108 protein-coding genes, 3 tRNA genes, 1 rRNA gene, 3 riboswitches and 1 other annotated feature (1 of these 116 running past the window's edge) are annotated in these 115,343 nt (G+C 53.2%); of the genes, 30 read left to right on the top strand and 82 right to left on the bottom strand.

Annotation, left to right across the window (positions count from 1 at the left end; all coding sequences use genetic code 11):
• From KNO58_RS11565 to KNO58_RS11535, 7 genes are all read right to left on the bottom strand, one after another.
• Positions 1-1,029 carry the 5' portion of a M48 family metallopeptidase gene (locus KNO58_RS11565; protein WP_214754037.1) on the bottom strand. It extends 246 nt beyond the left edge of the window, so only the first 1,029 of its 1,275 coding nucleotides appear in the window; its start codon is at positions 1,027-1,029; its stop codon lies off the left edge, out of view.
• 95 nt (positions 1,030-1,124) lie between these two features.
• On the bottom strand, positions 1,125-2,234 hold the full coding sequence (locus KNO58_RS11560) for a PQQ-dependent sugar dehydrogenase (protein WP_251026225.1): 1,110 nt from the start codon (positions 2,232-2,234) through the stop codon (positions 1,125-1,127).
• Between the two features lie 32 nt (positions 2,235-2,266).
• Entirely contained in the window at positions 2,267-3,727 is a 1,461-nt protein-coding gene (locus KNO58_RS11555; protein WP_214754035.1) for an MDR family MFS transporter, read from the bottom strand.
• Between the two features lie 171 nt (positions 3,728-3,898).
• Positions 3,899-5,194 carry an ABC transporter substrate-binding protein gene (locus KNO58_RS11550; RefSeq protein ID WP_214754033.1) on the bottom strand — a complete coding sequence of 432 codons (1,296 nt, stop codon included), beginning with the start codon at positions 5,192-5,194 and terminating at the stop codon, positions 3,899-3,901.
• A 179-nt stretch (positions 5,195-5,373) separates the two neighbouring features.
• Positions 5,374-6,357 carry an aspartate--ammonia ligase gene (gene asnA / locus KNO58_RS11545; protein ID WP_214754031.1) on the bottom strand — a complete coding sequence of 328 codons (984 nt, stop codon included), beginning with the start codon at positions 6,355-6,357 and terminating at the stop codon, positions 5,374-5,376.
• Positions 6,358-6,423: 66 nt separating this feature from the next.
• Positions 6,424-6,666: a binding site (T-box leader), on the bottom strand.
• Between the two features lie 105 nt (positions 6,667-6,771).
• Positions 6,772-7,677 carry a carbohydrate ABC transporter permease gene (locus tag KNO58_RS11540; RefSeq protein WP_251026224.1) on the bottom strand — a complete coding sequence of 302 codons (906 nt, stop codon included), beginning with the start codon at positions 7,675-7,677 and terminating at the stop codon, positions 6,772-6,774.
• Positions 7,674-8,579, bottom strand: coding sequence for a carbohydrate ABC transporter permease (locus KNO58_RS11535; RefSeq protein WP_251026223.1), 906 nt, complete (start codon positions 8,577-8,579; stop codon positions 7,674-7,676). Before KNO58_RS11535 ends, KNO58_RS11540 begins: the two co-directional genes overlap by 4 nt.
• 242 nt (positions 8,580-8,821) lie before the next feature.
• On the opposite strand from KNO58_RS11535, the gene KNO58_RS11530 reads away from it, so the two are divergent.
• The 3 genes from KNO58_RS11530 (at position 8,822) to KNO58_RS11520 (ending at position 14,771) form a co-directional block, all read left to right on the top strand.
• Entirely contained in the window at positions 8,822-10,507 is a 1,686-nt protein-coding gene (locus tag KNO58_RS11530; protein ID WP_214754029.1) for a formate--tetrahydrofolate ligase, read from the top strand.
• Between the two features lie 20 nt (positions 10,508-10,527).
• The gene (locus KNO58_RS11525) at positions 10,528-11,457 is read left to right on the top strand and encodes an alpha/beta fold hydrolase (RefSeq protein WP_214754027.1); all 930 of its coding nucleotides are present in this window, start codon (positions 10,528-10,530) and stop codon (positions 11,455-11,457) included.
• 161 nt (positions 11,458-11,618) lie between these two features.
• Complete coding sequence (locus KNO58_RS11520; RefSeq protein WP_214754025.1) at positions 11,619-14,771, top strand: SH3 domain-containing protein; 3,153 nt, start codon at positions 11,619-11,621, stop codon at positions 14,769-14,771.
• Between the two features lie 42 nt (positions 14,772-14,813).
• Here the strand turns inward: KNO58_RS11520 and KNO58_RS11515 are convergent, their stop codons facing one another.
• The 3 genes from KNO58_RS11515 to KNO58_RS11505 are packed head-to-tail and all read right to left on the bottom strand — an operon-like array spanning position 14,814 to position 16,140.
• Positions 14,814-15,227, bottom strand: a complete 414-nt coding sequence (locus KNO58_RS11515) for a hypothetical protein (RefSeq protein WP_214754023.1) — start codon at positions 15,225-15,227, stop codon at positions 14,814-14,816.
• Positions 15,224-15,778, bottom strand: coding sequence for a hypothetical protein (locus KNO58_RS11510; protein WP_021067839.1), 555 nt, complete (start codon positions 15,776-15,778; stop codon positions 15,224-15,226). Before KNO58_RS11510 ends, KNO58_RS11515 begins: the two co-directional genes overlap by 4 nt.
• 2 nt (positions 15,779-15,780) lie before the next feature.
• Positions 15,781-16,140, bottom strand: coding sequence for a hypothetical protein (locus tag KNO58_RS11505; protein WP_214719845.1), 360 nt, complete (start codon positions 16,138-16,140; stop codon positions 15,781-15,783).
• Between the two features lie 128 nt (positions 16,141-16,268).
• On the opposite strand from KNO58_RS11505, the gene KNO58_RS11500 reads away from it, so the two are divergent.
• The 4 genes from KNO58_RS11500 to KNO58_RS11485 all read left to right on the top strand — a co-directional run bounded on the left by KNO58_RS11500 (position 16,269) and on the right by KNO58_RS11485 (position 18,017).
• Positions 16,269-16,342 (top strand) — tRNA-Gly (locus KNO58_RS11500).
• Between the two features lie 16 nt (positions 16,343-16,358).
• Positions 16,359-16,432: transfer RNA gene (locus KNO58_RS11495), tRNA-Gly, on the top strand.
• 179 nt (positions 16,433-16,611) lie between these two features.
• The gene (locus tag KNO58_RS11490) at positions 16,612-17,412 is read left to right on the top strand and encodes an MBL fold metallo-hydrolase (RefSeq protein ID WP_214754021.1); all 801 of its coding nucleotides are present in this window, start codon (positions 16,612-16,614) and stop codon (positions 17,410-17,412) included.
• 398 nt (positions 17,413-17,810) lie between these two features.
• Positions 17,811-18,017 carry a DUF3006 domain-containing protein gene (locus KNO58_RS11485; RefSeq protein ID WP_016508383.1) on the top strand — a complete coding sequence of 69 codons (207 nt, stop codon included), beginning with the start codon at positions 17,811-17,813 and terminating at the stop codon, positions 18,015-18,017.
• Positions 18,018-18,058: 41 nt separating this feature from the next.
• Here the strand turns inward: KNO58_RS11485 and KNO58_RS11480 are convergent, their stop codons facing one another.
• A complete protein-coding gene (locus KNO58_RS11480) occupies positions 18,059-18,613 on the bottom strand; it encodes a TlpA disulfide reductase family protein (protein WP_214754019.1) in 555 nt (184 codons plus the stop codon).
• Between the two features lie 74 nt (positions 18,614-18,687).
• Here KNO58_RS11480 and KNO58_RS11475 point away from each other — a divergent pair, with 74 nt between their 5' ends.
• Positions 18,688-19,539 (top strand): aldose 1-epimerase family protein, encoded by an 852-nt coding sequence (locus KNO58_RS11475; RefSeq protein ID WP_251026222.1) that lies wholly within the window; start codon positions 18,688-18,690, stop codon positions 19,537-19,539.
• Positions 19,540-19,573: 34 nt separating this feature from the next.
• On the opposite strand, the gene KNO58_RS11470 is transcribed toward KNO58_RS11475, so the two are convergent.
• The 3 genes from KNO58_RS11470 to KNO58_RS11460 form a co-directional block, all read right to left on the bottom strand.
• Entirely contained in the window at positions 19,574-19,792 is a 219-nt protein-coding gene (locus KNO58_RS11470) for a PspC domain-containing protein (protein ID WP_021065279.1), read from the bottom strand.
• A 27-nt stretch (positions 19,793-19,819) separates the two neighbouring features.
• A complete protein-coding gene (locus KNO58_RS11465) occupies positions 19,820-20,524 on the bottom strand; it encodes an NAD(P)H-binding protein (RefSeq protein WP_214754017.1) in 705 nt (234 codons plus the stop codon).
• A gap of 79 nt (positions 20,525-20,603) precedes the next feature.
• Positions 20,604-21,845, bottom strand: a complete 1,242-nt coding sequence (locus tag KNO58_RS11460) for an LCP family protein (protein WP_214754015.1) — start codon at positions 21,843-21,845, stop codon at positions 20,604-20,606.
• Between the two features lie 202 nt (positions 21,846-22,047).
• On the opposite strand from KNO58_RS11460, the gene KNO58_RS11455 reads away from it, so the two are divergent.
• Positions 22,048-22,962: a hypothetical protein gene (locus tag KNO58_RS11455; protein ID WP_214754013.1), complete on the top strand. Its 915-nt coding sequence runs from the start codon at positions 22,048-22,050 to the stop codon at positions 22,960-22,962.
• Between the two features lie 190 nt (positions 22,963-23,152).
• Here the strand turns inward: KNO58_RS11455 and KNO58_RS11450 are convergent, their stop codons facing one another.
• Positions 23,153-23,377 (bottom strand): hypothetical protein, encoded by a 225-nt coding sequence (locus tag KNO58_RS11450; RefSeq protein WP_251026221.1) that lies wholly within the window; start codon positions 23,375-23,377, stop codon positions 23,153-23,155.
• Between the two features lie 331 nt (positions 23,378-23,708).
• Between KNO58_RS11450 and KNO58_RS11445 the strand changes: the two genes are divergently transcribed.
• Complete coding sequence (locus KNO58_RS11445) at positions 23,709-24,578, top strand: hypothetical protein (RefSeq protein ID WP_214754011.1); 870 nt, start codon at positions 23,709-23,711, stop codon at positions 24,576-24,578.
• Between the two features lie 54 nt (positions 24,579-24,632).
• Here the strand turns inward: KNO58_RS11445 and KNO58_RS11440 are convergent, their stop codons facing one another.
• A complete protein-coding gene (locus KNO58_RS11440; protein ID WP_214754009.1) occupies positions 24,633-25,004 on the bottom strand; it encodes a hypothetical protein in 372 nt (123 codons plus the stop codon).
• A gap of 103 nt (positions 25,005-25,107) precedes the next feature.
• Here KNO58_RS11440 and KNO58_RS11435 point away from each other — a divergent pair, with 103 nt between their 5' ends.
• A complete protein-coding gene (locus KNO58_RS11435) occupies positions 25,108-25,521 on the top strand; it encodes a VOC family protein (protein ID WP_214754007.1) in 414 nt (137 codons plus the stop codon).
• Between the two features lie 10 nt (positions 25,522-25,531).
• On the opposite strand, the gene KNO58_RS11430 is transcribed toward KNO58_RS11435, so the two are convergent.
• Entirely contained in the window at positions 25,532-26,581 is a 1,050-nt protein-coding gene (locus KNO58_RS11430; RefSeq protein WP_214754005.1) for an NAD(P)/FAD-dependent oxidoreductase, read from the bottom strand.
• A 189-nt stretch (positions 26,582-26,770) separates the two neighbouring features.
• Here KNO58_RS11430 and KNO58_RS11425 point away from each other — a divergent pair, with 189 nt between their 5' ends.
• Together KNO58_RS11425 and KNO58_RS11420 are read left to right on the top strand one after the other, a co-directional pair.
• Positions 26,771-27,619: an ABC transporter ATP-binding protein gene (locus KNO58_RS11425; protein ID WP_214754003.1), complete on the top strand. Its 849-nt coding sequence runs from the start codon at positions 26,771-26,773 to the stop codon at positions 27,617-27,619.
• A 107-nt stretch (positions 27,620-27,726) separates the two neighbouring features.
• Positions 27,727-28,281, top strand: coding sequence for a methyltransferase family protein (locus tag KNO58_RS11420; RefSeq protein WP_214754000.1), 555 nt, complete (start codon positions 27,727-27,729; stop codon positions 28,279-28,281).
• 52 nt (positions 28,282-28,333) lie between these two features.
• On the opposite strand, the gene KNO58_RS11415 is transcribed toward KNO58_RS11420, so the two are convergent.
• Positions 28,334-29,143 carry a DUF368 domain-containing protein gene (locus KNO58_RS11415; protein ID WP_214753998.1) on the bottom strand — a complete coding sequence of 270 codons (810 nt, stop codon included), beginning with the start codon at positions 29,141-29,143 and terminating at the stop codon, positions 28,334-28,336.
• 85 nt (positions 29,144-29,228) lie between these two features.
• On the bottom strand, positions 29,229-29,795 hold the full coding sequence (locus KNO58_RS11410; protein WP_214753996.1) for a GNAT family N-acetyltransferase: 567 nt from the start codon (positions 29,793-29,795) through the stop codon (positions 29,229-29,231).
• Between the two features lie 97 nt (positions 29,796-29,892).
• On the opposite strand from KNO58_RS11410, the gene KNO58_RS11405 reads away from it, so the two are divergent.
• Positions 29,893-30,645, top strand: a complete 753-nt coding sequence (locus tag KNO58_RS11405) for a sugar nucleotide-binding protein (protein ID WP_251026220.1) — start codon at positions 29,893-29,895, stop codon at positions 30,643-30,645.
• 20 nt (positions 30,646-30,665) lie between these two features.
• Here KNO58_RS11405 and cypC read toward each other — a convergent pair whose 3' ends face one another.
• The gene (cypC, locus tag KNO58_RS11400) at positions 30,666-31,913 is read right to left on the bottom strand and encodes a CYP152 family fatty-acid peroxygenase CypC (protein WP_312845876.1); all 1,248 of its coding nucleotides are present in this window, start codon (positions 31,911-31,913) and stop codon (positions 30,666-30,668) included.
• A gap of 79 nt (positions 31,914-31,992) precedes the next feature.
• Between cypC and KNO58_RS11395 the strand changes: the two genes are divergently transcribed.
• The gene (locus KNO58_RS11395; protein WP_021065264.1) at positions 31,993-32,352 is read left to right on the top strand and encodes a potassium channel family protein; all 360 of its coding nucleotides are present in this window, start codon (positions 31,993-31,995) and stop codon (positions 32,350-32,352) included.
• Positions 32,353-32,370: 18 nt separating this feature from the next.
• On the opposite strand, the gene KNO58_RS11390 is transcribed toward KNO58_RS11395, so the two are convergent.
• Complete coding sequence (locus KNO58_RS11390) at positions 32,371-33,729, bottom strand: alanine/glycine:cation symporter family protein (protein WP_214753994.1); 1,359 nt, start codon at positions 33,727-33,729, stop codon at positions 32,371-32,373.
• Positions 33,730-33,858: 129 nt separating this feature from the next.
• Entirely contained in the window at positions 33,859-34,134 is a 276-nt protein-coding gene (gene yidD / locus KNO58_RS11385) for a membrane protein insertion efficiency factor YidD (RefSeq protein WP_251026219.1), read from the bottom strand.
• Between the two features lie 198 nt (positions 34,135-34,332).
• Here yidD and KNO58_RS11380 point away from each other — a divergent pair, with 198 nt between their 5' ends.
• Positions 34,333-35,115 (top strand): pyrroline-5-carboxylate reductase family protein, encoded by a 783-nt coding sequence (locus KNO58_RS11380; protein ID WP_214753990.1) that lies wholly within the window; start codon positions 34,333-34,335, stop codon positions 35,113-35,115.
• A 37-nt stretch (positions 35,116-35,152) separates the two neighbouring features.
• On the opposite strand, the gene KNO58_RS11375 is transcribed toward KNO58_RS11380, so the two are convergent.
• The 6 genes from KNO58_RS11375 to KNO58_RS11350 all read right to left on the bottom strand — a co-directional run bounded on the left by KNO58_RS11375 (position 35,153) and on the right by KNO58_RS11350 (position 38,031).
• The gene (locus KNO58_RS11375) at positions 35,153-35,857 is read right to left on the bottom strand and encodes a DUF554 domain-containing protein (RefSeq protein WP_021065260.1); all 705 of its coding nucleotides are present in this window, start codon (positions 35,855-35,857) and stop codon (positions 35,153-35,155) included.
• Positions 35,858-36,015: 158 nt separating this feature from the next.
• Positions 36,016-36,088, bottom strand: a tRNA-Val gene (locus KNO58_RS11370).
• Between the two features lie 87 nt (positions 36,089-36,175).
• Positions 36,176-36,733 (bottom strand): GNAT family N-acetyltransferase, encoded by a 558-nt coding sequence (locus KNO58_RS11365; protein WP_214753988.1) that lies wholly within the window; start codon positions 36,731-36,733, stop codon positions 36,176-36,178.
• A 67-nt stretch (positions 36,734-36,800) separates the two neighbouring features.
• Complete coding sequence (locus tag KNO58_RS11360; protein ID WP_214753986.1) at positions 36,801-37,115, bottom strand: DMT family transporter; 315 nt, start codon at positions 37,113-37,115, stop codon at positions 36,801-36,803.
• Complete coding sequence (locus tag KNO58_RS11355; RefSeq protein ID WP_214753984.1) at positions 37,112-37,462, bottom strand: DMT family transporter; 351 nt, start codon at positions 37,460-37,462, stop codon at positions 37,112-37,114. Before KNO58_RS11355 ends, KNO58_RS11360 begins: the two co-directional genes overlap by 4 nt.
• Positions 37,453-38,031 carry a TetR/AcrR family transcriptional regulator gene (locus KNO58_RS11350; RefSeq protein WP_214753982.1) on the bottom strand — a complete coding sequence of 193 codons (579 nt, stop codon included), beginning with the start codon at positions 38,029-38,031 and terminating at the stop codon, positions 37,453-37,455. The genes KNO58_RS11355 and KNO58_RS11350 overlap by 10 nt, the downstream gene beginning before the upstream one ends.
• A gap of 127 nt (positions 38,032-38,158) precedes the next feature.
• Between KNO58_RS11350 and KNO58_RS11345 the strand changes: the two genes are divergently transcribed.
• Positions 38,159-38,941, top strand: coding sequence for an alpha/beta hydrolase (locus KNO58_RS11345; RefSeq protein WP_214753980.1), 783 nt, complete (start codon positions 38,159-38,161; stop codon positions 38,939-38,941).
• A gap of 42 nt (positions 38,942-38,983) precedes the next feature.
• Here KNO58_RS11345 and KNO58_RS11340 read toward each other — a convergent pair whose 3' ends face one another.
• On the bottom strand, positions 38,984-40,222 hold the full coding sequence (locus KNO58_RS11340; RefSeq protein WP_214753978.1) for an aminopeptidase: 1,239 nt from the start codon (positions 40,220-40,222) through the stop codon (positions 38,984-38,986).
• Positions 40,223-40,335: 113 nt separating this feature from the next.
• On the opposite strand from KNO58_RS11340, the gene KNO58_RS11335 reads away from it, so the two are divergent.
• From KNO58_RS11335 to KNO58_RS11325, 3 genes are all read left to right on the top strand, one after another.
• The gene (locus tag KNO58_RS11335) at positions 40,336-40,743 is read left to right on the top strand and encodes a YkvA family protein (protein ID WP_214753976.1); all 408 of its coding nucleotides are present in this window, start codon (positions 40,336-40,338) and stop codon (positions 40,741-40,743) included.
• Between the two features lie 87 nt (positions 40,744-40,830).
• Positions 40,831-41,697 (top strand): YitT family protein, encoded by an 867-nt coding sequence (locus KNO58_RS11330; protein WP_214753974.1) that lies wholly within the window; start codon positions 40,831-40,833, stop codon positions 41,695-41,697.
• Positions 41,698-41,797: 100 nt separating this feature from the next.
• Positions 41,798-44,401: a putative bifunctional diguanylate cyclase/phosphodiesterase gene (locus KNO58_RS11325; protein ID WP_251026217.1), complete on the top strand. Its 2,604-nt coding sequence runs from the start codon at positions 41,798-41,800 to the stop codon at positions 44,399-44,401.
• 41 nt (positions 44,402-44,442) lie between these two features.
• On the opposite strand, the gene KNO58_RS11320 is transcribed toward KNO58_RS11325, so the two are convergent.
• The gene (locus KNO58_RS11320; protein ID WP_251026216.1) at positions 44,443-46,512 is read right to left on the bottom strand and encodes an alpha-amylase family protein; all 2,070 of its coding nucleotides are present in this window, start codon (positions 46,510-46,512) and stop codon (positions 44,443-44,445) included.
• A gap of 166 nt (positions 46,513-46,678) precedes the next feature.
• On the opposite strand from KNO58_RS11320, the gene KNO58_RS11315 reads away from it, so the two are divergent.
• Positions 46,679-47,299, top strand: coding sequence for a CHASE3 domain-containing protein (locus KNO58_RS11315; protein WP_251026215.1), 621 nt, complete (start codon positions 46,679-46,681; stop codon positions 47,297-47,299).
• A 35-nt stretch (positions 47,300-47,334) separates the two neighbouring features.
• Here KNO58_RS11315 and KNO58_RS11310 read toward each other — a convergent pair whose 3' ends face one another.
• Complete coding sequence (locus tag KNO58_RS11310) at positions 47,335-49,368, bottom strand: heavy metal translocating P-type ATPase (RefSeq protein ID WP_214753969.1); 2,034 nt, start codon at positions 49,366-49,368, stop codon at positions 47,335-47,337.
• Positions 49,369-49,470: 102 nt separating this feature from the next.
• Positions 49,471-49,845 carry an ArsR/SmtB family transcription factor gene (locus KNO58_RS11305; RefSeq protein WP_214753967.1) on the bottom strand — a complete coding sequence of 125 codons (375 nt, stop codon included), beginning with the start codon at positions 49,843-49,845 and terminating at the stop codon, positions 49,471-49,473.
• Between the two features lie 146 nt (positions 49,846-49,991).
• Here KNO58_RS11305 and yhfH point away from each other — a divergent pair, with 146 nt between their 5' ends.
• Entirely contained in the window at positions 49,992-50,150 is a 159-nt protein-coding gene (gene yhfH / locus KNO58_RS11300; protein ID WP_021065246.1) for a protein YhfH, read from the top strand.
• Positions 50,151-50,184: 34 nt separating this feature from the next.
• On the opposite strand, the gene KNO58_RS11295 is transcribed toward yhfH, so the two are convergent.
• The 3 genes from KNO58_RS11295 to KNO58_RS11285 form a co-directional block, all read right to left on the bottom strand.
• Positions 50,185-50,529 (bottom strand): fluoride efflux transporter FluC, encoded by a 345-nt coding sequence (locus tag KNO58_RS11295; RefSeq protein ID WP_214753965.1) that lies wholly within the window; start codon positions 50,527-50,529, stop codon positions 50,185-50,187.
• Positions 50,526-50,921 carry a fluoride efflux transporter CrcB gene (gene crcB / locus KNO58_RS11290; protein WP_214753963.1) on the bottom strand — a complete coding sequence of 132 codons (396 nt, stop codon included), beginning with the start codon at positions 50,919-50,921 and terminating at the stop codon, positions 50,526-50,528. Before crcB ends, KNO58_RS11295 begins: the two co-directional genes overlap by 4 nt.
• Positions 50,922-51,010: 89 nt before the next feature.
• On the bottom strand, positions 51,011-52,213 hold the full coding sequence (locus KNO58_RS11285) for an ornithine--oxo-acid transaminase (RefSeq protein ID WP_214753961.1): 1,203 nt from the start codon (positions 52,211-52,213) through the stop codon (positions 51,011-51,013).
• A gap of 156 nt (positions 52,214-52,369) precedes the next feature.
• On the opposite strand from KNO58_RS11285, the gene KNO58_RS11280 reads away from it, so the two are divergent.
• The gene (locus tag KNO58_RS11280) at positions 52,370-54,412 is read left to right on the top strand and encodes a sensor domain-containing protein (RefSeq protein WP_214753960.1); all 2,043 of its coding nucleotides are present in this window, start codon (positions 52,370-52,372) and stop codon (positions 54,410-54,412) included.
• Between the two features lie 40 nt (positions 54,413-54,452).
• Here KNO58_RS11280 and KNO58_RS11275 read toward each other — a convergent pair whose 3' ends face one another.
• Positions 54,453-55,856 carry a basic amino acid/polyamine antiporter gene (locus tag KNO58_RS11275; protein WP_214753958.1) on the bottom strand — a complete coding sequence of 468 codons (1,404 nt, stop codon included), beginning with the start codon at positions 55,854-55,856 and terminating at the stop codon, positions 54,453-54,455.
• 225 nt (positions 55,857-56,081) lie between these two features.
• Here KNO58_RS11275 and KNO58_RS11270 point away from each other — a divergent pair, with 225 nt between their 5' ends.
• On the top strand, positions 56,082-57,710 hold the full coding sequence (locus KNO58_RS11270) for a peptide ABC transporter substrate-binding protein (protein ID WP_214753956.1): 1,629 nt from the start codon (positions 56,082-56,084) through the stop codon (positions 57,708-57,710).
• Between the two features lie 110 nt (positions 57,711-57,820).
• Here KNO58_RS11270 and KNO58_RS11265 read toward each other — a convergent pair whose 3' ends face one another.
• The 3 genes from KNO58_RS11265 to ade form a co-directional block, all read right to left on the bottom strand.
• Complete coding sequence (locus KNO58_RS11265; protein WP_214753954.1) at positions 57,821-59,413, bottom strand: Na+/H+ antiporter NhaC family protein; 1,593 nt, start codon at positions 59,411-59,413, stop codon at positions 57,821-57,823.
• 112 nt (positions 59,414-59,525) lie between these two features.
• A riboswitch (Lysine riboswitch) is annotated at positions 59,526-59,700 on the bottom strand.
• Between the two features lie 57 nt (positions 59,701-59,757).
• The gene (locus KNO58_RS11260) at positions 59,758-60,042 is read right to left on the bottom strand and encodes a hypothetical protein (protein ID WP_214753952.1); all 285 of its coding nucleotides are present in this window, start codon (positions 60,040-60,042) and stop codon (positions 59,758-59,760) included.
• Positions 60,043-60,159: 117 nt separating this feature from the next.
• Entirely contained in the window at positions 60,160-61,869 is a 1,710-nt protein-coding gene (gene ade, locus KNO58_RS11255; RefSeq protein WP_214753950.1) for an adenine deaminase, read from the bottom strand.
• Positions 61,870-61,989: 120 nt separating this feature from the next.
• On the opposite strand from ade, the gene KNO58_RS11250 reads away from it, so the two are divergent.
• Positions 61,990-62,526, top strand: a complete 537-nt coding sequence (locus KNO58_RS11250) for a gamma carbonic anhydrase family protein (RefSeq protein ID WP_214753948.1) — start codon at positions 61,990-61,992, stop codon at positions 62,524-62,526.
• Between the two features lie 110 nt (positions 62,527-62,636).
• A complete protein-coding gene (locus KNO58_RS11245) occupies positions 62,637-62,801 on the top strand; it encodes a hypothetical protein (RefSeq protein ID WP_214753946.1) in 165 nt (54 codons plus the stop codon).
• A gap of 158 nt (positions 62,802-62,959) precedes the next feature.
• On the opposite strand, the gene KNO58_RS11240 is transcribed toward KNO58_RS11245, so the two are convergent.
• The 11 genes from KNO58_RS11240 to KNO58_RS11190 form a co-directional block, all read right to left on the bottom strand.
• The gene (locus tag KNO58_RS11240; protein ID WP_214753944.1) at positions 62,960-63,508 is read right to left on the bottom strand and encodes a nitroreductase family protein; all 549 of its coding nucleotides are present in this window, start codon (positions 63,506-63,508) and stop codon (positions 62,960-62,962) included.
• Positions 63,509-63,623: 115 nt separating this feature from the next.
• Positions 63,624-64,916, bottom strand: coding sequence for a diaminopimelate decarboxylase (gene lysA / locus KNO58_RS11235; RefSeq protein ID WP_251026214.1), 1,293 nt, complete (start codon positions 64,914-64,916; stop codon positions 63,624-63,626).
• Complete coding sequence (alr, locus tag KNO58_RS11230; protein WP_214753942.1) at positions 64,886-65,974, bottom strand: alanine racemase; 1,089 nt, start codon at positions 65,972-65,974, stop codon at positions 64,886-64,888. The genes lysA and alr overlap by 31 nt, the downstream gene beginning before the upstream one ends.
• Before the next feature lie 13 nt (positions 65,975-65,987).
• On the bottom strand, positions 65,988-66,914 hold the full coding sequence (locus tag KNO58_RS11225) for a branched-chain amino acid transaminase (protein WP_021065231.1): 927 nt from the start codon (positions 66,912-66,914) through the stop codon (positions 65,988-65,990).
• Between the two features lie 46 nt (positions 66,915-66,960).
• On the bottom strand, positions 66,961-67,668 hold the full coding sequence (gene dapD, locus KNO58_RS11220; protein ID WP_021065230.1) for a 2,3,4,5-tetrahydropyridine-2,6-dicarboxylate N-acetyltransferase: 708 nt from the start codon (positions 67,666-67,668) through the stop codon (positions 66,961-66,963).
• A complete protein-coding gene (gene dapB, locus KNO58_RS11215) occupies positions 67,646-68,395 on the bottom strand; it encodes a 4-hydroxy-tetrahydrodipicolinate reductase (RefSeq protein ID WP_214753940.1) in 750 nt (249 codons plus the stop codon). Before dapB ends, dapD begins: the two co-directional genes overlap by 23 nt.
• On the bottom strand, positions 68,392-69,273 hold the full coding sequence (gene dapA / locus KNO58_RS11210; RefSeq protein ID WP_214753938.1) for a 4-hydroxy-tetrahydrodipicolinate synthase: 882 nt from the start codon (positions 69,271-69,273) through the stop codon (positions 68,392-68,394). Before dapA ends, dapB begins: the two co-directional genes overlap by 4 nt.
• Before the next feature lie 12 nt (positions 69,274-69,285).
• Positions 69,286-70,281 (bottom strand): aspartate-semialdehyde dehydrogenase, encoded by a 996-nt coding sequence (locus KNO58_RS11205; RefSeq protein WP_214753936.1) that lies wholly within the window; start codon positions 70,279-70,281, stop codon positions 69,286-69,288.
• Positions 70,282-70,293: 12 nt separating this feature from the next.
• A complete protein-coding gene (locus KNO58_RS11200; protein ID WP_214753934.1) occupies positions 70,294-71,493 on the bottom strand; it encodes an aspartate kinase in 1,200 nt (399 codons plus the stop codon).
• Positions 71,494-71,607: 114 nt separating this feature from the next.
• Positions 71,608-71,787: riboswitch (Lysine riboswitch) on the bottom strand.
• A gap of 77 nt (positions 71,788-71,864) precedes the next feature.
• Positions 71,865-72,293: a GNAT family N-acetyltransferase gene (locus tag KNO58_RS11195; protein WP_214753932.1), complete on the bottom strand. Its 429-nt coding sequence runs from the start codon at positions 72,291-72,293 to the stop codon at positions 71,865-71,867.
• Complete coding sequence (locus tag KNO58_RS11190; protein ID WP_214753930.1) at positions 72,287-73,447, bottom strand: alanyl-tRNA editing protein; 1,161 nt, start codon at positions 73,445-73,447, stop codon at positions 72,287-72,289. The genes KNO58_RS11195 and KNO58_RS11190 overlap by 7 nt, the downstream gene beginning before the upstream one ends.
• 96 nt (positions 73,448-73,543) lie before the next feature.
• On the opposite strand from KNO58_RS11190, the gene KNO58_RS11185 reads away from it, so the two are divergent.
• Positions 73,544-74,272, top strand: a complete 729-nt coding sequence (locus KNO58_RS11185; protein ID WP_214753928.1) for a GntR family transcriptional regulator — start codon at positions 73,544-73,546, stop codon at positions 74,270-74,272.
• A gap of 32 nt (positions 74,273-74,304) precedes the next feature.
• Here the strand turns inward: KNO58_RS11185 and KNO58_RS11180 are convergent, their stop codons facing one another.
• From KNO58_RS11180 to KNO58_RS11165, 4 genes are all read right to left on the bottom strand, one after another.
• Positions 74,305-75,408, bottom strand: a complete 1,104-nt coding sequence (locus KNO58_RS11180; RefSeq protein ID WP_021065222.1) for an LCP family protein — start codon at positions 75,406-75,408, stop codon at positions 74,305-74,307.
• 151 nt (positions 75,409-75,559) lie between these two features.
• Positions 75,560-76,324 (bottom strand): glucosamine-6-phosphate deaminase, encoded by a 765-nt coding sequence (nagB, locus tag KNO58_RS11175; protein ID WP_214753926.1) that lies wholly within the window; start codon positions 76,322-76,324, stop codon positions 75,560-75,562.
• Positions 76,321-77,469: an N-acetylglucosamine-6-phosphate deacetylase gene (gene nagA / locus KNO58_RS11170; protein WP_214753924.1), complete on the bottom strand. Its 1,149-nt coding sequence runs from the start codon at positions 77,467-77,469 to the stop codon at positions 76,321-76,323. Before nagA ends, nagB begins: the two co-directional genes overlap by 4 nt.
• Before the next feature lie 169 nt (positions 77,470-77,638).
• Positions 77,639-79,009, bottom strand: coding sequence for an MATE family efflux transporter (locus KNO58_RS11165; RefSeq protein ID WP_214753922.1), 1,371 nt, complete (start codon positions 79,007-79,009; stop codon positions 77,639-77,641).
• A 37-nt stretch (positions 79,010-79,046) separates the two neighbouring features.
• Here KNO58_RS11165 and KNO58_RS11160 point away from each other — a divergent pair, with 37 nt between their 5' ends.
• Positions 79,047-79,820 (top strand): CHAD domain-containing protein, encoded by a 774-nt coding sequence (locus KNO58_RS11160; protein WP_214753920.1) that lies wholly within the window; start codon positions 79,047-79,049, stop codon positions 79,818-79,820.
• On the opposite strand, the gene glsA is transcribed toward KNO58_RS11160, so the two are convergent.
• Together glsA and KNO58_RS11150 are read right to left on the bottom strand one after the other, a co-directional pair.
• Positions 79,817-80,758: a glutaminase A gene (glsA, locus tag KNO58_RS11155; protein WP_214753917.1), complete on the bottom strand. Its 942-nt coding sequence runs from the start codon at positions 80,756-80,758 to the stop codon at positions 79,817-79,819. The two genes, KNO58_RS11160 and glsA, sit on opposite strands and share 4 nt — an antisense overlap.
• Positions 80,759-80,816: 58 nt before the next feature.
• On the bottom strand, positions 80,817-80,990 hold the full coding sequence (locus KNO58_RS11150; protein ID WP_214719800.1) for a hypothetical protein: 174 nt from the start codon (positions 80,988-80,990) through the stop codon (positions 80,817-80,819).
• A 110-nt stretch (positions 80,991-81,100) separates the two neighbouring features.
• On the opposite strand from KNO58_RS11150, the gene hemG reads away from it, so the two are divergent.
• Positions 81,101-82,465, top strand: a complete 1,365-nt coding sequence (gene hemG / locus KNO58_RS11145; protein ID WP_214753914.1) for a protoporphyrinogen oxidase — start codon at positions 81,101-81,103, stop codon at positions 82,463-82,465.
• Positions 82,462-83,535, top strand: a complete 1,074-nt coding sequence (locus KNO58_RS11140) for a TIGR04053 family radical SAM/SPASM domain-containing protein (protein ID WP_214753912.1) — start codon at positions 82,462-82,464, stop codon at positions 83,533-83,535. The genes hemG and KNO58_RS11140 overlap by 4 nt, the downstream gene beginning before the upstream one ends.
• A gap of 38 nt (positions 83,536-83,573) precedes the next feature.
• Here the strand turns inward: KNO58_RS11140 and clpB are convergent, their stop codons facing one another.
• The 26 genes from clpB to rrf form a co-directional block, all read right to left on the bottom strand.
• Entirely contained in the window at positions 83,574-86,165 is a 2,592-nt protein-coding gene (gene clpB, locus KNO58_RS11135) for an ATP-dependent chaperone ClpB (RefSeq protein WP_021065213.1), read from the bottom strand.
• Positions 86,166-86,183: 18 nt separating this feature from the next.
• Positions 86,184-87,050: a DnaJ C-terminal domain-containing protein gene (locus KNO58_RS11130; protein ID WP_214753910.1), complete on the bottom strand. Its 867-nt coding sequence runs from the start codon at positions 87,048-87,050 to the stop codon at positions 86,184-86,186.
• A 140-nt stretch (positions 87,051-87,190) separates the two neighbouring features.
• Complete coding sequence (locus KNO58_RS11125) at positions 87,191-88,363, bottom strand: CamS family sex pheromone protein (protein WP_214753908.1); 1,173 nt, start codon at positions 88,361-88,363, stop codon at positions 87,191-87,193.
• 142 nt (positions 88,364-88,505) lie between these two features.
• Positions 88,506-90,371 (bottom strand): LPXTG cell wall anchor domain-containing protein, encoded by a 1,866-nt coding sequence (locus KNO58_RS11120; protein ID WP_214753906.1) that lies wholly within the window; start codon positions 90,369-90,371, stop codon positions 88,506-88,508.
• A gap of 227 nt (positions 90,372-90,598) precedes the next feature.
• Positions 90,599-92,593 (bottom strand): NAD-dependent DNA ligase LigA, encoded by a 1,995-nt coding sequence (gene ligA / locus KNO58_RS11115; protein WP_214753904.1) that lies wholly within the window; start codon positions 92,591-92,593, stop codon positions 90,599-90,601.
• Between the two features lie 9 nt (positions 92,594-92,602).
• On the bottom strand, positions 92,603-94,819 hold the full coding sequence (gene pcrA / locus KNO58_RS11110) for a DNA helicase PcrA (protein ID WP_214753902.1): 2,217 nt from the start codon (positions 94,817-94,819) through the stop codon (positions 92,603-92,605).
• 38 nt (positions 94,820-94,857) lie between these two features.
• Positions 94,858-95,535 carry a heptaprenylglyceryl phosphate synthase gene (pcrB, locus tag KNO58_RS11105; protein ID WP_214753900.1) on the bottom strand — a complete coding sequence of 226 codons (678 nt, stop codon included), beginning with the start codon at positions 95,533-95,535 and terminating at the stop codon, positions 94,858-94,860.
• A 93-nt stretch (positions 95,536-95,628) separates the two neighbouring features.
• On the bottom strand, positions 95,629-95,865 hold the full coding sequence (locus KNO58_RS11100) for a hypothetical protein (RefSeq protein WP_021065206.1): 237 nt from the start codon (positions 95,863-95,865) through the stop codon (positions 95,629-95,631).
• A 12-nt stretch (positions 95,866-95,877) separates the two neighbouring features.
• On the bottom strand, positions 95,878-97,260 hold the full coding sequence (locus KNO58_RS11095) for a TrkH family potassium uptake protein (RefSeq protein ID WP_214753899.1): 1,383 nt from the start codon (positions 97,258-97,260) through the stop codon (positions 95,878-95,880).
• Positions 97,261-97,296: 36 nt separating this feature from the next.
• Positions 97,297-97,602 carry a YerC/YecD family TrpR-related protein gene (locus KNO58_RS11090; protein WP_034781303.1) on the bottom strand — a complete coding sequence of 102 codons (306 nt, stop codon included), beginning with the start codon at positions 97,600-97,602 and terminating at the stop codon, positions 97,297-97,299.
• A gap of 67 nt (positions 97,603-97,669) precedes the next feature.
• Entirely contained in the window at positions 97,670-99,412 is a 1,743-nt protein-coding gene (locus KNO58_RS11085; protein ID WP_214753898.1) for an adenine deaminase C-terminal domain-containing protein, read from the bottom strand.
• 179 nt (positions 99,413-99,591) lie between these two features.
• Positions 99,592-101,877, bottom strand: a complete 2,286-nt coding sequence (locus KNO58_RS11080; RefSeq protein ID WP_260570817.1) for a bifunctional diguanylate cyclase/phosphodiesterase — start codon at positions 101,875-101,877, stop codon at positions 99,592-99,594.
• Between the two features lie 99 nt (positions 101,878-101,976).
• Entirely contained in the window at positions 101,977-103,230 is a 1,254-nt protein-coding gene (purD, locus tag KNO58_RS11075; protein ID WP_214753896.1) for a phosphoribosylamine--glycine ligase, read from the bottom strand.
• Positions 103,231-103,243: 13 nt separating this feature from the next.
• Positions 103,244-104,764: a bifunctional phosphoribosylaminoimidazolecarboxamide formyltransferase/IMP cyclohydrolase gene (gene purH / locus KNO58_RS11070; RefSeq protein ID WP_214753895.1), complete on the bottom strand. Its 1,521-nt coding sequence runs from the start codon at positions 104,762-104,764 to the stop codon at positions 103,244-103,246.
• Complete coding sequence (gene purN / locus KNO58_RS11065) at positions 104,761-105,339, bottom strand: phosphoribosylglycinamide formyltransferase (protein ID WP_214753893.1); 579 nt, start codon at positions 105,337-105,339, stop codon at positions 104,761-104,763. The genes purH and purN overlap by 4 nt, the downstream gene beginning before the upstream one ends.
• Positions 105,336-106,370 carry a phosphoribosylformylglycinamidine cyclo-ligase gene (purM, locus tag KNO58_RS11060; protein ID WP_214753892.1) on the bottom strand — a complete coding sequence of 345 codons (1,035 nt, stop codon included), beginning with the start codon at positions 106,368-106,370 and terminating at the stop codon, positions 105,336-105,338. Before purM ends, purN begins: the two co-directional genes overlap by 4 nt.
• A 12-nt stretch (positions 106,371-106,382) precedes the next feature.
• Entirely contained in the window at positions 106,383-107,792 is a 1,410-nt protein-coding gene (gene purF / locus KNO58_RS11055) for an amidophosphoribosyltransferase (protein ID WP_021065197.1), read from the bottom strand.
• Positions 107,768-109,987: a phosphoribosylformylglycinamidine synthase subunit PurL gene (gene purL, locus KNO58_RS11050; RefSeq protein ID WP_214753890.1), complete on the bottom strand. Its 2,220-nt coding sequence runs from the start codon at positions 109,985-109,987 to the stop codon at positions 107,768-107,770. The genes purF and purL overlap by 25 nt, the downstream gene beginning before the upstream one ends.
• Entirely contained in the window at positions 109,971-110,651 is a 681-nt protein-coding gene (purQ, locus tag KNO58_RS11045) for a phosphoribosylformylglycinamidine synthase subunit PurQ (protein WP_214753887.1), read from the bottom strand. The genes purL and purQ overlap by 17 nt, the downstream gene beginning before the upstream one ends.
• A complete protein-coding gene (gene purS / locus KNO58_RS11040) occupies positions 110,648-110,890 on the bottom strand; it encodes a phosphoribosylformylglycinamidine synthase subunit PurS (RefSeq protein ID WP_021065194.1) in 243 nt (80 codons plus the stop codon). The genes purQ and purS overlap by 4 nt, the downstream gene beginning before the upstream one ends.
• Positions 110,887-111,591 carry a phosphoribosylaminoimidazolesuccinocarboxamide synthase gene (purC, locus tag KNO58_RS11035; RefSeq protein WP_214753885.1) on the bottom strand — a complete coding sequence of 235 codons (705 nt, stop codon included), beginning with the start codon at positions 111,589-111,591 and terminating at the stop codon, positions 110,887-110,889. The genes purS and purC overlap by 4 nt, the downstream gene beginning before the upstream one ends.
• A 48-nt stretch (positions 111,592-111,639) precedes the next feature.
• The gene (gene purB, locus KNO58_RS11030) at positions 111,640-112,932 is read right to left on the bottom strand and encodes an adenylosuccinate lyase (protein WP_214753883.1); all 1,293 of its coding nucleotides are present in this window, start codon (positions 112,930-112,932) and stop codon (positions 111,640-111,642) included.
• On the bottom strand, positions 112,929-114,023 hold the full coding sequence (gene purK, locus KNO58_RS11025; RefSeq protein WP_214753881.1) for a 5-(carboxyamino)imidazole ribonucleotide synthase: 1,095 nt from the start codon (positions 114,021-114,023) through the stop codon (positions 112,929-112,931). The genes purB and purK overlap by 4 nt, the downstream gene beginning before the upstream one ends.
• Positions 114,023-114,511 carry a 5-(carboxyamino)imidazole ribonucleotide mutase gene (gene purE / locus KNO58_RS11020; protein WP_214753880.1) on the bottom strand — a complete coding sequence of 163 codons (489 nt, stop codon included), beginning with the start codon at positions 114,509-114,511 and terminating at the stop codon, positions 114,023-114,025. The genes purK and purE overlap by 1 nt, the downstream gene beginning before the upstream one ends.
• A gap of 69 nt (positions 114,512-114,580) precedes the next feature.
• Positions 114,581-114,682, bottom strand: a riboswitch (purine riboswitch).
• 140 nt (positions 114,683-114,822) lie between these two features.
• Positions 114,823-115,014, bottom strand: coding sequence for an NETI motif-containing protein (locus KNO58_RS11015; RefSeq protein ID WP_114167258.1), 192 nt, complete (start codon positions 115,012-115,014; stop codon positions 114,823-114,825).
• A gap of 83 nt (positions 115,015-115,097) precedes the next feature.
• A 5S ribosomal RNA gene (rrf, locus tag KNO58_RS11010) occupies positions 115,098-115,213 on the bottom strand.
• Positions 115,214-115,343 lie beyond the last annotated feature (130 nt).

The raw sequence follows: 115,343 nt of genomic DNA, 5'->3' as shown, positions 1-115,343 counted from the left end.
CGCGTCCTCGTAAGCGAGCTGTTGAATCGGCTCATCCGCCATGACGTCGAGCGAGCTGAATCCTTCCGAGAAACCAGTTAACCCATCACTCGTGAATAACCAGGCGACGATGGCCACGTTGACGATGACGCTCAATACGATTGTCCCGATAATTGACCCTTTGACATATCCGGCCATCTTAAATGATGGAACGTTCACCTCGCCAGCGGTCGTTGCAATCGCCGCGATTCGTTTCGGGAGCGGTGGATGCGTCGAAATGAGTTCGCTATATTTGGCGATAAATCCGTTCTCGCGACTCGCTTCGTACAAGTAATCGAACTCGCTCACTTCTTTGGCGAGCTTGCCGCCGACAGCAAGAATCGTCAGCGCCCGTTTACTGGCCGCCTGGTCTTGGATATAATGAGCCGCCATCCGGTCACACGTATACTCACAGGCGCGAGAATAGGCCGACCCTAAAAACGGAATCCATCCACCGAGTAGCATGACCCATTGTTTTTGGACATGGTTGCGGCGAATGTGCGCGAGTTCGTGTGCCAAGACAAATTCCACTTCTTTCGAGTACCCGTCCCGAGACAACTCAACGATGTCCGAATACAAGACGACCATGTTCTTTTGGAAAAAGCGGGTCGCGAAGGCGTTTAAAATCCCGCCGGCTTGAAGAATATAGACGTCTGGTAACAGGCGAATCCCCATCTCCTGTCCGACACGTTGATACGTCGCATGCAAATCAGCGAACTGCCGCTCCGTTACTTTGACACCGTTCGTACGGATGTAACCAAGCTGAAGCCAATGTGCGAATAAGGACAACGCAATAAACGAGCCGAGAATCGTCAAGAAGATACCAAGCGAGGCAATCGTGAAGACAATCCCTAAAATCACCGTGAACACGCTGGCGACAATTAGCACGTTAAAATATAACGTTTCGTGCTTATGTACCATGCTCGCTTGTATCTGATCGGATTGTTTCTTGCCGGATTGTTTCTTGTCCGGTGGTATCACTTCTGATTGTTTAATATCTGATTGATTCATGTAATAATCCCCTTCATTTTCCATATGAGAACCATTATACAAGATTTAAGGTTGAATAATCCATAAAAAATAGAAACTGACAATGTCGTCAGTTTCTATTGAAGGGATACTCGCATCAACTGGTCGTCCCCACTGGTAGGGTTACCGCGTCCGTCCGTATTGTTCGTGATGAAGTAAAGCACTTCGTCCTCTAACCAGACGTCACGGATACGACCTCTGTCTTCGACGAGCGGGATGACCTCACGTGATTCCCGATCGATGGCAACAAGGCGATTCCCACGCAGCGTCGCCATATACACGTAACGGTCATCGGCAACGATTCCCGATGGTGCCCACGACGTCTCCCCGACCTCGAACCATGGTGTCTCGAGCCCGTCTCGTGCTTGATCCGCCTCGATGAGCGGCCAGCCGTAATTGTTGCCCTCTTCGAGGATATTCACTTCATCATGCCCCGAAGCTCCGTGCTCACTCGCGTAAAGCGTATCTTCAATCTTCGTCAAGCCTTGAGGATTGCGGTGACCGGACGAATAAATCCAATCGGTCGGTTCGCCCTCTCCGGATAAGGGCACTCGTAACACTTTTCCAGCAATCGATGTTTCGTCTTGTGCCAGTTCCGGCACGAGCGCATCTCCGGTCGTGACCCACAGCACGTCCCCATCGAGCAACAATCGGCCACCGTTATGGAACTGGGCCCCCGGAATCTCATCGAGCAGGACCGCCGTCTCTTCGAACCGCTCACCGTCCCACGTCAACTCGACGACCCGGTTCTGGACGTTTCCAGGTGTTCCATACGTATGATAGGCGTACAGTTGGCGTGACGTCGCAAAATCCGCGGTCAACGCAAGGCCCAGGAGACCGCCTTCCCCGATTTCAAGCACGTCTTCTTCCAAGACGACCGGTTGTCGGTCGAGATTCCCGTCCGCGTCGATAACCGCAATCGTGCCGCCACGTTCTGAGATGAGCCATCCATCATCGGTTTGTGCGATTGACCACGGGGCCGCTAACTGCTCGACAATCGATTCGGTTGCGTCGATCGACACGTCGCCTTCCGGCTCAGCGGGTTCCGGATCAGGTGCCGGGTCAGACGGTACTTCTTCGGCCGACTCTTCGACTGGTGCCTGTTCAGGTTCGGGCGCCTCGGTCGATTCCGAGGCACAACCGGCAACAAATACGAGCGACAAAATAAACATCCATCGTCTCAACATGATCGCCTCCTTTTCACCATCATACCGTGTCTTTAGTTGTCGCGTGAAGGTTCGGGTGGGCTAACCGGTAATCGTAGCGCAATCAACAGTGCGATGAACGCAGCGAGTGCCGCCCCGATGAACACGGTGTTCAAACCACTGGCGATAAGTTGCTCGCCTTGGAGCCGGACTGTCGCGTTTAGCGCCTCGGTCATACTCCGATTGAAGAACGATTCGAGTGATACACCGCTTAACCCGGCCTCCTCCCGGAAGCCTTTAAGGACGATGAAGTTAAAGACGGCACCGAATACGGCGACACCGAGCGTCTGACCGACGGTACTCAAGAAGGAGTTTGCCGCCGTCGCGGTCCCCCGCTGACGATATGATACGACCGTCTGTAAGACGACGATGAACATCGGCTGCGACAAGCCGAACCCGACGCCGATAATGGCGACAGCGAGGTAGACGAACAAGTCCGGACTCGATTGCGTGAGCAGCGTCAAAATGATTGTCCCGATCAACAAGAGACTCATCCCCGTCACGGCCCGACGCCGTGGAGAGGCCGCGCCAAGTGTGCGACCGCCGATAATCGACGTGAACGTCCAAGCGACCGAGAGCGGCATCAGCATGAATCCAGCTTCCGTCGCTGATTTACCGAGTACAGCTTGGGCCCAAATCGGAATGTAGGCCGACATCGAGACGAGCACCCATGCTGCGAAGAAGACGGCGCCATTGATGGACGCGATAATCGGTTGTTTCAACAGGTCGAGCGGCAACAGTGGTGTTTTCGCACGCCGTTCTGATAAAAAGAAACTGGTGAGCAACACCACGCTGAACACGGCACTGGCGATAATCGATGGCGTCCAGACGTTCGTCTCGCTGAACGTGATCAATCCATATAAGAACGCCGTCGTCCCGAACGCGAACAACAGCGCCCCTTTGACGTCTATCCGCTCCGTCGTCTCGGTGACCGTCTCTTTATAGAAGACAATGATCATGATGAACGATAACAGTGCGAACGGGACGTTCAAGAGGAAGACGTAGCGCCAAGACAATGTCTCGACCAAGAACCCGCCGATGACCGGCCCGAGCACGCCTGAGACACCCCAAACCGCGCTTAAAATACCTTGAATCTTGCCACGTTCTTCATACTTATACAAATCGCCGATGATGGTCATCGAAATCGGCAATACTGCCCCAGCGCCAAGCCCTTGAAGCGCTCGGAAGATAATCAATTGCTCCATCGATGTGGCAAGGCCGCATAAGAGCGAGGCAAGTGTGAACAAACCGATCCCGAACAATAGGACCCGCTTGCGACCGAACAAATCGGCCACTTTTCCATAAATCGGTGTCGACACTGCCGTGAACAGCAAGAAGGCGGCGAACACCCAACTCACGAGGGCGGCCCCGTTCAATTCGCTCGCGATGACCGGTGTCGCGACCGAGACGACCGTCCCTTCAATCGCCGCTAAAAAAGTCGCCAATAACAATGCGACCGTGACATTCTTTCTCATATCTGTCATCTCCCCAATAAAATAGTGGTGCCGGAAGGTTCCGAGCACCACTTCAACTGTCTATTATTTTGTGCGAGCGACGCCCGTTTGACAAGCCTCAACTTCTGACCGGCTTTGCCCGCACTAAAAAATACAAGCGGCGAAGGGGTCGTTTCGCCGCTTGTATTGCTGTTATTTTGCCTTATCGGCCCATACTTTCGTGAAGTCTTGGAGCATCTCGTCTCCGGTCTTTTGACCGCCGACGTATGCTTGCATCAATGCGCCGTACTCATTGACCGCGCCATCCGGATACTTGAACCAGTTCCATGAAATCGTCTTGCCTTCGTTCGAATAGGCTAAGATGTCGTCAGCAAGCGGACCGAGATCGTTCGCTTCAATCGACTTGAACGCCGGAATGAATTTGAACTTGTTGACCATATAGTCTTTACCTGTGTCGGAGGTCGCCATCCATTCGAGGAAGTCTTTTGCTTCTTCTTTATACTTCGAGTTTTTATTGACGACCCAGTTGTTCGGGACGCCGACCGGGAGACGGTCCATCTTCTCTTTGTCATCGTTGATTGGGATTGGCACGAAGCCCATCTCAATGTCAGGATTCACGTCAAGAATCATCTGTTGCGCCCAGTTTCCTTGTTGCAGCATCGCCGTCTCACCTTGAGCGAACTGTGTGACTTGCGTGTTATAGTCCGTCGTGAGCGGGTTTTTATTACCGTATTTGATGGTGAGGTCGAACAGTTTCAAGAATTGTTGGAACTGCTCATTGTCTTCGAACTTTTCTTTATTCTCGTTGAGCGCCTGGATGAACGCATCCGGGTCGTCTTGCTGTGCCATCGGGATGTTAAGCAAGTGGATCCCGAGAATCCAGAATTCGGCATAACCGACCGAGAACGGCGTGATGCCTGCTTTATCCAACTTCTCCGCCGCATCCGTCAACTCAGACAACGTCTTCGGCAACTCACTGATACCCGCCTTCTCGAACAGCTCCTTGTTATAGATGAAGCCGTATCCTTCCAAGTTCATCGGCATGCCGTACAGTTTGCCGTCCATGGTCATCGGTTCCTTCGCCACTTCCGTCAAATCACCGACCCACTTCTCGCCTGACAAATCTTCCAATTTGTCTTTCCATGTCTGCGCTTCGGTGAAACCACCGTTATTGAAGATGTCCGGCTCGTTGCCCGACGCGAACTGCGACTTGAGCGCGGCCCCGTAATCGGCTCCGCCGCCGACCGTTTGAACGGTCACTTTGACGCCGGTCTCTTCCTCATATTCTTTCGCCATCGCTTCAAGGTCTTTGGCGATTTCCGCTTTGAACTGGAAGACGTTTAACGTGACGTCTTGCTTGTCACCGTTATCCGCATTCGCATCGGTCGAACCTTCTTCTTCCGTAAGCGACCCGCCGCCACAGGCCGCAAGTGTCAATACCATCCCCGCCGTCATGACGGCGGTTGATAATCTCCATTTACGTTTCATTACGCTTCCTCCTAAGTATAGAGTCGACAATCCTTCAACATTCGGTACACCCTAACTTTAGATGAAAACGCTTCCATTATGTAGGTGTCAAAATTGACGTGTAGGGTGGAAAATGTTGCACAGAAAACCAGGACTTTCTTATTGAAAGAAAGTCCTGGTTTTAAGTTTCTTCTATATAATTACAACAGGCTGATTCCAGCTTCTTCGCAAGCTGCGACCATCTCACTCGGCCAGACCGACGATTGGACTTCACCGATATGGCGAGCACGTAGCAAATACATGGCGACACGTGATTGCCCGATACCGCCCCCGATTGTAAGCGGGAGACGTCCTTCAAGGACCGCTTGATGGAACGGGAACTTACGTTTGTCTTCAGCTCCGGCTGTCACCAATTGCTCGGCAAGCGCTGTCTCGTCGACACGGATTCCCATCGACGACAGTTCGAACGCCGATTCGAGTTCTGGGTGCCAGACGAGGATATCGCCGTTGAGCGACCAGTCGTCATAGTCTGCCGCGCGGCCGTCGTGCTTGTCGCCCGAAGCGAGTGCACCGCCGATTTGCGATAGGAAGACTGCGCCGTACGCTTTACAAATCGCGTGCTCCCGTTCTTTTGGCGTGAGGTCCGGGTAAAGGTCTTCTAACTCTTGGCTCGTCAAGAAGTGAATCGACTCTGGCAAGATTGCCTCAATCCCGTACATCGATTCGACCGCCTGTTCCGTCTCGCGGAGCGCCGCATAAATCGATTCGACCGTCGCTTTCAAATACTCCGTCGTCCGGTGTTCCCGGGCGATGACACGTTCCCAGTCCCATTGATCGACGTGGAGTGAGTGTGTCGCGTCGAGTTCTTCATCACGACGGATGGCGCGCATCTGTGTGTACAAACCTTCACCGACCTCAAACCCGTAGCGGCCGAGCGCTTCGCGTTTCCACTTTGCGAGCGACTGAACGATTTCGAGTTCATGCCCTGGATACTGCGTATCGAACTGGATGATGCGTTCGACACCGTTCAAGTGATCGTTGACACCGCTCGCCGATGTGACGAACAGCGGGGCCTGAACTTGTGTGAGTCCGAGCGCCGTGCTGAACTTGTCTTCGAATGTCGCCTTCACTACTGTAATCGCCTGTTGTTTTTCCTTCATCTTGCTCATTGCTGTTGTTGTCATGTTTTCTTCCTCCAATTGTGGGATTTCGGGATGGAGCAATAGAAAAAAGCCCTCCAATCCCATGGACTATGGGACGGAAGGCTTCAAGCTCCGCGGTGCCACCCAAATTAGTAGACGAATCTACTCACTTTTTCGAGACGAACATCTCGTAGTTCCGATAACGGGGAACGGGTCCGGCTACGTCTACTTGCAAAGCGTTCGGGTAGCGACTCCAGGAGGTTCTTCGACAGAGATTTCAGTCCGGGCTCTCACCTTCCCCGGCTCGCTTTGCTTACGTCTTCTGTGTACTCGTCCTTTCAATGTCGTTCACAATTGAATTGACCCAATTATTATCAATATTCAGACGAATGTCAACCACTTTTTCAAAAAAAATTCTCCCCCGTGTAGCGGACGGGGGAGATCCCTTGGGAAGGGTTATTTGATCGAGCCACTCGTAATCCCTTTGATAATATGCTTTTGCATACCGAAGAAAAAGACGAGGAGCGGAACGATCCCAAGGACTAAACCAGCAAGTGCCAAATCCCATTGTTTTGTATATTGTCCGAAGAAATAGAACGTCGCGAGCGGAATCGTCCGCAGCTCGATGTCTCGGAGGACAAGTGAAGGTAAGAGAAAGTCGTTCCAAATCCAAAGGCTGTTCAAGATGACGATCGTCACCGTGATTGGCTTGAGCAGCGGGAAGACGATGCGCCAAAACACGCCCCATGTCGAACAGCCGTCAATGATGGCCGCTTCTTCAATCTCTTCCGGAATCGACTTCATGAAGCCGTGATATAAGAATACCGAGATGCCAGACCCGAAGCCGAGATACATGACCATCAGTCCCCAATGGCTGTTCAACAGACCGAGGATGCTCGACACTTTGACGAGCGGAATCATGATGGATTGGAACGGGATAACCATCGCCGCGACGAACAGGAAGAAGATGACAGTCGAGATCCAATGTTTCGTCCGGACGAGCTTCCACGCCGCCATCGAAGTGAACAATACGATGAGAAGGTTCGCCCCCGCCGTGATGAGAAGCGAGTTCAAGAAGACGCGTCCGTAATTCATCGCCTCCCACGCCTCTGTATAGTTCGACGCGAGCCAGACGTTCGGCAAGGCGGACGTGTTCGTGTAAATCTCCGCAATCGATTTGAACGAGTTGACGATGACGTAATAGAACGGGACGAGATATAACAGCCCGAGCAGAATCGCCACCAGTTCGACGAGACCGAGGCCGGCCGTATATCCACCCGCCCGCAGCGGTCTTTGCGGTCGCAATCGCCGTGGGGACGAATCGACCTTTGCTTCGATGCGTTCAATCTTTTCTGTCGTCATGCCTCCACCTCCCGCTTTTTCGTCAAGTAGACTTGAGTGACGGTAATCGCCGCGACGACAAGGAAGAAGATGACCGCTTTCGCCGAGCCGAGCCCGTAATTATTATTCACGAACGATTCTGTATAGATGTTCAAAGCGAGCATCTCTGTCGATTTGAACGGACCTCCGTTTGTGAGCGATAAGTTCGTGTCGAACACTTTGAACGACCAGGAAATCGTCAAAAACAGACAGATGGTGATGGACGGCATAATCATCGGCAACGTGATGTGACGCAACATCTTCAAGCGGTTCGCCCCATCGATTTTGGCCGCCTCCAGCAAATCCGTCGGCACGTTTTGGAGCGCTGCAATATAGATGACCATGACGTAGCCTCCGCCTTGCCAAATAGCGACGATGACGATGCCCCAGAACGCCGTCTGGGCGTCACCGAGCCACGGCAGTTCGAATAAACTCCATCCGGTCAATGTCCCGATCGATTCAAAGCCCTTCACATAGATGAACTGCCAAATGAACCCGAGAATGAGTCCGCCAATCAAGTTCGGCATGAAAAAGACGGTGCGCAGTATATTGCGCGTCTTAATGTTCATCGTCAACAGCAAAGCCAACAAGAAACCGACGATGTTCGTCAAGATGACGGCCACAATCGTGTATTTCGTCGTAATCCAGAACGAGGCGCGGAACTGTTCATCCTCGAATAAAATACGCTGATAGTTGTCCCATCCGACCACGTTCAACTGACCCGTCACACCGTTCCAATCCGTGAAGCTGTAATAAATCCCGTTAACGAACGGTATGAGCACAATCGCCACAAACGCCAGAAAGGCTGGACCGACAAATGCGATAAAACTCGCCGGTTTCTTCCAATTCCGTCTTCGCTTGTGTTGTTTTGGTGTTTCTGTCATGTTCATCGCCTCCACTATCAACTTACCTCCCTCAAGACAAAATGAAAACGGATACATTTGACGGAAAGGGTGGAATATATTGCACTCAATGGGTGAATTATACGAGGCGATGCGTTATGATAAACTCAATGACAACACGAACGAGTCTTCCCGAATGAAGAATTAAACCTTGATTCAAAGTCGATTCACGAATGAAATGAACGAAAACGATTACAATGTTCGAAAGTGGAGGGATTTTATACATGACGACGATTAAACCGTTATCCGACCTAACGATTGCCCAACAAGCCGAGATGTTGCCCGTCAAACAGATAGCAGAAAAACTCGGCTTACAAGAAGATGACCTCGACCTATACGGGAAATACAAAGCCAAGTTATCATTTGATGTCATTGATCGGATGGCGACTCGTGAAGACGGGAAACTCATCCTCGTCACAGCGATCAACCCGACTCCGGCCGGCGAAGGAAAGTCGACCGTGACCGTCGGGCTCGGCCAAGCGCTCAACCAACTCGACAAACAAGCGATTGTCTGTCTGCGTGAACCGTCGCTCGGTCCGACGATGGGCTTAAAAGGCGGTGCAGCCGGCGGAGGGTTCAGCCAAGTGTTGCCGATGGAAGACATCAACCTTCACTTCACAGGCGATATGCACGCCATCACCGCGGCCCACAACACGATTAGCGCCATGCTCGACAATCATCTCCATCAAGGGAACGACCTTGGCATCGACGTCCGGAAAATCGTCTGGAAACGCGTGCTCGACTTGAATGACCGGGCGCTCCGTCACGTGACGATCGGCCTTGGCGGCAGTGCCCATGGCGTACCCCGTGAAGACGGGTTTGATATCACGGTCGCATCTGAAATCATGGCCATCCTCTGTCTCGCCGATTCGTTGACCGACCTCGAGGCACGCATCAAGCGAATCGTCGTCGCGTACGATCGGGACAACGAGCCAATCACAGCCGAACAAATCGGTGCAGCCGGCGCCGCGACACTGTTGTTGAAAGAGGCATTCAAGCCGAACTTGGTGCAGACACTCGAACAGACGCCAGCACTCGTTCACGGTGGTCCGTTCGCCAATATCGCGCACGGATGCAACTCGTTGATCGCGACGAAAACGGCGCTCAAACTCGGCGACTACGTTGTCACCGAAGCTGGTTTCGGAGCCGATCTTGGGGCCGAAAAATTCTGTCATATCAAATCACGCATCGGAAAATTGAACCCGGACGCCGTCGTTCTCGTGGCGACGGTCCGTGCTTTGAAAATGCACGGTGGTGTCGCCAAGGACCAACTCCACGTCGAGAACGTCGGAGCTGTCGGCAACGGGTTAAAACTTCTCGCCAAACATGTCGAGACGATGGGTAAACTCGGCTTGCCGACCGTCGTCGCCCTCAACCGCTTCAATTCGGATACAGCCGAAGAGTTGGCCGCCGTCCTCGATTGGTGTGAAGCCAACAACATTCGAGTGGCGCTCAGTGAAGTGTGGTCGAACGGTGGACAAGGCGGTCGTGCCCTCGCCGAGGCTGTCATCGATACAATCGAGTCGAACGAGAGTGCGTTCACCCCGCTCTATGCGTTGACCGATACAATCGAACAGAAGATTTTGACAATCGCCCGGGAAGTGTATGGGGCGGCCGACGTCACGTTTACCGCGACCGCGAAAAAACAGATGGCACAAATCGAGGCGAACGGTTGGCAGCACTTGCCGATTTGTATGGCGAAGACGCCGTTCTCACTCTCCGATGACCCGACAAAACTCGGATATCAACACGGCTTCACCGTGACGGTACGAGAATTGAAGCCGTCGGTCGGTGCTGGTTTCCTCGTCGCCTTGACTGGTAACGTCTTGACGATGCCAGGTCTGCCGAAACAACCGGCCGCCTTGAATATGGGGATTGACGAGACCGGGAAAGCGATCGGTTTATTCTAAACGATAACGGAGGGATCGAGATGGACGTCACGGAACATACGTATGCGGACGGATATCGGACGCAGTTACTGCACATCAAGGCCAGACAACCGATTGGAAATTGTTTTATTTTCCATGGGATGCTCGAACATCATCGACGTTATGTCGAATTCGCTGATTTTTTGTCAGAAATTGGCTTCAATGTGTTTCTGTGCGACCTTCGTGGCGCAGGCTCCTTGGCCCGGACCCAGTCCACTTACGCCCACCTGTCGCCCCATGAAGGGTTTGAGCAAATGGTCAACGACGCCATCTCGCTCCTTGACCATTATCAAGATGAATTGCCAACCATCGTTCTCGGTCATAGTTTTGGCTCGCTGCTCGCACGTCGACTCGGCCAACAACTAGGTCATCGCTTGACCGGCGTCATCGCCGTCTCCCCGCCTCCACATTCCGGATTGATTGGACGGGCCGGACTGTACGCGATTGATTTGGCCATCCGGTTCAAAGGGAGCACCCATGAATCGCGCTTGTTCGAACGCTTGTTGTTCGGACGGTACAACTTGAAATTCTTACCGGCCACGACCGAGAGTGATTGGATTTCGAGTGTTCCGGAGGAAGTAGCCGCCTATGTAAATGATCCGGACTGTGGCGGGATTCCGACGCTCGGCTACTTACATGAGGTAGCAAAAGCGTCACTCGATGTGACCTCGGCCGCCCGGATTCAAGAACATCCGAAAACACTCCCAATCTTATTCGTCGTAGGTGCCGATGACCCTGTCGTCCATGACGGAGAAGGACTCTCCGGAATCGTCCGCAAACATCAGGCCGCCGACATCGAATTGACCGTGCTGTCTTATGATCAGGCACGTCATGAAGTGCTCCGCGAGCGCCAACGTCAAGACATCTGGACCGACATCGGCGACTGGATGCATCATACGGTACGCATCGCAAAAAGAACCTCCATTTCCTAGGAGGTTCTTTTTGTTTACCAAAATAATACAATGGGATTCTAATTCATTTACCTTTTTTGTAATTTAGATTCTTCTTTCCAATTTTTAAGTGCGCTATACTTAGACCGCACACTAAAAGAATACACATATTTCGATACGTATTCACCGAAAGGGGTAACACATTGAAGCCAACGATCACACGATTGAGCACGGCCGTCCTCATCTCTAGCACAGTGTTGAGTACGCTCGTCCCCGCTCACTCATATGCAGCAACATACGAAGGAACAGTGAATACATCCATTTTAAATGTTCGTTCCGCCACATCTACCACTTCGGATATTGTCGGTAAATTGACACAAGGTGAAACCGTTCAAGTGTATACGACGAACGACACCTGGGCTCAAATCGAATTCGAGGGCGAAAAGCGTTACGTATCAGCGACTTATTTAACCTTAAAATCGACAATGACGACAGCATCAACAACGTCGACGACCTCAGCTTCTGCTTACAAGGCCGATGCGAACGTCAACTTGCGCTCATCGACATCGACGTCTGCTACCGTCTTGACGACCATCCCGAAAGGCGCGACCGTCACGTATATCTCTTCGCACGGTGCCACCGGTTCGTGGATGAAAGTGACGTACGGCAAGTACACCGGTTACGTCGTAGCACGTTACTTCACGCCGTCAGTCCCGGTTGAAACACCATATTATGCAAACAAGACAGCGGTGCTATACAACTCGACCGGTTCGGGCGCAACGAAACTCGCGACGATTCCGGCTGGTGCCAAAGTGACGCATCTCGCCTCGCTCGGCGCGACCGGCTCATGGTTTAAAATCCAATATGGCACGATTGTCGGCTACGCTCCAGCCCGCAACTTCTCGACATCCGTGTTGACGCCAGAAACGACAGCACCGGAAGTGACGACACCTTATTTTTCAATCACAAACGTCGCCCTGTATAACAGTTCAGCTTCAGGGGCGACAAAAATCGCGACCATCCCTTCGGGTGCCCAAGTCGAACAAATCGCCATGGCTGGCCTCAGTTCGTCATGGTTCAAGATTCGTTACAATGGCGTCACCGGCTATGCCGCCGCCCGTAACTTCTCGAAGACGAAACCGGAAGTCATCGTCCGGACGCCTTATTACGCCGCTCGCGATCTCGTCTTGTATAAATCGTCTGCCTCGGGTGCAGATCGTCTCCGGACCATCCGCGCCGGCAGTAAAGTGACACAAGTATCGGAATCTGGACTCGCAAGCTCATGGTTTAAAATCGAGTATGATGGGGTCACCGGCTATGCCGCTGCCCGCAACTTCTCGACGACTCCACCAGAAGTGATCGTCATCAAACCTTATTACGCAACTCGGAATGTGGCGATGTACAATTCGTCTGCCTCGGGCGCGACGAAAATCGATACTATTCCATTCGGTGCAAAAATCGAACAAATCTCTCAAAGCGGCCTATCGAGCTCATGGTTCAAAGTCCGCTATGACGGGAAAACCGGTTATGCCGCTTCACGTCACTTCTCAGTCGACAAACCGGAGGTGATCGTCGTGACAGATTACTACACGACGCAACGAGTCGTTCTTTACGACAAGTCCGTTTCGCCGAAATCAAAAATTGCCGTCATTCCGACAGGGACAAAAGTACAACAAATCTCGGAAAGCGGATTGACGAGTTCCATGTATAAAATCAAGTACGGCTCGCTAACGGGCTATGCGACCGCCAGTTATTTCGCGGACAAACCGCCAGTGCCAGAAGAACAGCTTGAGGCCGAACGTGAAGTCGAGGTCGTCGTCGCAAACAACGGGACGCTGAACGTGCGCAATAAAGCAGTCGATGGCGCCGTCATCGGAAAGCTCGCGAACGGGACGGTCGTCAAAGTGAAGCCGATTGTCGGCAGCGACTGGGGTGTCATCTCGTATCTCGTCAACGGCTCGCTCGTGAAAGGGTATATCTCCCTCACATATACGAAACCGTATACACCGCCTGTCGCCGGCAGCAAGGAAATGGTCATCACCGAGACACCTTACACATACACACTCGCCTCGATGATTACGACCCAGCGCAACGTGTTCTCTCAATCGGACGCTTTTCGTAACGAGGACGCTTACGTGCATAAATCATTCATTACAAAGAGTACGACGGGCGAACTGTTCACGACGAAACTTCAATACTTGAAATCGACAGCTTCGTCATCTGCCACGACGCTTGCGACGTTACCAAACCATGCGAAACTCGCATACCTCGGTGCTCAGCAGGTCGGGACCGTAACATGGTATAAAGTTAAGTATGGTTCGCTTACAGGTTATGTCTTGGCGACCGCGACCGCACCGGCTGGAAAAGTCTCAGCAACCGAACTATTCGCGACTCGATTCCAATATTTGAAGTCGACCGCATCGGCAACGTCTACAAACGTGACGAGCGTATCAACCAACACCAAACTTGAGTACTTAGGGACACAAAAGGTCGGATCGACAACTTGGTATAAAGTAAAATACGGCGTATACACCGGTTATATTAACGCCATTTACGCCGTTGGAAGCACCAACGTTTTGAAGGACGCCTCGATGACTTCCCACTCATTTGGAGTCATCAATCCGGGTGAAGAAGTCGCAATCACAGGGGAAACGGATCAGTACTACACAATCACTTATTATCGCCCTAGCGGTTATGATATTCGTGTGTATGATCGCTCTTGGCGCCGGGCGACAAACGAAGAAATCACACGTCACGTGTCTCCGTCTTCATTTGCGACGACGTCACGCGAATATTTCCAGTTCCTCGATTTGTCGAAGGGGGCCGATTTAACGGCAACCGTTTTGAACAAATCACTCGTAGGCAAAGGGATTTTAGCCGGCCGCGGTCAAGCGTTCATCGACGCCTCTCGCACACACAATGTCAACGAGATTTATCTGTTGTCACATGCGTTGCTTGAAACCGGGCACGGCACGTCCGCACTCGCCACCGGGATACTCGTCTCAAGCGTCGACGGCAAGGCCGTCACACCGAAGACCGTTTACAATATGTACGGCATCGGTGCGATTGATGGGAACGCCCATGTCAAAGGTGCTGAGCGCGCTTATAAGGAAGGGTGGTTCACACCGGAAGCCGCCATCATCGGTGGTGCTAAATTTATCGGAGATGAATATATCAACAACTTGGACCTCAAACAAAACACGCTCTATAAGATGCGGTTCAACCCAAGCAATCCAGGAACGAATCAATACGCCTCAGACATCGCTTGGGCGACGAAACAGACCACTAACATTTACAACATGTACCAACAGCTCGAATCCTATACACTTTACTTCGACGTTCCAAAATTCCAGTAAGACACAAAGAGACACGCAGCCGACGATGGCGCGTGTCTCTTGTTATGTCCATTCGATTGAGTCGACGATTGCTTCAATCTCTACTTTCTCATTCGTCACTTCATCGGCGACGTACGTCAAAAATAAAAGTCGTTTCCCGTCTGTAAGTGACCAGACGTCAAGATGCATCCCATCTTCGATTCCGCTCGCATAGGCCGTCGTCATACCACCTGCGTCTGTCGTGACACTCGGTGCGACTTTGACGTCAATCGGGAACTCGCCTAAAAACGTGTTCAACTCTTGGAGAGCCGCGTCGCTCGGCGCTTGTGCTTCCTCGGCTTCATAGATGGACATCTGAAGCGTCCCTTGGGCGTCGGCCTCTACCGAATAAAAGCTGACATGGTCTTCTTCTTCATTGTATTCAAAGTGTTCTGGGTAGGATAGACGGATCCAACCGTCAATCTCGTATTCCTTCATGCTGTTTGCTCCTTCGTCTTCTTAAATGCTAAACCTGTCACCATCTTCGCTTGAAGCGCGTATTTGAGGCGCTCGGTCACGTAAAGGCGTTGACTGTTTTGGTCTTGGGCAATCATGTGCCCGAATAAGTTCAATCGTACGGTTTGATGTGATAAAAAATAGAGTCGGTCGGGGTCTAACGGTCGATATTCGCCCGAATCTTCAAGATGCTCAATCTCGAAGCGACGCAATACGTTGAGTGCGCAATATTGATCCGTCTTCCCAGTGCTCGTGTGCAACTCGACTCGAACGAGTTGAATATCATATGGGCATAGGTTCATAAAGATCGGGCCGATTCGCTCATGGATGAGCAACACACCCATATCCGTCTCAATCAAATCGGGGAGTGCCTGTTTGTCTTGTGAGATGCTCAAGACGACATAAGGACGTTCAGTCGGAGCGAGCAATTCCCCTTTAAAAAAGCGGAATCGTTGGATGCCGGTCAATACACGGGCCCGCCAGGCACTGCCCCGGGCTTCCGCTTCAATCCGATATAGCCTTTCTCGACTCACGACTACTCCCCCTTCAATTGTTTGAGCGATGCGACGAATCGTTCCCACTCTTGGTCGTCACAGACGACCTTACTTTCAATTCCCCATTCTTCCTCGATCTTCAAACGTACTTCGTTCGTCTCGAGATGACGCGTGAGCTGTAGCGGCCCGATTTGAACGGTCAGCGGTTCGACGATGAACTCGTTCGTCGCCGGGCCGACCCATTTCAAACGTTCCGTTCGAAGAATCACTTGCCAGTCCGACTCGTGGCGAATCGAGAACGTCCATTGACGGAGCTTCGTCTCCTGGTCGATCTGTTTGGCTTGTTTCATCATCCGAAACCCTTCGCTCATCATCCGTAAATAGGATTTACGCTCACTCATGCCCCATCCACTCCTCTCCTCTATTATCTTAGCAAGACAACCTAGCCGCAACAACCAATGTTTTTTCAAAAAAGGGTTTGCAAAGCTAAAATCCTGTGCTATTATATTACCGTAACGTTAAGCGTTTCGCGGGTGTAGTTTAATGGTAAAACCTCAGCCTTCCAAGCTGATGACGAGAGTTCGATTCTCTTCACCCGCTCCATTTTAAAATTTCATATGCGGGTGTAGTTTAATGGTAAAACCTCAGCCTTCCAAGCTGATGACGAGAGTTCGATTCTCTTCACCCGCTCCAATTACCGACATATACGCGAGAATTTGCTCGCACACATAACCGCACGGTGTCCCGTGCACCAAGCAGAACGTCATTCGACGTTCTGCTTTTTTGTTTTTCAGCATAATAGCACCGATTTCGACAACGCTTAAATGACGGTAATTCGGGAAAAGGATGGGAGATAAGAAGGAGGGATTCCTGTGATTCAAGTACGTCTTCAACCGTTCACCGTCTACGAGAGTGCTTTGATGCGCACGACTTCAACATTGATTGAAACGAACGAGAGCTTGATTGTGATCGATCCGACCTGGTTGCCCGAAGAAATCGCCACGATTCGCCGGGATGTCGAATTGCGACGCCGGGGGAAAAAGCTGTATGTCATCTATACGCATCAGCACTACGACCATATCATCGGTGCTTATGCATTTCCTGATGCCACCGTCATCGCGTCTCAAGCGTTCGTCGAGACCGATGCGAGTTCACAGCTCGAGGAGATACAATCGTTTTACGAGCAGTACTACATCGATCGCCCCATCGTCAAACCGGCTGTTGATATTATGATTTCGGAAGATGGTACCCTCGCCCTAGGCTCTACGCCCATAACGTTTTTATTGACGCCTGGACATGAGTCGACCCACATGTCTTTAATCGTCGAACCGTTACGTCTGCTCGTATGTGGCGATTATGCCTCCAACATCGAGCCGCCGTTCATCGAACACGATGCCGAGGCATATTTGACGTCGTTGCAGAAACTCCAAGCAGCCATTTACGAGTATGAGATTCGGTGGCTCATTCCTGGCCATGGCGATTTGTGTGACGATCGCAGCAAAATGATGGAGCGACTGAGCGCCGCCGAAGAATATATCCTCGCCTTGCCAGAAGAACGCGTCTGGTCTCCGCATTGGCCCGAACATGCTTTCTTCCAGCGCGTCCATGAACGTAATCGGAAGCACGTCGAGCAAAAAGCGAAAGACCGCGAGTCGCGGCAACAAGATTACTGACGCATAAAAAAATCGCAACGTCTCCCCAAGACGTTGCGATTCCCCCCTATTATGTAGACCTATTTCTTTGTGACGCGTTCTGAACGGACCGTGAACATACGGTCAATCCCATAAATGGTCACGCCGGTGACAGCGAGCAATCCAATCATAGCTGATGAAAACATTGACCATACCCCCATTGTTCACAAATTCGTCATAATCACCCCGTGCCTTCATTATAGAAGAAAATAAATCAAAAAGAAAGCGTTTTCTTCTAACTTTCTTCACAATTCGTCACGCCTCTGTTTTTACTTTTGCTTGTCTAGCCTTGCGCAAATATGTGTAGGTTTTGTGGAATGTGGGAATACACTCTATAAGAATAAAAGAGACAGAAAGCTGTTCGTTGAGGAGGAAGAGGCATGATCAAGTATGGCACGTTGGTGCGGGTCGAAGGGAAGTACGCCGTGTTACGTTGGAACAACGGCTCAAGTTTTATCCCAAGACGATTCTTGCCATCAGAAGCACGTGTTGGCGATACCATCATTCGAGATAACCACCATTACTATCTCGAAGAAGACATGACACCCAATTTCGATGCGCTGATTAAACAACATTATAAAAAGTAGACAAAGACAGACCGGTCCCTTTCCAGTCTGTCTTTGTCCGTTCATTTCGTTCGGTCATGCAGCCAATCGAAATCGACCGGTCCGACTTGTTTGGCCGTGATGATGCCATCCGGACCAATCACGTAAGTGGTCGGGAGCGCAACGACACGATACGTCTTTTCCACCGTCCCCGTCTCGTCCAATAAAATCGGGAAACTGACCGGCACTTCCTGTAAAAACGCATCGACGTCTCGCTTCCCGAGCCGCTCGTTTTTCGTCGCATTCACCCCGAGCACAGGGATGCCTGTATCTTCGCCGAACTCAATCAACTCTGGCAACTCTTCGCGGCACGGTGGACACCACGTCGCCCAAAAGTTCAAGATAACTTGTTGCCCTGCATAATCGGCGAGCGACACCGGTTGCCCTTCCGTCGTCTCGAGCTCGAACTGCGGCGCCCGCTGCCCGACTTCCAGACCGCCGAGCACGCCGTCATCCGTAGCGACTTCGACCGTCGGTTCACTCGCTTGACTCGTCTTATACTCGTCGTATCCTTTATAGGCCAAGCCTGCGATGAGGCCGGCCATGATGAGACTGATCGCTAGTTTATGAAATCGCATGATTTACCCCTTGTTCTATGAACTGTTCACTCCTAAACTTAACTTATCATATCATTCAAAGGAGAGTAACTATCTTGCAACTTCACAATGAGAAAGTTAGCGTCACCCTAAAAGCGCACGGCGCCGAAATGACGAGTTGGAAAGTCGACGGAACGGAGCTCCTTTGGCAAGGCGACCCGACGTATTGGGGGCGCCAAGCCCCAATCCTGTTCCCTTTCGTCGGAAGACTGCTTGACGACCGCTACTTATATGACGGACTGACATATACGATGAGCCAACACGGATTTGCACGAGACGAACTGTTCGAGGTCGCCGAGGCTTCGGACACACACGTCCGCTTCATTCTTCGTGATTCGATCGAGACACGTAAACACTATCCGTTCTCATTCGAACTGAATGTCATCTATCGCTTAATCGGCGAAGAGTTGAGCGTGACATACCACGTCATCAATCGAGACGATATCGTGCTCCCATTCAGCATCGGCGGACATCCGGCCTTCAACATTCCGTTTGCCGGGGGCACGTTCGAAGACTACACGATCGACTTTGGCGAGACGCGGATGCTCGACCGCTTGTTGCTCGACGGACCTTATTTGACCGGCGCCTATCAACCGCTCGGGGAACGTCGTTACATCCCGTTGACACATCATTTATTCGACCAGGACGCCCTCATCTTTGAGCAAATCGAATACGCAGCGCTCCGGCATCAGCCGAGCGGTCGGGCCATCGTCATGGAGTCCCCTCAGTTCACCCACTTCGGCATTTGGTCGCCACCGCATTCTGACGCCCCGTTCGCCTGTCTCGAACCTTGGTTCGGACATGCCGACTATAAAGGGCATCGGAAAGATATCCGTCATAAAGAAGACATGCAACTGCTCGATCCAGGCGAGTCGTTCGAGGCGACTTATACGTTGTATATGGAATAAAAAACGTGCTGACCGGAATGGTCAGCACGTTTAGTTAAAAGCGACTGTCTTGCTCCGCCTCATATTCTGAAGGCGGTTTTTTCATGACGATGGCGAGGACGATATAAATCAGAAGACCTGGACCACCAAATAGGGCGAGGACGACGAAGATGATTCGCATCAACGTCACATCGACACCTAAATAGTTCCCGAGTCCCGAACAGACACCAGCAATCATTTGATTAGACGGATCTTTATACAGTTTTCGTTCCATCAAGACACCTTCTTCTCCAGTTTTTCGTTAACGCTGTGGTCGACGGAGCGTCGTTCTGCCACCTGTCGCCACTTCTCCGCGACTGTCGAAATCAAGCGCATCATTGATTGGGGTACTGCCTGATTTGACTTCAATCCGACGTCCATACAAACCTCGATTATCGAGCGAGGCGGCGATGATGGTCGCAACATCCGTTTCAGAAATCGTGGCGCCACTCGCATCACTCAAATCTTCCGATGCCTCAATCGAGCCTTTCCCTGGACCATCTACGATTGTCACTGGGCAAATGATCGTGTAGTTCAAACCGCTATGTTCGATATACTCGTCGGCCGCATTATTAGCAGACAAGAAGTTGAAATGTTCTTTTGGTGCAGCGTCCGGTTGATCGGCGCCATATGCACTGAGTAAGACGACGTGACGGACCCGTTCTTTTTTCGCAGCGTCAATCGCCTTCATGGCGACGTTGCGGTCCAGCAGTTCGATTTCTTTGCTCGATCCATCTGCTCCCGCCGTTGCTGCGATGATGACGGCGTCCTGTCCGGCCGTCGCCTCATGAATCCCTTTATCCAATTCTTTTTCGACGTCGACGGTGAGCACACGCGCACCCATTTTTTCATACTCTGCCTGCAGTTCAGGATAACGAATTAAAGCGGTCACTTGATGCGTTTTCGCTAAACTTTTTAATACACGTCTACCGATCTTTCCTGTTGCTCCAATGACTAAAACTTTCATTCAAATTTCCCTCCTCAAAAGAGTAGTTCATTTGATTAAATTTCCTCTTTCAGGATGGAATCAAACCCTTTTCGCAAAATTATCTCACAGTTCCCCACATCGTTAAGTCTAGGGCGTCGCGAACGGCTTGAACACTCGCTTCGGTCGGTTGATAGTAATAGACATTATCGATGTAGGCGTCTTCTCCTTCGATTTGAAGTTTATCCACCTGTGGTTGTAGCGCCATCGTCATTCCGATGGAAGCCATCTGGAGCGGGTTCATCTCAAGCCCCATCTCGTCTTTCATAAAGCGATACGTGGCCGGTATTTTTGTCCACCCTGTTGGACTGGCCAATTTATCAGCGACGGCTGACATGACCTCGGTCTGTCGGTTCGATCGCGCCCCGTCCGTATCTGTTTTCCGATGACGGGCATAGGCGAGCGCCATATCCCCGTCCATAGCGTAAGAGACACCTTCTGTATACTCATACGTCTGATTGAAACCTTTCTCGCTGAACGAGTGGGTTGCAGTCACGTTGACGCCACCAACCAAATCAATCAGTTCCATGAACGTTTCGAACGTGATGACGACTTGACCGTCGACAGACGCCTCGGTCAATCCCTCCACGGCTCCAACGGTACAGTCGGCGCCGCCATAGGCGAACGCATGGGTGATTTTATCGCCTTCCCGCTCTGGCTCACAAGGAATCGCCGTATACGTGTCACGTGGAATCGAGACGTTTTGGACCGTGCGGGAACGCGGCACGAACTCCATCAACTGTAACGAGTCGGTCCGTGAGCCTGATAACGATTCTCCGACCCGGGCATCGCTGCCCATGACGAGGAACGTGACCGGACGTGTCGCCATAAAGCCGGCCCCGATGACCAGGAGCAACAGCACGAGGAGCAATTTGCCTTTCCACTTGCGACGGCGTGGTTTGTCCTTTGGAGCGGCGGTCTCCCGCTTGGTATGTGTCCGTTCTGGCTCTCGAGTTTTCTGTCTAGGCTCACGTCGTTCGTCTCGGCGCGGCTTCGACTTGCGCTTCTTAGCGAACGGCAGACCCAGTTTCGGTTTTCTGACGTTGAGCGATTTTTTCTTTCGTTCCGACGAGGGTTCGTCCGAACGATTTAAAAACGGATGCTCGCCTTGTCCTGGATCTGTCGGCCGATTCGAATCATTGTTTAACTTGTCTGCTTCATGCCCTTGGTGCTGATGCGTCTCGTGTCGAGCCTCTTCATCTAATCGGGCTTGTTCGTCTAGCCGGGCTTGTTCGGTTAATCGTTCGCGTTCAAGCTCCCGTCTCCGTCGTTCGACACGTGATAAGTGTTGATCGTCATTCATATGCTGTACCTCTAGTATGGTTAGATTTTTCTACATTATCATCGACAAACGCTATTCTGACAACGGTTAGCGCAAAAATCCGTCTTAAGCATGAGACGGAAGGGTTGTTTTGAATCGAAACCGGGAAAGGAATAATAATTGGTGTCTGCCCATCTGTGGATGGATAGATTGTTCGACGTCCTCTCGAAAGGAGGGAGAGCTAATGCGTATCGGGAAGTTACGGATGTTGTTGGAACAATACGGGGAAGCCACGCTTCGCGATGTGATTGTCGAGATGTATCGCAACATCCCAAAAACCGTGATTGAAGAGAAAGACATCGACTTTATGGTCAGCCAGTTCACGCGCTATAAAGAACAAAAGTCGTCAGACGAACGGCATTCGCTCTCGCAAACCATCATCCTCGCTGAGCGCTTTGTCGAATTGGCATATGACCATTTATATTTAGTGCCCAATCAAGTGATGAGTGAACGGGATCAAAAAAATTGGTACATTCACGCCAAAAAAATCATTCGCGACCTCGTGCATTATGCTGACGAGGAGCCCGAGGCTCGGACGATGTATGAAGAGATGTTTTTGTTGCTGTCATCTTCAGCTGGAGAAGAGCCTCTATTCACGACGAGTGACCCGTTTCGATTATTAAAGTTGTCCCAGACCTCGATGTTATCCCAGTTGATTCAGTATTATCAACTCGATGCCCCTTCCCCTGCCGTTTGGATCGACCGTTCCTTGTATACCGCACTCCACGTCCCAAAAGATGTCGATTCCACCCGGGTCGATTTACTCTCGACCCTCCTCGAGCAATCGTATAGCATCGCTGAATGGAACTTGCTCCACGAACGTCTCACCACGTTGTGTGACCGGACGTTAGCCAAAGCCCAGACAGACGACAATGCGCTCGCCGATTATCAAGCCTTAAAAATGCTTGAACTGGAGTTACTCGTCGAACGTGGCTTTTTATCCGAAGCCGAACAAAAACTGTTCGCCGAATATATCCCTTTCTTCTCGCATCGTTCCGAACCGTTCAAAGTGTACGTCAATATGCTCGAAAGTCATGGACATACGAATGAAACGAAACGACTGCGACGTCTCGCCAAAGAAAAGCGTATCCAGTTGTAACCTTATGCTGCATACAAAAAAAGGGAGTCAATCGACATCGTCGATTGACTCCAATACATGATATGAACGAGGGGTGTTCATCTGAAAAGGAGGGGAAGTTGGTGCAGAACTTCCTTCCTACACGTTTAGTATAAATCAGATTTGAAACCGCTTCCGTGTCAGATATTGCATTTTTGTGAACGTTTTCACGTTATTCGATGGCATTAATGATGCCTAGGCCGATGACTGACAATAATACGATTAATACAAAAATAAAGACCATCTCATTCGGGGATCGAAACCCCTCATATAGTTCTACCGTTTCGTCGACGATGACATTCTCATGGACCACAATCGGTTCTGTATCCGCTTGCGCCACGAGCGGTGTGCCCGCCAACAACACTACTATCAACCACAATCCCGTGAAATATCGCATAGTCATCTCCTCGGTTCGTTTCTTTACGTCCAGTATAGCATGTCTGTTTCAGAGCCATGACGCGGTTTTTTCTTCGTTTTTTCACCTGTAAAATAATTCTCACACCCTGTCCCACTTCGAAGACGCGCTTTTGTTTCTTTCGCTCCGCTTTTCCACAAACCCATTCCTGAAGCCATTTCTGTGCTTATTTCGAACGAACCGTTCAGGAAAACACCATAAAACTATCCCTATTTCAACCAAAAAATGTTCATCATATTAATACAAGTATTTTTAGTTGGTAACGCTTACAATTTAAGGGTGTTCCAATACTTGTAGAAAGTAGGTTGCTTTCGTGAAGCACACCTTTATCGTCAAAGAAAGCCGACAACTCGAGTCCCATGAACGGTCCATGCTCCATTCTTTTTATCCAATGGGTCAAATCCCACATCTCTTTTGTCTACCTGATGACTGTTATCACTACACTGGATGGTTCCGTAATGAGCCAGTCGCCGCCGTCAACGTAGACTGCACCGATTTCAAAGCCGCGCATGTGATTCGCTTGAGCGACACCACTGGGAAAAATCGCAAGATGTTAAGCGGTTTAATCGATCGGGTCCTTTTCCAACTTCAATCAAAGGTTTGTCACCGCACACTGGTTTCACTAAAGCTCCCAAGTGACGCGCCGGACGATTTGTTGAACGGGGTCCAGGACATTGGATTTCTTTTTCATCATGAAGCGACGCCATATGAGTTCCTTTGCGTGCCGTACACAAAAACAACGTTTGAACATTGGCAATTTTGTATAGAGTATCCGGAGACACATCATGATTGGTTACGAAACCGTAATCAATTTTTCGGACTCTTACCCGGAGCCACCCCTTTTACGGATCGGAAACTTGATTTGCTCCATCGAAGGCAAACCATCTTTTATTCGTTAAAATGGAAAGGCACCGTGGTCGGTACGATGTACGGCGAGATTAAGCAAGGTCGATTGTACCTCCACGAGTTGCATATCGTTGGCCCAAAAGAATTTACTCAAGAAGGCATCTCATTTTTTCAGCAATCATACTATGATAAATTTAAAAAGACAGAATTGATGAGTGTCACTGCCACTTCGATGCAGACACACATCCTGCACGCTTTATACGAGCAAGGTGCCCGTCCGACACCATCATCCACTTATACATTATTGAAGTACTTGACCCCTTCCACAACGACCTAATAAAAAACACGAAACGCCCGCGGTCCGTCAATCAGACTCGTTCGTTTCGTGCTTTTATTCGGCAGCGTTTGTCGAGTCCATCGCGAGCGGTGGCATCTTTTCAAAGAGAGCGGTCCGAAGACCTGTATCACGCCGGTCCAACGATTCAATTCGGTCGAACTGAATTTCACGATCCGTCACACTGAACCAGTACGTGATGTGAGGTTCGTCTGTAAACCGCAAGGCGTAATTCGAACCGTTCAAGTGAAAATCCACTTCTGTGGATAGAAGTTCAGATGGACCAATTTTTTTATGGGTCGTCAAGCGTTCCAGAACGACTTGCTCTTCATTGATCCGATAATCGACAAACGTCGCAAGTGAGAGTCCAAACACAAATGACACCAGCGCGAACGCGCTGATCAATCCAAGAGTGATCTTTCCGTTCATTTCGCCGTCCCTCCCTCCTTTAGTATATCGGATTCCGACAAAACGTTGTGAAGTGACATTTTGTTCAAGTTTCGTCAAACTAGAGCGAGAGGAGGGAACAACCATGCATATTGACCATACCGGAATCGCCGTCCGTGACTTAGACGAGGCGATTGCATTTTACACGACCGTTCTACAAGGGAAGTTGGTCGACCGTTATACGAACACGGCCGTCGGCGTCGAGACGGAGATTGCCGTCATCCACGTTGGTGACGACGTGATTGAACTGTTATTGCCGACGAGCCCGACCAGTCCAATCGCCCGCTTTATGAAAGCACGGGGTAAAGGCGTTCACCATATCGCCTATCGCGTCGAGGATTTGGACGAATCGATTACGTCGCTCAAACGGGACGGTGTGACTTTTTTAGAGGACACGTTGCGGACGACGGCTAAAGGCCGGCGCCTCATCTATATGGACCCCCGCCATTCCGGCGGCGTCATCGTCGAACTGTGCGATTATCCAACAATAAAGCAGTGAGGGGCTTCCCTCACTGCTTTTGTAATGCTTGCTGGATGATATCTCGGTTCTTCGTTTTCAATCGTTCGTTATGGGAAGACACCATCGCCGTTTTCGTCGCGCCCGGATCAATGAATGTTTTCGCCCGATTAACAGCGTTGGCCGCATCTTGAAAAGCGCCGGCAATCAGATGAACTTTCCCTTCATGCATCAAGATGTCGCCCGCTGCATATAACCCCGGCACCGACGACTCACTGCCTGCATTGCCTTTCACGTAAAAATCGTTCACCATCTCGACTTGAAGCTCACATTCCCCGAGAAGCGCCGTATCCTGCTCATATCCATGATTGATGACGACCTCGTCCACTTCCACAATCTCGCGTGCACCTGTCCCGCAATCGACAAGAGCAACAGCGTGAATCGTCGTCCCGTCCCGGGAAATCAAATCATCGATTTGCGTATGCAATCGACAGTCGACCCGTCCACAGAGGAGTTTCTCGACTTGCGACTCATGTCCTTTGAGCGCCTCTTTCCGATACGTCAAAATGACACGTTCGGCAATCGGTTCAAGTTCGTTGGCCCAGTCGATCGCACTGTTGCCGCCACCCGAGATTAACACCGTCTTCCCTTTGAACGCCATGAGCGATTTGACCGTATAGTGCAAGTTGGAGACCTCGAAGCGCTCCGCCCCACTAATATCAATTTTCTGCGGTTGCAGAATCCCACTTCCCGTCGCGACAATGACCGTTTTCGATCGATGTTGCCCTTGCGTCGTATCCAATACGAAATTGCCATCGTGATCTTTCGTCATCGATTCGACCTTTTCTCCGAGCACGACGGTCGGGTCAAACGTCAATCCTTGTTCTACCAATTGTTCGATGAGTCGAGCCCCGGACGTCGGCGTGACACCGCCAACGTCCCAAATCATCTTCTCTGGATAGACATGGATTTTGCCGCCGAGATGCGGTTGAAACTCAATCAATTTCGTTTTCATTCCCCGCAATCCGCTGTAAAACGTCGCATATAACCCGGCCGGTCCGCCTCCAATAATCGTTACATCATATAGGTCCTGTTCGCTCATCGTCCTCACCCTTCCTCCAAACTCCAACGCCACTGATTCTCATTCTCATTCACTATACCGCGAATTCGACCGCTCGACAATGTATTTTGACTTCAAACCAACATTGACACGATGTGCCATGCTTGCTATAGTAAACTCGATATTGAGAATCATTATCATGGGCGTCATCTACGGAAAGGGGAATCCATCATGTCACGGATACATACGACGGATATCGAGGTCGGATATGGGGACAAGACGATTGTAAAACAATTGAGCTTGTCGATTCCCGACCATAAAATTACAACGATTATCGGACCGAACGGTTGTGGAAAATCGACGCTCTTAAAAGCGATGACCCGGATTCTTCCTCCATCAGCCGGCGCGGTGCATTTGGACGGGGCCGACATCGCGAAATGCAACACGAAAGAGATTGCCCGTAAAATGGCCATCTTGCCGCAAACGCCGGAAGGTGCCGGCGGCTTGACGGTGGGCGAACTCGTTTCTTACGGTCGATTCCCGTATCAATCCGGATTTGGACGCCTCTCGAAACACGACCACGAAGTCATCGATTGGGCACTCGATGTGACCGGGACGCTCGCTTATAAAGACCGCAGCGTCGATGCCCTCTCAGGCGGGCAACGTCAACGCGTATGGATTGCGATGGCGCTCGCCCAAGAGACCGATTTAATCTTCTTGGATGAACCGACGACGTATCTCGATTTGGCCCATCAGCTCGAAGTGCTCGAACTGCTCGAAACGCTCAATCGCGAACAAGGACGGACCATCGTCATGGTGCTCCACGATTTGAACCAGGCCGCACGCTTTGCCGATCACATCGTTGCGATGAAAGATGGCGAGGTGCTCGCGACCGGTTCGGCCGAGGAAGTCATTTGCCCGCTCGTGCTCAGACAAGTGTTCCATATCGATGCCATCATCGGTCGCGACCCGCGGACCGAAAAACCGATGTGTCTCACGTACCACTTGATTAAAGATGAGCCGAAAGAAGCGCCCCCTGCCCAGCAGGCTGCCGCAACCTTGCTTGCCAACGCCCGTTAATCTTTCTTGACGTCCCGCACATCGCGAGACGTTTTTTCGTCTCCTGCACGTTAATGAGGAGGAAGACACGGGTAATACATCGAAGGTATTGAAAAAGGAGGCACGTTATGGATTGGCTCGATGGATTATTTATTCTCACCTCGGTCGCTTGGCTATATGAAATGTGGCGATACCGAAACCGGTCCGAACCGACCGATGGCAACAGTGAGCACGCCAGTTTTTATATCGTCTCCTTGATGATGGTCGCCGTATTCGCCGTCTCAATCGGACTTTCTGCTTGGACCGATACACGTCAGGCCACACTGCAACGTCTGCTCGGCCTTAGCGGTTTCATCACCGGTGTCTCACTTCGCTATTGGGGCATCCGACAATTACGACATCAGTTCACCCGCCACGTCGTCGTCCGCCCCGCGGATGAACTCGTCAGTTCAGGACCGTATCGTTATTTACGTCACCCGCTATACACAGGGCTTTTGTTTATTACATTCGGCTTTTCACTCTTTTTCGCGCATTGGATGATTGCGCTCGTCGGAACATGTTTGATGAGTCTCGCCCTTCTATGGCGCATCCATATCGAGGAGAAGATGTTGACGTCTCACTTCGGTACGACGTATCAGACGTGGGCCAAGTCGCGTAAACGGTTAATTCCGTTCATTTATTAAACAACAGCAAAAACAAGCACGCTCGTCTTTACAGACGGGCGTGCTTGTTTAGTTAAACAGAGAAGCGTCCAAGTAGACGGACAATCATGAATCCAGCGAAGAATGAGAGGATACTGAGTACCCACATGATCGTCGTCTCCGGCAGACCGGGGAACACGACTGCGAGTGAGCCGATAACGAGCCCGATGATAACCGAAAACGTCATGCCCGGAAAATGACCGAGCAAATAGCGAATCACTTTGCTGCTGACGATAAAACCAACGGCCACTCCAAGACCGACGATGCCGATAATGAGCAGGTTCAAGTTCGATAACGCGCTGATGACGGTCGGGTACACTCCAATCAAAAGCAATACGAATGACCCGCTGATTCCTGGCAACAACATCGCCATACTACCGAGCCAGCCAGAGAAGAACAACAGAATCGTCGTCCCAGTCGAAAGTTCCGTGATGATGGCTGTATCCACCGGTTTGATGATTGCCATGCTGGCCACGAGAATCGCCCCGATGACCATTGCGACGATGTGCACCGGACGCATGACCGCTCTCGTTCGAAATTCAAAGAAAAGCATCGGGATGATCCCGAGAATCAATCCGATGAAGAAGAACTGGGTCGGTTCATAATATTCGAGCAAGAGGAACTCAATCACACGGCTGAGTCCTAAAATCGCCCCTGCCATCCCAATCCCGAGCGGAATCAAGAACAAGAGGTGCTGTTTCCAATGCCGACTGAAAATACCGCTGATCGCTTCAATCAAACGGTCATAAATTCCTAAAATGACTGCAATCGTCCCGCCGCTGACGCCTGGAATCAAATCACTCGTTCCCATCGCGATGCCACGCAACATATTCTTCCACTCCATACACAATCTCCTTTTTCTCTCTCAATGTTATCAAGCCTATAGTATAGCCGAGTCCCGATCGGTTTGCATCGGTTTCGTGACGTGTTCAGACGTTTCCGTTTACCGCGAGCGTCATATAGTCGAACCGTCCCCCGGATATCACAATCTCCTTCTCTTTCATAAAGCCGAGACGTTCATACAATCGACCCGCTGCCGGGTTCGTCTGATCGACGTTGAGCGTGACATGGGGAATGTTCATATCACGCGCATGAGCAATCGCCTGTCGAATCAAGCTCGTCCCGATGCCGCGTCCGCCAAACGCCGCGTCGACGGCGACCGAGTCGATGTAAAGGACGTCGCCTTCCGTTTCGACATCCAACTCGTCTGGCTGACCGTTCGCCCGAAGCCAATCTTTAATCGGTTCATCGAGCATTGCCGCCTGCTCGCCGTGATACGCAATCAAGATACCTGCAATCGCCGCATCGGATTCGGCCACCCATATGTTCTCGTAGCTCAAGCGGTTGCCAGGCTGACCAATCCACATCGCGAGCCGATCGAGCACGCGCGCTTGATCGGATGTGCCGGTCAATGAATAGGCGATTTCATGAATCGCCGTATAGACGAGCGGTGCAATCTGCAACTGATCGTCCGGTGTCGCTTTTCGAATATTCATCCTTATCGCCTCCACTCAACAGTCTAGCATAAAGCTGTCAACAAATGGTTTGTCAGTTCGTAAAGTGTGGGATGATAGAAACAAAAGGGAGGAGTGCATGATGAAAGCAATTTTGACTGGTATGAACGGGACCGTCGCCCCCGTCGTCGCAGAGACGTTAACGCGACATGGCATCGAGCCCGTGGCGTGGGACCGAACAAAAGTGTCAACCACAGATGAGGCCGAGATGCGACGTTTCATCGAATCGGTACGTCCGAACTACTTTCTCCATATCGGGATGGGTGCCGTCGAATGGGCCGATACGCTCGCTCGTCTGTGCGGAGAATATAACATTCCGTTTCTCTTCACGAGCACCGTCTCGGTGTTCTCTGACAACGTGACAGGGCCGATCACACCGGACACGCCCCCTGACGCGACCGATGAATACGGGGCTTATAAGCGTGCCTGCGAAGAGACGATTGCGCGGACCAATCCCGGCGCTCAAATCGTACGACTCGGTTGGCAAATCGGGAATCGTGCCGGTTCGAATAACATGATGGATTATTTTGAGAACGAGATGAAGCGACATGGCGTCATCGTCGCGAGTGCCCATTGGTATCCATCCTCTTCATTTTTAGAAGATACGGCCGATGCCTTGTTCGAGATTATGACGAAGCGCGGGCCAGGGCTGTATCAATTGAATGGCAATTCGAGCCATTCCTTGTATGATATCGCTTTGGCGCTCAAAGAGCTGCATGATACGTCGTGGCAAATCGAACAGGCAGATGAGCCGAAACGTGACAATCGAATGGTCGATACGACCATCACGGTTCAACCGATTACAAAACGGCTAGCGTTACACACGAAATGAGTCGCCCGCGGGCGACTCATTTATTTGTTCTTTTGAATCTGATTAAGCACGAGCCGGCTCTTCGGTAAACTCGGCAAATCGACAAAGCTATAACTGAGGTCTTGCGGCGGTACCTCGTAACGGTAACGTGTTAGGAATACGTCGATCGTCTCACGCATGATTGCAATCGTCACATGCTCTCCCGCACAGCGGTGTCCGAAATCGACATCCCCGCCGCCTTGCGGAATGAACGTGAACGGACTTTCCGTCCAGTCTTTGAACCGATCGGGGTTGAATGTATCCGGTTCCGTCCACAAGGAAGGGTCATGATTCGTCCCATATAAATCGAGCAAGACGAGCGTCCCTTCTTCGAACGTAAATCCGTTCCACTCGAAATCTTGCTTGACCCTCGCAGCGGTCACGGGGAAAAATGGATAAAAGCGTCTCACTTCTTGGACGAACCATGTCGGTTCGGTCTCACCACGCACCAATCGATCCCGCGCTTCCGGAAATTGGTGGAGCGCCAATACAGTGAACAACACATAAATCGAGACGGCCACGGTCGGGCGCAATATATTGATTACTTCGACAGCAACGACGTCGGCCGGAAGCAGATGACCCGCTTCATCCCGATGCCAAGAAAATTCGTATAACGCCGTTTGTTCGTTTGGGAGAAGCCGGTTCGTCCGCACTTCTTCGACCATGCCACGCACCCACGCTTCGGCCGAGGAGCGGGCCGCACGCCCCCGAACATGTTTTGGTCCGAGCGCAGTCCCAGATTCAAATAGCAATCGCATCTCGTCCGTCCGGCGCGCTACTTCGCTTTCACGGAGCGGGACCCCGGCCCATTCACAGACGGCCCGCATGAGAACTTCTTGCGCCGTGTCATAGAGCACCGTCTCGTCAGCCGACGCGTCGAGCGCCCGTTCCCACTCCCGGCTGACGAGCTTCGTTAACCGCTTGATATTTTGGGGAGACATGAGCGCCATGAACATCTGTTTGCGATGTGTATGGGCCGAGCCGTCTAACGTCTGCACACCATCCTCACCGAATAGTGTTTTCAGCAACCGTTTCGGTGCCGCATCTTTGCGCACGAACTTGTCCGCGTCATAAAACAAGGCTGCCGCCTCGCCGCCTCCGAGACAGATGACGCGTTCGCCGAGCAAGCGTGTTTCAAACAGAGTGGATTGAAAGCTCTTCCGACGGTTCGGGACGTATAAATATCCTTCCCGTAGGAACGCCAGGCTATGATCGAGCCCTTCTTCTTTTGGAATCAGTCGTGTCATCATGATCATCCTCTCCAGTTTCGCTATAAAGGATGTTCCCCTGTTCCTAGCGAACAAACCTATAGGGAAAGGAGGAAATGAAATGCTATCTTTCATCTTGACGTTCCGGCGCATGTTCCGCGGAATTTGGCGTGGCTTGAAGGATGCGGAGTTTCAAGTCTTGTTCAGTCTCGCCTTCCTGACCATCCTCTCCGGAACGCTGTTCTACTCACGCTTCGAAGACATGCGTTGGCTCGATGCCCTGTATTTCAGTGTCGTCACACTCACGACGATCGGCTATGGGGATTTTGTCCCGACGACCGATATCGGCAAAGTGTTCACAATCGGCTATGTCATCACCGGTGTCGGCATCATGGTCGGTTTCATCACGAAAGTGTTCGACCATCTTCAGCAAGCACGGCTCGAAGAGGTTCGCAAACGAAATACGCCACCGTCCCCGTGAGGATGGTGGCGTATTGGTTTAAGAAGCTTTTCGATTTCGATTTTCGAGTTCGAGCTGTTGATTGAATCGCTTCGTCTCGGCAATGACGACACCCGACAAGAACAGTAAGCCAATCAAGTTCGGGATGGCCATCAAGCCGTTGAAGACGTCCGAGAGCGCCCAAACCAAATTGAGGTTCGTCGTCATCGCACCGAGACCGGCAACAAGGACGAACGCGATCCGATACGGAAGAATCGACTTTTGACCGAACAAGTAATGAATCGACCGCTCCCCGTAATACGACCATCCGAGCACCGTCGAATAAGCGAACATGACGAGTCCGATCGTCACGATATAACCGCCGGCTGGTCCAAGGAATTGTTCGAATGTCGCCGTTGTCAATGCGACTCCCTCTAATCCTGAACCGATTTGGCCGCCCATGACGAGCGTGATTCCCGTGACCGAACAGACGATGAGCGTATCGAGGAATACTTGCGTCATCGAGACGAGTGCCTGACGTCCCGGCATATCCGTCTTCGCGGCTGCCGCTGCAATCGGTGCCGAACCGAGACCGGCCTCGTTCGAGAAGACGCCTCGCGCCACCCCATAACGAATGGCCGCCCCAATGGCTCCGCCGCCGATCGCCTCGGCACTGAACGTGCTACTGAAGATGAGGGCGATCGCATCCGGGATGAGCGTAAAGTTCATCACCATGATCAATAAGCCGCTACCGAGATAAAACACGATCATGACCGGTACGAAGTAACTGACGACACGACCGATTGATTTGACACCGCCTAAGATGACCGCACCTGTGAAAATCATAATCAAGATACCAGAAACGTACAATGGCACGTCAAATGTCGTCTTGAGCGCCATCGCGACCGAGTTCGTCTGCACCCCGTTCCCGATCCCGAATGCAGCGAGCGCGGCGAAACCTGCAAATGCGACGGCGAGCCAGCGTTGCTTCAAGCCACGTTCTAAATAATACATCGGCCCCCCGGCCATTTGTCCGCGTTCATCGGTCACCCGATATTTCACGGCGAGCACGGCTTCAGCGTATTTCGTCGCCATGCCGAAGAATCCCGATACCCACATCCAGACGATCGCTCCCGGTCCACCGAGCACGACCGCGGTCGCGACCCCGACGATATTCCCCGTACCGACGGTTGCTGCTAGCGCCGTCATGAGCGCTTGGAAGTGACTGATATCCCCTTTCGACGATTGGTCTTGGTTTTTAGAAAACGCGAGCTTCAATGCGTACGGTAACTTCGTGACTTGAAGTCCCCCGAGCCTTACCGTCAAATAGATGCCTGTCCCCACAAGCAAAATCAATAACGGCGGTCCCCACACAAAGTCCGAAATCGTACCGATGAGTTCACTGAACGATTGACTCATATTGAATTCCCCTTCCCCTTATGTAATCGTACATCTCTATTTTTTCAGAATACTTGGAAGATTGTCAAAAGTATTGTAATAAAACAACCACTCAGTTTGTAAGCTGTATCTAAAACAGCGAGCCGCCGCTTAGACGTCTCGCTGAGAAGGGGGTTTTTCACGTTGTAAGGGAGCGCGCCAATCGAATTCATCCGGCACGTAGTCGAGTCCACCCGCATGGAACGGTTGGCACCGCAATAGACGGCGTGTCGTCAAATATCCACCTTTAAGGGCGCCATGCTTTTCAATCGCCTCGATTCCATAGTGCGAACACGTCGGATAAAAGCGACAAGTCGGCGGTTTCAACGGCGAGATGAACCGCTGATACCCTTGAATTCCCCGCACTAACACTCGTTTCACTCTCATCGCCTCCAGTTTGATTACTGCCATAATAGCTTGCCCGAGCCAGCTTGTCATCTATGGCGGATGCGACAATCGAATGACAAACCGCTCATCTTTTTTTCCTTTGTTTTACAATTTGAGCACGATGGGCGCTATTTGCCTCATCATTTGTTATGATAAGCAACATGTATACGACCGAATCTATATGAAGAGGTGACGAGAATGAATATTTTAATGGTAGGTGCAGGATCGATGAGTGAGTCACTCGTGCGCGGATGGCTTGCCTCAGGTGTGGCGCCTGAACAAATCACGATGACGAACCGGAGTGACCGGACACGTTTGACAGCGCTCCAAGCCGAGCTCGGCGTGCAGATTGTCGACGAAGAGGATGTCAACGCGTATGACATCGTCGTCCTCGCGATGCAACCGGACGGAGTCATTCCTTACGTGCAATCGAAAACGTGGAGCACACCGCTCCTCGTCTCCGTAGCAGCTCATATCGAACCGAGCGAGATTGAAGAGGCGTCAGGTCTCCCTGCCGTCTGCGCGATGCCGAATACCCCAGTCGCTTATCGGAGCGGGATGACCGGACTCTGGTTTGGCCCAGAGACCGATGATATGGTCCGTGAAACCGCGACGGCGCTGTTTGAACGCGTCGGACGGACGGCCGTGACGGATGCGAAGACGATGTCCGCCTTCATGGCTGCCGCTGGATGCAGTCCCGCTTTCTTTTATGAGATTGTCGGTTCAATGACGCCCGTCTTGACCGATGCCGGTTTCGATGAAGCGACGGCGCGCCAAATCGTGGCCCAGGCGATGAAAGGATCGGCTGAACTGTTGCTTCACGAGACACGGCCGACGAATGACTTGATTGCGGACGTGGCCGCACCAGACGGTCCGACCGACCGCGGTGTTGGCGTGCTCCGATCGCGCGATTTAGCGGACGTCATGGCGTCGGCCCTTCGCGAAAGTGCGAGAGAAGAAGTCGAACAACCGAAGAAATAAAAAAATCCGAGAGACGCATCGCGTTTCTCGGATTTTTTCATTGGACGATATGTAAGATGGAGACGATGACCGCGACCATCAAGATTCCCGGCAATAAGTTCGCGACGCGAATCCGCGTGATGCCGACCAAGTTCAACCCGATTGCGACAATCATGACACCACCGGTCGCCGTCATCTCTAAAATGAAATCATCCATGAGCGACTCCGGGATGAACTTCATGATTTGAATGGCGAGCAAGGCGATTGCTCCTTGATATAAGAGCACAGGCACGGCCGAGAACATGACCCCGATGCCGAGCGTCGAGCTGAGCACGAGTGCCGTAAAGCCATCAATCAACCCTTTCGTGTACAGGACGTCATGATCTCCACGCAACCCGCTGTCGAGCGCGCCGATGACGGCCATTGCCCCAATGACGAAGATGAGCGTCGCCGTGATGAAGCCTTCGGCGATACTTGACTTGCTCTTGCCGCCGAGGCGGCGTTCCAATTGATAGCCGACCTCGTTCAATTTCTCATCGAGCTTCCACCATTCCCCGAGGGCGGCCCCGATGACGAGACTGCCGATGACGATTAAAAAGTTCTCACTCTTCATCCCCATTTGAACGCCAAGCAAGACGACGGCGAGACCGATGGCTGCGGTGACCGTCTCTTTCATTCGTTCGGGGATGCGGTGAAACAAGAGTCCAAGTAATGTGCCAATCACGATCAACGCCGCGTTGACGATTGTTCCGGTTAAGACCATTGGATTATTCCCCGTTTCTGTATGTATTGAGAGGAATATACCAACTGTTTATGTGGGCTGTCAATTGAAAGAAAAACAAAAAAAAGCCACTTCTCGCAAGAAGTGGCATCGCGGAAACCCACGTTCCTATGGGTTTCGCATCGGGTTTGGCACCCAAGTGATTCTGACTGGGCTCGAACCAGCGACCTCTACCCTGTCAAGGTAGCGCTCTCCCAGCTGAGCTACAGAATCAGGTCGTGTCCTCTCTTAAGGACACTATTAATATATCAAGAAACTAATGCCTTGGCAACTGTTTTTTAAAACTTTTTTTAGTTTTTTTTAGCGCGTCATTTCTTCCCGTTTCATATGGCGGCATAATCGCTCTAAATCACCGGCATATACCGAGACGAGCATGCCTTGATATTCGGTATCCCGATCCCAATGCAGCCCATTCGCTTTCGCGACCCGCTGCGACGGGACGTTGTCCGGATGGATCAAGGAGATGATGTCCTTTTCTCCGGTTTCAAACGCGTAACGCATGAGACGGGCCGCCGCCTCGCGTCCATAGCCCATGTGCCAATGCTTCGGCGCCAACCAATATCCGACCTCAAGTTCAATCGTCCCATCGAGTTCGTGGAGCAACGTACCGGCATGTCCAATCGGCTCATCACTCTCATGCGTCATCAATTTGAGCAATCCGGTTTGGCGACCCGTCTGATAGCGGGCCAACTGGCGCTCGAACCATTCAATCGTCTGCTCGTCCGTATATGGCTTACCATCCTGGCTGATGAAGCGCATCACCCGCGGATCTTGGAGTAACGATTTCACGAAATAAAAATCGGCAATCGTGTAAGGTTCAAGTCGCAGACGTTCGGATTGCAGTTTGACAAGATTCATCGTCCCCGCCCCTTTCGTTCACAGTCTGAACTATTCAATTCCCGTTTTTATTCCGGTTCAATCCTGTTTAGGCGACAACTTTCAATCCGATGACGCTCCCGATAATGAGTAACAGAAAAAAGATACGCCAGCGATCTCGCGATTCGTTCAAATATAGCATACCGAGCACGACGCCACCGGCCGCCCCGATCCCGACCCAAATCGAATACGCCAGCCCGAGCGGGAGCGTCTCGAGGGAACGCGACAATAAATAAAAACTTAAGGCAAACGTTCCGACGGATAGAACAGTCCATTTAAAAATTTGATAACCTTTCGATTTTCCCATCCAAAAGACGGCCATCATCTCGGCAAGACCCGCGCCAATCAAAAATACCCAACTCATGCCGATTCCCCTCCCGTCACTTGTTTCAATCCAATTACACCGATGAGGAGCGTCGCGATAAAGACGAGCTTCATCCCGGTCAGTGCCTCATCGAACAAGACCGCCCCGACGATGACCGTTCCGACGGCCCCGATTCCAGTAAACACGGCATAACCGGTCCCGGCCGGTAACGTCCGGAACGACATCGCCAACAATCCAAAGCTCACAATTAATAGGAAAACGGTCACCACACTCGGACCGAGCACCGTGAATCCGTTCGACAGTTTCATCGTCGTGGCCCAGACGATTTCAAGTAGACCGGCGAGAATGAGCCAGATCCAGGCCGTTTGATTTTGTTTCATGTCCATCCGACTCCTTTCTTATAGATGGTAAATGCGGCTTGTTGCCGCTTGACGCGATTCGTCTCGAGCGTGAAGAGCGAGATGAGCGCGCCATCGAGAAAACAATAGTAGGCATCGTAGACGTCCTCGAGCGACTGTTCCGGTAACGCGCCTTGCTCCATCGCCAATCGAAACTGTTCTTTTTCAAACGCTTGTAAATCTGTTTCGACCGATCCGAGCGTCGTCTCGATGAACGAACGCAATTCTGGCGGCGGGACGAGCAGCATCCGCTTCGTCAGCATCCACGTTTCCTCTTCCTCAAAGAAGCGAATCAACGTCTTGACGATGGCCTCGATCCGTTCGAGCGGCGCCGCGCCCTCCGTGGCGTCCCGTACTTCTCGCCAGACGCGATCGTAACGATTTGCCATGTCCTCGACGACCTGTTTGAACAGCTGTTCTTTTCCTTCGATATGAGCGTATAACGATGCTTTCTTAATGCCGACATCCTCGGCTAGTGCCGCTAATGATAGTCCTTCATACCCTTCAAGCGCAAAGCGCCGTCGTGCCGCGAGTTCAATCCGTTGTTTCGTGTTCATGCTCTGTCGTCCCCTTTCTTCTCTCATTACTTTACCTAACGAACGGTAGGTAGTCAAGTGTCGTGATTGCATTCTGCTGCCACACCCGGCAAACTAAAACCAGTTGACTGCGAAAGGAGCGCCTTACATGCTTGAGCAATTCAGTTTCACCTTACCTACAGAGACGATACGTGGTCGGAAGCGGATCGTCCGCGTCTATCGTCCCGACTTCGTTTCCCCTGACGAACGGATCCCGGTGCTCTATATGCACGACGGTCAAAACGTGTTCGACGGCAAGACCGCCACGATCGGCGAAGGTTGGTCGATTGACCGCCACATCGAAGACTTACAATTGCCGCTCATGGTCGTCGCCATCACGAGCGCCCCGGACTGGCTCGACCGCTACGATGAGTATTCGTTTTATGAGGATGAGATGCTGTATCGCCGAATCGGGCCAGAACTCGCCAAGACACGGCCCACGCTCGGCGGGAGAGGTCGGGCTTATGCCGACTGGCTCATGCAAGAGTTGAAGCCATGGATTGACGACCGCTACGCGACCGACCCGGACGACGTCGGCGTGATGGGCAGCTCGATGGGCGGTGTCATCTCGCTCTATATGATGACGGCCTATCCGTCCATCCGGCGCGTCGGCTCGCTCTCGACGGCCGCCTGGGCCAATCTCGACTCGCTCATTCGGGAAGTGAAGCAGGCCGAATTGACGGCCCGCTTATATATGGATATCGGGACGAACGAGACGAGCGGACCGATCACGCCCGAAGATTACTTATATACGAATGCGAAACTCGTCGAGACGGTCGCGCGAACAGGAATCGCCTTCCGATATGAGGTCGAGCCCGGTGCCGTCCATAATGAAATCGCGTGGCGGCGACGGCTACCGAACGCCCTCGCCTTTCTCTATGAATTAACGTAAAAAAAGAGACGAATTCCACGAAGGGATTCGTCTCTTGCTTGATTAGATGACCCAGTTACCGTCACGCATAATGGCTTCGCGTGAACCGTCTTCGAGTTCGCCGTCGATGTTCATCTCGGCCGAACCAATCATGAAGTCGACGTGTGTCATCGAGTCGTTCGCACCGTTCTCGGCGAGCTCTTCGGCTGACATTTGCGGTCCGCCTTCGAGACATGTCGAGTAGGCGCGTCCGAGCGCCAAATGACACGATGCGTTCTCATCGAACAACGTGTTATAGAAGAGGAGACCCGAGTTCGAGATGGGTGAGTCGTCCGGCACGAGCGCGACTTCTCCGATGCGGCGCGCCCCTTCGTCGAGATTCAACAGCTCGTCGAGTGCCTGTTGGCCTTGTTTCGCTTCCGCCTTCACGACTTTCCCGCCTTCGAACCAGAGCGTGAACCCATCGATCAAGTTGCCGCTATAGCTGAGCGGTTTCGTGCTCGACACATGTCCTTCGACCGAGTCTTTATCGGCGAGTGTGAACACTTCTTCCGTCGGCATGTTGGCGATAAAATCGACACCATCGATGTTCGGACCGCCGCCACCAAGGAAGACGTGCTTCTTCGGCAAGCCGATCGTCAATTCCGTGCCCGGTGCCTTGTAGTGGAGCTTCGTGTACTTCTTGTTCGTAAGTAACGTCGCCCGTTCACGGAGCGATGTGTCATGCGCATCCCACGCCGCGACGACATCCGGTTGATCCATACGCGTCGCTTCGAAAATCGCTTTCCAAAGGGCCGGTACAGCGTCTTCACGGTCTGGGAATACTTTCTTCGCCCACGCTTCCGAAGCGCCAGCTACGATTGACCAGCTCACGTTGTCGCTCATGACGTATTTACGCCATTTGGCGAGTGCCACGCCGGCAGCACGGTTCGAGTCCGCGATGCGTGACGACTCGACGCCGTTCAGTGCGTCCGGGTCGTCGCTGACGATTGATAGGAAGGCCGTCTTCTCTTCTGCCAAATGCTCAAAGCGTGCCTTGAGCCATTCCGGGTATTCTTTGAAAGCATCGGCCGGGGCGTTGAAGTAACGGACTTTCGTCGTCTCTTCGTCGCTCCAGTTGACATACACTTGTTTCGCGCCAGCCGCGTAAGCTGCTTTCACGATTTGACGGACGAGTGGTGCCTGGCTAATATCAGCTCGGACTTCGAGCTGTTGGCCCGGCTGAATGTTGACGCCTTTTTTGACGGCAAGCTCAGCGTAGCGGGCAAATTCTGCCTCGGTCGGCATGGTTACAGTAGACATATGTACAGTTCCTCCTTTTTCACTTATTTCTATTTTCTTAAATTTTCGGAAAAGTTGCAACCAAATCGCAAAAACGGGCATATTAGTAGATGAAGACAGAAGGAGGAATATACATGTCAGATTGGAAAACGACGTACACACACTTTTTAACAAGCGCGACCGAGGACTATCGCGAGAAGGAAAAACTGGGTGATCTCTTGGTCCAAGGTGAACTCGCTCTCGCTAAAGTGACGGTCGACGTCGCGTCAAGCGAGATTAGCAATATCGAGCGGGAAGAAGAACTGACGCTCTACTTCCAAATGAAACAGTTGCTCAATATGTTGCGCGCCGTCTATAACAATCAGTTCGAGATGCAGGCGGACAAACAACACGCTCTTGTCGCTGCGATTCTATATTTCGTGTCCCCATTCGACGCGATTCCGGACGACGCGCCGCTCGGCTTATTTGATGACGCCCAAGTCATCGATTACGTCCACGAGCAGCTCGCGAGCGATATCGACCGCTTTCATAACGAATTGTAATCGGTCAACGCTTGATATTCCGACATCGTCGGAGTACGCTTGAGTGAGTTTAAGTCAAAGGGGGCGTATGGCACCTAGCCATCATCTATGTACGCAAAATCAAGAAAACGGATTGCCGTCGAGACGACGCTGTTCATCATCGCCGGAACGATTCTGCAATCAATCTTTGTCGGATTACTGCTCAAGCCAAACGAAATCGGATCCGGCGGCATCGTCGGAATCACGCTCATTATCAATGAACTGTTCGGCACGCCGATCGGGTTCAGCCAACTTCTATTAAATATCCCCCTTTTCATTATCGGGATTAAATATTTAGGCAAACGGTTCATTCTCATGACCGGACTCGTCGTCGTCTTATCATCCATTTTGATTGACACGTTGCCCGTACTCATCCCGCCGACACCGCTCGATGACCCACTCGTCGCCTCGGTGTTCAGTGGCATCGTCTCCGGACTCGGCCTCGCCCTGCTCTTGTTCGCAGGCGCTTCGACCGGCGGACTCGACATTCTCGGGAAAGTCATTTATACGAACAACCGGAACTTATCACTCCCAAAAATCTTTTTGACACAAGATATCATCGTCTATATCCTCGTGTTCATCACGTTCGATATTAAAGCCGTCATGTATGCGCTCGTGCTCAGCTTCGTCCGGTCGCGGACGTTGTTGACGATTCACCGGTTCTTCTCGGCACAAAAGCAGTGCTTCATCATCTGTAAGAAAGCCGACGAAATCAACCTCGTCATCAAGCAGAACTTGAAGCGCGGTGTCACGATCATGGACGCGACGGGCGGTTATTCGAACGATTCGAAGAAGATGTTATATGTCGTCGTTCAGAACAACGAGATTCCAAAACTGCGTCAAATCGTCTCTGAGATTGATTCGGAAGCGTTCGTCACCGTCTCGGAAATCGATTCGGTCGTCGGTAACTTTAAAGAACATTCGTATACACTTTAATCGACAGCAACTCGCTGTCGATTTTTTTGTGTAACAAACGCATGAACAATCCGATAATAATGGTGAGCCTCTTAGACATATACAGAAGGAGGTGCATGAGTTGACCAACCACTCGTTGCGCCAAACAGTCCCCGCTTTGCTCGTCGGGACGTTTTTTCTCGGACTTTTATTGATTCTGTTCACCCCTTATGCCTTGAGAGAGACGAGTTTATTCGTCTATTTCACGGCGGTCACACTCATCGCGACCGTCTTCAGTGTGACGGCCGTGTTTCAAAATCACGGGATGCGACGCTATATACATTTATTGATTAGCGCCGGCAATGTCTGCTTCATCGTCTATTTGGCCGGACACCATTTCGGCGCATCGACAGCAATCAACCACATGCCGTTTATTCAGAATTTCTTTTATTTGATTATGTCGCTAATCGTCATCACGCAGTCGATTGAGATCCGGACATTGAAACTGCGAACGTTCGACATCTTCGCGTTGTTCAGCTTTCTCTTGATTGGGGCGTTGCATCTGTTCATTTATGCGAACGATGGCGGACGCTATGCGGCTCAATTGAACGGCTTTGAGGAACAGATGGTGTTGATCAGCCTCTACATGATGCTTGGTTTTCTGTACTTGAATCGCATCACCTCGGTCGGCCAAACGTTCCGTGTGCTCTTGTTGATCGGGATTCTCGGCTTTACGACCGCCTCGATTATGAACCAACTGTTCGTGTTCGCCGGCATAGGCCATGAGTTGGTGCACTTGCTTCAAGTGAGCAGCATCTTCATCATATCAATCAGTTATGTGTTCGATGAATCGCGGGAGGATGCCCTCGTCCACGATTCCGTGTTCGACTATGTCGTCTATAGCGCGATTGTCATGCTGTTCATGCTCGCCTCGGACCGTTTGCTCGGTACGTCTGTGCTCGACTCGATGACGGCGAACGCCGTGTTGTTGTTGCTCATCCGTCAATTCGTCGTTGCCAAGCAGAACGCGTTAATCAGCCACCGTTTACATACCGTCAATACCGACCTCGAAGTGGCGGTGACGACGAAAGCGCACGAACTTGAAGTTCGGGAGCAACAGTACCGCTCGCTATTCGCCTATCATGCCGAACCGATATTCTTGTTCGACCTACATGGCGAAGTGTTGTCCGTCAACGAGGCCGGCAGCTCGGTACTCGGTCATGATACGGAGACACTGATCGGCTCCAACATCTTGGACATCATCGAACAAAAAGACCGGGCTGCCTATGCGACCGTGTTACACGATTTGACGAACGGTCGCCCCCGGACGCTTGATGTCGATATCGTCACCGAAGACGGGGCGAAACGGGTGTGGCAGTTGATGAACATTCCGATGATTATCGACGGTGAAGTCGAAGGCATTTATGCAATCGTCAAAGACATCACGCAAATGATCGTCCAACAAGAACAGATTTACTATCAAGCGAACCATGACAGTCTGACCGGGCTTCACAACCGCTACGCCCTGCAAGAACAGATCGAACGGCTGATTATGGAAGGGCGACCGTTCTCGCTCATGTTCTCCGACCTCGACGGCTTTAAAGAAATCAATGATCAGTTCGGTCATCATATGGGTGACGAGTTGTTGCAACATATCGGCAAACGCCTGCGCGGGGCCTTGTTGCCGAACGAGTATGCGGGCCGGCTCGGCGGGGACGAATTTATCGTTGTCGCTGAACACGACGACGATGAGATGCTCGTCGAACGGCTACGACGCTCCGTCTATCGTCCGCCATACTTTATGGGCGGGACGCTCGTCGAGATTCACGCGTCCATCGGCATCGTCCGCTATCCGGATCACGGCTCGACGCTCAAACATTTGCTGTCGAACGCCGACCTTGCCATGTATAAGGCGAAAGAAAAGGGGCGGAACGAGACCGTATTGTTCGCCCCTGAATTACGGGCGCACAAAGAAGAACGCAAACTGTTGATGGAAGGGCTCGATACCGCCCTCGAGAAAGGCGAGATTTCGCTCTATCTTCAGCCACAAGTCGACGCCTCGACGAAAGCCATCATCGGGGCCGAGGCGCTCATGCGCTGGCAACGGGACGGCGTCTTTATCCCGCCAAGCCAGTTCATCCCGATTGCTGAAGAGACAGGCCATATCCATGACCTCGGCCGCTGGATGATTCATGAGACGTTCCAATTGATGTACGCCTTCGAGCAAGGCGACATCGATTTGCCAAAACTGTCGGTCAACCTATCCGTCCGCCAACTGTTCGACGAGCACTTAATCGAGTATTTGACGACGTTGTTCGAACGGTTCCCAATCGAACCCGGCCGACTCAACTTCGAGTTGACCGAGACGGTCGCGGCGCATCAGTCCGATCGCGTGTTGACTCGGATTCTCGAGTTGAAGGCACTTGGCATCAAACTGTCAATCGACGATTTCGGGACCGGATACAGCTCGCTCGCCTACCTCGTCCGCTATCCGATTGATGAGTTGAAAATCCCGCGCGAGTTCACGATGCAACTCGAAGAAAACCGAGAGTATCAGACCGTCACCGCGACCATCGTCGCGATGGCCCGGCAACTCGGGATGGCGCTCGTCGCCGAAGGTGTCGAGACCGAGTATCAAGAGAATTTCTTACGAAAAATCGGCTGTGATTCGATGCAAGGCTATCGCTATGCGAAACCGATGCCACTCGATGAATTTGTCATCTACTACATGAAGCAGACGATGTAACGAACATGCCCCGAACCGGTAAACCGGTTCGGGGCATTTGCTTATTTCATCTCATAAATCTTTACTTCGCCTGGCTTCAAATCGACCCACAGGTCCCAATTCTCATCAAACGAATGCTCGGCGTACGGCCATGAGGTCGGTGAGTACACCATCTCGGCGAAACGGCTCGCGTTCCAGTTGCGGCGGCGCACCCCATCGAGGGGGACTTTCCCTTGCAGCGGTTGATGCATATCCGTATTGGCGACGACGAGAAGCGTCTCGTTCGTATCCGGACGCAACCATGCGAGTCCGATGAACGGCGCATCCATGTGTGCCATGGCGAGCGGTTCGAAATGACTCGGGTTGACGAGGACGTCCAACCAACGACGACGTACCTCGGCGACTTGATGCATCAGTTCGATCATCTCGTCTCGCTCCGGGTGATCCCAATGGAACTGGTACGCATCGAAGAACGCGAGCTTTCCAAAGTATGGATCGGTCGGAAACAGTTGATACGCTTCTTCCGGTCGGCAGTCGAGCCCTGTATTCATCGGTTGTGTCTCGTACAGTTCGAGTCCCGAGTTCGTCATCGGCACACCGTTCGGTACGAAACCGTTCAAAACGGTGAGCAGGCGACTCGCCTGTCGTCCCCCGTCTCGTGTCGCGATACGGCGCGTGTCAGCCGTCTCCCCGGCCGCAAACACCGGTAACGGTAAGAAGCGCGAGTCATATACGAACTGGTGCGTCTCATGTGTATCAAAGCGCGGCTCTTTATAGAAGCCGTACCCGATAATCATGTTATAGCCGGCTTCTTTCGCCGCCCACGCCCCGATTTCAATCAATTCTTCAGCGATGAAACTGAAGTTGGCGTCGAGTTCACGCGGTTGTTGTAAAATTCGCTGTGCCAAATCGACCGGCAAGGCGTGCCCCATGTCGATGCGAGCCCCATCAATACCATATTCACGTTGGTAGTGCGGAATGATGTCGGCGAGCATCGCCCAGAGCGGCTCGTTGATTTGATCACCTCGGAATTGATTCGATTTGATTGAGTCGAACAAGATATAAGGTGCCAAGTTCGCTTCGCTCACGTAAGGTGATGCCGCTGTCGGGTGGTCCAAGAACAGACGGAAATACGTCACATCCGACCATGGTGGCTGCGGATCATTGATGCAATCGGAGAAGGCTGGAGCGGTCGTCAAGCCGAACTCGCGCTCGATGACGGCAAGCAAGTTCTCTTCCGGATGCTCAAGCAAGTACGCTCTCACCGTCTCCCACTTGTCCGCATCGACGAGGTTCGGCGCCATCGAGAAGCGACGTAAGTGCGCCCAGACGTCTTCTGACCCATAAATCATAGGCAAGAAAGCATGCTCTGGTTTCACGTTCTCACCAATCCCTGGTACGTGCGGCGGATGATAGTAATCGAGTTCGGTCAACGGAATCCAATAAAACCATTCCGGATTTTCGAGAATGAGTCGGTTGTCACGGGCACACGTACGCGGAATCACATCGATGACGACGCGAATCCCGACCATATGACATGCTTCGACGAACGCCGCGAACTCTTCTTCGACGGTCAAGCCGTCTCCGGTCAACGTCTCTTTCAGTTCCTCATCGATTCCGAAAAAATCTTGCACGGCATAAGGAGAACCAAATTCGCCTTTTTTGTTTTTATGACTGTGTTGTGAGATTGGCAATAAGAACAACGTATCGATTCCCATGTAAAGGAGATGCGGAATCAATGCGAGCGTTTTGACGAACGTCCCCGTGTCTTTCATGCCAATCGAGTTCTCCATCTCAACATAGCCTGATCCATCATGATCCCATGACGTCGACGTCCGGACTTGCATCGAGTAGACCGAGGCCCGCTTAATCCAATCGCCGCCAGTTTGCAAATATCCGTCCGCTTGGGCGACCGATTGATGATAACCCCGTCCGTCGACCGCATGGGGGAGAATTGCTTTTTCAATCGTTTCGATCAAGAAATCATACGGATTGACCCGTTCGACCCCATCACGTACAGGCTCTGAAGCGAATTGCAGCCGGTTCCATAACGTCGGAATTTCGTAATGGACGTTCGTTCGTTTTTCTTTCAAGACTTGGTGCAACTTGATTAACGATGAGTTCTCTGGCATGTGTATTCTCCTTATGAATAAAATCGTTCCTCTATCATTGTAAACGATATCAAGAAACGCATTACTATATATTTATACCTTTACCCGAATTTTTCCTTTTCCAAAAAAATATTTTGCGGTGAAAACATGAAGTATTGTACGATGGTTTACAGAAGGAGGGATGACGATGTCCCAACGAAAATGGCTGACCGTACTCATCTCGTTATCCGTCTTATCCATCCTCGTCCTTGCCAGTTTCGCGTTTCAACTGCGCGACACGACGCGGCAAGTCGAATCGATTCACAGTCAACGTCTCGACTCGTATGACGCCATCGAGGAAATCATGTATTTCAATATCGAACGAGCCAACGCCATCCGTGGTCTTCTCGCTTATAAAGACCAGCGCTTTTTAGAATCGTATTACAGTATGTCCCAGCAAGCAGAAGAATTGAAAACGTCCATCGCGAACGACCCGAGCACGCCGAGCTCACTTCTCGATTTGCTCCATCGCGACGGGATTTGGGAACAAGGAGCCGATCAAGTGCTCGTCCTCTATGAAGGGGGCGACATCGAAGCTGCGACTGACCTCGCTGAAACGATGACCGATCAACGTCAGACGATTCTTGAAGATTTGCGTGCCTTAAAAAAGATGCAGTATGACGACATCCGCAAACAATTGATTGCGACGGAGAATCAAATCGATGTGCTGATGCAAGCGCTCACGTCCATCGCCATCCTTCTCAGCGCCGCCATCCTCGTCATTTTATTTTTGATTTTCAAAACACGAAAAAAGAACCGACCCCAATGAGTCGGTTCCCGACCTCGAGCCTGCTCGAGGTTTTTTTATTTAGCGCGAATCAATCGGGCGGCGTTCCCGATGGCGAGTAAGGCGACCCCGACATCGGCAAACACGGCTTCCCACATCGAGGCGAGTCCGAATGCACCGAGCAAGAGGAAGAGCGCCTTCATCCCGAACGCGAACGTGATGTTTTGCCAGACGATTCGTCGCGTCCGTTTGCTCAAATCAATCGCCGCCACAACATCGTGTGGAGCATCATTCATAAGTACAAGGTCAGCTGCAGCGACCGCAGTATCACTTCCGACACCACCCATCACGAGTCCGACATCAGCACGCGCCAGTGCAGCCGCATCATTCAAGCCGTCACCGACAAAAGCGACCTTACCGGTTGTCGCCAACCGCTCGACCTCCGTTACTTTTTGATGCGGAAGCAACTCGCTATGCACCTCATCGATGCCAACCGCCAAACCGACGGCATTTGCGACTTCGTGCCGATCACCCGTAAGCATGACTGTCCGATACCCGTACTGTTTCAACGCACGAACCGCCTGTTCCGCATCCACCTTCACTTCGTCTCTCAACTCGATTCGTCCGAGCCAACAATCATTTTTCACGACATGTACCACCGTCCCCGATGTCTCTCCAGGGACCGAGAAATTCAACTTTTTCATATAGCGGGCACTACCGACGTAAATGCGGTTTTCACCGTCTACAGCCATCAGTCCGTAACCTGGCTCTTCTTGGATTGTTGAGAACGGTACGACCGGCCCGGCTTGCTCGACGATTGCTTTTGCAAGCGGATGCGTCGAAGCCATTTCGACTCGGCCCGCAAGTTGGAGCAACTCGTCCGTCGACAGTTCACCGTTCGTCACGAGATCCGTCACTTCAAACCGCCCCGTCGTGAGCGTGCCGGTCTTATCAAAGATGACCGTCTTGACTTCAGCGAGGACGTCCAAATACTCGCCGCCTTTCACTAAAATGCCACGGCGCGAGCCCGCACCGATTCCACCGAAATAACCGAGCGGAATTGAGATCACTAAGGCACACGGACAACTAATGACGAGGAAGATTAAAGCCCGGTACACCCACTCCTCCAAATTCCCGACAACCAGCGGCGGAACAAACGCGACCGCAGCCGCTAAGATGACGACGACCGGCGTGTACACTTTGGCCAATCGCGTAATCATCTGTTCCGTCTTCGCCTTATTCAAACTCGCTTGTTCAACGAGGGCAATCATCTTTTGAAGACTCGACTCTGCTGCCGGTCGCTCGACCCGAACTTCGAGCCGTCCGTCGAGATTGATCATGCCGGCCAATACGTCTTCACCAGGCCCGACTTGGCGCGGCAATGACTCTCCTGTCAGCGAAGCCGTATCCAGCGAGCTGTCCCCTTGTAACACCTGACCATCCATTGGCACTTGTTCACCAGCCCGCACGATGATGACGGAGCCGACCGCCACATCCTCAGGTCGTTGCTCAACTTCTCGCCCTTCAACTAGGACGCGTGCGAGGGTCGGTTTCAAATTCAATAGCGATTGAATCGACCGGCGTGAAGCGTGGACCGCTTTCGCTTGGAAATACTCACCGAGTTGATAAAACAGCATGACGGCAACGGCTTCCGGATACTCCGAAATCGCAATCGCTCCAACCGTCGCAATCGTCATTAAAAATTTTTCATCAAACCATTCCCGATGCCAAATATTTCGTATGGCGGCGTACAAGACGTCATAACCTGCAAACGCGTAGGCAATCCCGTACATGACGAGCGAATCGGTATACAAACCGATGAGCAGGAATATGAATGCAATCCCGAACCGCCATAACAAGCGATTCGACATCGGCGCTTCCGTCTCGTCTTTCACAAAATGAGCACCCGGTTCAATCCGTCCCATCGTTGCCTCAATCGAACGGAGCGTCGCTGTGTGATCGATTGACTCGTTCCAATCAATCATCATTCGACTCGTCGCAAAGTCGATTTGACAAGCAGCGACACCATCCTCTTCACTGACACGCTTCTCGATTTTGGCGGCACAATTCGTGCATGTGATTCCTTTGACGGGTAACACATCTCGTTGCATCTCGTTCACCTCTTTTATATTCAAACGTTCATTTGAATATATCGTAACGCGATTGATTCACAATTACAACCGGAAAAAAGTCGACTGGAATTCCAGTCGACCTCATGTGTCTGATGCAGTCTCATCTTGCTCGGCACTGTGGGCCATCGCAATCTCGACGAGCAACCGGACGTGGTCGTCATCGAGCGAATAATAGACGACCTTTCCTTCTTTTCGATATTTGACGAGCCCTTGCTCAAGCAATGTTCGTAAGTGATGGGACGCCGTGGCATTCGAATGTTGAATCACGGCCGCCACGTCACAGACGCACAGTTCCGCTTCGAGCGTGAGCACGTAAAGCACTTTCAGTCGGGTCGGATCGGCGAACGCTTTAAACAATCGGCTGACCCGTGTCGCATCAAGATCGGTCAACGCTCGTTGCAATACCGCGACGTCCTCGTTCTGAATGGCAATCGTTTCGCATTGGGGTGCCTTCATCCATCTCACCTCATTTTCTATACTCTCATTCTAGCAAAATCTGATTTATAAATCTGTTATATATTATTATTGACTTATTGGACACTGTTATAATACAATCAAAACAACATAACAGCTACGTTACTTAATTAAAGGGGGCAGTTACAATGAATGAATGGGCAAGCCGACTTGAATCTTCCGTCGAGTTTTATCGGAAGTTACCGGACAAGACGTGTCAAGAGTGTGGGAAGCAGATGGATGAGCAGTGCGAGTCTTATGAGAACACGTGCCCATCTTGTGCTGAAAAACTCCAACTTAGCGAATAAAACAATCCCTCGGAAACGTGTTCCGAGGGATTTGTCATGGCAAGTGATAACCGAGATAGGCCGCAACCAGACCGAGTACGTAGGTCGCAAGCAAATACACCCCGAAGCGAATCCAGTCTTTGGCGACGAATCGCATCACTTCAAGCTTAAACGTCGAGAACGTCGTGAACGAGCCGAGAAAGCCGACACCGATCCCGAGCATGAGCGATGGTCCGGCACTCGACGCATACAAATAGCCGAGGAGAAACGAACCGCTCACATTGACGAACAGCGTTGCCCACGGGAACGTGGAGGCTGTCCATATTTTGACGAGCTGACCGATGCCAAACCGTGCCATCGCTCCGAAGAACGCCCCTACCATAATGACGAGAATCGTCATCGCGCCACCCCTTCCCGCCTGAACCGACGCCGACCTAACCAAAATCCGAGCCACGAACTGAACAGACCAAGGACGAGGCTGAGCGTCACATAGAGCAAGGCCATGCCGAGCGCGCCGGACTCTAGCAATTCAATCGTCTCTATGCTGAACGTCGAAAATGTCGTAAACGAGCCAATGAACCCTGTCCCGACCGCCGTCACGATGCTAGGCGAGAGACGGCCGGACCGAAACAGGAAGTGTGTCAGCCAACCGAGTACAAAGCTGCCCGATAAATTGATGAGCAGCGTCCCGAGTGGAAACATACCGATCCAAAACGTCTCGATGCCCGTCCCGACCCCATAACGCGCCAAGGCACCTAGCGCTCCTGCCAAACCGACATATACATATAGCATCGCCAGGCCTCCCTTCAAAAAAACACCTGCCGCGAGCACGTCGCGAGACAGGTGTTACGTCTGTAATCATTATACCAAGCGATGCTTGATCACGAAATAGCTGCTGGTGCGAACACGGCCGAGATGGCCTCGAACGCCTCATCGAGCTCCTCTTTCGTGATGACGAGCGGTGGCGCCAATCGAATTACCGTCTCGTGTGTCTCTTTGCAGAGCAAGCCACGTTCTTTGAGCGCCTCACAATAAGGCCGGGCTGCTTCCGTCAATTCGATCCCGATGAACAGACCGCGACCGCGCACATCTTTAATGAGCGGATTGTCGATCGATTTCAAACGGTCCATGAAATACGTCCCGAGCTCGAGGGAACGCTGTGGCAACTGCTCTTCTTCCAACACTTCGAGCGAGGCAATCGACACGGCCGCCGCGAGCGGGTTCCCCCCGAACGTCGAACCGTGTGAGCCTGGATTGAAGACGCTCAAGACGTTCTCATTGGCCGCCACACATGATACCGGGAACACGCCGCCCCCGAGCGCTTTTCCGAGAATATACATATCCGGTTCCACATCTTCCCATTCGATGGCGAACCATTTGCCCGAGCGACCGAGCCCTGATTGAATCTCATCGGCCACAAACAACACGTTATGCTGCTCGCACAGTTCACTGGCTCGTTTCAAGTACCCAGCCGGTGGGATGATGATTCCGGCCTCACCTTGAATCGGTTCGACGATGAACGCCGCTGTATTTTCAGTGATGGCCGCCTCGAACGCATCGATGTCGCCGTACGGCACGACTTTGAATCCTGGCAGTAATGGCCCGAATCCACGTTGATATTCCGCTTCCGTCGACATCGATACCGCCGCCATCGTCCGGCCGTGGAAGTTGCCCGAACAGACGATGATTTCCGCCTGACCTGGAATTTGTTTCACTTCATACGCCCAACGACGCGACGCTTTGACAGCCGTCTCGACCGCTTCCGCGCCTGTGTTCATCGGCAACACCATCTCTTTGTTTGTAAGCGTTGCCACTTTCTTGTAGAAACGACCGAGTTGATCATTGTAAAACGCACGTGACGTCAGCGTGATTTTATCGGCTTGGTCCTTGAGCGCTTGAATGATTTTCGGATGGCAATGGCCTTGGTTGACAGCCGAATACGCGCTCAACATATCCATGTAGCGGTTCCCCTCTGGGTCTGTCACCCAGATCCCCTTCGCTTCCGAGATGACGATTGGAAGTGGATGATAGTTGTGCGCCCCGAATTTCTCTGTCAATTCAATCACGTCTTGTGTCTTTGACATTTGATTTCCCCCTTATCAAAAAACTATCTTACACCTTCAGTATATGATGACCGTCTTTCTTTTGACAACGACCAACTTGCCCATTCCTCGGTTTGGCAAAATAAGGTACACTGAACGTAGAATATGATTCATTTGATGTAGATTGGAGGAAACGATGTGGCTTCATTGCGTGATTTGCCGATTGACGAGTTTATCGATGCTTTATCTGTCCCATGCTGTTACATCAATCTCGATGGCAACGTCCTGCTGTGGAACGAATATGCGGAAACGCTGTTCGGATGGGAACGGGACGAAGTGCTTCACCATCCACTCCCTGTTGTCCAACACTTACAGGATGCGCTCGAATCCTGGTCACCGATGCTCCTTCAATATCCGTTCTCGACGACGGCGATGACGCCGTTCAAACATAAAAACGGATCAGTCGTCTATGCGACTGCCTATTTGCAATCGTTCTCCATCAATGACTATGCGGGCTACTTCCTTGCGTTCCTGCCGAAAGGGTTCGGGCCGCTCATCAGTACGGAACAGTTCAATCTGCTTCATCATTTCCAAGCGATGATTGAAAAATCGACATACTATCTGGCTACCAACGCCTACGGCGAGATTACCGAGATCAATCCATTGCTCTGCGGATTAATCGGCGCACCCGATCATCAATTCATCGGTCGTAACTGGTTCGAGCTCATCCATCCGTCATTTGAGAATCACCCGCTTGCCGAGGACGTGCTTCAAGCACTTACGACCGACCGCATATGGAACGGTGAAATGCCTGTCCGTTCCGAGCGGCATGTCCGGAACATGTGTTGGCTCAACTTGACGGTCGTCCCGATTTTGAGTGAAGAAGGCGACGTCGTGCAGTATACCGCCTTCGGCTTCGACGTCTCGGATAAAAAACGGCTCGAGCAAGAGGTCAATTACCTGGCGTACCATAACGATTTGACCGGACTCTTGAACAAAAAAGGCTGGCTCCGTCAGTACGGCCACGTGTTGACGGACGTCGATTTAGGAGACGGCTTGGTGCACGTCGCCTTGTTCGATATCGATCGCTTTAAAATTATCAATGAATCGTTCGGTTCACGCGTCGGCAACGAGTTGCTCCTTCAAATCAAGGACCGCGCCGCACAGTTCATGCCGGAGACGAGCGTCATGTTCCATCCGTCGGGCGGTTTGTTCGGATTGATTTTCTTTGAGGAATCGAAAGAAGAAGTGTTCCAGTTGCTACGTCAATTACAACATGAACTGCAGCGTCCGTTCCGGATTTATCATCACTCCATCATGGTGTCGATTTCCATCGGGTGCGTCTTCTATCCGTCCGCGACGTCTTCCTTAGAAGAACTATATACACGCGCCGAGAGCGCCCTGTTCAAAGGCAAACGAATCGGTGTCGGGACGATTCAGTTCGTCACGAAAGATATGGATGATGCGTTCTCACGTCAAATCCATATCGAGAAGGCACTTTATCAAGCGCTTGAAGAAAAACATTTTTATTTAGAATATCAACCTAAGTATGAATTGAAGACCGACACGCTCATCGGCTTCGAGGCACTCCTCCGTTGGCACCATGAAGAGCTCGGCCAAATCCCGCCGTCGGAGTTCATCCCGCTCGCCGAGGAGATGGCGCTCATCGTCCCAATCAACAATTGGGTCATTCTCGAGGCCGCCAAACAGTTGAAAGCCTGGCAACAACTCGTCAATCACCCGTTATCGATGGCCGTCAACATTTCGCCGAACCAATTCCGGAGCGACAGCTTCATCAATACGCTTCGCAACATCAAGCAACAGCTCAATTTGAATCCGTCCGATATCATCCTCGAGATTACCGAGAGTCTCGTCATGCAACAGACAGACGAAATCATCGCCAGGATGGATCAAATCAAACGTCTCGATTATCGCTTATCCATCGACGACTTCGGGACCGGCTTCTCGTCCCTGCAATACTTGAAGTCGTTCCCGGTCGACGAGCTAAAAATCGATAAAGTCTTCCTCGATGATTGGTTGGCGTCGAAGTCACACTTGCTCGATGTCATCGTCCACCTCGGCAAGAGCCTGAACTTGCACGTCGTGGCCGAGGGCGTCGAGGATCAGGAGATGCTCGATCACTTGAAACAAACCGCTTGCGACTCGTTCCAAGGGTTCCTGTACGCCAAGCCGCTGCCTCCGATTGAAGTCGTCCGCTTGTTATCCGAAAAGAACCACTAAAAAAGTCATCGCGCGTCTCACGACGTGCGATGACTTTTTATTATAGGCTGATTGTCGCCGTCCATAATCCATAGACGCCGTACGTGGCTGCCAACAGGATGACGACCGCAATCATATATTGCAACCGGCTGAGGTACGGTCGGCCCTGTTCACGCTCGGCGAGCATGAAGACGAACACACCCGGCGCGTACAAAATCATGGCGATGAGCATGTACTCGACTCCTGACGCATAAAGAAGCCAAGCGGCATACACGGTCGCAATCCCCGACATGACGAGCATCGAATGCGCCCCGGTCCGTCGTGCCTCTTTCCAACCGAATAAGGCGGAAAATAAGTATGGGACGAGCGCTGCGATCCCGGCGATGCTCGACAGCACCAAGTATGTCTGTTCCGAGAACAGGGCGATGATTGTGACGAGTTGCGTAAAGACTTGCGTAACGAACAACGCGCTCACCGGCGTCTCATTTCGATTGAGCCGATTGAACAGTTTCGGGAACACCCCATCGCGACTTGCCACATAAGAGATCTCCGTCGCGAGAATCGTCCATCCGAGCAACGCACCCGAGAGCGAGATGAGGAGCCCGATATTGATGATCGTCGCTCCGACCGGCCCGACGACGGCCTCGAGCACGTACGCCATCGATGGTTCCGAAAGCGCCGCGAGTTGTTCTTGGGTCATGACCCCGAACGATAAAATCGAGATCATCATGTAAATGACGAGCGTTCCGACGAGTCCGATCACCGTCGCACGACCGACATCCCGTTTGTGGCGGGCACGTGATGACAAGACGACCGCCCCTTCAATCCCGACGAACGCCCAAAGCGTCACGAGCATCGTCGACTTCACTTGCGGAAACACTTGTGACCAACTGAATCCAGATTGACCCCAAAAGTCGATTTGGAACGTATCGATTCGAAACGCAAACAAGATGAGGACAATAAACAAAAAGATGGGGACGAGTTTGGCGATCGTCGTGACGATATTGAGCAGCGCCGCTTCTCTCATCCCGCGCGAGATAATCCAGAACAGCCCCCAAATGACGACCGCACTCATAAGTAAGCGGAACGTCCGGTGTTCGGCCGAAAAAATCGGGAAGAAGTAGCTGAGCGTGCTGAAGATTAACGTGATGTTGGCGACCGTCCCGATCCACGCCGACATCCAGTAGCCCCACCCACTATTGAATCCGACAAACTTGCCGAACCCTTCTTTCGCATAGGCGTATATGCCGCCCTCGAGTTCAGGACGTGTATTGGCTAGAAATTGAAACACGAACGCGAGCATGACCATCCCGATGCCGGTAATCGTCCAACCGATTAACACCGATCCGACCCCGGCACCTTGCGCCATCGCTCCCGGTAAATTAAATGCCCCTCCGCCAATCATCGTTCCGATGACCATGGCAGCGAGTCCAAAAAAGCCGATTCCGGCTGACTGTGACTTCATTCAAAAACCCTCCAAAGCAAGTTGACGTCTGACGAATAACTATTCATCAATAATGTATAATCATTCGACGATTTCCTTATTCTACTGAAACCAAAGGCGTTTAGATAGGTGTTTCACTAATGTTTATATTTTCGAATAATTAAAAAAATTTTATTGCCTATTCATCTTGTTTGTAGTTTAATTGCAATATATTCGAAACAATCAGAATTTTCGGGAGGTAACACAATGCGCAACAAGAAATGGTTAGCTTTATCGGGTGTCGCTTTACTTGCGACAGCAGCATGTGGCGGCGGCGAAGACGCAACGGATTCATCTGACGGCTCTTCATCAAGTGATGCGAAAAAGGAAATCACGCTCGTCTCGGCGACGGATTTGCCACAGCTCGATCCAACGCTCACAACGGACTCGACGTCAATCATCGTAACGAACAACGTCTTTGAGGGACTGTATCGTCTCGACGAGAACAACCAACCGGTACCGGGAATTGCTGAAGACGTAGAAATTTCAGAAGACGGACTTACATATACCTTCAAATTGCGTGACGCGAACTGGTCAGACGGTTCACCGGTCACCGCTGAAGATTTCGTCTACTCATGGAAACGCGCCCTCAACCCTGAGACAGGTGCCGAGTATGCGTATATCCTTCAAGATTTGAAAAACGCCAACAAGATTCTTGCAGGAGAAGAAGAACTGGATACACTCGGTGCGAAAGCGCTCGATGAGAAGACACTCGAAGTTCAATTGGAGGCACCAGCTCCTTACTTCCTCGGGTTGACAGGCTTCCCGACGTACATGCCACAAAAGCAAGAGTTCGTCGAAGAGCAAGGCGAGTCGTTCGCGACAGCCGTCGATAAGACACTCTACAACGGACCATACGTGTTAGATAGCTGGCAAGACAATGAAGGCTGGGTCTATAAAAAGAACCCGGACTACTGGGATGCTGAAAACGTCAAGATGGAGACGATTAACGTCAAGGTCGTCAAAGAAGTCGCGACAGGCGTCAACTTGTTCGAATCGGGCGAAGTCGATTACACACTCTTGTCATCTGAATTCGTGCCACAATTCCAAGACAGTGATGAATTCAAGACACGTGCCGACGCACGAATCAACTTCCTTCGTTTCAACCAGAAAAACGAATCACTCCAAAACGTCAACATTCGTGAGGCACTCGCAAAAGGCTTCGATAAGCAAGGTGTGACGGACGTCATCTTGACAGACGGTTCACAACCGGCCAACTTCATCGTCGCGAAAGACTTCACGTTCACAGAAGATGGCGCTGACTTCCGCGAGAAGTATCCGGACCTTCAAAGCTATAACGTCGACGAGGCGAAAGCTGCATGGGAGAAAGGTCTTGCCGAACTCGGTGTCGAGACGATCGAGCTCGAGTTCCTCTCACGTGACGAAGAAGCGTTCAAGAAAGTCAACGAGTACATCAAAGGTGAGCTCGAGAAGAACCTTCCTGGCCTCACACTTAACATCAAGCAACAGCCGTTCAAAAACTTCCTTGAACTTGAAGGCGCTGGCGACTATGACGTCTCGGCTGCCGGTTGGGGTCCTGACTATCAAGATCCAATGACGTACCTCGACATGTGGGTCACAGACGGTCCGTTCAACCGGATGGCTTACTCAAACGATGAGTACGATAAGTTGATTCAAGACGCGAAACAAGAAGCTGACCAAATGAAACGTTGGGAAGCGATGCAAGAAGCAGAACGCATCTTGCTCGAAGATGATTTCGCGATTGCACCGATCTACCAAAAAGGTGAAGCTTACCTTGAACGTTCAAACATCGAAAACATGTACCGCCATCCGTTCGGAGCCGACGCTAGCTTCAAATGGTTGGACGTCAACTAATCCATAAACCCTGCCGCTTCCTTGCGGCAGGGTTTGTTTGTTGGGGCTATGGCATTGTGACGCAAAAAAGGGGACGTCCCACGTAGTTGTGGGACGTCCCTTAGAAATGATTACGCTTCACGTTCAGCTCGCATATCGGCTGGTACGCGTCCGCGTTTTGAAATGATTTGCGCGATGACGAGCAAGACGACAAATGTCGCAAGTGCCGCGAAGAATCCGACCCACATCGAGCCTGTGATCCCGAGCACCAAATATCCGACCGCCGACACACCAGCCGCAATCAATGCGTATGGCAACTGTGTCAACACGTGGTCGATATGGTGCGATCCAGCACCCGTCGAACTGAGAATCGTCGTATCCGAGATTGGTGAACAGTGGTCTCCGAACACCGCTCCGGCGAGAACCGCGGCAAGTGTCGGGAGCAAGAGTTCCGGCTCAACCGCCATAATCAAATCGGCTCCGATTGGAAGCATGAGACCGAACGTCCCCCAGCTCGTCCCTGTCGAGAACGCCATCAGACCGGCGATCACAAACAAGATGAGCGGCAAGTAAGAGGCAGCAATCGAATCTGTGACGAAACTTGCCAAGTAGTCACCAGTCTTCATATCACCGATGACGGCGATAATCGTCCAAGCAAACAACAAGATGAGCACAGCTGGCCACATGGCGCGAATGCCAGCCCATGTCGCATGACCGTAGTCTTTCGCAGGAATCTTGCGACCAATTAACAATAAGAGTGCGACAATCAAGCTGATGACAGCACCCGTTACGAGGGAACGCGTCACGTCCGTCGATTCGAACGCACCAATCAATGAGAAGCTTTGGCCATCGGCTGCGAGTGCCTGACCGCCCGTGTAGAGCATGGCCGAAACTGTCGCGATGATTAGAACGATAATCGGCACAATCAAGTCACGTACTTTTCCACCGTCATGTTCTTTAATGTCTTCACTCATCCCCATCGGCGCACCTTTCGATGAATCGTAGAGCTCGCCTTGAAGGGCACGTAACTCATGCGTACGCATCGGTCCGATGGCGAGTCCCGTGTAGGCGACGTACGCCGTCAAGAGAAGCGCGAAGATGGCATAGAAGTTCATCGGGATGATTTGAATGAACGCCGAGAACGATGAATAGCTGTCAATCGAATACTTCGCAAGGATCCCTGCGATGATGGCGATGATGTATGCTCCCCAACTTGAGAGCGGGCTGATGACACAGACTGGTGCGGCTGTCGAATCGATTGTGTATGCGAGTTTCGCACGCGATACTTTCTTCCGGTCCGTGAGCGGTCGGCTGATGTTCCCGACGGCCAAACTGTTGAAGTAATCGTCGATGAAAATTAAAATCCCAAGTCCGAACGAGACAAGGCGGGCACCACGGGCCGTCTTGACGTTAGAAGCGGCCCATTCTCCGAACGCGCGGGCGCCGCCCGACGTTTGGATGATGGACGATAAAATCCCGAGCAAGAGCAGGAACGCAATCAAGAGCACGTTCCACTCGTTAATGGCCCCGTCAGCCCAGAACAAGGCGATGACGTTCGACCACAAGTATTGAATCGATTCGAGCGGGTTGAAATTGTGAAGCAATAACACCCCTGCAATAATCCCGACACCGAGTGACGGAATGACTTTCCGTGTTGTGATGGCCATGATGATGGCCAATAAAGCCGGTACGAGCGAAAGTACCGAAGTTGAATAATCTACCATGTGATTTCCTCCTCTTTTGTTAGAGATGAGGCCCCTCTATGCTTAAAAAAACGCAAAGCGAGGGCATCGGCAACAAAGCCGACACCCTCGCTGGATGTTCCGTCTTTCTTAGCCGACTTGGAGCGCTCCATACGTAAATATGTATGGCAGTCTGACGGGTATTTCCCGTCAGCCCAGCACAAAGTCAGAGACATGACTTTACACTTCGGCGATCTTGCCTTTCTGTAGTCTTCACCGTTGTCATCCTCGGACTACTTACTCATCAGCATCGCACCTCTACCTCATCGATAGCACGAATATTCATTTAAAGTTACGTCTAAATTATCATAGGTCATAGTGACTAATCAATAGTTTTTTTCATCTCGGATGATTTGTTTCAATACCGCGAGTGCGGCTTGGTCATCTGACTCGACCGCTTTAAAGAAATCACTAAAGAAATGGTATAAGACAAAACGCTCGGCGTGTGACGTCGTATGTTCTTTAATCGTTAAGAAGATAAGGTGACGCAATCGCCGTTTCGTCCGCGTCTCGTCGGGCAATTCTTGACATCGATCTTGGAAGGTACGATATACAGAATTGATCAAATCCCCATGTTCATCATACGACCGGTTGTAAGCAACTTGTTCCATCTGTGATATCCCCCCTTTCCATATTTACCGATGAAACTTGTCGTAACTATACCAACTTAAGCCGAGCCATTCAATCGTTTCGGGTCGTTCTTAACAAAAATCATACGTTAGACTGACTTACGACTCGATGAATGAGAACGTCGTCACGTCGAATAGTCCCATATCGGTCAATTTCAAATCCGGGATGACCGGAAGCGCCAGGAACGACATCGTCAAATACGGATTGAAGTGACGATGGGCCCCGACGACGTCGAGCGCATCGTTCAACTGTTCGAGCACGTCCGCCACTTCCGCATACGGACGTTTCGTCATAAGTCCACCAATTTCAAGCGGTAAGACGGCCAGCACCTTGCCTTCTGACACCGCGACGACCCCGCCGCCCACTTTTTCAAGCGTCTCGGCAGCAAGCAACATATCGTCCGGGCTCACTCCGGCGATGACGAGGTTATGGCTGTCATGCGCGACCGTGGCTGCGAGCGCCCCTCGCTTCAAGCCGAAACCAGTCACCGGTGCGAGCGCCATATGCCCCGTCCCGTGATGGCGTTCGATGACGGCGAGCGTGGCGATATCTTGCGTGAGATCAGCACCCGAGGCGTCCGGTTGAAAGACGAGCCGCTCCCGTTTCGTCAAGAGACTGTTCGGCAGCACTTGAATCACATCGACCGCTTCTTCCTTCACGGCCAAGCGGAACGACTCCGCAGTCAAATCGGGTAGTTTGAGCTCACCTTTCATCGGTTTCGGCACTTCAATCCCATCAGCCTCGAACGTCGCCTTGCCTGCCTTGGCGACGACTTCCCCGTTCACGTAGACGGTTTCGATTTTTACCGATTGGACGTCTGACAAGATGACAAAGTTCGCTCTCTTGCCGGGTGCGATAGCTCCTACTTCTTTCAACCCGTACGCCTCGGCCGCGTGCAGGCTGGCGACAGCGTAAGCTGTTTCTGGCTTGACGCCTTGTTTGATGGCCATGCGAATGTTGTAGTCGATGCCACCCTCGGCGACGAGATCGTCCAAATGCTTATCGTCCGTACAGAACAAGAACCGGTGGGCGTTGCTTTCGGTGATCGCCAAACTGACCTGCTCGACGTTACGGGCGACCGACCCTTCTCGAATCTGAACATAAAAACCGCGGCGCACCCGTTCGAGCGCTTCTTCAGCCGTCGTGCACTCATGATCGGTCATGATACCGGCCGTGCGATACACGTTCAACTGATCCGGACCGAGACCCGAGGCATGGCCGTCGACGACTTTTCCGGCGAGTTCTGTCTGGGCGATTTTTTGAAGCATATCTGGGCTTCCCGACTCGACGGACGGATAGTCCATCACTTCACCGAGACCGTGCACCCCAGGATCTCCTAAGAATGGTGCCAAGTCCTCGGCGTATAGCTTCGCTCCTGCGTGCTCGAACGGCGTCGCTGGCACACAGCTCGGGAGCATCATGCGCACGTCGAGCGGCAACCCTTCAGCATCCGCCAACATATACTCGATGCCGAGCGCCCCGTTGACGTTCGCGATCTCGTGCGGATCGGCGATGACCGTCGTCACGCCGAGCGGCAGGACCGCTTTGGCGAACTCGTGAGGCGGAACCATCGATGACTCGATATGGACGTGGGAATCGATGAAGGATGGTGCCAGCGTCCAAGACGGGTCGTGGTATTCCGTCTCCCCTTCGTAGCCGTCCCCGATGGCCACGATATATCCCGCATCGATGGCGACATCGGTGCGAATCGTCTCGCGACTGTAGACGTCGATGACCGCCACATCTTTAAAGACGACCGCTGCTTTCTTTTTCTTCGCCGCGATGTCAATCAAATGTTGTTTCTCCATCTGTGTGTCTCCTTTTTTCTACGTATTTTTACTATCTTAACAAGAATAATCTTTCAGGCGCAATTTCTTTTTCAACTTATGCGACAATGAAAGCATATCGGTTTGAGAGGGGTTACACATATGCAGTACAAATTAGGCGAATTGACGCCGCAAGTTGACGAGACCGTATTTCTCGCACCCGGGTCCCATGTCATCGGGGATGTCACGATCGGCGCCCATTCCGGTGTCTGGTTCAATACGGTCATTCGAGGTGATGAAGGACCGATTCGCATCGGCTCTTACGTGAACATCCAAGACGGCTCGATGGTGCACCAATATGAAGGTTCTCCGACAATCATTCATGACCGTGTCTCGATCGGACACATGGCGATGATTCATGGGTGTGAAATCGAGGAAGGCTGTCTCATCGGCATGCATGCGACCGTCCTCGACGGCGCCAAAATCGGGAAAGGCTCGTTCATCGCCGCCGGGGCGCTCGTCACGCCGAACATGCAAATCCCGGAAGGTGTCATGGTCATGGGCGTTCCGGCCAAAGTCGTCCGTCCGCTAAACGACGAGGATCGCTTCATCATGGAACGGACCGTCAACAAATATGCGAAGCGGGCCGAGCAGTATAAACAGACGTGTCAACCACTGACATCCACACAAAGTTTGTGAAAGCGTTTACAAGATTCATAAAATGTTAACGATTCACCCGATTTTTCTTTATGTTTCCTTTGTATACTGAGGATGTAGTCAAGCCGACGTGTCGAAAGGGGCCAATTTGTATGTATCCAAACCATGCCGAACTCATGTTAGACTTGTACGCCTCGTCCGTGAACCCTAGCCATGGCCTGCATATCGAGGATTCCATCGATGATTCATTGCAAGGTACACATCGCGAGGTTTGGGAACGACTGCAATTGGATAATAACAAAGAGGAAGAAAATTAATCTGGGGGAACGTGAACACAATGATTCCAACGAATGTCATTCAAGATTGGCTTGCAGGCAAGCTAAAAAAATAAACTGAGCGCTCTTATGAACCGCTCAGTCTCATTGACCTATAAATATAGGCCCGTTCGTAGTCACCTACGCCCGGGCCTTTTTGTTCACTCAAAAATCGTGAGGCAGCTGTCAATCGACTGACGACGCTTGTTCGGTGGCACGTCTTCGAACCGTCCGAGTTGGAGCAACCCGACGAACGTCTCCCCTTCCGCCCCAATCATGTCCTGTAGACGCGCATCCTCAAAGATGCCCCCGGTCCGCCAGACGAGACCGATGTCCCGCTCACTACACAGCAAGTGGAAGTTTTGAATGAACGTCGCTGTCGCAAGTAACGCATCCTTCCGATCTTTCTCCGTCTCGAACGCCTTCGTCGTCACATAGACACATGCGGCCGCGTTACGGATCCGCCCGGCGATCTTTTCACGTTTCGATTCCGGTCCATCTTGAAACGCCGGCTCTAGCGCGGACAATAACACATCTTTTCCGTCTCCGTTGAACAAGTAAACGTTCCATGGTTCTACCTTATTGTGAAACGGCGCTTGGTGCGCCGAGGTGAGTAACGTATATAATTCTGACGTGTCAAGCGCACCTTCCGTGAACATGCGAATCGTCCGCCGCGATTCAATCAATTGTTGTCCTGCTGTCTTTTCCATTGAAGTCACTTCCCCCTCTATTTTCTCTTTTATCATAATTGAAAACGTTTCTCATTTGAAGAAGAACGACTCCCTAAAAAAAACGCATCCCCGATTCAGGAATGCGCTCCTTGTATTACGTCGATTGTCCGACAATCTCACAGGCGACCAAATCTTCGAGCGTCTGTCTGCGGACGACGAGACGATGTGTCCCGTCTTTCACGAAGACGACGGCTGGACGGAGCATCTGGTTATAGTTGCTCGCCATCGAGAAATTATAGGCCCCTGTCGCTTTGACGAGCAAGAGATCCCCGGCTTCGACCGGCGGGATGAGCGAACGGTTCGAGATGATGTCTCCCGACTCACAGCACGCCCCGACGATTTTCGCCTCGAGTGTCTTCGCCTCATCCATCCGGGTCGCCGCGATGACGTCATACTCGGCGTCATAGAGGGCGGGACGTATGTTATCCGTCATCCCTCCGTCGACCGAGACGTACGTGCGGACACCGCTCACTTCTTTCACCGTCCCGACTTCATACAGCGTCGCACCCGCGTTGGCGACGAGCCAGCGGCCCGGCTCGATGCCGATTTTCGGGAGCGGCAAGCCAAAGCGTTCCACTTCCGCGACGAGCGTGTCCATCACTTGTGTCATCGTGTCGGCGAAGTCGAGCGGGTCGTCCGATTCGAGATAGGCGACACCGAAGCCGCCGCCGATATTCAAGACGTCGGCCGTATACCCCGTCTCTTGACGAATCGTCTCGATGAAGTTGACCATCGTCTTGACCGTGTTGATGAACAGCGTCGGCTCTTGAATCTGCGAACCGACGTGACAATGGATGCCTCGCAGTTGCAGTCGTTCTGCCGCGAGCGTCGCCTTGATCGCTTCAAGATACGTGTCGTCATGGGTCGGGAAGCCGAACTTCGTATCGACCCCGCCCGTCTGAATTGCCTCGTGGGCGCCTCCGACGACTTGTGGGACGATGCGGAGCAAGACATCGACGTCTACCCCTTGCGCAGCGGCCAGACCCGACAACAACCCGATCTCACGCATATTGTCGATGGTGAAGTGGGTGATGCCGTTCTCGAGCGCGAACGTGATGTCCTGCACCGTCTTGTTCGAGCCGTGGACGTGAATCCGGTCGGCCGGGACACCGGCGTGAAGCGCGACGAACATCTCGCCGCGCGAGACGACGTCGATGCTTAGACCCGCTGCGATCACTTTATCGTATACGGCCGCAATCGACATCGCTTTCGATGCGTACAGCGCGTATGTGTTCGGATACTTGTCGAGGAACGCGTTCCGGACAAGGTCGAGGCGACGTTCGAGTTCCGGCTCGCTCATGATGTAGAGCGGTGTCCCGTACGTCGCTTGAAGTTCACGGACGGACACGCCTTCGATCATACAAACTGATTGGTTGGTGGTGTACATACATTGCCTCCTTCAAAGCGATGCGGGACACGCCATGAGCGTGCGCATAATTGTTCTGAGTTATTGGCGTGACCGGTGCGGGTCACGTCATCGATTTTTGTAAGATGGCCATATAGCTCCACACGATCTCCGACTTGTACGGTGTCATCGACGCGTAAAAAACTGTGGCTCATGAAGATGTTACTGATGAACGGATAGGCCCGTCCTTCGATGTGGGCAGGTAAGAAGCGCCGGGCTCGCATGAGTCCGTCACCATAGCCGACCGAGAGCACGGCGATACGTTCTTTCGTCTCGGCCGTGTAACCCGTCCCATAACCGACGTGGGCACCGGCTTCGATGTCGTGCACGGCGACGACTTCTGTCTCCCAGCGAAACGCCGGGATGAGCCAATCGACCGGTTCGACCGACGAGTAGCCGTAGAGAAAGATGCCGACACGGACGTGCGTGCAATGCCCGAGACGCGGATCCGCTTGAAGCGTCGCCGCACTGTTGGCCGCATGCACGATATCAAACGTATGCCGCTCCATGAGACGATTCGACCAGTCGGCGAACCGTTCCACGTGCACACTGTGCTCGATTTCGGCGTTGTCCGCGTCCGCGAGTGGGAAGTGTGTACATAACCCGACAAGGTCGAGCCCTTCGTCCTGGCAAAAGGCGACGATGGCCAAGGCTTCTTGGAACGTCTTCGCACCGAAACGGTTCATGCCGACGTCAAGCTTCAAGTGAAGCCGGACCCCGTCGAGCCGGTCCCGTTGCGAGACGAGCCAGTCATAGGAACCGATGGCGACGTCAAGGTGGTCACGATGGACGGCTGTCCACTCGTATACCGGGTTCATGACAAGGACGCGCGCTTCCGGAGCTGATGCCCGGACCTCGCTCGCCTCATCAAGCGTCGTCACCATGAAGTGACGCACCCCTTCTTCGTACAGTGTCGTCACAACTGGCTCCATCCCTAAATTATAGGCGTTGTTTTTTACGACGGCGAACACTGGTCGGCCAAGCGCTTCAATCCGACGTTTGTTTTCGCGAATCGCATTCAAGTCAATTGTGACTCCCATACAAAAAACTCCTTTATTCTTTGACTCCGGCTTTGACGAACGTGACCCAATCACGGTGGCCCGCGATTTGTCCCGTCACGGCCTCACGGTAACGCGAGAGCATGTTCGTCGCGACCGTTTGGACGCCGCCACCAATCGAAATGTTGTCGATTTCGATGACGCTCGTCACTTCAGCCGCCGTTCCTGTTAAGAAAATCTCATCTGCGACATATAGTTCGTCACGACCGATGTGGCGTTCGATGACCTCGAACCCTTCCTCACGGGCAAGTTCGATCACCGTTTGACGCGTGATGCCGTCGAGCACCGAGCAATCGAGTGACGGTGTGAAAATTTTGTTTCCTTTGACGAGGAAGATGTTGGCGACGCTCGCCTCGCTGACGTTTCCGTTCATGTCGAGGGCGATCGCTTCGTCATACCCGTCGCGGACCGCTTCTCCTTTCAAGAGTTGCGAGTTCATATAGTTCGCTGCCGCTTTCGCCTGCATCGGCATCATCGTCGAAGAGACGCGACGATACGAGGCGACTTTCGCGCGGATCCCGACCGTCTTGCTGAAATATTCACCGAGCGGCCAGCATGAGATGGCAACGTGTACTTTCGTTTCCTGCGTCGGCATGAGTGCCTGCCAAGGTGTGCCGAGGAAAACGAATGGGCGGATGTAACAGGCTTCGAAGCCGTTGCGTTCAATCAATTCGATCGTCGCTTGTTCGAGCTCATCGACCGTGTACGGCAAGTCGACGTGATAGTATGCACACGAACGAACGAGTCGCTCCAAATGTTCACGGAGTCGGAAGATGGCCGGGCCTTCCTCTGTGTGGTATGCCCGAATCCCTTCAAAGAACCCGCTACCGTAGTGAATCGCGTGTGTCATGATACTCGTGTTCGCGTCACTCGGCTCGATCCAAGCCCCGTCTTGCCACATCCATTGTCCATACTGTTCCATTGTTCAACTCTCCCATTCATTTTTGATATTTTCTGTCTATTATACGTTACAGGGAGCGTAAGTCATCAACAAGTTGTGTTTTTTCTGCGGTTTTTTCATCTTTTTGCTTAATGACGCGAGCTGGTGTACCTGCGACGACGACGCCTGGCGGTACGTCTTGTGTGACGACACTTCCTGCTGCGACGACGGCATTTTCACCGATACGGACGCCTTCCAAGATGACGGCGTTCGCACCGACCATGACCCCATCTTCGATGATGACCGGGTCTTTTGAAGGTGGCTCAAGGACACCCGCCACGACAGCGCCAGCGCCAAGGTGGACGTTTTTCCCGAGCGTCCCGCGGGCACCGATGACCGCGTTCATGTCGACCATTGACCCGTCACCGATGACGGCACCGATATTGATGACAGCACCCATCATGACGACGACGTTATTCCCGATTTGAACGTGGTCGCGAATGAACGAACCTGGTTCGATGCGGGCGTTCAACTGTGTCGTATCGAGCATCGGTACGGCACTGTTGCGGCGGTCGTATTCGAGGTGCGTGTCCGTGATGACGGCAGCATTCGCTTCTAGGAAAGCAGCCGCACGTTCAGCCGTCGTGAGGAAAAGTTTCGACTCGTCCGTTCCGAAGGCTTTGGCATCTTCAATCGTCAGGCCGGCCAATTGACCGTTGACGTACAATTTGACTGGCGTTTCTTTCTTGGCATCTTTAATGTATTGCGCGATTTCATAAGCGTTTGTGAGTAACATGAGTGGCCTCCTCGTATAGGTTCGTTAAATTGTATAATCCGGCTGGGCGGTCAAGAATCGTCGCCGCCGCAGCGAGTGCCCCGTTCGCGAAGACGCGTTTGGACAGGGCTGTGTGTTTCAACTCAAGCATTTCGTCGTCTCCGGCAAACAGAACGGTATGTTCACCGAAAATCGTCCCTCCGCGTACCGAGTGCATGCCGAGTTCATCGGCTGCGCGCGCTTCACGACGCGGTGTCCGGTCATATACCGGTGTCACATCGCGTTTCGCCTCGATGGCACGAGCGAGCAATTCCGCCGTCCCGCTCGGTGCGTCGACTTTTTTACGGTGGTGCGCCTCAATCACTTCGATGTCATAACCGAGCGTGAGCGGGACGAGTTGGTCGAGTAACTGTTTCAAGAGCGCGATCCCATAAGACGTATTATACGACTGGAAAATCGGAATCTCCTGAGACGCCGCCTCAATTTTGGCGAGCTCTGCTTCCGAGAAGCCCGTCGTCGCGATGACGAGCGGAATCTGTTTGGCTTTCCCGAACGCGAGCACGTCATCCAACAGTGCTGGGTTCGAGAAGTCGATGACGACATCGACCTCGGCCTCGACGTCTTGAAGCGAGACGGGATGATCCCCTCCGGCTGGCGAGACGATGGCCGCGACGTTCAAGTTTTGGGTCCGGGCGACTTCCTCGACGATTTGTCCCATCGCCCCATATCCGTGGATGAGTAAGTTCACTGTCTCACCTCATTGAACTGCTCCATTGCCGACAAGAGGCGGGCCTCGGCCGTCGCGCTCATCGGGACGAGTGGGAGACGTGGTGCCCCGAATTCAAAGCCGCGTGCATTGAGTGCTGCTTTGACCGGAATCGGGTTCACTTCGGCAAACAATTCGTCGATGACCGGAAGCAATCGGAGCTGCCAGCGGCGCGCCGTCTCCAAATCTCCGGCGAGGAGCGCTTCAGCTAAAGCGACCGTCGCACCTGGATAGACGTTCGAGAGGACCGAGACGACACCTTGGGCGCCCCAAGCCATATAAGGAAGGATTTGATCATCGTTCCCACAATACACCGGGAACCCTTCCGGTACGTGCGCCATCATTTGGGCCATCACCGAGATATCCCCGCTCGCTTCCTTGAGCGCTGCGATGCGTGGATGGTCGGCGAGTTCCCCGACCGTTGCCGGATCAAGGGCGACGCCCGTCCGTGACGGCACGTTGTAGAGCATGAGTGGAATCGGTGACGCGTCGGCGATTGCTGTAAAATGGGCGATCAGACCCGCTTGCGTCGACTTGTTGTAATAAGGCGTGACGACCATCGCCATCTCGGCTCCGAGTTCGGCGGCCCGTTTCGTCTTTTGAATGCTGAGCGCCGTATTGTTCGACCCGGTCCCGGCAATGATGACGGCACGCCCGGCAGCGACTTCAATCGCTTTGACGAGAAGCGTCTCGAACTCGTCGTCCGTGATGGTCATGCCTTCACCAGTCGTTCCCCCGATGACGAGACCGCTGACACCTTCTTTAATTTGATCTTCAATCAACGCTTCCCATGCTGTGAGATTTAACTGACCGTCTGCTTGAAACGGTGTAGCGAGTGCGGTTGCGACTCCTGTGAACATATAATCTCCCCCTTATTTCGTAGCAGTCTGCCCAATCATGCATTGAGCGATTTGGACGGCGTTCGCCGCCGCGCCTTTGCGAACATTATCAGCGACACACCAGAGATGGAACGTGTTCGGCTGTGACTCATCGACACGGATCCGACCGACGTAGACGTCGTCTGTCCCGTTCGCATCGAGCGGTGTCGGATAGACGAGTTCCCCCGGGTTATCCATCAAGACGACTCCCGGCGCGTCCGCGAGCACGGCTTTCACTTCGGCTAGCGTCGCGTCGCGGTCGAGTGTGACCGTGATGGAGACGGCGTGGCTGTTACGGACTGGGACACGGACACAAGTCGCCGTGACACCGAGGTTCGGCGCGTTTAAAATCTTGCGTGTCTCTTCAATCATTTTCTGTTCTTCTTTCGTATAACCGTTCTCTAAGAACACATCAATGTGTGGCAAGACGTTATCGAAAATCGGATACGGATAGTTCTTCGGCTCTTCGCCTCGTGCTCCGCGTTCCAAGTCCTCAATCCCTTTTTGGCCCGAGCCGGAGACGGCTTGATACGACGTATAGGCAACACGCGTCAATCCGTATACTTCCACGAGTGGTGCGAGCGCGACGACCGATTGAATCGTCGAACAGTTCGGGTTGGCGATGAGCGTCTTGTCCGGGCTCAGTTCGACACGGTTCACTTCCGGTACGATGAGCGGGATGTCCGCCTGCATCCGGAATGCACTCGAGTTGTCGATGACGATGACACCTTGTTCGCTCAGGCGAGGCGCATATTGTTCACTGATGCTCCCACCGGCTGAGAAGAGCGCGATATCGATCGGATCGGCATAAATCGCATCTGATAGTTCCCGGATGACGACGTCCTTGCCGTTCACGTTCACGGTCTTCCCGGCTGAACGGGCCGATGCGTACAGCATCAATTCGTTGATTGGAAATTCATACTCGGTCAATACGTCAATCATCTTTTGGCCGACGGCACCGGTCGCACCGACGACGGCTACGTTATACATGTGGCGTCCTCCTTATAACTTGAAGCGTGTCGCGATGGCCGCGACGGCTGCTTCGACGTCTTGTTCGTTAATCGTATACGAGATGCTAATCTCAGATGTCGTGACTTGATAGAATGGAATCCCGCTCTCACGGAACGTGGCGAACAGCTCGGCGGCGACGCCCGTTGCGTCGCGCATGCCGATTCCGACGACCGAGATTTTGGCATGCTCGGTATGACGGTCGATTTTGATTTGCGGGAACGTCTCAGTCAGTTCCGCGAGCGCTTCTTCAAGAAACGCCTCTTCATCGAGCGGACAGGTGAACGACAAGAACACTTCTCCATCGAACGCCGTCTGACTGATCATGTCGATATTGACATGACGCTGTGACAACTTCTCGAAAATGTCGGCGACTCCTGCCACCGAGTGTGGAATATGTTTGATTGAGACGCTGAGCACGTTCTTCACGACGCTCACGCTCGTCACCGCTTTTTGTTCCATCGCCTGTGTCATATCCATGATCCATGTTCCTCCTTCGCTCGCAAGCGTCTTTCCTACAAAGATGTTCACATCAAATTTTTTAGCGAGTTCGACGCTGCGCATCTCCATCACTTTCGATCCGAGCGCGCTCATCTCCATCATCTCATCGTATGAGACGGTATCTAACCGGCGTGCTTCTTTATGGATGCGCGGGTCAGCCGTATAGACGCCGGCCACGTCCGTGTAAATTTCACAACGTTTGCTGAGGACGGCGGCTAAGGCGACAGCGGTCGTATCTGACCCGCCTCGTCCGAGCGTCGTTACATCACCGAACTCGTTGACGCCTTGGAAGCCGGCGACGATGACGACATCATACGTCCGGAGCTTCTCTTCGAGTACTTCTTTGCGAATTGCCTTGATTTTACTTTTCGTGTGAATGCCCATCGTGTCAATCCCAGCTTGTTGGCCGGTGAGCGAGATGGCGGCGACGCCTCGAGAGTTCAAGGCGATACTGAGCAGACTGATCGTCTGCTCCTCACCGACCGCGAGTAAGCGGTCGAGTTCACGGATCATCGGGCGTTCCGTGATTTGTTTGGCGAGTGACAAGAGTGAGTCAGTCGTTTTCCCCATCGCGGAGACGACGACGACGAGCTTTTCTCCGGCCGCGGCCCGAGTCTGTAAATATTCGGAAATGGCCTGGATTTGTTCAATCGTGGCAACGGAGCTGCCTCCAAATTTCAATACGGTTGTCATCAGGTTCCCTACTTTCATGATGTCCACCAACAGAAAAAGCGGCAGACCGGTAGGAAGCACTCTCCCTACGGTCTGCCGCTTGTACGCGCAGTTGAAAAACGATTAAAGAATCGTTCCGTAGATAGCGCTCCATGGCATTTCATCCATGGCAGTGTAGGCGTTATTCACGACTACCCCAGCCTTCGTTCGTACGCATGCGAACGTCGACTTCGGCGAAATTCCCCTTTCGGCTCGATCCGGAATGCGTCCGTTCGATCAAGCGTACTCATGTCATTCGCAACCTCTATCTGTCAGTTGTTAGTTTTAGTTATAACAAAAGCATCCCGGCTTGCCAACCTTTTTTTAGAAAAAAGGAAAATTTCTAAAAACAGTCACCACGGCTTCTTCATCATCCGATGCGGGATATCCGCGTCTAAAAATTCGTCCCCGTACGCCTCGTATCCAAGACGCTCATAGAACGGGAGCGCCGTCAGTTGGGCGCCAAGTTTGAGCTCGTGTAACCCGCTTGCCCGGGCGACGGATTCAATGGCGAGCATGATTTCCTTCGCATACCCGTTGCCGCGCGCCATCGCGAGCGTGGCGACGCGTTCGACTTTTCCGACCCCGTCGCCGATTGGGCGCAGGCGCGCCGTCGTCACCGGCTCACCTCCCACCGTCCCGACGAAATGGATGCAGTCTGGGTCGAGCTCATCATACTCGAGTTCGGGGTCGATGCCTTGTTCGTGAATAAACACCGTCGCACGCACGACCCGTGCCTGTTCTATCAGTTCGGCATCTGTGCCGTGTTCAATCTTCAACATGAGACCATTCCTTCCTGAAGCCGTTTCACAATCTCTGCCGTAGCGCGTTCCAACTCGACGACCGATTCGAAGCGGGCCTGGGCTTGTTTATGACTGCCGCCGCCACGACCGATGCCGAGGTCGTCGAGCGTCCGTTTTAAAAATTTGCCGATGGCGATGTCATGCGTCCCGTCGTGCATGAGCCATAGCTTTTGACCCGTGTGATTGGCACCGACGGCGATGCGGCCCGTCGCAGCGATGCGTTCGACGATTGTCGTCGTCAACGTCTCCGCTTCCGTCTTGCCGATATGGGCGATGACGTAATTGTCTTCCTGCAAAAAGGCAGCGACTTTCGCTTTCGCGACGCGAGCCTCGAGCGCCTTCACTTCTTTGTCCCGCTCGAGGCGAAGGTTTCGTTCCTCGAGGACACGGGCCGCGACCGTCTCGTTCGTCGTCGATAACGTTTGGTGAATCGTCCGTAGCGCCGTCCGTGACGAATGGATGGCGGACAAGGCCCGGTGACCAGCAACATATGTCAGGCGGACGTTCCCGCGGACTTTCTTCATCGAGGTCACATGAACGATTCCAAGTTGACCGGTCGCCTCGACATGTGTCCCACCACACGCATTGTAATCGAGACCGTCGATGTCGACGATCCGGATCATCCCGGTGCGGTCGGTCGGTTTGCGTAGCCGAGCGACCTCAACCTCTGAGGATGCGAGTTCGTACGTGGAGACGGGACGGTTCTCGAAGATGATGCGTTGCACGTCTCGTTCCAACACCTCGATTTGAGTCCAATCGAACGTCTCCGTCCCGATTTCAAGCGACGACTCCTCTTGTCCGATGCCGAAACTGAGGGTCTGAATGCCGTATTCGTCTTCCAATAAAGCCGTCAACACGTGCTGGGCCGTATGTTGAATCGAATGGTCGCGACGGACCGCTTCATCGACAATACCTGTCACGATTGTCCCACGTTCGAGCCCTTGTTGGACTAAATGCCAGACATCCTCCTCGACCCGTTGCACATCGAGAACCGGTTGTCCGTCGAGTGTGCCGACGTCCGGAGGTTGGCCCCCGCCTTCCGCATAAAACAATGTGGATTCAAGCGCGACCCACGTCCCGCGTGCATCGGTGCGAACGTCGGTCACCGTCGTTTCAAATTGCCATGGCTTCATCTTGATCGCCGCCTTTTCTGTAGGATATGTTCAGACAACTAGTCTAATTTGGTCTATAATAAGAAACACTTACTTTAGCAGTCAGGAGCGATATGCATGTTACAGATTGATAAACAATCACCGCTACCTATTTATTATCAAATTGAAGCCTATTTAAAGCAACAAATAGATGCCGGCATTCTTCAACCGGGTGAATCGATCCCATCCGAACGGGAGTTTTCCGAGCGCTATAACGTCAGTCGGATGACGGTGCGCCAGGCCATCACGAACTTGGTCAACGCCGGTTATTTGAGCCGCCAAAAAGGCCGAGGCACGTTCGTCGCTAACAAGAAAATCACGATGGCCTTGTCCGGATTGACAAGTTTCTCGGAAGAAATCAAACATCGGGGCATGCGTCCGTTCAGCCGCCTGTTGTCGTTCCAAACGATTCCGGCCCCGGCCAAAATCGCTCAAAAATTGAGCGTCGCGCTCGACACACCCGTCTATGAGATGCGACGGCTACGCCTCGCCGATGAGCAAGTGCTCGCCCTCGAGACAGCATACATCCCGGTCGCCTTACTCCCGAACTTGACCGAGACAGATGCCATCGGTTCGATTTACGAGTTCGCCGAGCAGTCCGGGCTTCGACTAAAAAACGCGACCCAGACGCTCGAGGCGCGGAGCGCAGGGCCGGAGGAAGCGAAGCTGTTGACGATTTCTCCGAACGCCCCTGTGCTCTTGATCGACCAACGGACGTATCTCGAGAACGGGGACATGTTCGAGTATAGCCGTTCCTTGTTCCGCGGTGATGCCTACTCGTTCACCGTCGCCATGGACCGCACATAAAAAATGGTTTGCCGCGGACGGCAAACCATTTTTTATTGTGCTTCATACGTGATTCCGGCTGGGTCGTACATATACGTCTCAAGCTCGGTATCGGTCATCGGCTCGACTTCATTCCCGGCATCGGCCTGTTGGACGCGATAACGGACTTCTTCGAGCAACGGCTCGTTCAAGAAGTAATAGAAATGACCGTCGACACCGCGTGCCCCTTCACCGGTCAACTGATATTGGACCGTGTTGTTGAGGGCGCCGACGTCCTCGATTAAACGCATATAGTCGTTCGGACCGAGCGTCGTCTGCATGTTGTCCCCGACCGCCTTCAACACTTTGTCGTAGTTGTTGATGAGCGACGTGCCGAGCGCTTGGTCAAGGACGGCATTGATGACTTCCATCTGACGCTGTCCGCGACCGATGTCTCCGCGTGGGTCGTCATAGCGGTTACGGACGTAAGCGAGTGCCTCTTCGCCCGATAACTGCTGAAGCCCTGCTTCGACTTGGACAACTTCGCGTGAAGCGTCGTAACTCTTCTGTTCAGACGAGAACGGGACGTCGATTTCGACCCCGCCGACGGCATCGATGAAGTCGACGAACCCTTGGAAGTTGAGGGAGACGACGTGGTCGATGTCGATGCCGACCAAGTCTTCAATCGTGTTCGTCGCCATCCGCATACCGTTGTTCGGGTTCGATTCATCCATCGATCCGAAGTAATAGGCGTGCGTGATTTTGTCTTGATCGAGACCCGTCTTACCGTACGGGATATTGAAGCCCGTATAGTCGATGTTGACGTACGAGTCACGCGGGATGCTGAGCATCGTCGTCTGTTTGTTTTTCTTGTTCAGAATGACGACAATCATGACGTCAGACCGACCATACTCGCCGCGCGCTTTCTTCTGCGGGGACAAGTCCGTCCCGAGCACGAGGAAGCTCTCGGTATCCTCTTTATCAAATCGAGTCGGTTCGATAGTCGGATCATCCTCAAGCGTCACTTGAGTACCTGACAGCATGTTATGCGCTTTATAAAAAGCTGTTCCATACATGCTTGAGCCAACGATGACGGCAATCAATACAAGGGCGCTGAACAGCTTATAAAACGCAGACGGGCCTTTGCGCCGTCTACGAGCTTGGGTTCTTGAATTCATGAGTTTCTCCTTCGCGATCGAATGATATGAGCTTCACCTATTATAGAGGAAACCTCGACTTTTGTCGAAAACGTTTTGATTACAAATCCATTTCCATACAATTTCCCACAGTTAACGAGAAAAAAACCTGGAGACACTTGTCTCCAGGTCGTCAAGCTCGGATGGAAAAGAATCGTTCGGCCGCTTCACTGCCACGTGCCTGTAACACACCGCTACAAGCCGAGGCCGCCTCGGCATCGAGCACGATGGTCACACTCGGATGCGCCTGTAAGATGGAGGCCGGCCAGTCAATCGTCGGCACGCTCTCAATCATATGATGGACCGCTTCGGCTTTACGCTTGCCCGTGGCGACGAGGACGATTTCACGTGCGTTCATGATCGTGTCGAGGCCCATCGTGATGGCCTGCGTCGGTACGTCTTCAATCGAATCGAAGAAACGGCGGTTCGCTTCACGCGTCGACTCGGTCAGTTCGGTCACATGCGTCTTCGCATCGAGCGCCGTTCCCGGTTCATTGAACGCGATATGTCCGTTCTCCCCGATACCGAGCAATTGCAGGTCGACACCAATCGAGCGGACGAGCTGTTCATAGCGGGCCGCTTCCGCTTCCGGGTCGGCCGCGTCGCCATGAGGCAGATGGCTCTGTTTGAATGGGATGTCATTGAACAGCTTCTCTTCCATGAAGTGATGATAGCTTTGCGGATGGCTCGGTGCGAGCCCGATATACTCATCTAGATTGACGCTCGTCACGTGACTGCAGTCGAGTTGATCTCGTTTGAACATCTGATACATCCCGACCGGTGTACTGCCCGTCGCGAGTCCGAGCACGAAATCGCGCTTCCCGGCGACCCGCTCTTTGATGAGTGTATAGGCGATTTCTTCCGCATCCGTTGGTGTGTTCGCTACTAATATGTTCATTGCATGCCCTCCTTCGAATAACTGACCTGCCCTTGATGAATCGTCGTCACGACCGTCATCGCGTCATCCCAAATGACGAGATCGGCGTCGAAGCCCGGCGCGATGGCCCCTTTGTTCGTCAAGCCGAACTCACGCGCTTGGTTCAAAGACGTCATCTTCACCGCTTCTTGCACGGTACATCCCGTGAACGCGAGCACGTTTCGGAACGCTTCGTCCATCGTCAAGACGCTGCCTGCCAAGTTCCCGGCTTCGAGCCGGGCCGCCCCGCCTTCGACGATGACCGGTTGACCCCCGAGTTCATATCGGCCGTCCGGAAGACCTTTGGCACGCATCGCATCTGTGATGACGACGAGACCGTCCCCCCCTTTCATCCGATAGGCGAAATCGACCATCTCGCGCCGGCTGTGAATCCCGTCCGGAATGATTTCGACCATGACGTCCCGCTCCAGTAGACAATAGCCGACCGTTCCCGGCTCGCGATGATGAATCCCCCGCATCTGATTGTATAAGTGCGTGCCGTGCTTGACGTTCGCTTCCTTGTTCTCGGCAAACGTGGCGTTCGTGTGTCCGGTCGACCCGATCGCCCCGGTCTCCCGCATCGCCTGTTCGAACTCACGTGCGCCTGGACGTTCCGGGGCATACGTGACGAGGCGAATGTGACCGCCCGCTTCTTGTTGCCACGTGCGGAACTGATTGGCATCAGGATCGACAATATATTCGGCCGGTTGCGCCCCCGCATTGTCGACGTTGACGAACGGTCCCTCTAAATGGATGCCGACGAGTGATGTGTCCCCCGCCTCGATAACGGTCCGGGCGGATTGCAGCGCCTTCGTAATAGCAGCCGGTGACTGCGTGATCGTCGTCGCAAAATAAGACGTCACGCCTTCGGCGAACATGGAGTGGCCAAGGTAACGTAAGCGGTCCACCTCCGCATCCATCGTATCGACGTCATAACCACCGTGGATGTGGACGTCAATCATTCCTGGCGTCACGAGCGCCCCCCGCACGTCGATCTCTGAATCTGTCCCTGCCTGATAGTCCTCCATCGCACCGACGTTCACAATCGTCGTGCCCTCGAACCGGATATAGCCTCGGTCCCACGTGTTTTCCCCCGAAACGATATATGCATTGATGATCACCATCATCGGTCATCCACCTTTCTTCAAGTAGCTTCATCGTTATCATATCAAAAACCAGTATAGTTGTATAGACCAATTTTACTAACTAACAAACTCCATTTTCCCAGTTCTTTGCCCATCCTGTTTCTGCCTCAAACAACAAACAGGCTGACGCCGTAGCGTCAACCTGTCTCAGTTAAGATGTTTCGTTCGTAATCGGTTGAGCCTCATACCGTTTGACGATATGGATGAGACGCATGACCAGCAACACGGCTCCAGCCGCTAGACCCGCAATCAAACCGATCCAATAGCCGTCCGGTCCGAACCCGAACTGTTCGGCAAGCGCATAGCCGAGCGGGAGGCCGATGACCCAATAGGCGATGAGCGACAAGATGAGCGTCACGTTGACGTCCTTGAAGCCGCGTAAAATCCCTTGAATCGGGGCGGCGACCGCATCCGATAATTGGAAGAAGACCGCAAAAATCATGAAGTGGGCCGCGAGTTCCACGACGGCCGCATCGTTCGTATAGATGGCCGCAACCCGTTCATTTTGCCAAAACAGAAGCGCTCCCGAGAACGATGACACACCGAGACAAAGGACGATGCCGATTTTGGCATAGCGTACGGCATCCTTCAGCCGCCGGGCCCCGAGCTCATAGCCGACGACAATCGTCAGCGCGCTCGACGCGGACAACGGCAACATGTAGACGAATGATGCGAAGTTGATGGCCGCTTGGTGGGCCGCGACGATATTGTCGCCGTATTCACTCAAGAGCAACGTCACCGCGGCAAAGATGCTCACTTCTGCAAAGATGGCGAGACCGATCGGCGTCCCGAGCTTGAGCAGTTCTTTTTGTCTTGGCCAGAAGACCTGTTCCACCGAGCGCAAGAAGCGATATTCAAGGAACGGCTTGCCGTTCCGGACGAACGCGAACGCCATAAAGAAGAGCAACCAATATGTGATGGCCGAGGCGATTCCCGCCCCGACACCGCCATAGGCCGGGACGCCGAGTTTTCCAAAGATGAAGATGTAATTTAATCCGACGTTAATGGGTAACCCTAATAGTATAAGTAGCATCGAGATTCGCGTTTTGCCGAGTGAGTCCATGAGCGTGCGTAGCACGTTGAACAAGAACATCGGCAACACCCCGAATCCGAGGGCGAGCAAATACCCTTTGGCAATCCGTTTCCCTTCCTCACTCAGTCCCATGCCGTCGACAGCCGTCGGGACGAGCCAAAAGCCGAGCACGAGCGTCGCGATGCTCAGACCGATTGCTAAGTATACGCCTTGGTACAGCGTCCGTTGAATCTGCTGGATATTACGGGCCCCGAGCGCCTGGGCGACGATCGGTGCAACAGCGAGCAGAATCCCGCTCAACCCCGTATAGACCGGCATCCATAAACTCGACCCGACCCCGACACCCGCCAAATCGACGGCGCCGGCCCGGCCCGACATGACCGTGTCAAAAAAGCTGATTAAGTAAAACGACACTTGTGTCACCAAAATCGGGAAGAAGATGGTGAAGAACAGTTTGATTTTTTCATTTAGTGAATGTGTTTGATACATGGACAACCTCATCTCATTTCAGAAAGGAAAAATTAGAATGAATCAACGGAATGCGGAAAAATTAAAATATGAGCTATTAGAGACGTGGAACACGTTCAATCATTATATGACCGAGGCGCTCACGTTTCAAAACAGTGAAGATATCCACCAAGCCCGGGTCCATCTGCGCAAGCTATTGACGTTCATGCAACTGTACGACACGAAGCCTTCGACGTATCGTCAATTAAAGCAGTTGATGGAGGCGCTCGGTGCGGTGCGTGACGGAGACGTCCTGCTTGAAGGGCTCGCCGTCGAGACCGAGCTCGATCAAGCTTTTGTTGAGCATGTCGAAACACAACGGGCCAAGGACCGCACGCTGTTGAAAGCGCGTGTGACCGAAAAAATGACGCCTTCGCTCGACCAGCAAGTCCGTCGCTTCATTGGCGGGCAGCTGTTCCGCGCCTTTCGCAAACAAGACGCGGCGGTGTTTCTCGATAAAGCCAAAGCCGACCGCAAGCGGCGCATCGCGACCCATCACGCAGCGACGAAACGGAACGACCGGCTCGATACCCTCCACAAAGTCCGGCTCGCCGTGAAGCGGGAGCGCTATTTGAATGAGTACTTATTGAACTATGAGCCGAGCGCCTCAAAAGACCAAGTTCAAAACCTGAAGCGGCTCCAGACCGAACTTGGTGATATGAATGACCGGCATCAGCTGTTGTTGCGCTGGACCGATTTCACGCCGCCAGCCGCCTTGACCGACGACTATGAACAAGTCGTCCAGCAATTGCACACCCGGCTCGACGAATCGGTCGACGCCATCAAGCTTTAGCGCGACGTGTAGCGTTCGACGAGCAGTTCGAGCAACTTCATCCCAGCAATCGAGTTCCCTTTTGAATCGAGGGCAGGCCCAAAAATACCAAAGCCGACATCACTCAATCCGAGCTCGTGTTTACCGGTCGCGAGAATCGCACCCGACACCCCGCTCTTTCCGGGCAGGCCGACACGGACGGCAAACTCACCCGATGCATCGTACATGCCGCACGTCGTCATGATGGCTTTGACGATACGGACGACACGACGTGGAATCAACTCTTCGCCGGTGACTGGGTCTTCGCCGTTACCGGATAGAATCCGGCCGATGCGAGCTAAGTCAAAACAATCGATTTCGATGGCACACTGTTTCGTGTACACATCGATAATCTCATCGACATCGCCCTCGACGATTCCGTGATGACGCATGAAATAGAGCAAGGCCCGGTTCAAGTCGGTCGTCTCGTATTCCGAGCGGGCGACTTTTTCGTTATACGTGACTTCCTCGACCGAGACATCGAGCAACGTCGCCAAAAATTGACGGAACTGATAGATTTTCAGCTCCGCCGTGTCCCCTAAAATCATGCTCGTGACCGCGAGCGCCCCGGCGTTAATCATCGGATTGAGCGGTTTCGATGGCACCGTCTCTTCAAGTTTGGCAATCGAATTGAACGCATCCCCCGTCGGTTCCATACCGACTTTCGAGAACACGTAATCTTCTCCGAACTCCATCAAGACGTAACAGAGCGTCAACGCCTTCGAGACGCTTTGAATCGTGAACTTATGATGGACGTCCCCCGCATGAATATAAGAACCATCAGGTAGGCAAATCGCCACGCCGAGCAAATCATCTTGTACATGCGCGAGCTCCGGAATATAGTCGGCGACTTTTCCTTGTGCTGTGTACGGACGACACTCGTCGACCAAATGCGCCAACTGCTGTTCCAATACGTTCATCCAATCACCTCATGTCCGATAGTTTTTACCCGGGTCATCTTAACATATTTGAAGACGGTTAACCATCAAGTGGACCGTCTTCCTTGTCCGGCTTATACCATTCCTCGTCGGCCCATATGACCGGCGGGCTGTCCTCGTCACCTTCGAGCTTCTCGCCATGCCGATTCATCGAGACGATGAACGCGATGATGCCGACGACGACAACCGCCGCCGTTATCCCGAACCAAACCATAGGTGGTCCTCCTTCCAATCGTGACGAATTTGTCTAGAACCGTGTGAGACTTATCCTATGTCTACGTCAACATTCTCGGTACCGTTAGTAGGAATACTACATAGAAATGGGTGAATGGATTGAACAAGATTGCAATCATCGGTGGAGGGATTACTGGCATGGCTGCCGCGTATTATGCGAAACAGGCGGGAGCGCATGTCACATTGTATGAAGCAAGTGACCGGATTGGCGGAAAAATCAAGACCATTTATCGAGACGGCTTCGTCTTAGAATGTGGGCCGGACGGATATATGGCCCGTAAGCCGACATTGACCGAGCTGATTACCGAACTTGGGCTTGACGACGATCTCGTCCGGTCGATGACCGGGACCTCGTTCATTTACGTCCGAAACCGACTGCGACAGATGCCCGCAGGTTCGGTCATGGGCATCCCGACCAAGTTCTGGCCGATGGTCAAAACGGATCTGTTCACGTGGCGCGGCAAGTTTCGGGCCGGTATGGACCTCGTGTTGCCCCGCGTCTATGCGGGATCAGATATCTCGCTCGATACGTTTTTCCGGGCCCGGCTCGGGTCGGAAATCGTCGAGGCGATGATCGAACCGCTCCTGTCCGGGATTTACAATGGCACGCTCGACGATATGAGCATCGAGTCTACTTTCCCTCAGTTTATCACGATTGAACAGAAAACACGCAGCCTGATTCTCGGTATGAAAGCATTGACACCTCCTGTCCAAGCCGGTGTCAAATCGCGCGAGGCCGGGAAATTTCTAGCGCTCGGCCAAGGGCTCGGTGTCTTGATTGAGGCGCTCCGTCCATCGATTGACCGCCTCTGTCTCGGGACACGGGTCGCGGCCGTCCGTCCCCATGAAGTGGTGCTCGAGGACGGAACGGTCGAGTCGTTTGACGGCATCGTGTTAGCGACCTCGCCGAACGCACTCGGCCCGCTCCTTGGTCTCCCGGAAGCGGAACGATTGTCGTCATTGAAACGCACGTCTTCCATCACTGTGCTCGCAGCGTTCGAGGCAACAGACGTCGAGGCACTCGACGGGACGGGCTACGTCATCGCCAAAGGCGAAGGCAACGCCTTGACCGCTTGTAGCTGGATGCATAAGAAATGGCCGCATATAGCACCCGAAAATAAGGCGCTGTTACGCGTCTACATCGGCTCCGCGTTCGTTCGCGACCTGTTGACAGAATCCGACGACACGATTGCCGACTTCGCGCTCCGTGAGCTTCGGAAAATTCAACACGTCGGTACCCCGATCTTTACGAGAGTCGAGCGTCACGTCGACACGATGCCGCAGTATGAGGTCGGTCATAAACAATACGTGCGCGCGTTCGAGGAGACGATGTCCTCACTCGACGGCGTCGAAGCTTGCGGGGCGATTTTACACGGCGTCGGTCTCCCCGACTGCGTCGACTCGGCCAAACAAGCCGTCACACGCATCATGGCAAGACAGGCGGTGTCCGTATGAAACGAATCGACTACAACGAGAATCCGTTCATCGTCATTTGGGAAGTGACACGCGCCTGTGCGCTTTCCTGCGTCCATTGCCGGGCCGAGGCCCAGTTCCATCGTTATCCGGATGAACTCGACACCGCCCAAGGTAAGGCGCTCATCCGCGACATACATGCGATGGACAATCCGATTCTCGTCTTCACCGGGGGCGACCCGCTCATGCGCGAAGACTTGTTCGAGTTGACGGCATACGCCGCCTCGCTCGGCATGCGCGTATCGATGACCCCATCGGCAACGCCACGCGTGACCCATGACGCCGTCAAACGGGCGAAAGATGCCGGATTGACGCGCTGGGCGTTCTCGCTCGACGGTCCGGACGCCAAGTCGCACGACTATTTTCGGGGTACCCGCGGCAGTTTCGAACGGACGTTGCGCGGTATCTCTTACTTCCGGGAAGAAGGCATGTCATTCCAAATCAATACGACGGTCACGGAATATAACGTCGATCAACTCCCGGAAATCGCCAAACTCGTCGGTGAGCTCGGGGTGTCGGTGTGGACGCTGTTCTTCCTCGTTCCGACCGGCCGCGGGTCGCTCCTGCAGCCCATCTCCCCGGAACGGCATGAAGATGTGCTCCGCTGGGCGTTCGCCTTGCAAGAACACGTCCCATTCATCATCTCGACGACCGAAGCCCAGTTTTATCGGCGCATCGCCCGGCAAGAAAACTTGAACCGAAAACAAGTTGGATTGTCACCCATCGGCCATCCGCATGACGATCTCGCCAAAGCACCCCGCGGCACGAATGACGGGAACGGTTTCGTGTTTATCTCGCATACGGGCGACGTGCAGCCGTCCGGCTTTTTACCAATCACGTGCGGCAACGTGAAACAGACACCGCTCGCCGATATTTATCGGCACCACCCGGTTTTTAAATCACTACGCGATCCCGATACTCATCACGGAAAATGCGGCTACTGCGAGTATCGTTACGTCTGCGGCGGCTCGCGGGCCCGAGCTTATGCCGTCACCGGCGACTATAAGGCCGAAGAACCATACTGCATCTATCAACCCTCACCCGTCTCCTAAACAAAGAGCGCCGGCATCAGCCAGCGCTCTTTCAATGTTTAATGCGTCACCGTCGCGGGACGAAGCGTCAACTCGTCGTTCTCGACATCGATGACGACCGTCTGGCCGTCCTCGATGTCTCCGGCGAGGATGCTACGGGCGAGTTTCGTCTCAATCGTCCGTTGTACGTACCGGTTGATTGGACGGGCCCCGAACTGTGGCTCATACGCCTCGTCGGCGATGAACACTTTCGCGGCATCCGTGATCTCGATTTGAATCGAGCGCGCCGTCAAGCGACTACCCATGCGCGCGACTGCTTTTTCGACAATTTGGCCGATTTGAGCCCGGGTGAGCGGATGGAACAAAATCGTCTCATCGACCCGGTTCAAAAACTCGGGACGGAAGTGACGGCGCAGCCGCTCGATGACTTGGCGTTCTTCCGCCTCATCGATGACACCATCTTTTGCCGCTTCGAGCAAGATGTCGGCCCCGATGTTCGATGTCATGATGACGATTGTGTTTTTGAAGTCGACGACGCGGCCGTGCGAATCGGTCAAACGCCCGTCATCGAGTAGTTGCAGCAAGATGTTGAACACATCGGCGTGTGCTTTCTCGACCTCATCGAGCAGGAGCACCGAGTACGGGTTGCGGCGGACTGCTTCCGTCAACTGGCCACCCTCTTCATAGCCGATATAACCTGGAGGCGCCCCGACGAGACGCGACACGGCGTGTTTTTCCATATACTCGCTCATGTCGAGACGGACGATATGGTCTTCCGAGTCGAACATCGCCTCGGCGAGTGCTTTCCCGAGCTCGGTCTTCCCGACACCGGTCGGCCCGAGGAAGAGGAACGATCCAATCGGACGGTTCGGATCTTTAATGCCGGCCCGGGCCCGAATGACGGCATCACTGACGAGGCGAATCGCATCGTCTTGTCCGAAGACACGTTGATGGAGCACCGTCTCGAGGTTGAGCAACTTATCTCGTTCTCCTTCGGTCAATTTTGTCACGGGGATGCCCGTCCATTTCGAGACGACCTCGGCAATCTCTTCCTCGGTCACTTCTTCGCGGACGAGTTCACGTGTCACCGAACCGGCGAGCCGTTCCGCTTCCGCAAGTTCACGCTCGAGTTCCGGGATACGGCCATATTTGAGCTCGGAGGCCCGGTTCAAATCGTAGCGACTCTCAGCTTCTTGCAGTTCGAGCTTCACTTTTTCCAAGTCACCACGGATGTGTTGCACGCGGTGCGTCGACTCTTTCTCGTTCTCCCAGCGGAGTCGGAGCGCGTCCGACTGTTCACGAATCGAGGCGAGTTCTTGTTGCAGCGCATCGAGTCGTTTCTTCGAGGCGTCATCACTTTCTTTTTTCAAGGCCGCCTCCTCGATCTCGAGTTGCATGACGCGGCGCACGAGTTCATCGAGTTCGGCCGGCATCGACTCCATCTCCGTCCGAATCATCGCACACGACTCGTCGACGAGGTCAATCGCCTTGTCCGGCATGAATCGGTCGGTGATATAGCGGTTCGATAAGACGGCGGCTGCGACGAGCGCGTTGTCGTGAATGCGGACACCGTGGTGAATCTCGAAGCGTTCTTTCAACCCACGCAAAATCGACACCGTGTCCTCGACGTCCGGTTCGTCGACGAGCACTTGTTGGAAGCGGCGCTCAAGTGCCGGGTCCTTCTCGATATATTGGCGATACTCATCGAGTGTCGTCGCGCCGATGCAGTGGAGTTCGCCGCGTGCGAGCATCGGTTTGAGCATGTTCCCGGCATCCATCGCCCCTTCGGACTTACCGGCCCCGACAATCGTATGCAGTTCATCGATGAAGAGGATGATTTTCCCTTCCGCTTCTTTCACTTCGTTCAAGACAGCTTGCAGTCGCTCTTCGAACTCGCCACGATATTTGGCCCCGGCGACGAGCGAACTCATATCGAGGCTGAAAATCGTCTTATCTTTCAAGCTTTCCGGGACGTCACCGCGAACGATGCGTTGGGCGAGCCCTTCGACGATCGCCGTCTTCCCGACTCCCGGCTCCCCGATCAAAACCGGATTGTTTTTCGTCTTCCGGCTCAAGATGCGGATGACGCGCCGAATCTCGCTATCACGCCCGATGACGGGATCGATTTTGCCGGTCTTCACTTCTTGAATCAAGTCGCGGCCATACTTCGTCAAGACGTCATACGTCGCTTCCGGCGACTTCGACGTGATGCGCCGATTTCCGCGGACGGCGACGAGCGCCTCGCGTAGTTTCTCTTCGGTCACACCTTTGCGCTCGAGCATGCTTTGCGCTTGGCTCTTATTCATAATGATGCCGAGCAGGACGTGCTCGACCGAGACGTACTCGTCACTCATACCGGTCGCTTCCCGTTCCGCCGTCGTCAACACGTTCAACAGCGAAGCCGAAATCATTGGTGTCGTCGGTGTCTGAAGCTTCGGTGCGTTCTTGAGTGCCATCGCGACCTCAGCCTCGATATCGGCGACGCTCAACTCCATTTTTTGCAGTAGGAGCGGCGCGATGCCATCTGTTTGTGAAATCATCGATGCCAAGACGTGCCATTCGTTCATCTCGCTATGGTGATACTGTTTCGCAAGTGCCTGCGAACTGACGATGCCTTCATGTGCTTTATCAGTAAATCGATTGAAATCCATTGTGCTTCCTCCTTAGACTCAGCGTTCAAGTTGTTCGTAAACCGATCGGTGGGCGGCGTCTAGTGGCAAATCGACTTCGAGTTGCACAAAGAGATCTGACCGGACTTTCGAGGCGGTCATGAACCCACGGCCCGGGATGCGCATCCGTTGACCTGGGCGTGACCCCGGTTTCACTTTCAGTTTGACCCGGCCGCCATCGAGTGTCGCCACGACGACTTCGGTGCCATCAAGGAAAGCGAGCGGGCGCAACCGTTTGACGGTGATGACGTTCGTTCCTTCCCGACGGTACGTCTCATCATCGGTGAAATGGAGCTCGACGTACACGTCGCCGCGGTCACCCGCTTGTCCGACCTTGCTGCTCTTGCCTTTAAGCCGTAACTTTTGTCCTTCGTGGGCGCCTTGCGGGATTTTCACGTTGACCGTTCCCGTCTGGAGACGCAGACTCACTTTGGAATCAGACGTCAATTGACTGAGGGGGACGTTGACACGGACCGTCTCATCGAGGTCCTCTTCGACCGCTTGGTTGAAGAAACTACCAAACATGTCCTCGAACCCGAACGTCCGCGACGTCGTCCGTGACCCGCCGCCGAATTGGCGGAACAAGTCTTCGAACTGGGCCGATCCTTCCCCGTAGCCATCGCCGCCGTAAGATCCTCCGCCGAACGTCGGTCCTTCTGGACTGCCATAGCGATCATAGTTCGCTTTCTTATCGGGATCGCTCAGCACGTCGAACGCTTCTTGGATCGCTTTGAACTTGTCCTGTGCGCCCGGATCTTTGTTCACGTCCGGATGGTATTGTTTTGCCAGTTTTCGATATGCTCGTTTAATGTCTTGGTCGGACGCCTGTTTCGGCACGCCAAGGACGTCATAATAGTTTTTTGCCATCTCGTTTCACCTCACCTATTTCTTTCCCGATTCTGTTAAGTCTATTCTACCGATTTGGTCAAAGAAGGTCAAAGAATTTCCTCGTTACTTCACATACGAAAAAAAGAAGGCATTCGTTTCATCACGATGCCTTCTTACGATTAGAAATATACTCTCGGACTGTCCATGCCTTCTTCGAACACGATTGTCACTTCTTGTTGGCCACCGAGCGAGGTGACGTTGATGCGGACCGGTACGTTCCGGTTGTACTCCCACCGATTCTCGAGCAGACCGACGACGTGCTGAGTGAACCCGACGAGCTCGGCCCGGCTATAAAACTGGATCGGGATGTCGATTTCGATTCGTGACAACTCGCCGTTTTGATAGAAGCCTTTCCCGATCATCCCGCTGAAATCCGGGAACACATCGGCGATGCGGTCGCTGAAGAGGGAGAACTTTTGGGCATCGTCGCGGACTTCGGTCGTCGCCGTGGCGGACGGGAAGTAATAATACGTCTCATCGATGGCAGTCCAATCGTTCGCCGCCACTTCATTGGCTGAGCCGACGAATGCCGATTTGATATAGTTCCCTGGTGTCGGTGAACCTTGCGGCGCTTTCATATACAAGGCGACGTTAATATCGAGGTCTTTAAAGTCTTCACGTTTCCGCAACTGGGCGACGAGTTCATTCGCCATCCGTTCTCCTTCAGCGATGACTTTCTTTTCGTCCAACTTTTCCGTATAGGTCGGACCGAAGTTCGGCGCTTGGAACACGTACTCTTGATTCAAAATCAAGGCGAACGATACACCGCCGAGTTGATACCCACTATCCGTTTTCGTCATATAGTTTTGTTCGACGAGCGACGCCAAATAAAGCGGTGATTGTTTATTCGCCTCGACGAACTGCTCCTCGGCCACCTCGGCCGTCCCGTTCGCATACGCCGGGTTGAGCGGGACGAGACCTTCCGACGCCTTGTCTTTACGGCCAAGCAGACGTGATACATCTTCACTCGTCAATAGCTGCCCTTCTTGATAGGCGTATTTCTCGGGATCGAACGCGCCGGTCGAATGGCGCATGAGGCCGAGCTCCACTTCTTCGAGCTCGAGCGATGAGCTGACTTGACGTTGCGCCAATCCTCGGGCCGCAGCCGGTTTAAATGGAATGACCATCTGGTAATACGAATCACGCGCTTGAATCGCTTGCGTGACCCCTTCGGCTGCCGTCTCTTCGCCTGTCGGTGTGGCCTCTTCTTCCCCCATCGGGATTTTCATAGAGCAACCGCCGAGAAAAACCGTCGCGGCGAGAGCTGGGATGAGTATCTGTTTCCATTTCATCTATGTCTGAACTCCTTTAATGATTCGTTTCGTTGCACTTCGTCCATTATAACAAAATCACCCGTTGAAAAAAGTGTCGAAGCGGAATCAGTGCCAATTCACAGCAAAACACCCTTCAACGCCCGGTTGAAGGGTGTCCGTGTCACGCTTTCGTGGATGGGCGGCGGCGATGCGTCAAGAACAAGAGGCCGAATACAATCAAGACGAGTCCGAGTACCGTTCCCCACGTTTTGGTCGTGCCGGTCATCGGGAGGGTCGCCTGGTCTGGCGTCACCGGCGTCGTCGGTTCAGGCACATAGACCGATTCATCTTGGTCATCTCGGTCATCGTTGTCCGGTTTCGGGATGTTTTGTTTCACATGCACGGTCGCCTCGACCGTCCGCGACACGCGCGCCTCACGATTGACTTCGAACGTGAACGTCGTCCGGTTCGTAAGCACCGCACCGGCCCGTACATCATAAGATGGCAAGAGTACTTTCTCCATCTCGAGAACGACTTCTTCGCCGGGGACGAGCCCGTTCTCGACTTCAGCCAAGGCACGCATGCCGTCTCGGAGCGTCTCGGTCGTCTCGCGCTGTTCTTTCGTCGTCAACGCCCCGCTCGTCCATTCGTCGAGGACGTCGACGAAGTACAAGGTGACGTTCGACGTGTTCGTGATTGTATACGTATAGCGAATCGTCTCACCAGGGTGCACCGTCTCGGGACGTGCCGTCTTCGTGACGGTGAAGTCGGCTTGATTCAATAAGACGATTTGTTGGCTCTCGGCATCGATGACCCGACCGTACGCATCGGTCGCCGCGACGCGGAACACGTTCCCGATTTCAGGGGCGTTCGTCCAATCGTAATCGCTTGGAATCGCTAAGTTGACGGTCGTCTCGACCCGTTCCCCGGCGAGCAGCCCGTCATCGCCGACGAGTGCCAATAAGCGCTCGCGGACGTTAGCGTTGAACGTTTCGACCGCCTTGGCATCGATATCGCCGCTAAAGAACTCATCTTCAATCGATGTGATGGTGAGCGCCGTCTCGCCTGTGTTCTCGATGACGAACGTATATGGAATCATCCCACCGACGACGGCTTGGTCGATGTTTGCCTCTTTTCCGACCTCAAGGCCAATCGTCTCGTTCGGTACGACCGTGACGGTCGCCTCCGTACAGGCTGGCGGAACGGTCTCATCTTCGACGCCGATACAGAACGTATTCGTCACGACCGTCTCACTTGTCACGTCTGGTGCGAACGTGTCGAACTGAATCGTCGTCGTCCCGACCGCCATCGTCGGGAACGTCCAATTGAACGCTGGTGGTCCGCTCACGGTCGTCGGAGCGACCGAACCTTCCGGACCGAGCACCTCGACCGAATCGGCGACGACGGTCAACGCTTCGGGCACGGTATCGGTCACCGACAAGTTCTCAATCGGAGCGCCCGTCACATCGATGATGAGCCGATACGTCACTAAATCCCCGCCTAACACACGCTCGATCGGTCCGTCGGCACCGAGCACCAATTGGTCGATGGCAACTGCTGGAGTGGCGGAGGGTGCGTTCACTTCTTCTGTGACAGGTTGTTCTGGTGATGGCTCCGGTTCAACGAGCGGAGGCTCGACCGGTATGTCGACGTCCGGAACGATCTCCGTCCCGTCATCACCCGGTTCGCTCGACTCGCCTGTAAGTTCCTCTAGCTGGAACGCATAGACGGCGCCCGGAAATGAATAAGGAACACCGGCACTGTCATACAAGGTGACTTGATCGATTGTCGTCACGTCGACCTCGGTCGCGTCAATCATGAACCGCCAAATCGTTGACGTCTCACGTGCCCCGTAATATGTGACGTCCGCGTAGATGAGGCTCGCGTCATCGTACGCTTCGATTTCTTCGGGGCTCAAATCAATTAGTGCATAAATTGGCGTTGGTGTCACCGTCGTGTTCGCGTAACTTCCATGCGGTGCCCACATGCCAATCAATACGAGGACGAATGTGATGAATGCGATGAAACGTCGGTTGGTGCGTAGCATGATGGTCCCCTCCTCTAAGGTGTGACGAACGTCTGCGATGACACGCTCCGGCACGGGAGAGGGATGGAGGATGAGTGTGCGCGAGTCGTGGTGTAGGATCTTGGTGTCGAAAAGTATTTGTAGATACTAATCATTACCCGTCCGTTGACGGTGCGAACCTGCCCACGACCGGAAACGTTTAAAAATCAGGTCAATGAAAAAAAGGCCCTCCCTCAGGAGGACCGCATTCACGATTGGTCGGCTAAGAAGGCGAGCAATGCCGCCTCATCCCACACTTCGATGCCGAGCGACTCGGCTTTCGTCAGTTTCGAGCCTGCCTTCTCGCCAGCGACGAGGAGGTCGGTGTTCTTGCTGACGCTGCCCGTGACGCTCGCACCGAGCAGTTCGAGTTGCTTCCCGGCTTCGCCACGCGTCATCTCATGCAGTTTCCCGGTCAAGACGACCGTCTTTCCGGCGAGTGGCGCATCGGCGTCGACCGGTCGTTTCGCACCTTTGAACGTCAAATTGACACCTGCCGCTCCGAGGTCACGGACGAGGTCACGCGCTTCCGGCTTCTCGAAGTATAAGACGATCGATTCAGCCATCTTCGTACCGATGCCATCGATGGACGTCAATTCGTCGACCGATGCCTCCATGACCGCTTCCATCGTCTCGAACCGTTCCGCAATCAACACGGCCGCTTTTTGGCCGACGAGGCGGATACCGAGCGCGAACAAGACACGCTCGAGCGAATTCTGTTTCGATTGTTCAATCGCCGCGAGCAGATTCGTCACCGACGTCTCGCCCATCCGGTCGAGCGCGAGCAACGCATCCCGGTCGAGACGATACAGGTCGGCCACGTTATGGACGAGGTCAGACGCATGAAGTTGCGTAATCACTTTCTCGCCGAGCCCATCGATATTCATCGCCGGGCGCGATACGAAATGAATCAGCCCTTCGAGCAGTTGAGCCGGGCATTCTGGATTGACGCAGCGATGGTCCGCCTCGCCTTCTAACCGGACGAGTTCAGATTCACAAGCTGGACAATGCGTCGGGAAGACGATTTCCGTCTCCTCCCCGGTCCGCTCACTGACGAGCGCCGAGACGACGGCCGGGATGACGTCCCCGGCTTTCTTGATGACGACGCGGTCTCCGATGTGAAGGTCCTTCTCTACAATGAAGTCCTCATTATGGAGCGTCGCATATGTCACGGTCGAACCGGCGACCGAGACTGGTGCAAAGCGCGCGCGCGGCGTGACTTTCCCGGTCCGTCCGACACTGAAGTCGACGTCTTCAATCGTCGTCACGACTTCCTCGGCCGGGAACTTATAGGCGACGGCCCAACGCGGACTCTTCGCCGTGAAGCCGAGCTGTTCTTGCTCTTCGTAAGCTGCGACTTTGATGACGATGCCGTCAATCTCGTACGGCAATTCGGACCGCTTCGTCACATACGTTTCAATATAGTCCCATAACTCATCAGCCGTATGACACGTCGTGTATTCTTGGCTGACGGCAATCCCGAGACGGCGCAAATATTCGAGCGACTCGTCATGCGAAGCGACGAGATCGTCCGTCGAGACGAGCCCATAGGCGAAGAACGCCAAGTTCCGCGACGCCGCGATTTTCGAGTCGAGCTGCCGGAGCGAACCTGCCGCCGCATTGCGTGGGTTGGCGAATAGCGGTTCGCCGAGGCGTTCCCGCTCGTCGTTCAAATGTTCGAACGACCGTTTCGGCATGTACGCCTCACCGCGCACCTCGAACGTGACGTCCTCATTCAACCGGAGCGGAATCGAGCGAATCGTCTTCAAGTTTTGCGTGATGTCCTCCCCGGTCGTCCCATCCCCGCGCGTCGCGCCACGGACGAACCGTCCCTCTTCGTATTTCAGCGACACGGCGAGTCCGTCAAACTTAAGCTCGGCGACGAACAGCGGACTGTAGCCGAGATCTTTCTCAATCCGTTCGACCCATTCGACGAGTTCTTCTTTGGAGAAGACGTTCCCGAGCGACAGCATCGGTGTGTCGTGCGTCACTTTGACGAACGCATCGAGCGGGACGCCGCCGACCCGTTGCGTCGGGGAGTCCGGACTCCGGAGTTCCGGATAGTCCGTCTCGATTTCAATCAATTCGTTCATGAGACGGTCGTATTCCGCATCCGGGACACTCGGTCGGTCGAGCACATAATATTCATACCCGTATTGATTTAACTTTTGACGAATCGCTTCAACGCGTTCTGCCATCTCCATATGATCACCTCACGCTTTTTCAATTGGGGCAAACTTGGCGAGCAGGCGCTTGATGCCGACGGCCGGGAAAGCGATATCGAGTTCGAGCTGATCGCCTTCACCACGCGTCTGAACGACCGTGCCTTGTCCCCACTTTTTATGATTGGCCTTGTCCCCGACATTCCAACCGATCGATTCGGCGCCGGACGACTGGGCGAGTTTCGGTTTAGGTTTCGAACTGAAGCCGTTCACGGGAAGTTTCCCTGGTGACTCGACCGGATTCCATGGCATCGGCTTCTTCGCTTTGCCTGAGCGCTCCAAGAGCGTCTCTGGCAACTCGTGCAAGAAGCGCGACTCCGGGTTGTTTTGGAAACGTCCATACAACATGCGCGACTGGGCCCGCGTCAAATAGAGACGTTTTTCGGCCCGCGTGATGCCGACGTAGGCGAGACGGCGTTCTTCTTCCATCTCCTCCGGGTCGTTCAACGCGCGGCTGTGCGGGAACAACCCTTCTTCCATCCCAATCAAGAAGACGACCGGGAACTCGAGTCCTTTGGCCGAGTGCAGCGTCATGAGCGTGACTTGGTGCAACTCGTCGACTTCTTCGAGCGAATCGAGATCCGAGACGAGCGTCAAATCGGTGAGGAAGGCGACGAGCGTCTGCTCGTCACTCTCTTTCTCGAAGTTTTGGGCGACCGAGAGGAATTCTTGCAAGTTCTCGAGGCGGCTCTCGGCTTCGAGCGTCTTCTCGATTTTGAGCATCTCTTCGTAGCCTGACTTCTTCAACACTTCTTCAATCAACTCCGAGATGGACAAGTAGTCAGCCATTTGACGCAAGTCGACCATCAATTGTCGGAACTCGGCGAGCTTCGTCGCTGTGCGCGGCGCAATGCCCGACAGCTCGATGTCGCGAATCGCTTCCATGAGCGACACGCCTTGCATCCCGGCGAAGTCGCCGAGTTTGTCGACCGTCGCGGCACCGATGCCGCGTTTCGGTTCGTTGACGACACGGACGAACGAGATGTCCTCGTCCGGGTTGGCGATTAAGCGCAAATACGCCAAGACGTCCTTGATTTCTTTTCGCTCATAGAACTTCGTCCCGCCGACCATCTTATACGGGATGTTCGACTTGAGCAGCATTTCCTCGAGTCCGCGTGATTGGGCATTCGTCCGGTACAGGACGGCCATCTCGCCGTAATCGATGCCTTCTTGGCGAAGCTCTTTCATCTGATTGATGATGAAGAACGCTTCATCCCGGTCGTCCGAGGCGACGTGAAGGAGGAGCTTCTCGCCTTCAACGTTCTCGGTCCAGAGCTGCTTGTCTTTTCGACCCGAGTTGTTTTGAATGACGCCGTTCGCCGCTTCCAAAATCCGTTTCGTCGACCGATAGTTTTGTTCGAGCAAGATGACGTGCGCGCTCGGATAATCTTTCTCGAACGTCAAGATGTTGGCGATATCGGCGCCGCGCCAGCGATAAATCGACTGATCCGAGTCACCGACGACACACAAGTTCTCATGCGCCTGCGCAAGTAACTTGACGAGCGTGTATTGGGCCCGGTTCGTATCTTGATACTCGTCGACGTGGATGTATTGGAATTTCTTCTGGTAGAATGCGAGCACGTCCGGCGCTTCTTGGAACAACTGAATCGCCTTCATGATCAAGTCGTCAAAGTCGAGCACGTTGTTCTGCTTCAATTTCTTCTCATACGCCGTGTAGACGTCCGAGATGACTTTCTCGTACGGGTTGTTGCCGACGAGTGCGGCCGCATCTTGCGGCGTGCGGAGCTCGTTCTTATGGTTCGAGATCATGCCGAGCAGCGTCCGCGGCTCATATTTTTTCGGGTCAAGGTTCAGCTCTTTGAGTACTTGCTTGATGGCCGTCAATTGATCGGACGAGTCGAGAATCGAGAAGTTCCGATCATAACGGATGCGATCGATGTCACGGCGTAAAATCCGGACGCACATCGAGTGGAACGTCGAAATCCAAATATCATCCGCGACGCCACCGACGAGGCGGGCGATCCGGTCTTTCATCTCGCGCGCCGCTTTGTTCGTGAACGTAATGGCGAGAATGTTCCACGGTGCGATTTGTTTCGACGCCATCAAGTAGGCGACGCGATGCGTCAAGACACGTGTTTTCCCAGACCCCGCCCCTGCCATGATGAGCAGCGGGCCGTCCGTATATTTGACCGCCTCCGCTTGCGGAGGGTTCATGCCTTTGACTAATTCTTCACTCAAGTTATACATAATCGTTTCCTTTCTCCATCCAAACATTTGTTCTTATTTTATCGGAGTGCCGCGACAGTCGCAAGCGCTCCTTCGAAATTGTCATAAATCACATTGCCGACGACAATCGTATCCACGTGCTCGGCCATCATCCGAGCCGACTCATATCCGGTGATGCCACCCCCATAAAATAGATGGGCGTCCGGCACGGCCAGCCGTACTTCTTGGACGAGCTCGACCGATCCGAACGTGCCGCTATACTCCACATACAAGGACGGCAGGCGGAACAAGCGATGCCCCGCTTCGGCATAGGCAATCGTCGCCTCGATGGACAGATTGGTCTTCGCCTCGGTCACATGGGCCACTTTCGCATCCGGATTCAAGACGATATAGCCTTGGCCGGTCACATCCGCATGAAACAAGTGTCCGTATCGTTCAAACGCCTTCATTTGATGACCGATGACCCAGTCCACGTGACCCGCGTTCAACACGGTCGGAATGAAATAGTGGTCGAAGCCACGAATCACCTGCTCGGGATGGCTCATCTCGAGCGCGAGCGGAATGCCGCATCCTTCGAGACGAGTATAGAGCGCGAACGTGTTCTCGGCGTCGACCCCGTCCGTCCCGCCGATGAGGAAAGCGTCCGTGCCCGAACGGATGAGTGCCGCGAGCGCCGAATCATCGAGCGGTTTATTCGGATCTAGTTTAAACACGTGGCGCCACGATTGAAAATCCATTCGGCTTCCCTCCCATTCGATACCTTCTCTAGTGTAGCGATTTTTCTCCTCGCTTGCATCTGTTGAACAAAAAAAGACTTGCCGCGGCAAGTCTCAAGCACGTCTGGCGTGCGTCTTTTGTTCGCGGGCCGTCATCCATTTGGCGACGACGAGTGCGAACAGTCCGTATACCGGGATGAACCAGAGTGGATTGGCCAAAAAGAAGCCGAGCACCGGAATCTCGAGTAACGGTGAATCGGGCGAACAGAGCGCCGTTCCGTTCACGACCGCGATGAACGGCAAGACCGGGACGGCAAACACGTAACCAAAATTGATCCAAAAAGCCTTCATGACCTGAGCTCCTTAGCCTAAGATGATTGATTCTTTCGGATAGTTGTACATTCGTTTCGGCTGTCTCCGCTGCAAAATCAAAATGAAGGCGATGACACCGATTCGACCGATGAACATGAGGATCGTGAGCACCCATTTGCCGACGTTACTGAACTCTGCCGACAGACCGACCGACAAGCCGGTCGTCCCGAACGCCGAGCACGCCTCGAACAAAATACGGGTGAGCGATGCGTCTTCAAAGAAGGTGAGCACCATGACCCCGGTGAGCAAGACGGCGAGCGACACGGTGATGATGACGAAAGCTTTCCAAATATCTTCGAGCACAATCTCGCGTCCGAACACTTTGATGGACGAGTCCCCGCGAATGAACGCGATGACCCCGAGCACGGCGACGGCGAACGTCGTCGTCCGAATCCCCCCACCGACCGAGGACGGGGACGCCCCGATGAACATTAGAATCGATAACAATAACATACTGCCTTCCGAGAACAAGTTGACATCGACCGTCGTCAAGCCCCCGTTTCGCGTCGTCACGGACTGGAATAACGAATCCGAGAGCGCGAGCCAGAGCGGTAAACCTTTGAACGCATTATTGTACTCAAATAGAAACAAGCCGACGGTCCCGACCGCGATCAATCCGAAGAACGTCGATACCGTCAGTTTCGTGAATAACGAGAAGCGGCGCGGGAATTTTTCACGTTTCCGCATAATTCGGTTCGTTAAATAAGTGCGAATCTCGACGAGGACCGGGAAGCCGATGGCACCACCGGTCATGAGCGCGATTTGCGTAAAGATGACGAACGGGTCTTCCCGGAACGGCGCGAGCGAGCTGCCGGTGATATCGAACCCGGCGTTCGTCGTCGCACTGACCGAACCGAACAGGCCTTGCAGGAACGCCTCGCTGGCCGTATCAAAGTAATTTAAGTAATGGACCCCGAGCATAATCGCCCCGATCGCTTCAATCGTGATAACCGTGATGACGATTTCCGCAATGTATTTTACGATTCCAGACATCGACGTCTGGTTTTGGTCCCGTAAAATCAGCTGACGCTCGCGAAAGCCGATCCGCTTTCCGAGCAAAATCCACATGATGACGTGCAAACTGATCAGACCGACCCCGCTCACTTGAACGATGAACAGGATGATGAACAGCCCGAACGTCGAGAACGTCTCCGTCACGACGATTGGCGTCAAGCCGGTGACGCTGACACAGCTGACCGCGAAGAAGACGAGATCGGTGAACGTGATCGTGACACCTGGCTGTCGCGCAATCGGTAAGGCGAGCAAAATAACCGATAACACGACCGCCGCACTATAAATCAACACGAGTGTCTGGACCGGCGTCAGGTTTCGAAAGAACAGCTGTACATTTCGTTTCATAAACTTGTCTTGCATCTCGCCCCTCCTCTCCCATCAAAAACAAGATGACTCTTACGAGTCACCTTCTGATTGTTGTAGACGTTCAAGGGCAAGGTCATAACCGCCAGACCCGTAGTTCAAGCAACGCTTGACGCGGGAGATGGTGGCTGTCGAAGCACCTGTCGCTTCTTCAATTTTATGATAGGTGCTACCTTCACGAATTTGGCGGGCCACTTCAAGCCGTTGGGCGAGCGCCTGTACTTCGTTCACGGTCGCTAAATCTTCAAATAGTTGATAACAATCTTCGAGTGTATCGAGCTTCAAAATCGCCTCAAACAGCTGATCGAGCTCTCGTCCTCGTAATTTATCGAGTTGCATCCGCAAGCATCCTCTCTCATCGTACTTCTTTATCATTCTAAAGCACGACCGGCTCGGACTCAACTGTTCATCGTAAAATCGCCGGAAATAGTATTTGTTTCTTCATCACTTCGTAAATCCCGAGCGGTGTGGCCCGGACGTATGGCAAGTGCGTCGACGCCAAGAATAAGAGTGTATAAATCGGATCTTCGAACTTGTACCCGCGTGCGAGTAGCTCGGCCCGCAGCACTTCTTCTTGGACAATCAGTTGTTCGACCGGTTCCTTCGACGTCATGCCACAGAGCGGGAGCGGGATTTCCGCGACGATTTCACCGCGATCGACGAGGACGATGCCGCCGCCAAGTTCTTTCATCCGCTCAAACGCCATCATCATGTCGTGTTTACATTTTCCGAGAATTAAATAGTCGCCGCTAATCGAATACGAGCTGACAAGCCCCCCGAAGTCGTTGGCGAATCCTTTCAATACCGTATTGAGGCGCCATTTCCCTTCTTTGTCGAGCAGCATGAGGAACGACTCGTCCCCATCGCGCGGCAACTCATCTTGGCCGGTATCATGCGAGATTTTGAACAGTTTCATGATGACCGAGTTGACCATATCGAGCCCGACCGGCATGCTGAATGATAAGTCGTTCGGCGTCAGTTCGATGTCGACGTTCGTTGACGGCATCAAAGCAAGCGCTGCATCGACGAGCTCGTTCGGAAATTCGGACGTCCCGTCCCGATAAATCCATTGCCCTTTAGCAATGACAGCGGTCGGACGTGGCTCATCAATCGCATCAAGAATATTGAGATGGGCGATGCGTCCCGGCGCAATCGAACCGAGGACGTGATCGAGCCCGAAGTGTCGCGCCACGTTCAACGAGACGATGCGGTATGCTTCAATTGGAGGCAATCCCGCTTCAATCATGATTTTCACGAGCGCGTCTTGGAGCCCGTCTTGATAAAATCCTGGCGTCGATCCATCCGTCGTGACCATCACATGGTCGAACGCCTCGAGTCCGGCGTCGAGCAGACCACGGATGATGCCCGGGAGGTCGGGACGGATTGAGGAATGACGGAGCGTCGTCGTATAACCGTGTTCAAGCCGGCAGAGCGCTTCTTCGGCCGTCATCGCTTCATGGTCGCTGTGAACACCCATCAGCGCCATCTTCGTCAACGTCTTCGCCGAGGCACCTGGGAAGTGGCCTTCGACCGGGAGCCCGCACGTCTCCGCATCAAGCATCCACTGCAGCATCTCGTCATCGCCTTTCAACGTCCGCGGCCAGGCCGTCAATTCTCCGGCCATGATGACGTCTGGGTGATTGAACCAGGCGTGAATCCGCTCAGAGTCGACGAGGACACTATCGCGGTCGAGTTCGGTCTGCGTATCGAGACGCGCCCACCAGTATGTGCTCGTCGGAAGTTGTTGCATCGCTTCCAGTTGCGCAAACGCTTGCTCCTTATTTTGTAAAAAAAGAAGCATGTTGTCATTCACGAGCGTTGTCGTCCCCCGCTCGCCTGCATACTTCGACAGCGTCGCCGGATTATAAAGTTGGAATGGATGCGCGTGCGGCTCGATATAGCCCGGTACGATGTATTTTCCTGACACGTCCACCGTCTCGACGGCCGCTTTCGGTACATCTGGTCCGACATAGACGATTCGGTCATGCTCAATCCATATGTTTGCTTGTTTCCACTGCTTCACGTACATGTTTAAGTATGTGGCATTCGTCAATACGAGCGAAGGTGGTCTGACTTGGCTCACGACTTCTAATTGTGACCGAATCATCGCTTTAGACCACGGTGCCCGCGCCGATCGTTTTGGTGGCATCGAACCCAATCCTCCCTTTATCGCCTCGCCATTATTATCAGACAATAATTTTGTAAGCGTTTTCTTTCGTCTGGTTCAAGTTTACCTTTTCTCTGAAAGGCTCGCAAGCTATGTTGCCCATTGTAACGGAATTCACATGAAATTCACACAAATAAAGACGCCTCCCGAGGGAGACGCCTTCACCAATCGTACATCGTGACCGTCTTTTTCAAATAATGCTCGAGTTGGGCGAGCGGAACGGGCTTGCTGTAATGATAGCCTTGAATGAGCGAGCTGCTGTGCTCAAGCACGAAAGCAAGCTGTTCCGGACGTTCGACCCCTTCGGTGACGATATCGAGCCCGAGCGTCTGGAACGTCTGGTATAATCCCTCGAGCAACGCCCGGTCGAACGTGTTCTCCGGAATCCCTTTGACGAAGTTCTGGTCGATTTTAATCAAGTCGAGTTGGAGCGACTGTAAAAACGACAGCGACGACGTTCCTACTCCGAAGTCATCGAGCGAGATTTTGACACCGATGGCCTTGAGCGCTTGAATGAACTGTTGTAGTTCATATAAATTGCCGCCGACTTCGCTCTCGGTGATCTCGACATGGAGACAGTGGGGATCAAATCCCGAACTCGTCAACACGCGTTCCAATGAAGCTAAAAACGACCCGTCGGCGATTTGGCGCTTCGACACGTTAATCGAGAGGAACAAGTGATGGTGCGTCACTTGGTCTTTCATCTCGCGGACGGCCTGTTCGAGTACCCACCGGCCCAAATCAGAGATGAGACCGAGCTGTTCGGCAACCGGGATGAACAGTCCCGGTGAGATTTGACCTTTCGTCGGATGGTTCCACCGAACGAGCGCCTCGACGCCACGTACGGCAAACGGGCGCGGTGACACGATCGGCTGGTAATACAGTTCGAACTCATCATGTTCGAGGGCATGTCGAAGATCGCGCTCCATCTCGAGCGTCTGTAAATAGTGACTCCCGTCCTCGATTTCTTGGAATGTGAGCACCCGATTCTTCCCGGACAGTTTCGCCTCATGAATGACGACATCGAGCCGGCCCATCATAATCTCGTACGTATGGTTCGGTTCGGCGCAAGTGAACACGTCGATTCCGATCGTCACAGCCATCCCCTTCACCCCGTTGACCTCGGCCCAGTCTTTCAAGTCTTTGGTCAACCGCCGGGCGACCGGTTGCAATTGTTCGAGCGTCCAGTCTGGATGGACGAACATGAACTCGTCGGCCCCGATACGGGCAACAAATCCATCTTCTTTATAAAAGTTAAGCCGGGAAGCGATATAAATCAGGACGGCATCCCCCGTCCGGTGTCCGTACTGGTCGTTGATGCGCCGAAAGTCGTCCAAGTCCAAACCGAGCACACCGATTTGATCTTGCTTGCCGCGCACGTTCGAAAAGTAGTCCTCGAGCGCGAGCCGATTCGGGAGCAATGTCAACGCGTCACGGAACGCCCGATCAATCACTTCGGCGCGTGTGTCTTCGAGTGCCGCGAGCACTTCATTCATGCTCGTCGCCATCTGTTCAATCTCATCGTGGCTGTTCGCGTCACGACTGAGCCGGAGTCGGCTGTCCCGTTCGAGCGTGATCACTTTCAACTCGCTGACGATTTCCATGAGACGCCGAATCACGACACGGTGAATCGTCCATAGCAACGAGAAAAAGAGACCGAGCCCGAGGACGACGAGGGCAATCATTCCGAGCCGCAACATCGCCACCGTATTTTGATAATGCGTTTGTTCGACGGTGAACATCACTTCGAAATCGGACTGTTGAAACACGGTGCCAAGCGGAATCACGACATCGGTCCCGGCGTCGCCATCCATGATGACCGTCTGATTTTGACGTGCGGGTTGAATGCTTAACGGAATTTTCGTCTGAGCGCTCATATCCGCTACGAACGCCGCGTCGACGAACTCGAGCATGACGAGCGTCCCTTGACTCGGACCGCTCCTGTCACTCCGTAAAATCGGGTGACTGACGTACAGCGTCGGACCAAAGTCACTCGCATAGACACCGTTTTGCGTATCTTGCTGATTGCTCAAGCGGGAAGTGACCGCCTTGATGAGCGCTTGTTGATCGGCTGTCGATAATGTCGTCCCCGCTGAACGAAACGACGAGTAGAACGCTTCTCCGTCCCGGTCCAAATAGACGATAGCGTTGACGCTCAAGTTTTCAAGCGATTCCTCGCTAATGTTACTTTGAACATAGGATGCGTTCCGTTTTTGAACGAACGTATACGTATCATTCCAGACGGCCCAGTCGACGAGTGTGCGCTCGAGCGTATGCTTTCGATTGGCGAGCGTTTCGGACACGCTCGCGACTTGACTCTCGACCGTCTGCCGATCTTGTTCCATGCTTTTCTCGATAAAATAAGGACGGACCCCAAAAAAGATGACTCCGACAAACACGACTATATTCACGGCCACCGCAATCATGAGCTTCGTCCGAATGCGCACGTCGACCACCTTCTTCCTTCAATCTACTCCATAATTGTAGAGCAGGAAGTGTGAATTCCCTTCTTTTCGCATGAAAAAAAGGACGGGTTGACCCATCCTTTAAAAAATACGTGCCAATGCCCGTCCCCCGATGTCTCGACGGTAGAACGTCTGTGGCAAATCAAGTTGTTCGAGTGCCGTATAGACGGCATGTTTCGCTTCGAGCAAGGTCGGTTTCGTTGACGTCAGCACGAACAGACGCCCCCCGTTGCCGACGATGTCCGCCCCGTCACGGGTCGTGCCCGCATGAAATACGAGCACGTCGTCTCCAAAGTCACCGAAGCCTGACAATACTTGCCCAGTCGTCGCTCGCTCCGGATACCCTTCTGCCGCGACGACGACGCCAATCGTATAGCCGTCCACCCATTCAATCGGATACGGTTTCTGGTCCACAACCGCCTCGATGACGTCGAGGAGCGGGGATGCCAAGTTCGGGAGAATGACCTCGGTCTCGGGATCGCCGAACCGTGCATTGAACTCGATTACTTTCGGACCGTCCGCCGTCAAGATGAGACCCGCATACAAGAATCCTTCGAACGGGGTGCCTCGCTCGACCATCGTCCGCGCGAGCGGGAAGAGCACGCGCTCGACCGCTTCCGCATACACGGCATCGTCGAGATGAGGCATCGGACTGTATGCCCCCATGCCGCCCGTGTTCGGTCCTTTGTCGCCGTCAAAAGCACGTTTGTGATCTTGAGACGTGATCATCGGGATGACGTGCTCGCCTGAGACGAACGCCATGAGCGAGAACTCTTCCCCGTCCAAATACTCTTCGATGACGACACGGGACTGGTCCCCGAACTTATCGGTGTCGAAGATGTCGTGAATCGCTGCCCGCGCCTCATCGAGTGTGAACGCGACGGTCACGCCCTTGCCGGCAGCGAGCCCGTCTGCTTTGACGACGAGCGGGGCTTCCGACAAATCGAGATGGCGTAACGCCGACGCAGCGTCGGTGAACGTGTCATATCCCGCTGTCGGAATATCGGCTTCGCGCATCACTTCTTTGGCGAAGGCTTTACTGCCTTCCAAAAGTGCTGCCGCTTTCGACGGCCCGAAGATGCGTTGTCCTTCTGCTTGAAACGCATCGACGACGCCGGCCATCAGGGCCGATTCCGGACCGACAATCGTCCAGTCGATTCCTTCACGCTTCGCAAACCCGACGAGTGCCGAGACATCTGTCTCTTCAATCGGTACGCACGTCACGCCATCCATATTGAGATTACCAGGGGCGACGAACACTTCGTGTCCGTCTTGTCCCAACTTCCAGGCGAGCGCGTGTTCACGGCCGCCGCGTCCAATGACGAGTACGTTCATCGTATCGCTCCTCTCAATGTTTGAAGTGTCGAACTGACGTGAACACCATCGTGATACCGTGGCGGTTCGCCGCTTCGATGGACTCTTCGTCACGAATCGATCCGCCCGGTTGAATGATGGCCGTGATGCCGGCCGCGGCCGCAGCCTCGACCGTGTCCCCCATCGGGAAGAACGCATCGCTACCGAGCGCAGCCCCTTGAGCACGTTCACCCGCTTGTTCGAAAGCGATTTTCGCCGCACCGACGCGGTTCATCTGTCCTGCACCGATGCCGATTGTCGTCTCATCTTTGGCGACAACGATGGCGTTCGATTTCACGTGTTTGACGACACGCCACGCGAGCTTCAAGTCTTCCCATTCGGACGCCGTCGGACGACGGTCCGTCACGATTTGACATGACGCATCATCGAGGGTGACATCGTCTCCGTCCTGCACGAGCAGACCGCCCGCGACGGCTGTCAATCGCATCCCTGTCATCTGGCCCATGTCGAGCGTCAATAACCGAAGATTCTTTTTCTCTTTCAATCGGTCAAGTGCTGCCTCACTAAAGGATGGCGCGATGATGATTTCTAAGAAGATGTTACGAAGTGCTTCTGCCGTCTCTAAATCGACTTCACGGTTCAAGGCGACAATGCCACCGAAAATCGAGACCGGATCGGCCGCATGGGCTCTCGAGAACGCTTGGCTAATCGTTTCTCCCACAGCGACACCGCACGGGTTCATATGTTTGACGACGACCGCTGCCGGCTCCGTCAGTTCACTGAGCGCCTCGAGCGCCGCATTCGTATCTTGGATATTGTTATAGGAAAGTTCTTTACCGTGCAATTGCTCCGCGTTCGCGAGCGTCATCCCGTGATAGAGCGGCGTCTTATAAAACGCTGCCTGTTGGTGTGGGTTCTCTCCGTAGCGAAGGTCTTGTACTTTCTCATACGTGACCGTGAGCTGTTCCGGGAACGTCTCGCCAATCTGCTGCCCTAAATAGTCGGCAATCAAGGCGTCATACGCCGCCGTGTGACGGAACGCTTTTGTCGCGAGGCGTTGGCGTGTCTCGAACGTCGTCCCACCGGCGCGAACCGCTTCGGCGACGTGACCATAGTCAGCCGGATCGACGACGACCGTCACGCTGGCATGGTTTTTTGCGGCCGAACGGAGCATGCTCGGTCCACCGATATCGATATTTTCAATCGCTTCTTCATACGTCGCATTCTCTTTCGCAATCGTCTCTTTAAACGGGTACAAGTTGACGACAACATAGTCGATTGGCTCGATGTCGTGGTCTTTCATCTGTTCGACGTGCGAGTCCAAATCGCGACGTCCGAGCAGTCCGCCGTGAACGAGCGGATGGAGCGTCTTCACGCGTCCGTCGAGCATCTCTGGGAACGACGTCACGGCTGAGATGTTTTTTACCGGAAGGCCGGCCGCGATGAGCGCAGCTTCCGTCCCGCCTGTCGAAATGAGTTCGATGCCCGCTTCATGCAACGTCTGCGCGAGCTCGACGATTCCTGTTTTATCTGACACACTCAGTAATGCTCTCACTTGAAAACCTCCTGTTGGATAAACACTTGTTGTAGTACGCGCGGATAGAGCTGATGCTCGACCGCTTGGATGCGCCTTGTCGCTTCCATAGCATCACAGCCGGCGATCGCGACGTCTTGTTGGGCGATGATCGGTCCCGTGTCCATCCCGGCATCGACGTAATGAACCGTGACCCCGCTCGTCGGCACGTTCGCCGCGAGCGCCTGACCGATGGCGTCTTTTCCTGGGAACGCCGGTAACAGCGACGGATGAATGTTGATGATCTGGTTCGGATATGCTGACAGCAATACATCCCCAATCAACCGCATATACCCGGCCAAGACGATATAGTCTGCGCCGAGTGCCTGTAATAAGACGAGAATCTCTTGTTCGAATTCAGCTTTTGAGGCGTACGTCTTCGGTTCGAATGAGAAGGTCGGGATGTTGAACCGATCCGCCCGTTCAAGTACTTTCGCTTCTGGTTTGTCCGTGACGAGCAGGACACATTCCCCTGACAAGTCGCCTCGGTCAATGGCTTGCCAAATCGCTTCGGCGTTGCTACCCGACCCGGAGGCGAAGATGGCAAACTTTTTCACTGGTCGACCCCCATGATGCGGACTCCTGGTTTGGCATCAACTTTCCCGATACGGTGCGACGTCTCCCCGGCGCGTTCGAGCGCGGCTTCGACGGCTTCAACATCTTCAGGACGGACTGTGATCATGAAGCCGATACCCATATTGAACACGTTGAACATCTCTTGTTTCGAGACGTGCCCGACTTGTTCGAGCCAGTCGAACACGGGCAGGCTCGGCCAATTCGATGCGTCGAACGTGACACCGAGGCCTTCTGGCAGCATGCGTGGCACGTTCTCGTAAAAACCGCCGCCCGTGATATGGGCCATGCCTTGGACACGCCCCGTCGCGATGGCGGCTTTCGCCGCTTCGGAATAGATGCGTGTCGGCAACAAAAGGGCGTTCCCGAGCGTCGTATCGAGCATGGCGATTTCATCAGTGTAGGCGAGTCCTTGCGATTCAACGATATAGCGGACGAGCGAGAATCCGTTCGAGTGGACACCGGATGACGCGAGTCCGAGGACGATGTCCCCCGCTTCAATCGTCCGTCCATCGATGAGTGCTTCCTTCTCGACAACACCGACGGCGAATCCGGCGATATCATATTCGCCGTCCGGATACATCCCCGGCATCTCGGCCGTCTCGCCTCCGACGAGGGCACAGCCCGCCTGGACACACCCTTCGGCGACGCCTGCGACGATGCGCTCCAATTTGGCCGGTTCCGCTTTGCCGGTCGCGATATAGTCTAAGAAATAAAGCGGTTCGGCCCCGTGGACGAGACAGTCATTGACACACATCGCCACACAGTCAATTCCAATCGTATCATGTTGGTCGAGCGCGAACGCGAGTTTAAGCTTCGTGCCGACCCCATCCGTTCCGCTGACGAGAATCGGATGTTTCAACTGCATCGAGCCAAGGTCGATCATCGCCCCGAAACTACCGAGCCCGGTCATCACTTCTGGACGCATCGTCCGTGCAACGTGACGCTTCATGCGTGATACTGCCTCATAGCCTGCTTCTAAATTCACACCCGCTTGTTCATATCTTAAACTCATCGTCAGTCCCCCTCAAGCTTTTGTCTCTGTTACAAGTTCCGCCAGTTCAGTTGGATAAAGTCCGGTGAAGCAAGCGGCGCACTGCCCGCGCAAGTTCCCTTCGAACGGCCGGTCGATCGCTTCGACCGTCCCGTCCAATGTGAGGAACGCCAGTGAATCGGCCCCAATCTCTTCTTTAATCTCTTCGATGGATTTGGTGGCCGCAATCAACTCTTCCTTTGATGATGTATCGATGCCGTAATAGCACGGATGCTTGATCGGTGGTGACGTGATGCGCACATGCACTTCTGTCGCCCCGGCTTCACGGAGCAACTTGACGATACGTCGGCTCGTCGTCCCGCGGACAATCGAGTCGTCGACCATGATGACCCGCTTCCCGCTCACGACACCCCGTAGCGCTGACAGTTTCATCTTGACGCCGCGCTCCCGTAACTCTTGCGACGGTTGAATGAACGTCCGGCCGACGTAGCGGTTTTTGATGAGTCCCATCTCGTACGGAATCCCACTCGCCTCAGCGTAACCGATGGCCGCTGAGATGCTCGAATCAGGGACGCCGGTGACGACGTCCGCTTCGACCGGTGCCTCATCGAACATCTTCTTCCCCATCGCCTTACGGGCCGTATGCACGTTGACGCCATCGATGATGGAGTCCGGCCGCGAGAAGTAGATGTATTCCATAGAACACATCGCGCGGACCGAGGCCTCGCTGTACCGCTCCGACACAATCCCGTCTTGCGTGATCATGAGCAGTTCCCCTGGCTCGACATCGCGTACGTACGTCGCCCCCACGACGTCAAACGCACATGTCTCTGAAGCGAACACGTAAGCTCCGTCCTCGGTCTGGCCGAGCGAGAGCGGGCGTAAGCCGTGAACATCGACGCCGACGTAGAGTGCGTCTTCCGTCAAGAAGAGGAAGGCGAACGCGCCGACGAGACGTGCCAAGCTGTCCGCGATTCGCTCTTTCATCGAGTTGCCGCGGCTCCGCTTAATCAAATGGGCGACGACTTCCGTGTCGGACGTCGTCTGGAAAATCGCACCTTCCGCTTCAAGCATATGTTTCAACTCGTTGGCGTTGACGAGATTCCCGTTGTGCGCCATCGCCAAATCGCCCGTGAGCGATTTGAAGTGGAGCGGTTGGACGTTCTCAAGCGTGTTGCCGCCTGCCGTCGAATAACGGACATGACCGATGGCGTGATGGCCGGTCAATGCATCGAGCGACGGTTCGTCGAACACTTCAGCGACGAGGCCGAGCCCGCGTTTGGCGTGCAAGCGCTCGCCGTCAGCCGTGACGATGCCTGTTCCTTCTTGTCCCCGGTGTTGCAGGCTGTGGAGGCCGTAGTAGGCGAGGTGTGACGCTTCGTGGTGATTGAATACCCCGAATACCCCGCACTCCTCGTTCATGCCTCGGATGTCATATAACATGGAATAGCTCCTTCCCATACCCGTTCAAGCTCTGTGACGTCCATGTCGATGAGGCGGTCGCTCGCGCGGACCGTCAATTGTGGCGTGTCTGTCACCTGCCCGATGCGTGACGCCTTCGTCAAGGATGCGAACGCATCAGCCTGATGCGGTGCGACCGTGACGAGGAACCGTGACTGTGATTCACTGAAGAGCGTCGTCACGAGATCTGTGTCGACCGTGACGTCTGCACCGAAGCCTGTCCCGAACACGAGTTCAGGGAGGGCCGCGGCGAGTCCACCTTCTGAGACGTCGTGGGCCGCCGTGACAAGTCCTTCCCGAATCGCCGTAAGGAGTGCTTGTTGCTGACGACTCTCTGTCTCAAGGTCAAGCGTCGGCGCCTGCCCGCTCACTTTGCCGTCTTGAAGCATTTGAAGCGCACTGCCACCGAACTCAGGTTTCGTCTCGCCGAGCAGGAAGATGATGTCGCCAGACGCTTTCGCGAACGACGTCGTAATATGCTCCGGCTTGTCGATCAAGCCGACCATGCCGACGACCGGTGTCGGATAAATCGCCGTCCCGTTCGACTCATTGTATAGCGAGACGTTCCCACCGATGACCGGTGTGTCGAGGGCACGGCACGCTTCGGCCATCCCTTCGACAGCTTGGTCGAGCTGCCAGAACCCTTCTGGCTTGTCTGGGCTACCGAAGTTCAAGCAGTCCGTGAGCGCGAGCGGTGTGGCGCCGCTGGCGACGATATTGCGTGCCGCTTCGGCGACCGCGATGGCACCGCCGACACGCGGGTCGAGGTACACGTATTTGGCGTTGCAGTCCGTCGTCATCGCGAGCGCTTTGTCTGTGTCGCGAATCCGGATGACGGCCGCATCACTGCCTGGTGCGACGACGGTTGATGCTTGGACCATGTGATCATATTGTTCATACACCCAACGTTTTGAGGCAATCGTCGGCATGGCAAGCACGTCTTTCCATGTCGTGAGTACGTCCGTGACGACCGGTTGGACCGGCGCCATCGCTTGGAACGTCTCATAATATGCCGGTACTTTCGACGGCTTATGGTAGACCGGTGCGTCTTCTGCGAGCGCGTCGACCGGTACTTCGGCTGCGACTTCCCCGTGATGGAGAAGACGGAGCACTTTTTCTTCGATGACTACACCGACTTTGATCGCATGAAGTCCCCACTTCGTGACGATTGCTTCGATTTCATCTTCATGCCCTGCCTTGACGACGAGAAGCATCCGCTCTTGTGACTCGGACAACATCATCTCGTAAGGCGTCATGTCAGCCTCGCGTTGTGGGACGAGGTCGAGGTTCATCTCGATGCCCATGCCTGCCTTCGATGCCATTTCGGCCGAAGACGACGTGAGACCAGCCGCTCCCATGTCTTGGATCCCGACGAGGGCTGGGTGCTTAATGACTTCCAAACACGCCTCAATCAACAGTTTCTCCATGAATGGGTCACCGACTTGGACGGCCGGGCGTTTCTCGTCTGCATCCTCACCGAGTTCTTCCGAGGCGAACGTCGCCCCGTGAATGCCGTCGCGTCCTGTCGTCGCGCCAACGTACATGACCGAGTTGCCGACACCTTCGGCAATCCCTTTTTGAATGTCTTCATGGCGAATGAGTCCGACGCACATCGCGTTGACGAGCGGGTTGCCGGCATAGGCCGGGTCGAACGCGACTTCCCCACCGACCGTCGGGATGCCGACACAGTTGCCGTAACCAGCTATGCCGGAGACGACGTGGCCGAAAAGATGTTTCACACGTGATTCGTTCAAATCTCCGAAGCGGAGCGAGTTGAGGAGTGCGACCGGTCGCGCGCCCATCGAGAAGATGTCGCGGATAATCCCGCCGACCCCTGTGGCCGCACCTTGGTACGGCTCAATCGCCGACGGATGGTTATGGCTCTCGATTTTGAACGCGACGGCCTGGCCATCGCCAATGTCGACGATGCCGGCACCTTCCCCGGGTCCTTGAAGGACATGTTTCCCAGTAGTCGGGAATTTCCGGAGGACAGGCTTCGAGTTTTTGTACGAACAGTGTTCAGACCACATGACCGAGAATAATCCGATCTCTGTGTAATTAGGCTCACGACCGAGCAGTGAGACGACGAGCGCGTATTCCTCATCGGTCAAGCCCATCGTGGCGTAAAGTCGCTCTTCACGGATGTGTGTTGCTGTCGGTTCAGTTGTAAGTAGCATGTCGAGTCCCCCATTTCACTATCGAAGTGAATAATCGTTTGCCATCTTCCCCGCCTAAGAGTGCTTCGACCGCTCGTTCCGGGTGTGGCATCATTCCGAGTACGTTGCCTTGTACGTTCGTGATTCCTGCGATATTCGCGACCGATCCATTCGGATTGTCGGTATACGTGAAGGCGATTTGCCCGTTCGCTCGGAGCGTCTCGAGTGTCGCCTCGTCACAGTAGTAGTTGCCTTCCCCGTGCGCGATTGGGACTTGAATCGTCTCCCCGAGCGCATAATCATTCGTGAACATCGTCTCGTTCGTTTCGACTTTCAATTCGACTGTCTTGCACATGAACTTCAAATCACGGTTGCGCATCAATACGCCCGGTAGGAGTCCTGCTTCGACGAGCACTTGGAATCCGTTACAGACGCCGAGTACTGGACGCCCTTCTTCGGCGAATCGTTTCACTTCGTTCATAATCGGTGAGAACTGGGCGATGGCACCGCATCGCAAGTAGTCTCCATATGAGAAGCCGCCTGGCAAGAGCACACCGTCGTACCCATCAAGCGACGTTTCCGTATGGAACACATAGTCCGCTTCTTCACCGAGGACATCTTTTACGGCATGATACAGGTCGAGGTCACAGTTCGATCCCGGGAAGACGATGACAGCGAATTTCATGCGAGTACCCCCATCTCGATCCGATAGTTCTCGATGACCGTGTTGACGAGCAACTTCTCGCACATGTCACGCACCATCGCTTCGGTCGTCTCATCTGCCACTTGAAGCTCGATGACTTTCCCGATGCGTACCGACTCTACCCCTGTAAAACCGAGATGTTCGAGTCCACCTTTTACGGCGACGCCTTGTGGATCCAGTACACTTTCACGTAATGTCACGTACACGTTTACTTTTTTCATTGGCCCATTCCCCCTATGCGTGTTAACAGTTGGCTATATGTGTCTGTCAGAGATCCGAGGTCTCTGCGGAAAACGTCTTTATCGAGCTTTTGTTTCGTCTCTTTGTCCCAAAGCCGGCACGTGTCTGGTGAAATCTCGTCAGCAAGAATGATTGTGCCGTCGACTTTACCGAACTCAAGTTTGAAATCGATTAAATCAATGCCATGTTCATTAAAGAAATCTTGCAATACATCGTTGACCCACAGGCCAAGTTGTCGCAATGTTTCGACTTCTTTGTGTGTGGCAACTTGCAGTAAACGGATATGGTCCTCTGTTAGGAGCGGATCTCCGAGTGCATCATCTTTATAGTAAAACTCGACGATTGGTGATAGAAGCGGTGTCCCTTCTTCCCAACCGAGTCGTTTGGCCAGGCTCCCGGCGGCGACGTTCCGAACGACGACTTCGAGCGGGATGATGTCGACACGGCGCACGAGCTGCTCGCGGTCCGATAATCGCTTAATGAAATGCGTCGGAATCTTGTTATCGTGCATGAGTTCGAACAAGCGCGTCGTGATGGCATTGTTCAATACGCCTTTTCCGGCAATCGATTCTTTCTTCTCCCCGTTAAATGCTGTCGCGTCATCTTTATAATAAACGCGGAGCACACCCTGTTCTTCAGTCTCGAATAACGCTTTCGCTTTACCTTCGTAAATTGCTTCCATCTGTATCGTCCCCCTTAAAAGTGAGAGGGGCATGAAGCCCCTCAACGATCACAAACCACAGCGTTCAAAAATGACATCGACACGGCGCACGTGATGGCTCGGGTCGAATAGGTCGTCGAGCTCGTCACTCGTGAAGAGTGCGCCCATCTCGGCGTCTTGTTCAATCAAAGTGCGGAACATCGTCTCTTCTTCCCACGCCTGCATCGCCTTAGGTTGAACGACGTCATACGCAGCTTCGCGCGACCATCCTTTTTCAATCAACGCGAGCAAGATGCGTTGCGAGAAGATGATGCCAAATGTCCGGTCCATATTGCGCCGCATGTTGTCCGGGAAGACCGTCAAGTTCTTCACGATATTGCCAAAGCGGTTCAACATGTAGTTGAGAAGGCTCGTCGCATCCGGAAGAATGATTCGTTCGGCTGAAGAGTGCGAGATATCACGTTCATGCCAGAGTGGGACGTTCTCATACGCCGTCACCATATGACCGCGAATGACACGGGCCAGGCCGGTCATGTTCTCTGAACCGATCGGGTTACGTTTATGCGGCATCGCTGACGACCCTTTTTGACCTTTGGCGAAGAATTCTTCGACCTCACGTGTCTCTGTCTTTTGAAGGCCGCGAATCTCTGTCGCCATCTTCTCGATCGATGTGGCAATCAAAGCGAGCGTCGACATGTATTCGGCGTGACGGTCACGTTGTAACGTCTGCGTCGAAATCGGGGCTGCTTGAATCCCTAATTTGTCACACACATATGATTCGATGAACGGATCGATGTTTGCGAACGTACCGACCGCACCACTCATCTTACCGAATTCAATCGTCTCGCGGGCTGCCATGAACCGTTTCTTGTTGCGCTTCATCTCTTCGTACCAAAGGGCGAGCTTCAATCCGAACGTCGTCGGTTCTGCATGGACACCGTGTGTACGCCCCATCATGATGTCGTATTTATGAGCTTTCGCTTTCTCAGCAAGGATGTCGATGAAACGGTCGATGTCAGCTTCTAAAATATCGTTCGCTTGCTTAATCAAGTACGATAAGGCCGTATCGACGACGTCTGTCGAAGTCAGTCCGTAATGCACCCACTTCTTCTCTTCACCGAGTGTCTCTGAGACGGCACGGGTGAATGCGATGACATCATGACGCGTCTCTTGCTCGATTTCAAGGATGCGCTCGACATCAAACGATGCCTTGTCCCATAAGACGGCGACATCTTCCTTCGGGATGATGCCAAGTTCGCTCCACGCCTCGCAGGCGTACAGTTCTACTTGGAGCCATGCCTCAAATTTATTCTGGTCTGTCCAAATCGCCGCCATCTCAGGACGGGTATAACGTGAAATCATAAAACGGTCTCCTTCCAAATTGCCAATTGTTCGATGGTCTGAAGCGCTTCTTCGACGGAAGCGGCAATCACGTTCAAGTGCCCCATCTTCCGTCCCAGCTTCGCTTCTTCTTTCCCATACAAATGTAGTTTAACATTCGACGGTAACGTTTGCGGGTCCAGCTCGTCCATATGTTCGCCTAACAGGTTGACCATGACGACCGGTGTGTATAACGTCGTTCGTCCGAGTCTCATCCCGGTTATTGCCCGAATGTGTTGCTCGAATTGTGACGTCTCACAAGCATCAATCGTGTAATGCCCTGAGTTGTGAGGGCGTGGCGCAAGTTCATTCACGTACAACGAACCGTCTTCCATAATGAACAACTCAACCGCAAGCGTACCGATCAGTCCGATGTGGTCAGCAAGCTGGAGCGCCAAATGACGCGCTTCTTCTAAAATATCAGGCTCCACTCGTGCCGGTACAATCGAAAGATGCAAAATGTTGTTTCGATGAACGTTCTCACTGATGGGGAACGTCGTCGTCTCGTGTGTCCCTCTCGTCACGATGACGGAGATTTCTTGTTTAAAAGGAAGCCAAGCCTCGGCCACATATTCTGTCTCCACGAACTGTTCTGTGAACGAGCGTGCGTCTTGTTCTGAACGTATTACGGTTTGACCTTTACCGTCATAACCGAAGCGGCACGTCTTGATCACGAACGGAAAACCTAACACGTCTCTTGCTCGAATGACATCGCGGACGGAACGGACTGGAACGTAAGGTGCGACTCGAAGACCTGCCCCTTCAATCATTTGTTTTTCAAAGATTCGATGCTGCGTCGCCTTCAAGACATCCATCCCTTGAGGACATTTGTCAGCAATGGCCTCAATCATCGCCGTATCAATGTTCTCAAATTCATAGGTGATGACGTCTGAACGATGTGCAAGTTCACGTGCTGCGGTAACGTCGTCGAATGCAGCGGCGATACTCGGTGCGACCTGAGCGGCGGGTGCGTTTGAGTTTGGATCGAGGCTTAACGTTTCGTACCCAATTGCACTCGCGCTGAGCGACATCATGCGCCCTAACTGACCCCCACCTAAAATGCCGATTCTCATTAGATTAGTTCCTCCGTTGCTTGAAGTGCCATATCGCGCTTGGCTTGGCGATATGTATCCAGGCGTTCAATCAGTTCAGGGAATTGCAGACTGAGGATTTGAACGGCGAGCAACGCCGCGTTCGTCGCCCCGGCACGGCCGATAGCGACCGTTGCTACTGGTACACCTGCAGGCATTTGAACAATTGAGAGCAAGGAATCAAGTCCATTTAACGCTTTAGATTGAACAGGCACTCCGATGACAGGGAGCGTTGTTTTCGCTGCGACCATTCCCGGTAAATGAGCTGCCCCTCCTGCTCCTGCAATGATGACATGTATGCCTCTCGTACGGGCCTCTTCAGCATATTCAAACATCAAGTCCGGCGTCCGATGTGCCGAGACAACTTGTTTTTCATATGGAATACTCAATTCTTCTAGGATGTCACAAGCATGACGCATTGTTTCCCAATCAGACGAGCTACCCATGATTACACCTACTGTTGCCTTCACTTAAATGTCCCCCTTAAATAAAGAAATCCCTAAACCGAATAACCAGTTTAGGGTATAGGCCACGACAAAAAAATGTCGACTATACCCCATAGTCTGATCAGAATCGGCGATCAGGTAGAAACTTGCGAGCCATTTCCTCGCGATTATATGGAGCACTATTTAATTTGTTATCAACTCACACGCCTATCGTACCTTGTTCTTTCAAAACATGTCAACAAACTGCGAACAATTTAATTGTCTGAATATTTATCGTTCGTCTTTAGTGCTGTTAAAATACAAAAAAACCGCCACGCATTCGTGACGGTTTGGCATTATGATTTGAGAGCAACGCACTCAAACAAAATCGATTGATGGGAATGTACAGGTTCGTCTTTGGTTCCCGTTTGTTCAAAGACAGGCTTTTCAATCCTACGTACCGGGCGATACCCCATTTGAGCAATTCGATTTAAACAGTCATCGATCGTCTCGTTTGGCTCGACGTATACTTTGATTTTTTTGGCCATCTGTTCTTCCTCTCTTTCATTTGAATCGCGATATAAATAAAAAAAGCGGCGGCCCTTGAGCGAATGCTCCAGAACCACCGTTTGCCTGGCGACGTCCTATCCTCACAGGGGGAGACCCCCAACTACTTTCGGCGCTGAAGTGCTTAACTTCCGTGTTCGGCATGGGAACGGGTGTGACCACTTCGCCATCGCCACCAGATATCGAGAGAGATCGTTCTCTCAAAACTGAAGACTCATCAATTCACACAAACCTTAGACTAGATCAAAGCCTCGACCGATTAGTATCATTCAGCTCCACACGTCGCCGTGCTTCCACCCATGACCTATCT

This window comes from Exiguobacterium sp. J17977 (assembly GCF_018616375.1).
Lineage (GTDB): Bacteria > Bacillota > Bacilli > Exiguobacteriales > Exiguobacteriaceae > Exiguobacterium > Exiguobacterium mexicanum.
Note: the sequence above shows the minus strand (reverse complement) of the source record. Positions and strands in the feature narration are given on the sequence as shown.

Bases quoted from the DNA above. Each gene is read 5' to 3' on its own strand.
- KNO58_RS11560 (WP_251026225.1), bottom strand. From the start codon at position 2,234: ATGTTGAGACGATGGATGTTTATTTTGTCGCTCGTATTTGTTGCCGGT.
- KNO58_RS11555 (WP_214754035.1), bottom strand. From the start codon at position 3,727: ATGAGAAAGAATGTCACGGTCGCATTGTTATTGGCGACTTTTTTAGCG.
- KNO58_RS11550 (WP_214754033.1), bottom strand. From the start codon at position 5,194: ATGAAACGTAAATGGAGATTATCAACCGCCGTCATGACGGCGGGGATG.
- asnA (WP_214754031.1), bottom strand. From the start codon at position 6,357: ATGACAACAACAGCAATGAGCAAGATGAAGGAAAAACAACAGGCGATT.
- KNO58_RS11540 (WP_251026224.1), bottom strand. From the start codon at position 7,677: ATGACGACAGAAAAGATTGAACGCATCGAAGCAAAGGTCGATTCGTCC.
- KNO58_RS11535 (WP_251026223.1), bottom strand. From the start codon at position 8,579: ATGACAGAAACACCAAAACAACACAAGCGAAGACGGAATTGGAAGAAA.
- KNO58_RS11530 (WP_214754029.1), top strand. From the start codon at position 8,822: ATGACGACGATTAAACCGTTATCCGACCTAACGATTGCCCAACAAGCC.
- KNO58_RS11525 (WP_214754027.1), top strand. From the start codon at position 10,528: ATGGACGTCACGGAACATACGTATGCGGACGGATATCGGACGCAGTTA.
- KNO58_RS11515 (WP_214754023.1), bottom strand. From the start codon at position 15,227: ATGAAGGAATACGAGATTGACGGTTGGATCCGTCTATCCTACCCAGAA.
- KNO58_RS11505 (WP_214719845.1), bottom strand. From the start codon at position 16,140: ATGAGTGAGCGTAAATCCTATTTACGGATGATGAGCGAAGGGTTTCGG.
- KNO58_RS11485 (WP_016508383.1), top strand. From the start codon at position 17,811: ATGATCAAGTATGGCACGTTGGTGCGGGTCGAAGGGAAGTACGCCGTG.
- KNO58_RS11480 (WP_214754019.1), bottom strand. From the start codon at position 18,613: ATGCGATTTCATAAACTAGCGATCAGTCTCATCATGGCCGGCCTCATC.
- KNO58_RS11470 (WP_021065279.1), bottom strand. From the start codon at position 19,792: ATGGAACGAAAACTGTATAAAGATCCGTCTAATCAAATGATTGCTGGT.
- KNO58_RS11465 (WP_214754017.1), bottom strand. From the start codon at position 20,524: ATGAAAGTTTTAGTCATTGGAGCAACAGGAAAGATCGGTAGACGTGTA.
- KNO58_RS11460 (WP_214754015.1), bottom strand. From the start codon at position 21,845: ATGAATGACGATCAACACTTATCACGTGTCGAACGACGGAGACGGGAG.
- KNO58_RS11455 (WP_214754013.1), top strand. From the start codon at position 22,048: ATGCGTATCGGGAAGTTACGGATGTTGTTGGAACAATACGGGGAAGCC.
- KNO58_RS11450 (WP_251026221.1), bottom strand. From the start codon at position 23,377: ATGCGATATTTCACGGGATTGTGGTTGATAGTAGTGTTGTTGGCGGGC.
- KNO58_RS11440 (WP_214754009.1), bottom strand. From the start codon at position 25,004: ATGAACGGAAAGATCACTCTTGGATTGATCAGCGCGTTCGCGCTGGTG.
- KNO58_RS11435 (WP_214754007.1), top strand. From the start codon at position 25,108: ATGCATATTGACCATACCGGAATCGCCGTCCGTGACTTAGACGAGGCG.
- KNO58_RS11430 (WP_214754005.1), bottom strand. From the start codon at position 26,581: ATGAGCGAACAGGACCTATATGATGTAACGATTATTGGAGGCGGACCG.
- KNO58_RS11425 (WP_214754003.1), top strand. From the start codon at position 26,771: ATGTCACGGATACATACGACGGATATCGAGGTCGGATATGGGGACAAG.
- KNO58_RS11420 (WP_214754000.1), top strand. From the start codon at position 27,727: ATGGATTGGCTCGATGGATTATTTATTCTCACCTCGGTCGCTTGGCTA.
- KNO58_RS11415 (WP_214753998.1), bottom strand. From the start codon at position 29,143: ATGGAGTGGAAGAATATGTTGCGTGGCATCGCGATGGGAACGAGTGAT.
- KNO58_RS11410 (WP_214753996.1), bottom strand. From the start codon at position 29,795: ATGAATATTCGAAAAGCGACACCGGACGATCAGTTGCAGATTGCACCG.
- KNO58_RS11405 (WP_251026220.1), top strand. From the start codon at position 29,893: ATGATGAAAGCAATTTTGACTGGTATGAACGGGACCGTCGCCCCCGTC.
- cypC (WP_312845876.1), bottom strand. From the start codon at position 31,913: ATGATGACACGACTGATTCCAAAAGAAGAAGGGCTCGATCATAGCCTG.
- KNO58_RS11395 (WP_021065264.1), top strand. From the start codon at position 31,993: ATGCTATCTTTCATCTTGACGTTCCGGCGCATGTTCCGCGGAATTTGG.
- KNO58_RS11390 (WP_214753994.1), bottom strand. From the start codon at position 33,729: ATGAGTCAATCGTTCAGTGAACTCATCGGTACGATTTCGGACTTTGTG.
- yidD (WP_251026219.1), bottom strand. From the start codon at position 34,134: ATGAGAGTGAAACGAGTGTTAGTGCGGGGAATTCAAGGGTATCAGCGG.
- KNO58_RS11380 (WP_214753990.1), top strand. From the start codon at position 34,333: ATGAATATTTTAATGGTAGGTGCAGGATCGATGAGTGAGTCACTCGTG.
- KNO58_RS11375 (WP_021065260.1), bottom strand. From the start codon at position 35,857: ATGGTCTTAACCGGAACAATCGTCAACGCGGCGTTGATCGTGATTGGC.
- KNO58_RS11365 (WP_214753988.1), bottom strand. From the start codon at position 36,733: ATGAATCTTGTCAAACTGCAATCCGAACGTCTGCGACTTGAACCTTAC.
- KNO58_RS11360 (WP_214753986.1), bottom strand. From the start codon at position 37,115: ATGAGTTGGGTATTTTTGATTGGCGCGGGTCTTGCCGAGATGATGGCC.
- KNO58_RS11355 (WP_214753984.1), bottom strand. From the start codon at position 37,462: ATGGACATGAAACAAAATCAAACGGCCTGGATCTGGCTCATTCTCGCC.
- KNO58_RS11350 (WP_214753982.1), bottom strand. From the start codon at position 38,031: ATGAACACGAAACAACGGATTGAACTCGCGGCACGACGGCGCTTTGCG.
- KNO58_RS11345 (WP_214753980.1), top strand. From the start codon at position 38,159: ATGCTTGAGCAATTCAGTTTCACCTTACCTACAGAGACGATACGTGGT.
- KNO58_RS11340 (WP_214753978.1), bottom strand. From the start codon at position 40,222: ATGTCTACTGTAACCATGCCGACCGAGGCAGAATTTGCCCGCTACGCT.
- KNO58_RS11335 (WP_214753976.1), top strand. From the start codon at position 40,336: ATGTCAGATTGGAAAACGACGTACACACACTTTTTAACAAGCGCGACC.
- KNO58_RS11330 (WP_214753974.1), top strand. From the start codon at position 40,831: ATGTACGCAAAATCAAGAAAACGGATTGCCGTCGAGACGACGCTGTTC.
- KNO58_RS11320 (WP_251026216.1), bottom strand. From the start codon at position 46,512: ATGCCAGAGAACTCATCGTTAATCAAGTTGCACCAAGTCTTGAAAGAA.
- KNO58_RS11315 (WP_251026215.1), top strand. From the start codon at position 46,679: ATGTCCCAACGAAAATGGCTGACCGTACTCATCTCGTTATCCGTCTTA.
- KNO58_RS11310 (WP_214753969.1), bottom strand. From the start codon at position 49,368: ATGCAACGAGATGTGTTACCCGTCAAAGGAATCACATGCACGAATTGT.
- KNO58_RS11305 (WP_214753967.1), bottom strand. From the start codon at position 49,845: ATGAAGGCACCCCAATGCGAAACGATTGCCATTCAGAACGAGGACGTC.
- yhfH (WP_021065246.1), top strand. From the start codon at position 49,992: ATGAATGAATGGGCAAGCCGACTTGAATCTTCCGTCGAGTTTTATCGG.
- KNO58_RS11295 (WP_214753965.1), bottom strand. From the start codon at position 50,529: ATGACGATTCTCGTCATTATGGTAGGGGCGTTCTTCGGAGCGATGGCA.
- crcB (WP_214753963.1), bottom strand. From the start codon at position 50,921: ATGCTATATGTATATGTCGGTTTGGCAGGAGCGCTAGGTGCCTTGGCG.
- KNO58_RS11285 (WP_214753961.1), bottom strand. From the start codon at position 52,213: ATGTCAAAGACACAAGACGTGATTGAATTGACAGAGAAATTCGGGGCG.
- KNO58_RS11275 (WP_214753958.1), bottom strand. From the start codon at position 55,856: ATGAAGTCACAGTCAGCCGGAATCGGCTTTTTTGGACTCGCTGCCATG.
- KNO58_RS11270 (WP_214753956.1), top strand. From the start codon at position 56,082: ATGCGCAACAAGAAATGGTTAGCTTTATCGGGTGTCGCTTTACTTGCG.
- KNO58_RS11265 (WP_214753954.1), bottom strand. From the start codon at position 59,413: ATGGTAGATTATTCAACTTCGGTACTTTCGCTCGTACCGGCTTTATTG.
- KNO58_RS11260 (WP_214753952.1), bottom strand. From the start codon at position 60,042: ATGGAACAAGTTGCTTACAACCGGTCGTATGATGAACATGGGGATTTG.
- ade (WP_214753950.1), bottom strand. From the start codon at position 61,869: ATGGAGAAACAACATTTGATTGACATCGCGGCGAAGAAAAAGAAAGCA.
- KNO58_RS11250 (WP_214753948.1), top strand. From the start codon at position 61,990: ATGCAGTACAAATTAGGCGAATTGACGCCGCAAGTTGACGAGACCGTA.
- KNO58_RS11245 (WP_214753946.1), top strand. From the start codon at position 62,637: ATGTATCCAAACCATGCCGAACTCATGTTAGACTTGTACGCCTCGTCC.
- KNO58_RS11240 (WP_214753944.1), bottom strand. From the start codon at position 63,508: ATGGAAAAGACAGCAGGACAACAATTGATTGAATCGCGGCGGACGATT.
- lysA (WP_251026214.1), bottom strand. From the start codon at position 64,916: ATGTACACCACCAACCAATCAGTTTGTATGATCGAAGGCGTGTCCGTC.
- alr (WP_214753942.1), bottom strand. From the start codon at position 65,974: ATGGGAGTCACAATTGACTTGAATGCGATTCGCGAAAACAAACGTCGG.
- KNO58_RS11225 (WP_021065231.1), bottom strand. From the start codon at position 66,914: ATGGAACAGTATGGACAATGGATGTGGCAAGACGGGGCTTGGATCGAG.
- dapD (WP_021065230.1), bottom strand. From the start codon at position 67,668: ATGTTACTCACAAACGCTTATGAAATCGCGCAATACATTAAAGATGCC.
- dapA (WP_214753938.1), bottom strand. From the start codon at position 69,273: ATGTTCACAGGAGTCGCAACCGCACTCGCTACACCGTTTCAAGCAGAC.
- KNO58_RS11205 (WP_214753936.1), bottom strand. From the start codon at position 70,281: ATGTATAACGTAGCCGTCGTCGGTGCGACCGGTGCCGTCGGCCAAAAG.
- KNO58_RS11200 (WP_214753934.1), bottom strand. From the start codon at position 71,493: ATGACAACCGTATTGAAATTTGGAGGCAGCTCCGTTGCCACGATTGAA.
- KNO58_RS11195 (WP_214753932.1), bottom strand. From the start codon at position 72,293: ATGTTGAAGATTGAACACGGCACAGATGCCGAACTGATAGAACAGGCA.
- KNO58_RS11190 (WP_214753930.1), bottom strand. From the start codon at position 73,447: ATGAAGCCATGGCAATTTGAAACGACGGTGACCGACGTTCGCACCGAT.
- KNO58_RS11185 (WP_214753928.1), top strand. From the start codon at position 73,544: ATGTTACAGATTGATAAACAATCACCGCTACCTATTTATTATCAAATT.
- KNO58_RS11180 (WP_021065222.1), bottom strand. From the start codon at position 75,408: ATGAATTCAAGAACCCAAGCTCGTAGACGGCGCAAAGGCCCGTCTGCG.
- nagB (WP_214753926.1), bottom strand. From the start codon at position 76,324: ATGAACATATTAGTAGCGAACACACCAACGGATGCGGAAGAAATCGCC.
- nagA (WP_214753924.1), bottom strand. From the start codon at position 77,469: ATGATGGTGATCATCAATGCATATATCGTTTCGGGGGAAAACACGTGG.
- KNO58_RS11165 (WP_214753922.1), bottom strand. From the start codon at position 79,009: ATGTATCAAACACATTCACTAAATGAAAAAATCAAACTGTTCTTCACC.
- KNO58_RS11160 (WP_214753920.1), top strand. From the start codon at position 79,047: ATGAATCAACGGAATGCGGAAAAATTAAAATATGAGCTATTAGAGACG.
- glsA (WP_214753917.1), bottom strand. From the start codon at position 80,758: ATGAACGTATTGGAACAGCAGTTGGCGCATTTGGTCGACGAGTGTCGT.
- KNO58_RS11150 (WP_214719800.1), bottom strand. From the start codon at position 80,990: ATGGTTTGGTTCGGGATAACGGCGGCGGTTGTCGTCGTCGGCATCATC.
- KNO58_RS11140 (WP_214753912.1), top strand. From the start codon at position 82,462: ATGAAACGAATCGACTACAACGAGAATCCGTTCATCGTCATTTGGGAA.
- clpB (WP_021065213.1), bottom strand. From the start codon at position 86,165: ATGGATTTCAATCGATTTACTGATAAAGCACATGAAGGCATCGTCAGT.
- KNO58_RS11130 (WP_214753910.1), bottom strand. From the start codon at position 87,050: ATGGCAAAAAACTATTATGACGTCCTTGGCGTGCCGAAACAGGCGTCC.
- KNO58_RS11125 (WP_214753908.1), bottom strand. From the start codon at position 88,363: ATGAAATGGAAACAGATACTCATCCCAGCTCTCGCCGCGACGGTTTTT.
- KNO58_RS11120 (WP_214753906.1), bottom strand. From the start codon at position 90,371: ATGCTACGCACCAACCGACGTTTCATCGCATTCATCACATTCGTCCTC.
- ligA (WP_214753904.1), bottom strand. From the start codon at position 92,593: ATGGAGATGGCAGAACGCGTTGAAGCGATTCGTCAAAAGTTAAATCAA.
- pcrA (WP_214753902.1), bottom strand. From the start codon at position 94,819: ATGTATAACTTGAGTGAAGAATTAGTCAAAGGCATGAACCCTCCGCAA.
- pcrB (WP_214753900.1), bottom strand. From the start codon at position 95,535: ATGGATTTTCAATCGTGGCGCCACGTGTTTAAACTAGATCCGAATAAA.
- KNO58_RS11100 (WP_021065206.1), bottom strand. From the start codon at position 95,865: ATGAAGGCTTTTTGGATCAATTTTGGTTACGTGTTTGCCGTCCCGGTC.
- KNO58_RS11095 (WP_214753899.1), bottom strand. From the start codon at position 97,260: ATGCAAGACAAGTTTATGAAACGAAATGTACAGCTGTTCTTTCGAAAC.
- KNO58_RS11090 (WP_034781303.1), bottom strand. From the start codon at position 97,602: ATGCAACTCGATAAATTACGAGGACGAGAGCTCGATCAGCTGTTTGAG.
- KNO58_RS11085 (WP_214753898.1), bottom strand. From the start codon at position 99,412: ATGCCACCAAAACGATCGGCGCGGGCACCGTGGTCTAAAGCGATGATT.
- purD (WP_214753896.1), bottom strand. From the start codon at position 103,230: ATGAACGTACTCGTCATTGGACGCGGCGGCCGTGAACACGCGCTCGCC.
- purM (WP_214753892.1), bottom strand. From the start codon at position 106,370: ATGAGTTTAAGATATGAACAAGCGGGTGTGAATTTAGAAGCAGGCTAT.
- purF (WP_021065197.1), bottom strand. From the start codon at position 107,792: ATGTTATATGACATCCGAGGCATGAACGAGGAGTGCGGGGTATTCGGG.
- purL (WP_214753890.1), bottom strand. From the start codon at position 109,987: ATGCTACTTACAACTGAACCGACAGCAACACACATCCGTGAAGAGCGA.
- purQ (WP_214753887.1), bottom strand. From the start codon at position 110,651: ATGAAATTCGCTGTCATCGTCTTCCCGGGATCGAACTGTGACCTCGAC.
- purS (WP_021065194.1), bottom strand. From the start codon at position 110,890: ATGAAAAAAGTAAACGTGTACGTGACATTACGTGAAAGTGTACTGGAT.
- purC (WP_214753885.1), bottom strand. From the start codon at position 111,591: ATGGAAGCAATTTACGAAGGTAAAGCGAAAGCGTTATTCGAGACTGAA.
- purB (WP_214753883.1), bottom strand. From the start codon at position 112,932: ATGATTTCACGTTATACCCGTCCTGAGATGGCGGCGATTTGGACAGAC.
- purK (WP_214753881.1), bottom strand. From the start codon at position 114,023: ATGAGAATCGGCATTTTAGGTGGGGGTCAGTTAGGGCGCATGATGTCG.
- KNO58_RS11015 (WP_114167258.1), bottom strand. From the start codon at position 115,014: ATGGCCAAAAAAATCAAAGTATACGTCGAGCCAAACGAGACGATCGAT.